Source organism: Kitasatospora sp. NPDC048365, from assembly GCF_043200835.1.
GTDB lineage: Bacteria > Actinomycetota > Actinomycetes > Streptomycetales > Streptomycetaceae > Kitasatospora > Kitasatospora terrestris.
The window spans coordinates 1-98,098 of the sequence record NZ_JBICYJ010000018.1 but is presented as its reverse complement, the minus strand read 5'-3'; the positions used below and the strand labels follow the sequence as shown (position 1 = coordinate 98,098).

Sequence of the window (98,098 nt, the reverse complement as noted above, 5' to 3'; positions counted from 1 at the left end):
GCCCGCTGGCTGTCACCACCAGCAGCGACCGGACTGCCATCGTCTGGAATCTCATCACCGGTCGGTGTCTACACACCTTGGAAGGCCACACCGGCGAAGTGAGGGCGGTGGCGACGGTGGCCGGTCCGGACGGCCCGCTGGCCGTCACCACCAGCAGCGACCGGACCGCTATCGTCTGGAACCCCATCACCGGTCGGCGCCTGCACACCCTGGAAGGCCACACCAGCTCCGTGACTGCGGTGGCGACGGTGGCCGGTCCGGACGGCCCGCTCGCTGTCACCACTAGCAACGATCGGACCGCTATCGTCTGGAACCCCATCACCGGCAGAGTCGTCCATCGTTGCAACCTGCCCTACGAGATCGTATCTGCGGCCGCCTGCCGAACCGGTTTCTTGGTGACGTACGGCAGCGAAGTCGCCTACTTCGAATGGCCCCGCACCACACCTTCAGGGCAACGAAGCAGTTGACCTTCCCCTCGTAGCGTAGAGGCCTTGGCTGAAGGGGAAGTTGGGAGTCATGACGGAGAAGAGGCGGAAGTTCGACGCGGAGTTCCGTGAGGGGGCTGTGCGGATCGTCGCCGAGACCGGACGTTCGGCGGCGGAGGTCGCGCGGGAGTTGGGGATCAACGAGACCACCCTGGCCACCTGGGTCTCCCGGGCGCGGAGGGCCGGCAGTGACGGAACCTTGGGCGAGTCCGAGCGCGAAGAGCTGGCCCGGCTCCGACGTCAGGCCGCCGAACAGGCCAAACGCGTCCGGGAGCTGGAGATGGAGCGTGATGTCCTCAAACGCTGCATGGTCCTGTGGGTGAAGTAGCTGTGGCGGACCCGGCGGCGCTCGTCGGGGCGATCAGCGACCAGAGGACCGAACACGGCATCCCGCATACCGTCTCCTGCCGCGCGCTCGGGGTGTCCGAGGCGTGGTTCTACAAATGGCGCCGCAGACCCGCCGAGCCCACGATGCGCGAGGTCAGACGCGCGCGACTGGAGGAGAGGATCACGCATTTCTTCCGCCGCTCGGGCGATACCTATGGCTCGCCGAGGGTCACGCTCGACCTGTGGGCTGAGGGCTGGAAGGTCTCGGTGAACACGGTCGCCGAGATCATGGCCGAGCTCGGGCTCCAGGGCCGCAAGCCGCCGCGTCGCCGCCGCTCGCTGACCCGGCAGGGCAAGTGCAGGGCCGCCCGCGACCTGGTCGGCCGGCGTTTCGACGCGGTCTCGCCGAACGTGCTGTGGGTGGGAGATATGACCGAAGTCGAAACCGGAGAGGGGAAGTTGTACCTGGCCACGGTCATAGATCTGTTCTCGCGTCGCTTGCTGGGCTACGCGATGGGCGCTCACCATGACGCGGGCCTGGTCGCCGCGTCGCTGAAGATGGCGGCCGCAACCCGTGGCGGCGACGTGGACGGAGTGATCTTCCACAGCGACAGGGGCTCGCCGAATATACGTCCGCGACCTACAACGAGCTGTGTGACCGCCTGGGCGTGGTGCAGTCCATGGGACGAGTCGGGCCGGCCCTGGACAACGCCGCCGCGGAGAGCTTCAACTCGCTGATCAAGGTGGAGTACATCCACCGGCACAGTTTCGCCACCCGGACCGAGGCCCGGCTGAAGATCGCGACCTGGATCACCGACTTCTACAACACACGCCGCCGGCACGGCGCGGCCAGCGGACTGCCGCCGGTGGTGTTCGAACGAATCATCAGCGAGGCACGCGCCAGCCACCATCAGGAGGGCCTGGCCGCATAAGGAAGGCCTCTACGAAACCAGGGGATTGACACCTCGGGGGTGTAGCAGAAGCCGAGCAGGACCTCATTGGCGGCGTCGCGGTCGGTCGTGTCCGGCGAGGTGAGCATCGATCAGAACACTGCCTTCGGCATAGCCTCCACCTTCAGCAGCACCCCGCACACCGGGCAGCACCGCTCAGCCGGCCGGACTACCTCCGCGACTGCTGGCGGTATCGGCCGGGGGCCGAGCCGTACTCTCGTTTGAACGCTCTGGCGAAGGCGAATTCGGAGGTGTATCCCGTGAGCTGTGCGACAGTCTGTATCGGCTTGTCGTTCTCGCGCAGCTGTCGCGCCGCCAGGGTCATCCGCCACCAGGTCAGGTAGCCCAGGGGCGGTGTGCCGACCAGTGAGGTGAACCGGCGGGAGAAGGCCGCGCGGGACAGTCCGGCTGTCGCGCCCAGCGCTTCGACGGTCCACTGCCTGGCGGGTTCCTGGTGGATGTGGCGCAGCGCTGTGATGATCGCAGGATCGCGCAGCGTTGCGGCCCACCCGGTGGCCGGGCCGTCGTCGGTCTGCTCGTCGAGCCAGGCCCGCAGGATGTACAGCAGCATGACGTCCAGCAGGGCCGACACGACCGCCCCGGTTCCGTGGCCGGGGTTGGCGATCTCGTCGCCGAGCAGGTCGACGGCGGCACGTAGAGGCGTGCGGTGGCCCAGACGTGCCGGAAGGTGGATGACGTCGGGCAGCTCCTCGAACAGTGGATGCGGCCGGGTCCGGTCGAGCGTGTATGCGCCGCACAGCAGGACCGTCGTGGCTCCCTCGTCGGCGCTCGGCGGCATGGCCCGCAGGGAGGCCGGGGGTGCGCCTGTCAGGGACAGTGACGGGCTGTCGGTGAGGGCGTGTCCGCAGCCGTGCGGAAGGCACACCACATCGCCCACGCCCAGAGCGATCGCGGGGCCGGTCGGCGGGATCAGCCAGCAGGTCCCTTCCAACACCACGTGGAAGCCGGCCCCGGAGAACGGCTCGGCCCGCACGCCCCACGGAGCGTGTTTGCGGATTTCCGTGGAGTGGGGGCGTCCCGTACGCATGACGCCGATCGCATCGCTGAGCACGTCCATCGCCGGATCGTATCGCGGGGCCGATGTACGCAAGACGATCGGATATGGAACGGAGATGGTGGGTCATGGGGAGCGGCTCATGGCGTCCATACGCTGAGTGCGCCAAAGCAGATTGACGGATCGGTCTACCAGAAGGGGCAGGACATGAGCCTGTACACCGCGACCGCGACCGCGACGGGCCGTGACGGCCGCGCTTTCACCTCGGACGGCAAGTTGGACGTCGGGTTGGCCCTCCAGAAGGAGTTGGGCGGCACCGGCGACGGCACCAATCCCGAGCAGCTCTTCGCGGCGGGCTACGCCGCATGCTTCGCCACTTCCCTGCAGTTGGTGGCACAGAAGAAGAAGATCGACGTCTCGGGCATGTCCGTCACCGCCGAAATCGGCCTCGTCCCCAACGGGCAGGGCGGCTTCCAACTCGAAGTCGGCCTGCGCACGAAGCTACCGGACGGCCTGCCCCGGGAGGTCGGACGCGAGCTCATCGAGGCCACCCACCAGGTCTGCCCGTACTCCAACGCCACGCGCGGCAACATCCCGGTCGGGCTGCTCACCGAGTAACCGGCGCCCGCTGAACGCCACCTGGACCGCACCCGCAAAGGGCCCGCGCTCCAGGTGGCGTCGTCATACCCGGTTGCCTCACGGCAGAGGGCAACGCCCTCGCTCTTGAGACCAGCTCACTTTCGCGCCGAGACCCCTGTGCGCGTCGAGCCGGGCGGACAGCTTCAGCAGCTGACGCGTACACACCCACTGTCTAGAGCGCGATCGCGGGTATCCGGTCCGGGTGCCCATCAGGGCAGGGCCGCGCGTGCCCTGAACGCCTGGGTGAGGTTGTTGCAGATGGTCAGGGTGTGGGGGTTGTTGCCGAGGATGCGTTCGCCGTCGGCGAGGGTGCGCTTGAGGAGGGGGAAGGCGCGTTAGAGGTCGCCAGCTGCTTGGTAGGCGTGGGCGAGGCCATGTTGGTGGCGCGCTTATGCGGGCGCACACCGCGCCCCCCTTCGCCCGTGATCAGCCGCAGCAGTGCGGCAGTGGTTTCGGTTCGAGGGGCGCGGTGCGTGCCGCTATCAGGAGACGGTGAAGGGCCGGGAAGCGCCGGTGAAGGCGTTGATCTGTCCCGTCAGGCCGTTCTTGGCATCTCCGTTGTGGACGATCCGGTACGTGCCGGGCGGGGTGTCGGGCGCGATGTCCCAGGTGATGGTTGCCGTGGACTCGCCGGTGACGGTGTTGGTCCGCTGCCAGCGGTACTTGGTCTGCCAGTCGCCGTCGTCGAGGCACCTTGTCCAGGTGTCGCCGTGGGCCCGCTGGACTTCCAGAAAGGTGCTGCCTCGGTGGAGGTTGTTCTTGGGGTGTCCGGTCACGAAGACGACGGACACCTGTTGGCCTCGTTGGTAGCCGGCCGCGGCGTCGGTGATGACCTGGCCGAAGGTGCGCAGCATTCCGGGGCTGTCGAGGACGACGCCGGTCTGGACGTTCAGTGTGCCGATAGCGGTCTCGGGCGGCGGGTCGCCGAGGGGGAGTGCGTTGCCGGCGCGCAGTGCGGAGGCGAGTTTGGCGAACTCCTGCTGGTAGGCGGGGGCGGTGTAGCGGCCGAAGAGGGTGGAGGCGCCCTCGTACTGCTGACCGTCGTACTCCTCGGGGGTGGTGACGTACTGGCTGTAGCCGTTGGTGTATCCCTGCATGATCACGTTTTCCAGGGGGACGCCGAGTTCCTCGGCCACTGCTCGGCGGATGCGCAGTCCGGAGACGATGGTGTACTCGGCGGGGCCGCCGATCAGGTAGAGCTGGCCGATCTTGACGAGTTGCAGGGGGATGACGTTGGGGGTTGCCTGTAGCAGTCCGCCGGGCACGACGCAGGTCTTGGGCGACTGCTCGTCGGCGAGCCACTGCGGGACGGCGGCGTCGAGTTCGGCGATCAGCGGGGCGAGCGGGGACGGGGTGCCTTCGATCACGCCGGGGATGCCCGGTCCGTCCTCGAGGCTGCCGGCCAGGGTGGACAGGCCGATGACGCCCGAACTGGTGTGGTGGATCTGGCCGTCGGGGGTGTAGCGGCCGTCGATGCGGACCTGCGACATGTCGACGAAGCGCAGCAGGGAGTTGATCCCGCCGCTGATCGGGACGGTCGCGTCGGCGTGGATCTGCTGGGCCGCGGTGGCCTGGCGCAGGCCGATGATCCGGGTGTTCTCGAACTCGTCGTCGGTGGGGCCGGATCCGGGCTCGAGGTTGAGGTTGGGGGACATGTCGCCGGAGTTGGTCTGCGGGAATGCGGCCACGAAGGCGGGGCTGCCGTCGAGGTAGCGCACCCCGGCGGTGTCGTGCTCCCATGCGTAGGCGGCGTAGCCCTTGTTGTCGCCGCTGATGAGTGTGTTCGTGTTGGTGATTGAGGTGCCGTGGGTGGGGAACCAGCTGATCGCGCCGACATCGGTGGTGCCTTGGCGGAACCGGAGCACGGTCATCGTGGGGTCGATGCCGAGCGGGTATACGTCCTTGTCGGCCTGCGGGTTGAGCTCGAAGGCGGGGCGGGAGCGGTTGACGCTGGCGTCGGTGAGTTCACCGCGGCCGAGGGTGATGGTGCTGGGGCACAGGTCGGCATGGGCGGCGGCGATCGCCTCGACGACGCCGGAGACAACGGCGTCGAAGTTCTGCTGCTGGAAGCCGCCGATCGACAGGTTGTAGGCGAGGTCGTGGGCGCAGCCGCCCGGCCCGGAGTGCGTGTGGGTCGCGCTGACCGAGACGTTCTGCTCGGTGTAGGTGCCGCCGTACAGGGCGGTGAGGCGGGCGATCACTGCCTGGAAGACCGCGAAGGGGAGGATGCCCTGGTCGGTGTTGCACCAGGCGATCCGGTTGCCGCTCGCCGGGTCGACGATGACGAACGCCCGGGCCCGCAGCCGTTGGTGGATGCCTGCGGTCTGCTGGTCCGGGATCGAGTAGCCCATCATGCCGCTCTCGGCCGCGGCGCCGGTGATGTCGGCGATCCCGCGGCCGACCAGGTACGGCGACGGTGGCGGGGTGGGGGTGTCTGCCGCTGTGGCCCGGCCTGTGCCGAGTGCCAGGCTTCCGGCGGCCGCGGCCGCCAGTTGGAGTCCTCGTCTGCGGGTGAACGATGGTGGTTCCACGATTTCTGCCTCCGCGTGGTTGGGGGTATCACTCGGGGATCGGTGGAGCCGGGCCAGCCGGCCTTCCTTGTGCCGGGGTCGGCCGCAGCACGCGGTGACCGGATGGGGGCGTGACTGGAGGCCGCTGCCAGGACGGAGGGTGCCGTGGTGCTCGGCAGCGCCGGCGAAGCCCGCACGGTGGGGGCCCGGAGTCCGGGGCGCGGCCCCGGTGGGCTGGTGCGGGTTGGTGATCGGCCGACGGCTGCGCGGTTGGTGGCACTGCTACTGCCCTGATGGCTCTGTCTGGGCAAACCGTAGGAGCGGCGGAAAGCCAGGTGAAACAGTTCTTTGGGCGGCTATCGGCAACGCAATGGTTGTGAGTCCCGTTGAAGGGGTGCCCCGAGGGCTCGGTATACCTATTTGTGTACCGATTTTCCGGCGGGCGGATGCGCGCGTCGGGGCCTGTCCCGGAGCGGGCGCCCGCGTCGCGGCGCCGATACTTCGCGGCTGCTCCGCGGCACGGGCGGTTCCAGGGCGGAGCCGCGGGGAGGGCGGTGGCGGCCCCGACCTCCCTTGCCGGCCCCGGGCGGCGCCTTTGCAGGCGTAGTGCGAGCGGCGGTGGATTCCCCGGCGAGGTGATGGCGGCGCCGAGGATGCGCCGCGCATCGCCGGCGGCGCGCGCGGCTCGGGCGGCCGCGCAAGGCCCTCGTACGTAGTCCGAAGCTCCTGCCCGCTGCCCGGCTCGACAGCATTGCGTAATGTCCGATTCGGGAAAATAATCCCATGTGTTGCACTTTTGAGGAGGTCTGCATGCCTGATGTCCCCGCCACCACCAGTGACTCCGGCGCCTGGGTGGAGAGTGACGAGCATTCGCTGACGGTCGGGGCGGAAGGGCCGGTCCTGCTCCAGGACGCCTACCTGATCGAGCAGATGGCCCAGTTCAACCGTGAGCGCATTCCGGAGCGCCAGCCCCATGCCAAGGGCAGCGGTGCCTTCGGGCACTTCGAGGTGACCGACGACGTCAGCGGCTACACCCGGGCGGCACTCTTCCAGCCCGGTACCCGTACCGAGGTGCTGGCGCGGTTCTCGACCGTCGCGGGGGAGCGGGGGAGCCCGGATACCTGGCGCGACCCGCGCGGGTTCGCCCTGAAGTTCTACACCTCGCAGGGCAACTACGACATGGTCGGCAACAACACCCCCGTCTTCTTCCTCCGGGACCCGATGAAGTTCCAGCACTTCATCCGGTCGCAGAAGCGCAGGGCCGACAACAACCTTCGCGACCACGACATGCAGTGGGACTTCTGGACGCTCTCGCCCGAGTCCGCGCACCAGGTCACCTGGCTGATGGGCGACCGCGGGATCCCGCGGACCTGGCGCCACATGAACGGGTACACCTCCCACACCTACATGTGGATCAACGAGGCCGGCGAGCGCTACTGGGTGAAGTACCACTTCAAGACCGACCAGGGCATCGAGTGCTTCACCCAGCACGAGGCCGACCAGATGGCCGCCGTCGACACCGACTTCCACACCCGGGACCTGTTCGAGCACATCCGCGACGGGCAGTTCCCCAGCTGGACCCTCCACGTCCAGCTGATGCCCTTCGCCGACGCCGCGACCTACCGGTTCAACCCGTTCGACCTGACCAAGGTCTGGCCGCACGGCGACTACCCGCTGGTCCGGGTCGGCCGGATGACCCTGGATCGCAACCCCACGGACAACCACGCCGAGATCGAGCAGGCCGCGTTCCAGCCCAACAACTTCGTGCCCGGCATCGGACCGAGCCCCGACCGGATGCTGCTGGCCCGTCTGTTCTCCTACGCCGACGCGCACCGCCACCGCATCGGCGCCAACTACCAGCAACTCCCGGTCAACGCCCCCATCGTGCCCGTCCACACCTACTCCAAGGACGGGGCGATGGCCTATCGGAAGACCAGCGACCCCGTCTACGCCCCGAACTCCAAGGGCGGCCCCGCCGCCGACCCGGAACTCTTCGGCGCCCCGCCGAGCTGGCACACCGACGGCGACATCACGCGCACGGCCTACGCCAGCCACGCCGAGGACGACGACTGGGGCCAGGCCGGAACCCTGGTCCGCGAGGTCATGGACACCGACGCCCGCGACCGCCTGGTGGACAACGTCGTCGGGCACCTCCTCGACGGCGTCTCCGAACCCGTCCTGCAGCGGGCATTCGCCTACTGGGCCCGCATCGACGCCGATACCGGCCGCCGGATCGAAGAGGGCGTCCGCGCCAAGGCCGGCAACGGAGCCTGACCCGCGGCGGCCCGAAGCCCCGGCCCGCTGTCGTCCCACGCGGGGACGGCAGCGGGCCGACGCGAACCGGAACCGGGGCCCCGGCACCTGCCGGGGGAGGACCGAAACCCCCGCCCGCCCTGCCGCGCCCTCGCACAGTGCCCACCGGCACCTGTGCCGGACCGGACACCGTCGCACCGGCATGAAGACCGACCCGCGCGACCTGCGCGCCGACGCGACGGGAGGCCGCCCGGCACGCACGGGCATGCTCCCCGGAGCGGCCGCCGCGTGCCCGAGGCGGCCCGGACGGCGCCACCGGGCGCTCGCGCCCCCAGGAGCGGCGGCATCGAGAGGCCGAGCCGCCCAAGGGGCGCCCCCGACGGCCCGACCGCGGCGACGGCGCGCCGCGAGGCCCCGCGCCCGGGCCGGTACCCGCCCGGCCCCCGGCGCCGGGCTGCGCCCCGAGCGGACGCGCCGGCCGGGATCCGGACCGGCCGCAACCGCCCCCCGAGCGTCATCCGGCAGTCGCGGCCTCGTGCGGCCCCGCCTGATTGCCGCCGCCCGCTCTCCCCGACGACTGACCGCTCCCGATCCCTTCGGCCGGTCAGCCCCGTTCCCGAGGGCGTCCCGGCCGCGGCACCCGGCGGCGCGGGTCCGGCGCGCAGGGAGCCGGTTGCGGTGCGCCGCAAGTCTCCCGCTGTGCCGGCAGCGGTGGCGATCGGGACGCACGGTTCCTGGCCGCGGACTTCCGCAGAATCCCCATACACCCTTGTTGACGGTGCTTACATGCCGATCTATAGTCATGTGTACACCGCTTACATGACTAGTGAGGAGCCGGGACATGTCTTCGGCGCAGAATGACAGCACCGTCAAGGCCGACCTGGGCGGCCGGACGGTCTCGGTCCCCAAGGGGGGTCTGTACGACCGGTACCGGATGGACCCGAACCTCGACGAGATCGCCCGGGACACCCGCGTCAGCGGGGTGGAATTCTTCCGGCAGCTGCCGAAGATCAAGGTCGACTCGCCGATCGGCCCGACGCTGACCCCGAACTTCTACTACACGATCTCCACCGCCCGGCTCACGATGCTCGCGCCTTCCCGCGCGATCCGCAGTCGCCTGCCCGGGGAGCTCGCGCCGCTGGAGGTCGCCCCGGGCCTCGGTCTGGTCTCGGTGATGTTCTTCCGCTACGACGTGTGCGACATCGACTTCTATACCGAGGCCGCCGTCGGCGTCGCTGTGAAGCCCGCGCGGCACGGGAAGCTCGGCTTCTTCGACCTCGTCTCCGGCCTCAAGAACGAGCACCTCCACTCCTACGTGCTGTCCCTGCCGGTGAGCACGGAGATCGCCCAGGTGCGCGGCCACGACGGCTACGGCTTCCCCAAGTGGGTCACTGGCCTCGACGTCGACATCGACGACCGCCGCGCGACCGCCCGCGTCGCCAACGACGCCGGCGGGCTCGACCTCGCGCTCCAGGCCGCCACGCCGAAGCAGAGTGCCCACCCGAGCGGCGACCGCGTCACCTCCCTCACCTCCTACACGCAGATCGGCGGGGCCTGGCACTCCACCCTGAGCCAGACCAACGTCCTGAACTTCGGCACGACGCGCTCCTCGCGCGGCGTCAGCCTCCAGCTCGGCGAGGGCCGGATGTCCGACGACCTGCGCTCGCTCAAGCCGCGGCGGACCATCCAGTTCGACGTGATGACCGAGGGCCAGCTCGCCCTCCACATGCCGGTCCCCACCTCGGTCCAGCTCCGGACCAAGTAGCAAGGAGTCCCCGCCGTGGCCACCGCACACGCCCCCCACGCCGCAGCCGCCCCCGGCCAGGGTCTGCCCGCGTCCATCACCCCGGCCCTCCTCGAGCGGCTGACCGCGCAGGTCTGCGCCGCACCCAACGCCGCGCGGGTCACCACCACCGCTCCCTACACCGGACACCCCCTGGGCGACTTCCCGGTCTCCACCCCCGACGACGTAGAGGCCGCGTTCACCCGCGCCCGTGCCGCCCAGGCCGGCTGGGCCGCCACGCCGATCGCGGAACGCAAGCGCATCCTGCTGCGCTTCCACGACCTCGTCCTCGCCCGCCGGGACGAGGTGCTCGATCTGATGCAGGCCGAGAACGGAAAGACCCGCCGCGATGCGTTCCTCGAAGTCCTCGACATCGGCATCGTCGCCCGCTACTACGCCCGCACCGCCGCCAAGTACCTGAGCCCCACGCGCCGCCGCGGCGCGTTCCCGCTGCTCACCCGCACCACCGAGCTGCGCCACCCCAAGGGCGTCGTCACGGTGATCTCGCCGTGGAACTACCCGCTGAGCATGGCCGCCAGCGACGCCATCGCGGCGCTCATGGCGGGCAACGCCGTCGTCCAGAAGCCCGACACCCAGACCGCGCTCACCGCCCTGTGGTCGCTCGACCTGATGTACGAGGCCGGGCTGCCGGCCGACGTGTGGCAGATCGTGGTCGGCCGGGGCAGCTCCATCGGCGGCGCGCTGATGGACAACGCCGACTACATGATGTTCACCGGGTCCACGGCCAGCGGCCGGCAGATCGCGAGCGACGCGGGCCGGCGCCTGATCGGCGCCTCCCTCGAGCTCGGCGGGAAGAACCCGATGATCGTCCTGGAGGATGCGGACATCGAGAAGGCCGCCGCCGGCGCGGTCAACGCCTGCTTCCCCTCCGCCGGCCAGCTGTGCGTCTCCGTCGAGCGCCTCTACGTCGCGGAGTCGATCCGCGAGAAGTTCGTCGCAGCGTTCGTGGCCCGCACGAAGAAGCTCAAGATCGGCGCCGCCTACGACTTCAGCGCCGACGTCGGCTCCCTCACCACCCCCTCGCAGCTGAAGACCGTCTCCGAGCACGTGACCGACGCCGTCGCCAAGGGCGCCACCGTCCTCGCCGGCGGCAAGGCGCGCCCGGACCTCGGCCCGCTCTTCTACGAGCCGACGATCCTCGCCGACGTCACCCCCGAGATGACGGTCCACGACCACGAGACCTTCGGCCCGGTCGTCTCGATCTACTCCTTCCGCAACATCGAGGAGGCGATCGGACTGGCCAACGCCACGCTGTACGGCCTCAACGCCAGCGTCTGGTCCCGCAACGGGGCCCGCGGCCGGGCGGTTGCCGCCCGCGTGCACGCCGGCACCGTCAACGTGAACGAGGCGTTCGCCGCCGCCTGGGGGAGCATCGACGCGCCGATGGGCGGCATGGGCGACTCCGGACTCGGCCGCCGTCACGGCGCCGAGGGCATCCTCAAGTACACCGAGGCGCAGACCGTCGCCCACCAGCGCCTGCAGGGCTTCTACCCGCCGTCCGGTATCAGCCCCGAGACCTGGGCGAAGCTCCTGACCGGCAGCATCAGGTTCATGAAGGCCGTCGGCATCCGCTGACCGACGGCCGCGGTGCGGGGCCGCAGCAACCGGTCCGAGGCCCCCGGCGCACGGGAGGAGACCGACCGTCCACGGCTCCTCCCCCCGGTCTGCTGCCGAGCGGCGACTGCGCCCAACGCGCGGCCCGCCAGCGCCGTCATGGCACTGGCGGGCCAGCTTCGCCCCTCCGGGGAAGGAGCGCGAGGTTTGTCACTCGCCGTGGAGTGCTGTTCTGAGGGCGTCGATGGCGAGTTTGCGGGCGATGTTGGCGGCGCGGGTGTCGCGGAGGCTGTCCAGGAGCATGAAGTCGTGGACCATGGCCTGGACGCGGACGGAGGTGACGTCGACGCCGGCCTCGCGGAGCTTGTTGGCGTACTGCTCGCCCTCGTCGCGCAGCACGTCGGCCTCGTCGGTGATGACCAGGGTGGTCGGCAGGCCCTTCAGCTGCTCGAGGGTCGACTGCAGGGGCGAGGCGTGGTGCTCCGCCCGCTGGGCCGGGTCGGTGGTGTAGGCGTCCCAGAACCACTTCATGCCGTCACGGGTCAGGAAGTAGCCCTCGGCGAACTGGTGGTAGGACGGCGTCTCGAAGTTCGCGTTGGTGACCGGGTAGAGCAGCACCTGCGCCTTCAGGTCGATCCCGCCGCGCTCCTTGTTCATCAGCGCGAACACCGTCGACATGCACCCGCCGACCGACTCCCCGGTCACCGCGATCCGCGAGGTGTCCAGACCGTGCTCCGCGCCGTGCTTGAGGACCCACTGGCCGACCGCGTAGTTCTGCTCGACCTGGGTCGGGTACTTCGCCTCCGGCGCCCGGTCGTACACCGGGAAGACACCCGCCGCGCCCGCCCCGACCGTGAGCTCCCGGAACAGCCGGTCGTGGGTCTTGTCGTCGCCGAACACCCAGCCCGCGCCGTGGATGTAGAACACCACCGGCAACGGCCCTGCGACCCCCTTCGGGCGGATGATGCGGGTGCGGACGGTGCCCCACTCGCCCGCATCCACCTCCACCCACTCCTCGTCGACCTCCGGCCGCTCCACACTCAGGTCCGACTGCAGGCCCAGCAGGATGTCACGCCCCTGCTCCGGCGGGACCTCGTAGATCCGCGGATGCGGATCCGTCGCATCGCACAACTCCTGCGCGGCGCGCTCCAGATACGGCGTAATCGGCGGGGGAAGCTCGGACATGTTCACTCCCTGTAGTGTCCCGGGCATACGGGTGCCCGTATCACGGCCTCACCGGCCGCAGCTGATGAACCACCCCCGGCCAAACCTCCCCCTTCCTCCATCCTCGGGTCCCGGCCACGATGCGCAACCTGTCACGGTTCGATGCCGATCGGGCGGTACGCCTCGGATGCACCGGCGTACGCAGTGACACCGGCCGACCCTCCCACCTGCACCGGGACTGCCCCAAGAACTGGCGACACCACGAAACGGAGCATCCCGGCCGAGGCCAGCAACGCCACCCACCGTGTGCACACCCCGGGGGAACGGGGCCGCCATCCCGACCGCCGCCCGTAACACTCCGCATGCACGCACGTCGCGGGTTCGGACTCAAGGACACCGCCCCGGCGTCGTGGTGTCCCAGCCCCCGGCCGGACACTCCCTCGCCCATTCGCGGGCGGCCTCGCCGACCCGCGCCCGGAGAGACCGGCCGCCCCCGCCTCGTCACCGCGACGGCGCACAGGACCACCAGCAGGTCGCCCCGGGTCTTCACGAAGAGCCCGCCTCGGCGGCCCGGCACCGCCCCGAAAGCCCCCATTTGCAGGCAAATCGCGCCATCCGGTGATGCGCCCGGCACCCGCCGGGGATAGCTGTGGGAAAGGACGCCGCAGCCGGCCTCCACAGCCATCGACACGACTTTGGGGGTGTGATGCGGTCCGACAGTCGGCACGAGGCCGAGGACCGCGGGCGGTGGATCTCCGTGGGGAAGGCCTCGACCCACAACCTGCGCCGGGTGAGCCTGGCGATCCCCAAGGAAGTCCTGACGGTCTTCACCGGAGTGTCCGGGTCGGGCAAGTCCTCGCTCGCCCTGGACACGGTGGCGGCAGAGGCACAGCGGCTGGTGAACGACTCCTATCCGGCCTTCGTGCGCAACCGCCTGCCGCAGGCCGCCCAGCCGGACGTGCAGTGGATCGACGGGCTCACCTTCACCGTCCTGATCGACCAGCGGCGCTTCGCCGGCAACGCCCGGTCGACGGTGGCCACCGCGACCGACATCGCCCCGCTGCTGCGCCTGGTCTTCTCTCGGATCGGGGAACCGTCGGCCGGCTACTCGCCCGCCTACTCCTTCAACGACCCGGCCGGAATGTGCCCGGCCTGCGAAGGCCTCGGCGTGGTGCGGGACATCGACGTCGACCGGCTGCTCGACCTGGACCGGTCGATCGACGAGGGCCCGGTGATGTTCCCGGCGTTCCGGCCCGGCACCTACCGGTGGAAGCGGTTCGCGTACTGCGGCCTGTTCGACCGCTCGAAGCCGCTGCGCGACTACACCCCGCAGGAGATGCACGACTTCCTCTACGCCGATGCGATGAAGCTCCCGAACCCCGACCCGCAGTTCCCCAAGACCGCCAGGTTCGACGGCGTCATCATCCGGATGCGGGACGTCTACATCCGCAACCCGCCCACCGCGCGGTCCAAGGAGACGGACCAGGCGATGCGCCGGGTCATCACCGCCCAAACCTGCCCCACCTGCGCAGGCGCCCGGCTGAATGCCGCGGCGCTCGCCAGCCTGATCGACGGCCGCTCCATCGCCGACTGGACCGCGCTGCCCGTCGACCGCCTGCACGACCTCATCGCCGGCCTCGACGACGCCCGCGTCGCCCCAGTCCTCGCCGAGGCCCTGCGCAGACTCGACGCGCTGCAGTCGGTCGGCCTCGACTACTTGACCCTTGACCGGGTCTCCTCGACCCTCTCCGGAGGCGAGGCCCAGCGCGTCAAGATCGTCCGCTACCTGGGCAGCCCGCTCAGCTCCGTCACCTACGTCTTCGACGAACCCAGCACCGGCCTGCACCCGCACGACGTACGGCAGCTGACCGAACTGCTGCTGAAACTGCGCGACGCCGCCAACACCGTCCTCGTCGTGGAGCACCACCCGCAGGTCATCGCCCTCGCCGACCACGTCGTCGACCTCGGGCCCGGAGCGGGGGAACACGGCGGCGAGATCCTCTTCGAAGGCACCCCCGCCGACCTGCTGCGCGCCCGGACACCCACCGCCCGAGCGCTGCGCGAGCCGGTGGTGCTGCGCACCGCAGTCCGCCCGGACCGCGGCTCGATCACGATCAACAACGCCCGGGCGCACAACCTGCGGGGCTTCGACGTCGCCGTTCCGCTGCGGCGACTCACCGCGGTCGTGGGCGTCGCGGGATCGGGCAAGTCCTCGCTGATCACCGACGAACTGCCCCGCCAGCACCCCGACGTGGTGGTGATCGGCCAGGACCCTCCGCGCGGCAGCGGGAGGTCCACCCCGCTGAGCCAGCTGGGCCTGGCCGAGCCGGTCCGCAGGACCTTCGCAGCCGCCTCGGGCCTCGCGCCAGCCTGGTTCAGCTTCAACTCCAAGGGCGCCTGCCCGCAGTGCAAGGGCCGCGGGTTCATCACCACCGAGCTGGCTTACCTCGACGACGTCTCCACCCCCTGCGAGGCCTGCGGCGGTACGCGCTTCAACCCCGAGGCGCTGGCGACCCGGATCGGCGGGGCGACCATCGCGGACGTGCTGGCCTCACCCCCCGCCACCGTCGGGGACCTCTTTGCCGGCCATGCCGAGATTGCCGGGCGCCTCGCCTGGATGGAGCGCGTGGGCCTGGGCTATCTCGCCGTCGGGCAGGCCCTGGACACCCTCTCGGGCGGGGAGAAGCAGCGGTTGCTGCTCGCCAAGCACCTGGGTGAGGTCGGTTCGGGCCGCGAGCAGCGGATCGTGCTGGACGAGCCCACCACCGGCCTGCACGGCTCGGACGTCGACCGGCTTCTGCGCCTGTTCGACGAACTGGTCGACGACGGAGCCACCCTCGTCGTGGTCGAGCACAACCTGCGCGTGGTCGCCCACGCAGACCACGTGATTGAGATCGGCCCCGGCGCGGGAGACGCGGGAGGCCGCATCGTCTTCGAAGGCACCCCGCAGGCCCTGGCGGCAGACCGCGGCTCCCTCACCGGGCAGGCACTCGCGACAGCGCTGAAGATCGAGGCGAACGGAACACGACGGCGCCCGGCCGCACCAACGGCCCCTTCGCCACCACGGAAGGCGAGAACATGACCCGAGTCCTCTTCGTCGTGACGGCGGCCGAACACTGGACGCTCAAGGACGGCACGAAGCACCCCACGGGCTACTGGGGCGAGGAACTCGCGATGCCGCACAAGATCTTCACCGAGGCCGGCTGGGACATCACCATCGCCACCCCCGGCGGGAAACGGCCAACCCTCGACAAGATCAGCATGGGACGCTCCGCCGGCCTGCCGGGCACCCTCCGCGAGGTCGCCGACTACCTCGCCACCATCCAGGACGCACTCGACAGCCCGGCCGCCCTCAGCGAGGTGGACCCCGACGACTACGACCTGGTCTTCTACCCCGGCGGCCACGGCCCCATGGAGGATCTCTCCCACGACGAGGCGTCAGGAGCGCTCCTCACCAAGCAACTCGCCTCCGGCCGTCCGCTGGGCCTGCTGTGCCACGGCCCCGCAGCGCTGCTCGCGGCCAGGAACGACGACGGCTCCTGGCCCTTTGCCGGATACCGGATCACCGCGCTGTCCAACTTCGAGGAGAAGCTGAACAGCTTCGGCCGCAAGGCCTCCTGGTACCTGGAGGACAGGCTGCGCGAGAGCGGCGCGCACTACGCCAAGGGCACCCTTCCGCTCCTGCCCCACATCGAGGTCGACCGCACCCTCTACACCGGCCAGAACCCCGGCTCCGCCAAGCAGCTGGCCACCCGCATGGTGGCCGACCTCGGCCTTGAGCGGGCGGCATCGTGACCTGCCGCACTCCACAGGCGAAGAGGGCCTTTGCCCTCACACGGCGGCGCCGCTCCGGGGCGCGGCGCGAGCGAGCAGGGGGCGAGCGGAGCGGGACCGGCGAGGCAGTAGAGGTGACAGGGACGTTGCCCTCAGCTGGTGCCGAGCGCGTGCGGCTCGACCCGGGGGAGCAGTTCCCGGTGGCGGCGCTCGTCGAGGGCGACGGCGTCCTGCGGGCGCAGGCGGGGCAGGCCGTCCAGGACCGGGTAACCGCGGCGCAGACGGGGGTTGTAGAGCAGTTGCTCCTCCGGGAGGTGGGTCAGTGGGCCCTTGTCCACGGGGCAGGCGAGCAGGGGAAGCAGCAGGTCGAGATCAGCGGAGTGGGACACGGGTGGGCTTCTCCTTGCGCCGGCCGGTCCTGGTGGACCGTCCGGTGGTGGTGGGGACGGGAGGGTTGTCGTGGCGGGGGAGGGCCGCCAGGACCAGGACGGTGAGCGCGGTGCCGCCCAGGCGCAGGGCGAGCCGCACCGGCTCGGCCGGGAGGTGTTCGCCGAAGACCGCGGTGCCCGCGACGACGGTGAAGACGCAGGAGACGGTCGTGGTGACCGGCACGATCACCGAGGCGCGGCAGCGCTGGAGGGCGGTCTGCGACAGCGCGAGTCCGGCCGTGCCGGTCGCGCCGAGCAACCAGGGGTACGGCCCCCGGGCCACCTCAAGCAGGGCGGCGCCCACCGGCAGTGCGGTGAACGCTGCCGAGGTGCCCTTGATGGCAAGCGAGCTCACCCCGTACAGCAGCCCGAGGGCCACGCCGTAGGACACACCGGAGCTGCTGCGGCGGTGGCGCCGGCCGGCCTGCCGCAGGGAGGCCAGGAACAGCACGAGCCCGAACGCGAGACAGGGCAGACAGAGACCCAGGAGCGGCACCAGGGGAGCTGCGCCTCCCACCTGGTCGTCGTCGCCGAGCGAGCCGACCACCAGCAGCAGGGCGATCACGATGACGCCGGTGCCGAGGAGTTCCGGACGGCCGGGACGCTCGCCGAGTGTCACGGCGGACAGGGCCACCAGGAGCACCGTCCCCGTGACGAAGATACCCTGGGCGGCGGCGATCGGCAGCAGCTGGTAGACCTTCAGCTGCGCTCCAAAGCCGAGGGCGAGCAGGGTAAAGCCCAGGAGCCAGCGCGGGCTGGACGACAGGGCCAGGATCAGCCGCACCGGGCGCCGCGGGTCCAGCGGGGGCAGACTCGCCAGGGCGTGCTTCTCGAGGACGAACCCCGCGCTGTACAGGACGTTGGCGAGCAGGGCGACGGCGACACCGAGGATCATCGGGCCTGCCCCTGGGCGCTCAGTGCGTCGAGCGCCTCGGCACAGCTTTGGGCGATCTCGGCGGCGGCTGCCTGGTCGAGCAGCTGGTGGCAGTGGCGGACGGCGAGGTGGAGCCGGCCGTTCAGGGTCAGCGCGCTGACGGAGAGCCCGCGGGGCATGCGGACCGGCGCCGAGAACCACAGGGCCATGGCCTGCCCGGCGGGCCCGAAGTCGAGCGGGTGGTCCACCCGGCCGAGGTTGCTGACCAGCGCGGTCGACGTCCAAGGTGCGGCGGCACGGCGCAGCGCCCTGGTCAGCGGTGCCTTCACGCCGACCGGCAGCCAAGGGGCGCTGACCAGGGCGGCGGTGAGGCCCGGGCCATCGGTGCGGGCGGCCTTCGCGGCGCGGGTCTGCGAGCTGATTTGGCGCAGCGCCGTGTCGGCAGCCCCGGTGGTTCCGGGAGGCGGGGCCGGGTGCGGTGGCTGGTCACGGATGGTGGCGAGGTGGTTCTGGTTGCCCATGGCGGCGCCGGAGGCGAGCGGCCCGTCGAGGCGGTCGTCGACCGGCATCGACAGGTGGATCGGCCTGTCCTGCCGGCCGTGCCGGCGGTTCCATTCGGCGAGGGTCAGCCGGACGGCCGTCAGCAGCAGGTCGTTGACAGTTACCCGGGGCCAGGTGGAGCCCGCCCGCGGGACGGGCGGTGCGGGTAGCGGGAGCACGCTGAGGTGGACGCCGGTGCCGGGCGCGGGGGCGAGGTGCGCGGTGGGTGCGATCCGCGCCGGACGTCCTGCGAATCCCGGCGCGGGCCGGAGCCCCTGCCCGACGCCGCGGATGCCGACAACGGAGGCCGGGGCGGCCGGGGCGGGGACCGCCGCGCCTGAGTACTGCTCGGCGAGGTCGCAGAGCAGTCGCAGGCAGCTGCCGGCGTCCGCGAGGGTGTGCGCGGCCGCCAGTACCAGGACGGTGCCGCCGCCGGGCGCGGGCGCGGCCTGCAGCCGCAGCGGCGGGCCGGCTGCCAGCGGCGGAGGATCGGCCAGAGCCAGGCGGCGGGCCCGATCGGGGTCGGCGGCGGCGGTGACCGCGCCGGGGCCGGGCGCGGCGGGCTCCCAGTGGTAACGGCGGTGCCACCACCGGGAGTCGGACTGGCGCACCCGCAGTCGCGGGTGACCGTCGAGGGCGCGGGCGAAGGCGGCCCGGAGCCGTTCGAGGTCGAGGGAGCCGGGCAGATGGGCCTCCAGGTGGACGGTGTCGGCGTCCACCTGCTCCTGGAGCAGGTGCCGGGAGTACTCGTCCATCGGCGGAAAGGGGAAGCGCCCCTGCAGCCCGGAGTCCGTCCGGGCGGCAGGGGTCCTACCGGCGGCGCGGATCACGGGGCCTCGGCCCGGTGCCTGGGCCCGGTGCCGGCCCGGTCCGCGCCGACCAGTGCCGCGGCGAGGGCCAGCAGCGCCAGCGCCTGTGCCGCGGTGCCGAACGCCCCGGCCGGGGCCCCGACGGCGGCCACCGCGCCGGCGCCGGCCATCGCCGCACCGGCGAGGTAGGGCAGCAGGCTGGGCCAGCGGAGGGCGAGGGCGATCAATGGCAGGACCAGCAGCACCGCCGGACCGCCGGCCACGCCGAGGACCAGCACCGGGAGCAGCACGCCGAGCAACCGCCCGGGCTGGCCGACCGCTGCCCAGCCCTGCGGCCCGGCCTCTGGCCGACTGCGCCTGCGCAGCGGTGCCGCGAACAGGGCGGCGAGGAGCAGCAGGGCGAGCCCGCCGACGACCAGCCCGATGTCGTACGTGGTCGCTGGTGCGTAGGTCAGCACCACGGTGCCGCCGGTGCCCGCCGGTACGACGTAGCCCTGCTGCCAGCCGTCGAGGCGGATGGACTGCAGCGGTTTGCCGTTCAGGGTCGCTCGCCAGCCGGTGTTGGCGTTCTCGTGGACCTGGAGGTAGGCGGCGCTGCCCGTGCCGATCCGTACGGTGCGCCTGTCCCCGGACCAGGAGACGACTCCCACGGCGCGGCGCTCGCCGGGGTCGGTGGCCCTGGCCGCGTCGGTGGACGTGAGGGTGATGTCGGTGACGGCCAGCGGGCCGTCGTCGGTGGCGGAGATCCGGTGCCGGCCCTGGGTCAGGGGAAGCGGTCCCCGGCCGGTGGGCGGGCAGAGGAGGACGGTGACGGGCTGGCGCTCTTGCAGGGCCGCGACCGTGCCCGAGACGGAGGTCGGGTAGGCCACGTCGTCCATGGTGACCGACGGGCCGCTGCCGCAGGGGAGGGTGAACGTTGTGGCCTGGGTCGCCTCGTTGCCGGGTGTGCCCAGCAGGTCGGCCAGCGCCGGTACGTACACCTCGCTGAGGCCCACCGGTAGTTGGAGGTTCTGGCCGGCAAGCGGGTTGTGGACCACCACGGGGGCGCTCTGGGTGACTGTGACGGTCAGCCGGTCGGTGGTCAGTGGGGCGAAGCGGACCAGCCCGTTGGCGTCCACCGCCGCGCTGACCGCGTCGGTCGGGGTGGAGAGCTGGACCTGGGCCGGGCGGGAGGAGAGCCCGCCGGCGGTGCCCAGCACCAGCTGGTCGATGCTGCGGCTGCCTTGCCAGCTGAGTCGGACGGTGGGGCTGCTGCCTGCGATCCAGGCGGTGGTGAGGTCGCCGTCGAGCAGTTGGCGCGGGGTGCCGGAGGTGGTGGAGTCCGCCTCCACGCTGATCCGTCCGGTGGCCCGGCCGGGAGCGACCCGGTCCAGTAGCGTGTCCAGGGCAGCGCCGGGGAGCGCGACGGCGCTGCCGGTCACGCTGTACTCGCCAGCGGTGGTGGACAGCTGGCGGTTGAGGCCGGTCTCGGTGCGGCTCGACTGAGAGCTGCCGAGGTCGAGGGTCCGGTGCAGCGAGTACACCTGGGCCCCGGACGCGGAGCCCGTGGCGGGCAGGGAGAGGACACGGGTGGCCTTGACCCCGGGAATCGAGATCTCCGAGAAGCCGGCCCCGCCCACGCCGGTGGCGGAGGGGAGCGCGTCCTCGATGGTGACCTTGAGCCATGTGGTGGGTCCGGCAGGCGCGTTGACCCTCTGTGCCACGGCCTGTGGTTGCAGGGTGCTGACCGCCGAACCGAGCTGCGTGTCGATCCTGACCTTGGTGATGATGGGCCTGAGCGAACCGCCGGCCAGCGGGGTCACCTGCAGGGTGGAGGGGAGGTCGACCGAGCCGTCGAGGTCGATCCGCAGCCACTCGCCGACCGGATGGGTGCTGCTGCCCTCTGCCCAGGCCGTGCCGGCTTGCCCGTCGAAGGCGTTCACCGGGTCGTACTGCGGCAGCGCGAACAGCCAGGAGCCGTACGAGGACGCGGTGACCGACCTCGCGCCCTCGATCACTGCGGTGGTCTGCTCGGCGGTGGAGCCGGCCGGACCGGAGGGAAGGATCTGGCGGGGTTCGTCGCCCGGATTCTGGCTGCTGCCCGGTGAGTTGGTTCCGGTGGCCGTGTAGGTGTAGGAGTTGTTGTTGTCCACCAGGCCGAAGTTCGTGTCGCTGCGGCGTTGCCCGTCGGCGGTGGCCTGCAGCGCGCCGGCGGTGCCGGCAGGCAGGGGGTCGCCGGAGAGGACCACCGGGCGGTCTGTCACGGTGCCGCTCGCGGAGAGTTGCAGCAGCGATTCGGTGCCGCCGCCGACTACGGCGGTGTCGGCGACCGGCCGGCTGGTTACCCGGCCTGGCTTGGCGCCGGACTCGGTGGGTCTGAAGATCTCGACCGCGTCGTACTGCCGGTACAGGCCCTGGACCTGGACCGGGGTGTTCGGCTCGATCCGTCCCGAGGACACCGGGGCCCCGAAGCCGGTCACCCGCTCGAAGCCGGAGGCCAGCAGGGTGGCGCGCACCGTCTGCGGCGGTAGGTAACCGGCCTGCGCGGGGTCGAGGTCGTTGCGGACCACCAGGTAGTGCACGCCGGCGCGCTCCAGGAAGGGAATCAGCCCCGGCACCTGGGAGCCGGTGGCAAGGGCCTCCTGGATCGCCTCCAGGTAGCGCCGCTCGCCGGCCTGTCCGAAGGGAACGAAGTTGTACTGCGCCCACGGCGATCTGCCGAGCACGTCCAGCGGCTCGTCGATGGTGGAGCCCCAGGTGTAGAGGCCGTGCGCGTCGGCGGGGACCACCAGGGCGCGGCTGTCGGCGGAGTTGGCGGCCAGGAAGTCGGCGGTCTGCTTCCACTGGGAGGGCAGCGCGGTGAAGGAGCCCGGTTGGACGACGTTGCCGTTCAGGTAGGGCAGTGCGAGGCCGGGCAGTACCGCCACGGCGACCAGCGCCGGGACCAGCCGTGGCCGGGCGACAGTTCGGGGCACCGGCCGCCCGCACAGGTGGGACAGGCCCAGGGACAGCGCCAGGGCAAGGCCGGTCTGGAACTTGTAGATGTTGCGCAGCGGCGCCAACGCGCCGTCGAGCAGTTGCTGCACGGCACCGTGGAACGGCGAGCCGAGGGAGTCGCCGTACCCGGCGAGGGTGACCAGAGCGACGGAGGCGACGACCAGCAGCAGCCAGCGCCGCTCGGGGACATCACGGCGGGCCAGGCCTGCCAGGCCCAGTGCCGCAGCGAGCGCGGAACAGGCGATGACGAGCGCGTTCGCCGCAACGTCCCAGCCGGCCGGCAGCCAGGCGGAGCCGAAGTTCAGGTAGGCCACCCAGTTGCCGCCGCCGCGCAGCAGCTCGGTCGCGGACATCGTGGAGGTGGTGGTCGCCGCCTGTTCCACGTACCGCAGGAAGTTCGCGCCGTAGGAGTTGAGCAGCAGCAACGGCACGGTCCACCAGGCCGTGGCCAGCACCACTCCGGGAACCCACCAGCTGATCAGCCGCCACTTGCGCGACCCGCCCGGCCTGGAGAGCAGGTACAACCCGACCGGGAGCAGCGAGGCCACCACCGAGGTCGCGTTGACCCCGCCCATCAGCGGGACGAGTAGCGCGGAGCCGAGAGCGGCCCGGCGGGGGGAGGCGAACCGGGTGAGCGGCAGCAGGACCCAGGGCAGCACCGCGCCGGGCAGCGCGGCGGCGGAGGTGGACCCGATCACGATGGTGAACACGGGCCACAGCGCGTAGGCGGCCGCGCCGAGCAGCCTGCTGTGCTGTGAGCCGAAGCCGAGGCGCTCGGCGAGCCGCAGCGCCCCCCAGAACGCGGCGGTCACCACCAGTGACAGCCACAGCCGCTCCGCCAGCCAGACCGGGACCTTCAGCAGATGGGCCGTCAGGAAGTAGGGCAGCATCGGGAAGGAATAGCCGACGTACTGGTTGGACAGGCCGCCGAAGCTGCCCTCGCTCTGCCAGAGCGTGCCCAACGAGCCCAGGAAGCCCACCGGGTCAAGGACGACGGCGAGTTTGGTGTCGAAGGCGATCCGCCCCGGCGCGGCGGCCAGGAACGCACAGAGGCCCACCAGCCAGAAGCCGGCCGGCCAGCGGCGTCCGGTGCGCAGGTCGGCGGGCGGCGCCGCCGGCGGCACAGTGGGTACCTGCAGGGTGGGGGCACTCATGGGGAGGTTCTCCGCATCACCAGGAGAAGGTTCCAGGACGCGATCTCGCGCAGGCCCGGAACACGGACGACGGCTTCGGCCAGGAATGGCCAGTAGCGCGACCGGGCGGAGATGATCTCCACGTCCGCGCGGCGGCGCACATGGCGCAGGACCGGGCCGATGTGCACCCGGTGCAGGTTGTCGCCCATGCTGTGCTTGGCGTTGTGCCCGGTGCGCCGCCGGTAGCGGCGCCTGGCCCGGTCGGCGCCGAGCAGGTGCCAGGGCGAGGTCTCGTGGCCGCCCCAGGGGGACAGCCAGTTGGTGTAGGAGAGGTACAGCAGGCCGCCGGGGCGGGTGACCCGGACCATTTCGCTGATGAAGGTCTCCGGGTCGGGTACGTGCTCCAGCACGTTGGACGAGAAGCAGACGTCGACGGCGCCGTCCGCGAGCGGCAGCCAGTAGCCGTCCGCCACGACCGCGTGCTCCGGTGTGCGGCCCGTGCGCGCGTGCAGCTCGGCGAGGTCGGGTTCGAAGAGGTACGCGTGCGCGCCCCTGGCCCGGAAGGCCTCGGTGAAGTGGCCGGCGCCGCCGCCGACGTCGGCGACGAGGGATCCGGCAAGTGGCGCGTGCCGCTCGACCTGGTCGACAGCGTCCTGGGCCAGCAGCCCGTAGAACCGTTCGGGGTCGCTCTGCTCGGTGCGGAAGGCGCGGAACAGTGCCAGGGACCTGCGCAGGGACGGGTCCTTCACGAGGTCGTCGCTCCGCTGCCGGCGGTCAGGTCCCGGGAGGTTCGGACGGCCGCGGACCGCCCGTCCCGGTGCTGGGCCACCGCGGCGGCGGCCGCCGCCTGGAAGCGGTCGACGCTGTGCTCCCAGGTGAGTTCCTCGGCGCGGCGCCTGGCGGCCGCGCCCATCACGGCGCGGCGCTCGGCGGACAGCGCGAGCGCGCACCAGGCCGCGGCGAAGGCGCTCTCGCCCCGGGCGAGCAGCCCGGTGGTGCCGTGGACGACGGAATCCCGCAGTCCGGGGATGTCGAACCCGACCGCGGGCGTGCCCCGGATGGCGGCCTCGGTGACCACCAGACCCCAGCCCTCCAGCGAGGACGGGTGGAGCAGCAGCCAGCTCCTGCACAGCAACCGGTGCTTCTGGGCCTCGTCGACCCGGCCGGTGAACACCACGCCGGGCCCGGCCTGCGCCTCCAGGCGCGCCCGCTCGGGTCCGTCGCCGACGATGACCAGCTTCCCGCCAGTGATCGGGCGCACCCGTTCCCACAGGCGCAGCAGCAGGTCGATCCGCTTGTACTCCACCAGCCTGCCGACCGCGACGAACAGCGGCTCGTCGGCCTCCGGGAGCAGCGCCTCGGGACGTTCGACGCCGTTGGGGACGATCCGGATGCGATCGGCCGGCACACCGATCCGCTCCATCGCCCCGACCGTCGAGGGGGACACCGCGACCATCAGGCTCCGCCGGTGGGTACGGGCCAGGGCCCGGTGCTCCAGCAGCCGACCTGCGCGAGCCACCGGGCCCGGCAGCCGCTGGTCCCAGAGCTCGGTGTGCACGTGGTTCACCAGGCAGAGCACCGGGCCCCGATACCAGAGCGGGGCCAGATAGGGGACTCCGTTGCACACCTCGACCAGCAGGTCGGTGCTGCCGACACTGCGGCCGAACGCCCGTGGGGTGCGCAGGAAATGGTCGTACGTGCCGCCGGAGGAGACCACCCGGTACCGGCGGCCGCCGGTCGGCGCCGCGCCTCCGCAGAGCAGGGTGACCTCGTGGCCGCGGGCGGCCAGCCCGGAGGCCAGCCGGTCCACGAGCAGTTCCGAACCGCCGGCGGCGGGATTGGCCAGATCGCGCCAGGCCAGCACGGTGATCCGGCGGGGAGCCGCAGGTGCCGGCTTCGACGGTGCGGTGGCCGGCGGCGGGTGCGGGGACGTCAGATGTGCCATGGGAGCTCCTTGGAGGGCACGGTGCTCAAGGCAATGAGGGCGTGCGGGGGCGGGCAGGACGAAGGGCCGCCGGACGGCGGGTGCGTGATGCATGGGGCAGGCAGGGCACGCGGATGTACGGGTGCGCGGGGCACACGGGATCATGAAGAACCGGGGTCGCCGGTGAATAGGGGGCAGTCGCAAGGCACGGGGCCGGGGGGATGCGGCTGGCGGCGCGCGGTTGGCGCGCACCGCCAGTCTCTGTGATCCCTACCGACCGGTACTACTCACCGGGGTGCTAAATTCCCCGGCCGATCATGCGAATTCTGTGAATCCTTGTCACTTGCGCGAGAAGTGGGTGCCACCCGGGCGGACCATCCGCCGCCGTGTCGCCCGTGCGCAGCTCCGCGCCGTCACCGCGCAGGGCGACGCCGCAGTAGTGCGCCCGCGGCAAGCAGGCAGACCAGCCCGGCGGCACCGGCGATGATCGGCAGCGTCCCGCCCACCAGGGTGAGCTTGCGACCGCTGTCCGTCGCCGTCCGCACCTGACCCGCCCTGCTCTCCGCCGTCATGCTGAGGTCGGCCCCCAGCAGCGTCAGCAGGTCGGGGCCGTCGGCGGAGACCCTCAGCGTCACCAGCGGCTGGGTGCGCGCGTCCATGACGGTGCCGGTCACCGGGTCCACGATCACGCTGAATCCGCGGTTCGCGTAGTACCTGTCGACGACGAGCTGGCTGTGCGGCAGGCCGATCAGCTTGCCGGGGACCTGCTGGGTGCCGACCTTGGTCGCGCCGACGACCGCGCCGTAGCGGTAGCCGGGCCGGCCGTTGACAGATGCGGTGCCCTGGTAGTCGAGGGTGACGGTGCCGCCCAGCGTGGAGTCCCAGTACACGTATGGACGCTTGGCCAGGCCGAACGGGAACTTCAGGTACGCCTCGCCGGAGAAGAACGGGGTCTCACCGTTCGAGTGCACCGGCAGGTTGGTCCTGCGATCCGTCACCCAACGCTCCACCGTCCACTGCGCGGAACGCCGCGGGTCGTGCAGGGCGAGTGTGGCCTCGGTGTCGATCTGGGTGGAGATGTCGAGGGCGACGCGGGTCGAACTGCTCTCGGCGATGTTTCCCACCACGTGCCGGGTGAGCGTGAGCTGCTGCACCGGGCTCACGGCCGCCGTCTTGGTGTCGAAGACCGTTCCGCTGCCGGTGAAGACCAACGTGATGTTGCTGTCGATCGGCGTCTTGCGGATCGCCGGCAGCACGTACCAGTGCAGCAGGGGCGCCACCACCAGCAGGAACGCCGCAAGTCCGGTCAGCGTCAGGCCGGTGCGGGACAGACGGCGCGGGGCCGGCACGGGATCGGGTCGCCCTTGCGAGGGCTGTTCGAGGGTCTGACTTGTGGGCGCGGACATGAATACGCTCCGTAAGGGATCGGGTCGGTGCAGACCAGCCGCACGGACCGTGCGGCGGTGTTTGCATTGGTGCGACGAAGCCCCAAACGGCTGCCGTGGTACGGCAGATCGCGTGTACATCCCCTGAACCGGGAACCGTAGGTCGACCCTTGACGGATGTCAACGACGGGGCAAAACTGTGGGAGCGCCGGGCCGGGGCCGGTGCGGATGGTGTCGCCTGCTGTACCGCTCCGCTCGTACGGGGCATACGGAAGGGACAATCCGCAGCCATGCGTACCCAACATCCGGTTCTCGCCGTCGCCATCGCCGCCGCGACGGGCGCGGCCCTCGCCATCGCCGCAGCCATCGGCCTGGTCACCTCGGCGACCGCTGCCCCCACCCGCCCCGCCGTGCCGCTGGTGTCCTTCACCGGCTGAGCCCGTCGCACTCCAGGGAGGCAGCCCGCATGGGCGTACCAGAATGCCCCGAACCGGCTCCCCAGCCCGTCGCGCTCCAGACACCGACGGCGCCCCGGCCAACCTCCGTGTGGAGCGCCGTCAGCGCCACCGACACCGAGCGGTTCATCAGCCTCGCCGCCGCCGAGATCCCCGTCCTCTCGGCCGAGGTCACACGACAGATCCACCATCAGTTCCCGCAGATCGTCGAGATCTTCGACGACGACGGCGAATCGGGGGTACTGACCCGGATCAGGAAGGCCCTGGGCCACTTCGTCGAGAGCGTCAGAGCCGTCGGCGGCCCGAGAATCGACGGCGACGGCGCCGCCCGCTTCCGGGAAGCCACCGCAGCCCTCGACAAGCACCACGGCATCCCCGGACGTGCGATCGACCTCATGCGGGCCGTCTACCTCTTCGGCGCCCGACTCTCCTGGCGCCGCCTCACCGAGATCGCACAGGAGATCGGGATCCCACCGGCGGCGATGTACGAACTGGCCGAAGCCGGCTTCGACTACATCGAAAGCCTGGTGGTGGAAGCCGCCCAGGACCAGATCAGCTCCGCAGCCCTGGCCGCCGGAGAACGGCTGCGGCGCCAGCGCCGACTGATCGACCTGCTGCTCGCTGACCGCAGCGCGGACCCCGAAGCAGCGGCCCGGTACGCCGCAAACCTCGGCTGGCCGATGCCGGAGACACTCGCCGTCGCGGTCCTCAACCGCAACGAACGGGCCTCCCTGCCCCCGCTCCTCGGCGCCGGGATCCTGCTCGACTGGGAGAGCGAACAGCCGCGGCTGGTCATCCCCGGCCCCGCCCACATGGACCGGGCCAACCTACTGCAGCAGTCGCTGCCCGGCTGGACAGGCGCGATCGGCCCCGTCGTCCCCCTGGCCGAGGCCGCCCGCTCCCTGCACTGGGCACGGACCGCGCTCGACCTGATGGCGGTCGGGACGCTGCCCGGCGACGGCATGCTCGACTGCACCGAACACACCACCGCGCTGCTCCTGCTGCCACCAGCCGAGCTGGTCGACGACCTGGCCGCAGGCTGCCTGGCCCCACTGGCCGCCTGCACCCCGGGCCACGGCCAGCGGCTCGCGGACACGCTCCTGGCCTGGCTCCAGACCAGAGGCGGCGCCGCCGAGGTGGCTGCGCAGATCGGGGTCCATCCCCAGACAGTCCGCTACCGAATGCGCCAACTCAGAGAGATGTGGGGCGACTCGCTGGACGACCCCGACCGGCGCTTCGAACTGGAACTGGTCCTCCGGGCCCGCAAACTGCGCACTGCCCACCGCGCATGACGCTCCGCCGGGGACACCGGGGGCGGCCTCATCGCCTGCTTCTGGTTGCCCGGCGGCCAGGACATCGCCGCCGGAGGTGCTGACGGGCTGTATGCGGCCGGGTACCAGCTGCACAGTGGCGGCTTTGGCCAGTTGAAGCACTGGCGTCAAGACGTCACCCAGGACCACCCGCTCAGGCATACAAAGTACCCGGAACCCCAAACCCCAGGTTCCGCCACCGGCAGGGGTCACCCCCACTGCACCGAGCCCCTGGGCGGCGTCGGCGTCCACGGTCGCACGCAGACTATGCCGGCTCTTCCTGCCGTTCTCCGCGTGCCACGGCCAGGGTCCGATCCGCATGCTGGTTCGCCCACGGGATTCGGTCGCTCCTCCCTGTCGACCCCAACTCACCATGGAGTAGCTGTCATCGATATTCGAACAGCCCTTGGCCGGCGCCAGCGCATAGCAGCAGTCGTCGTCGCTTCTCTGACCATAGGGGCCGGGTCCGTGGCCCAGGCGGCCCCCTCGCAGGCGTCCGCCTCCCCGGCGGCGGCTCGCACGCTCGTCGGAACCCACCCCCACTGGGCAACACCCACCACCGACCAGGGGACGACCCCCTCCGGTCAGCAGATCACCGCCCGGGTCTACCTGGCAGGCAAAGACCCGGCCGGCCTGGCGGCCTACGCCAGGGAAGTCTCCACGCCCGGCAGCCCGCTGTACGGCAAGTTCCTGACTCCCGAGCAGGTGCAGAGCCGTTTCGGTGCCTCGGCCGCACAGACCGCGGCCGTGCGCTCCTGGGTCACCGGAGCCGGGCTCAGCGTCGCCTCGGCCACCACCCACTACCTTGACGTGCGCGGCTCATCCGCCGCGGTGGACCGGGCCTTCGGCACCAGGCTGCACCAGTACGTCGTGAATGGTCAGATGCTCACCGCGCCGGACGCCGATGCGGTGGTCCCGGCCGGTGTCTCCTCGGCGGTCCTGGGTGTGACCGGTTTGAACTCCCAGGCGCACTTCATGCGTTCGCAGGCCGTTTCGCAGAGCGGCGCCATGGACGGCGCCGCCCGCACGGGCACGCAGACTCCGGCGTCCCGTCCTGCCCCTGGCACGGGGATCTCCACCACGGCGACGTGCTCGGACTACTGGGGGCAGAAGCCGGTCACCGGCGGGCCGGAGGGCTACACGCCCACCACCAGCTACGCCCAGTGCCCGCTCATCCCCTCGCAGCTGCGCGAGGCATACGGCATCACCGCCTCCCACCTGACCGGCAAGGGCGTGACCATCGCCATCGTGGACGCCTACGGCTCTTCCACCATGCTGGCCGACGCGAACCGGTACGCGACCTCCCACGGCGACAACGCGTTCCGCAAGGGCCAGTACTCCGAGATCGTCACGCCGAGCCAGTGGAACTCGCAGGACAACTGCGGCGGCCCGGCCGGCTGGCTGGACGAGGAGGCGTTGGACGTCGAGATGGCTCACGGGCTGGCCCCGGACGCCAACATCCTCTACGTCGGCGCCAACTCCTGCATGGACACCGACCTGCTCGCAGCCCTCGCCACCATCGTCGACAAGCACCTGGCGGACGTCGTCTCCAACTCCTGGGACATACTCCTGCACACGACCGACGGGGATGAGCCCCAGGCGATGATCGACGCCTACGAGCAGGTCTTCCAGCAGGGCGCCGTCGAGGGGATCGGCTTCGACTTCGCGTCCGGCGACTGCGGCGACAACTCGCCCGCCGCCGCGGCCAAGGGGCTCAACTGCCTGCCGGGCAGCAACCGAGCCCAGGCCTTCTTCCCCGGCGCCGACCCGTGGGTCACCGACCTGGGCGGCACAGCGCTCGGAATCAAGGATGCGAAGGGCACCTACGGCTTCGAAACCGACATGGGCAACCTGCGCTCCGTGCTCGAACTGAACTCCAGCCCCGGCCAGCCCGCCGAGAGCTGGAACCCGTTCCCCGGCTACTTCTACTTCGGTGGCGGCGGCGGCACCAGTGAGGACTTCGCCCAACCCTGGTACCAAAGGGGCATCGTGCCGGACCGCCTCGCGCACACACTGATGACCGGCAAGGCCAGCGCCACCGCGCAGCGGGTCACCCCGGACGTCGCCATGAACGGCGACCTGTACACCTCCGTCCTGGTCGGCGTCACCGGGTACGGCCCCGACGGTGTCTACACCGAAAGCGGCTTCGGCGGCACCAGCGTCGCGACACCGGAGTTCTCCGCGATCCAGGCCGACGCGATCCAGGCCCGCCACGGCCGCCCGATCGGCTTCGCCAACCCCGCGATCTACGCCCGCTACGGCAGCGCCGCCTTTCACGACGTGGTCAACAACACGACCGGTCCGGGCCAGCCGCCACTCAACGCGGTCGCCGACTTCGGCATCGTCGACAACGCGCTGAGGGTCCGCCTGGTCGCCTTCGGCCGTGACTACGGCCTGGCCGCAACCAAGGGCTTCGACAACGCCACCGGCGTCGGCTCTCCCACCGGCGCCTACCTCAACTCCTTCGAGTAACCCATCGAATCCCTGCACTCGGTCTGCCCGCACACGGGCAGACCGAGCCTGACAGGACCTACGGGTCGTCCCGCAGCCGCCGAACCCGGATGAGATGATCTCGGGCGCCGGTGTCACCACTGCATCGGAGCCGGACAGGAAAGGCCCGCGCACGAGGCAGAGCCCGCGTCCCTTCAGCAAGCTGACCACGACGGTGCACCGGGACGGCGCCCCCTACCTGCGCCACCTCCACCACGAGACACCGGTCAGGCAATCCAGCCGTGGCGTTGGGCGTAGAGGGCCAGTTGGAAGCGGGAGGCCGTACCGGACAGCCGCATCAGACGCTCCACGTACCGTGACATACTGCGCTTGGATATGCCCAGATTCCGGGCCACCGAGTCGTCGGGGAGCCCTGCGGCCATCTGTCCCAGCATCAGTTGGTCCATCGGCTGCAGCTCATCACTCGAGGAATCGTCACCCCCGAAGGGAGTGGCGGACTGCCAGCACAGCTCGAACAGCTCCGTCAGTGCCGGAAGCACGCTGGACTCGTGGATCAGTAGCGCGGTGTGGTGCCGGTCGACGTGACGACTGGTCAATCCGATCACCGCCGCCCGGTCGTCGGCTAGGAGCATCTTCACCGGAACCTGGGGTCTGACCCGCGCGACCTCGCCGGCCTTGATACAGGGCATGATGTTGACCTGGAACCGGTCCGCGTCCGCGACGGCAGCCTTGGCGTAGACGGTCCGGTAGGAAACGCCGCGTCGCAGACTGTCGATCTCGATCGGGTTGGCCGTCGGCCCGCCGTAGGGCGGTGTGTCGAAGATCGAGACGTGCGAGTGGGCGCCGGCTTCTATCTCGGTCCATGCCTGCTGGGCGTCGGCACCTTCGACCATCTCGACGACGTTCCGCGTTCCCCAGAGGTTGGAGTTGCGGCGGTAGGCGGCGTAGGCCGACGCGGCCTGTTCGACGGCCATGTCGGCCCGGAGGCGGACGCGGTCGGACAGGATCTGCAGCCCGCCGTGCGGATCCAGCGGTTTGACCCAGTCCTGGTCGCGCAGGGCAAGGGCCAACGACTCCAGCTCGCCAAGTGCCGCGTCGCAGGTGGCTCGAGTCAAGCCGAGCATCTCTTCGATTGCGTGTAACGGGGTCCGTCCAGCAGACAGCAGGTAGCGGTAGACGGACGCGGCGTTGCTGGACAGGCCGAGTGTTTCGAGCTGCTCGTCGAGTGGTGACATCGATTTTCCTAGGAGGGAGGCGGGCCGGTGGGGGTGGTGGCCGCACGGTCTTTGGCGTGCGACGTCACGTGCCCGGCGATGCCGGGCGGCACAGGTAGGGATTCGTGACAGACGGTTGATTCTGTGTCGGGGCGCAGACGTTACGACCTTCGGCGTGCAGCAATGCTGCCGTGGACCTGTAGAGCGGATGTTGCGTTCGGCTCCATAGCCCTCCTCGAAGACGAACGGGTCTTCCGCACCATGAAGAGCACCCTCGACCTCCATCCCGTCGATCACCGCGGCGATGACCGTCTTCGCCCCCACGTCCCGTTGCGCTGGCGTGCTCTGCTGCTGATCCGGGTCGCCCAACGCCGGACCAAGCAGGCCTGGCGCACCTCCGGGAGCGGGCTCGGCCGGCCTGCACCAGGTCACCCCTGCCGGCAGCCTGCGGCAGGCGATCGAGCCCACCGACGCACCGGCGCGGACCTTCAAGGAGTGTGCCGTCTCGATGATCACAGGCCCTTGCGCGCCCGCGGACCGTCGACGTCGAGATGCACTGCCAGGACCGAGCGCGCCGGGTTGCCAGCCTGCGGCATGCGGGGACCATGGATTGCACGGGGGTGGGGGCAGCCCCACCAGATGCGCCCTGCCCCAGCGGGCCGCGGAGGAGGACGTCGACGATCTGCCCGCTTCCTTCAGTTCGGCGTCAGCCGAGCGCTCCGCCCACCCGGCCTGGCCACAGGGCAGCGACAACGCGGGCGGGGGTTGCTTCGGAACGAGAGGAGCGAACCCATGGGCAGCCTGTCCCCGGGGTTCCAAGGAAAGCCCCGGACGATCGAGAGCCGGCTCCCGCCGGGCCAGTACCCGACCGAGGACTTCCCCGTCCTGTCCGCCGGGCCCACTCCCCGCATCCCCACCGACCGGTGGTCGTTCACTGTGACCGCCGAGACGGGGGAGACCCGGTCGTGGACCTGGGACCAGATGATGGCCCTGCCGCAGGAGGAGCCCACCGTCGACATCCACTGCGTGACCCGGTGGTCGAAGTTCGACACCCGCTGGCGCGGCGTCTCCCTCGACGTCTTCCTCGACCAGGTCGACACCGCCGCCGACTTCGTCATCGCTGAGTCCTTCGACGGCTACACCGCCAACCTCCCGCTGGAGGACGTGACCGACGGCAAGGCGTGGCTGGCGCACTCCTTCGACGGCTACCCGCTCTCCCCGGACCACGGCGGCCCGGCCCGCCTGCTGATCCCGCACCTGTACTTCTGGAAGTCCGCGAAGTGGGCCAAGGGCCTCATCCTCACTCCGGAGAACGAACCCGGCTTCTGGGAGTCGGCCGGCTACCACGACTACGGCGACCCGTGGCGCGAGCAGCGCTACTGGAGCGACTGATGCGCGGCTGGCGACGGGCCCGCCTGACCGAGCGGACCGAACAGACGGCGACCGGCCGCACCCTGAAGTTCGAGGTCCCGAGATGGCCCGGACACCTCCCCGGCCAGCACGTCGACGTCCGGCTGACCGCGGACGACGGCTACCAGGCCGTCCGCAGCTACTCACTCGCGGCCCCCGCCGACACCAACAGCATCGAGCTGGGAATCCAGTCCGCCCTCGAAGGCGAGGTCTCCCCGTACCTGGCCGACGACCTCCCCGTGGGCGCCGATGTCGAGGTCAAAGGCCCACTCGGGGGCTGGTTCGTGTGGACCCCCCAGGAACCCGGCCCGCTCCTGCTGGTCGCAGGTGGCTCCGGCATCGTGCCGCTGATGGCGATGCTGCGCGCACGCCTCGCCTCCGCCTCGGACGAGCCCTGCACGCTGCTCTACTCCGTCCGCGACCCGGACGAGGTCTGGTACCCCGCGGAACTCGACGCTACTGCTCACCCCGTCCATGTCCGACGCCTCTACACCCGCCGTGCGCCCGAGGGGTCCGAACGTCCCGCAGGACGCATGACGAAGCACGACCTGCTGGACCTGCCGGCCACTGCGGCGACCCACTGCTTCGTCTGCGGGCCCACCGGATTCGTCGAGCACGCCGCCATCCTCCTGCTCACCAACGGGTACACGCCCGACCAGATCCGCACCGAACGCTTCGGCTGACCCGCCCGAGCCGCACGGCAAGGAGAACCCCGGCCATGAACGAGCACCCCCTGTACCTCGACGGCAACGCCCTGGCCGGCCCGCTCGGGGAGGTCTTCGCGATCGACCCGACCACGGCCTGGCGCCTGTGCCCCTCCTGTCGCCTCCCGGCGACCATGGGCCAACTGCACGTCTACGGACCCGAACCTGGTCTGACCGCCCGCTGCCCCGGCTGTGAGGCCATCGCCCTGCGGGTCGTCACCCAGCCCGAGTACCTCTGGCTCCAACTCGGCACAGGGGCAGGCGCCTTCCGCTTCACCCTTCCGCACGCCACGCCGTGACCTGCGAAGGCTCGGATGGAGTTCCATCCGGCCGGCCCCGGGGTGCGGAGGCCGGCCGCCGTCGCGGCCCCGGGGATGCAGGCCGCGACGCTCGTTGCCGGTCGAGCAGTGAACCCCTGAACCGGCTGCGAGGTCAGACGTCCTTGAGCTGGACGCCCTTCGTCTCCCGCATGAGGTAGCACGCGAGGCCCGTGAACACGCACAGCAGCATGATGTAGAAGCTGGAGAACCTGGCCTGGCCGAGGCCGACGAAGAGCTGGTTCAGGTACGGCGCGGTGCCGCCGAAGACCGCTACGGACACCGAGTACGCGAAGCCGATGGCCTGGGTGCGGACCCTCGTCGGGAAGTTCTCCGCCATGGTGGCGGACAGCAGTGCCCCGGGGATGGCCACGAGGGTGAGGGCGATCGAGTCCGCCACCAGCAGTGTCCAGCCCGGCGATCCGATGAGTTGCTTGAGCGGGATCTGCAGAGCGAACATCAGCACCGCGAACGTGATCATCAGCGGTCGTCGGCCGATGCGGTCGGAGAGGTGGCCCCACAGCGGCAGGGTGAGCAGGGCGACGCACTGTGCTGCGACCGAGCACCAGTAGGCGGCGGCGGGGTCCATGCCCTTCTGGATGATGGCGTAGGTCGAGACGTACGAGGTCCAGGTGTAGTGGGCCGCGGTGATGCCCGACGTCATCAGGATGACGAGCAGGACTGCGCGGGTCACCTGCCACCTGGGCAGCGGCCGGGTGGCGGCGTTCGACTGCTCGTCGGAGAACACCTCGCTCTCGTCCATGCTGCGACGCAGGTACAGGGCGGCGAGGGCCAGGAGCGCGCCGAGGAGGAAGGGGATGCGCCAGCCCCACTGGGCGACTTCGCTCTTGGAGAGGAGGGACGTCACGGCTCCGCCCACCGAGAAGGCGAGGGCCGAGCCGCCGAAGATCGCGACGAAGACGATGCTTCCCCACAGGCCGCGGCGCTCACTGGGCGCGATCTCCGCGATGTAGGTGTTGGCGGTCGCCGACTCGCCGCCGTGGGCGAAGCCCTGGATCATGCGGGCGAGGAGCAGGGCGAGCGAGGCCCCGGCGCCGATGGAGGCGTAGCCGGGCATGAGTCCGATGGCGAGACTGCCGCCGGCCATCATCAGCATGGTGGTGACCAGGACGAACTTGCGCCCGCGCCGGTCGGCGACGCCGCCGAAGACGATGCCGCCCAGCGGGCGCATGAGGAAGCCCACCGCGAAGACGGCGAGGGTGGACAGCAGCGCCGACATCGTGTCGGCCGAGTGGAACATGGCTTTGGCGATGAACGGCGTGAAGACGGCGTAGGCGCTCCACTCGTACCACTCGAGGACGTTCCCGATCGTGCTGGCGAGCAGGGACTTGCGCCTCGAACGGACGGTGCTGCCGGGATCGGGTCTCTCCCCGGTCGCGGTGCCGGGCTCTGCTTGTGCGTTGCTCACGAAGGCTCCTTCGCTGTTTTCGGGCAGGGGGAAGTGAGGTCTGGCACGCGGTGAAGGTGAAGGGGGGTGTCGGGAGGCGGCCGTGCGTCAGTCGCGGGTCGCCGCGCCCAGGCCGGCGTACTGCGCGGCCATCGCCAGCAGGCGGGGGACACCCGCCTCGAGCGACGGCGCGAAGACCGTGTCGTTCGGGCGCTCGCCGCGCTGCCAGCGGGTGTGGATGGCCTCGCAGAAGATCGCGGCCTTCCACAGTGCGAGGGCCTGGTACCAGGGGAGCGGGGTGAGATCGAGGCCCGTGCGCGCCTGGTAGCGCTCCGCCAGCTGGCGCCGGGTGAGGTAGCCGGGTCCCTGGGTCACCGGGGTGAGCTCGAGCGGGGTGGCCGGGGTGCCTGCCTCGGAGTAGGTGGCGGTCAGGTAGCCGAGGTCCGCCAGCGGGTCGCCGAGCGTGGCCATCTCCCAGTCCAGGATCCCGATGATCCGGGCCGGCGACTGGGGAGCGAACATGAGGTTGCCCATGCGGTAGTCGCCGTGGACCACCGCGGTCGCCTGACTGGTCGGCAGGTTGCGGCCGAGCCAGTGGGCGATCCGCTCCACCTCGGGCAGGCTGCGCGTGGTGTTGACCTCCCACAGCCCGCTGAACCGTTCGACCTGGCGCCGCAGATAGCCGCCGGGGGATCCCAGAGCGGCGAGCTCGCCCGTTGTCACGTCGATGCCGTGGAGGGCGACGAGGGCGTCGACGACCGCGGCACTGGTCGCCGTGCGTTGCTCGGGGGAGAAGAGGTGGGTGGGGATCGTGTCGGTGACGACGGTCCCGTCGAGGCGGGACATGAGGTAGAACGGCACGCCCAGGACCGACTCGTCCTCGCAGACGGCGATGATCTCCGGCACCGGCACCCCGTGCCCGCGCAGGATCTTCTGGATGCGGGCCTCGCGCACCATGTCGTGCGTCGACTTCGGCAGCGGCGGGCGCGGACCGCGGCGCAGGACGACGGAGGTGTCGCCGCGCTCGATCAGGTAGGTGATGTTGGAGTGCCCGTCACCGATGCGCTGCCATGCCAGCGGGCCGCTTCCGATGCCCTGCGCGTCGAGGAACTCGGTGACCGCGTCGACGACCAGCAGGGGCGGGCTGTCGAGATGCCGGGCCTCCTCCGGGCCGGCGACGACCTCCGCTCCGTCGGGGACGGTCTGCATCACGCGCCCCCGTCCCGGTCGACGGCGGCGTCGCCGAGGTACCGCTCGCCGGCCGCCAGCGCCTTCGCCCGGCCGGCCGAGGCGCGGCGTGCGATGGCCCACTTGTGGGTCTCGTTGGGGCCGTCGTAGATACGGAACGGGCGGACCTCGTTGAGGTACTGGGCGAGCGGGAGCCCGGTGGAGACCCCGTCGCCGCCGCAGATCTGGATGGCGCGGTCGATCACCCGGAAGATCGCCTCCGAGCAGTGCACCTTCGCGATCGAGGACATCGCGGACCCGGCCTTCGGATCGGCGTGCAGCAGCGCGGCGGTCTTGGTGATGATCGCGTCGGACGTCTCGATGTCGATCACCGACTCGGCGATGAGGCCCTGTGCCAGGCCGAGGGAGTCGATCGGGGAGCCGAACAGCTCGCGCCGCCCGGCCCGGTCCAGCGCGATGTCGAGAGAGCGGCGCGCCAGGCCCAGCCACCGCATGCAGTGGGTGAGGCGGGCCGGCCCGAGCCGCACCTGGGCGTACCGGAAGCCGAGTCCGACCTCGCCCAGGACCGCATCCTCGGGGACGAAGCAGTCCTCGAGGTAGAGGTGCGGGTGGCCTCCGTCGATGGCGCGGTCGACGGTGTGGATCGGCTCGCCGACCCTGATGCCGGGGTTCGCCATGTCGACGAGGAACATGGTGGCCCCGGCCGGGGAGCCGCCGGTGTCGGGGGTGCGGGCCATCACGATGCCGAATCCGGCGCCGACGGCGCCGCTGGTGAACCGCTTGTGGCCGTGGATGGTCCAGCCGCCGGCCGAACGCACTGCCGTGGTCCGCAGGGCCGCCGGGTCGGACCCGGCTCCCGGGTGGGGCTCGGTCATGGCGAAGCAGGACCGGATATCTCCGGCGGCCAGGGGAGCGAGGTAGCGGTGCTTCTGCTCCTCGGTCGCGATCAGGTTCAGCATGTGCATGTTTCCCTCGTCGGGTGCCATGCAGTTCAGCGCGCTGGGGCCGATCGGCGAGTAGCCGGCCTCCTGCAGGATCGGCGACCAGTGCTCGATGGACACCCCCTGCCCGCCGTACTCCTTCGGCACGTGCGGGGCGAAGACCCCGGCATCCTTCGCGGCCGCCTGCAAGCGCTCGCGCGTGGCCTTATCGAGGCGCTCTCCCGGTGCGGGTTCCGCATCGACGACGACCTCGCGGACGAACCGGCGGGTGCGCTCGCGCAACTCCTCGACCTCGGACGGGAGGTGAGTGAAGGCCATGGGTGTCCTTGCTCCTTTCTGGATGGGCGGGTTCGTCACGCGGTGCCGCCGGCGACCGTGAGACCGCCGTCGACGGTCAGGACGTGGCCGGTGACCCAGGAGGACTCGGCCGAGGCCAGGTAGGCCACCGCGGAGGCGACGTCGGAGGGGATGCCGAGCCGCTTCATCGGGTAGTCCTCTGCGGCTTCCCTCTCCCTGCCCTCGTAGAGGGCCTGGGCGAACTGCGTCTTCACCACGGCGGGAGCCACGGCGTTCACGCGGATCAGCGGGCCGAGTTCGGCGGCCAGGGTCCTCGTCAGGTGGGAGACCGCCGCCTTGCTCACCCCGTAAAGGCCGATGCCCGGGGCCGGGGTCTCCGCGGTCACCGAGGAGAGGTTGACGACGCTTCCGCAGCGCTCCGCGAAGCGCAGTCCCGGGTGCGCCACCGCGCCCTGGATCCACGCGAGAGTGGCGAGGACGTTGACCTCCAGCACCTTGCGGGCGACATCGAGGTCCAACTGGGCGACCGGACCGTAGGCCGGATTGATGCCCGCGTTGTTCACGAGGATGTCGAGCCCGCCGAACTCGCGGGCGACGGTGTCGAAGACCTCCAGGCGGTGCTCGGGATCGTCGGCCTTGCCGGCGACGGCGATGACGCTGCCCTCGGGGAAAGCGGCCGCAACCTCCTTCAGCGGCCCGGCCTTGCGGGCGGTGATGCACACCCGCGCGCCTTCGGACACCAGCTGCTCGGTGATCGCCAGGCCGATTCCCCGGCTCGCGCCGGTCACGACGGCGGTACGGCCCGAGAACCGGGCCCGGTCGGTGTGGTTCTGGTGCAACGGATCAGTCCTTCGAAGGGGCGGACGGCTCGGAGCCGGCGGCGGTGCGGAGCTCGGCCCGGCGGATCTTGCCGGTCTGGGTCTTGGGCAGGTCGGCGACGAAGTGGATCCGCCGCGGGCACTTGTAGGCCGCCAACCGCTCGCGGGAGAAGGCGATGAGCTCCTCCTCGGTGGCGCTGCGCCCGGCCTTGAGGGAGACGTGGGCGACGACGGTCTCCCCGCGGTACTCGTCCGGCTCCCCGACGACGGCGGCTTCGAGGACCGACGGGTGCTCGTACAGGGCGTCCTCGACCTCGCGCGGCCAGACCTTGTACCCGGACACGTTGATCTGGTCCTTCAGCCGGTCCACCAGGTAGACCCAGCCCCGCTCGTCGATGACGGCCACGTCACCGGTGCGCAGCCGGCCCTCGGGCATGGCCTGGCGGGTCTCCTCGGGCTTGCCCCAGTACCCCGGCACCACCTGCGGCCCGCTGAGCTCGAGCTCGCCCTGCTCCCCGGATGGCACCGGGTCGCCGTGCAGGTCCACGACGCGTGCCGCCAGGTGCGGTAGCGGCAGTCCGATGGACAGCGTCCCGCTCGGCGGGTGGATCGGCGCCCGCTGCCCGGGCGGCACGGCGATGACGGCGGAGGTGGTCTCGGTCATCCCGTAGCCGTTGTGGATGTAGACGCCGAATCTTTCCTGGAATCGCTCGATGGTCGCCGGGGGGATCGGCGCGCCTCCGGAGTACAGGGCCTTCGCCGCCGCGAAGTGTTCCGGCCGGGCCTGCGGCAGTTCGTAGATCGCGTTGTACGCCGTGATGGAGCCGATCGTGTAGGTGACTCCGTGTTCGGCGAAGGCCTCCAGGACGACCTCGGGGTGGAACCGGCCGGTGAGCACGAGCGTGGTGTCGGTGAGCAGCGAGAGGGCCGCGTTGGCGACCGCGCCGGTGATGTGGAACAGCGGGGCGATGGCGAGCACGACGTCCCCGTCGCCGAGGCGGGTCCACGATTTGCAGGTCCCGACCACGCTCAGCACGTTGCCGTGGGTGTTCATGGCGCCCTTCGGCGGCCCGGTCGTCCCGGAGGTGTAGGTCAGGAACGCCACGTCGTCGCGGGTCAGCGGCAGCGGGGCGGGTCGGCGGCCGCTGAACTCCTCGATCAGCGCCAGGAGGTCGCCGTCCGGTGCGGGTGCGGTGCGGTCCGTCGACGCGAACACCCGCCGGTCGTCGCGGGACTGGAGGTCCAGCGCCGATGTGCTGATCAGCCATCGGACCGTGCTCCCGGCCAGGGTGTCGAGCGTCTCCTCGGCGTCGGTGTCCGCGCACACGATCCCCACTGCCCCGGCGTCGTCGACGATCCGGCGCAGTTCCTGGCGCCGGTACATCGGGTTGAGCCCCAGCACCGTGGCGCCCAGCTTCCACAACGCCAGCATCACCAGCGCGTACTGCGGGATGTTCTGCAGGTAGACGCCGACCCGGTCGCCGCGGCCGGTCCCGCGGGCCGCGAACGCGGCCGCGAGCGCGTCCGACGCCGCGTCCACCTCCTGCGCGGACAGACCGCCGTCGAAGTACCGAAGCGCTGTGGCGCCGGGGTTCTTCGCCACCCGGGCTCTCCACGCGGCCACGAGTGATTCGTGGACGCTTCGCGGCCCGGCTTCGACACCCCGGGGGAGCAGGGCGTCCCCCGAGGGCTCATCAGGCACCGTCATGTGCTGTCCTTCCACTTACTGGATTACCGAGCGGCCGCTCGGTTACCGAGCGATCGCTCGGTAAAGTGAAGGGGTGGGTCGAGGGCCGTGTCAAGAGATCCGACATCGGCGTCGGGGGTGCGACCTGCATACTGATGAGCCGACGCGACGAAGATCCGGGGGAAGAGGAGCGCTGTGACCGAGGCCGATGCCGGGCTGGACTGGAGGACCTACGCGGGCAGCGGGCTGCCGCCCATCCTCGAGACCGCGCTGGCCTGCTTCACGGAGCACGGCTACCACGGGACCACGATCCGGACCGTGGCCGCCCGCGCGGACCTCTCCGTCCCGGGGTTGTACTACCACTACCCGTCGAAGCAGGCGCTGCTCGTCGCGATCGTCTCCTACGCCATGGACGACCTGTGGGAGCGCAGCACCCAGGCCTTGGAGGAGGCCGGCCCCGACGTCCGGCGCAGGCTGGACCTGCTCGTCGAGTGCCTCGTCCTGTTCCATGCGTACCGGCGGGACCTCGCGTTCATCGCCGCCAGCGAGATCCGCAGCCTCGTCGGGGACGCTCGCACGACCTACATCGGCGCCCGGGACCGCCAGCAGCGCCTGATGGACGAGGTGGTTGAGGACGGCGTCGCGCAGAAGGTCTTCACGACCGAGTACCCACGCGAGGTCAGCAGGGCGATCGTGACCATGTGCACAGGCGTCTCCCAGTGGTACCGCCCCGAGGGCGAGCACGCCCCGCAGGAGCTGGCGGAGCGGTACCGCGTCATGGCGCGAATGACGGTGGGTGCCGCCTGACCGCTGCCCTCGCGAAGGGCAGCACCTCCCGCAGGCCGGCCCGACGGGTCCGGCGCAGCCGCTCAACGTTCCATCACGTTCGCGATCGGGGCGTGCAGGTCGCCGCGTGGTGGCCGCCCTTTCCAATGTTGACGCCGCCTACTTTGCGCTCCTATCGTGAGTGCGCCATCGGTCCTGACCGGCTCCGGTCTTCGTGCCGATGCCCACGCTGCTGCGGGGCGGGCCTCTTCGGCGTGCCCGTCGGGCGAGGAGCGCTCGGCCGACTCCGCGGCCGCAGATCCGGCCCCGCGGAAGGGCGCCTGCGCCAGCTGCCCCTTCATCGGCTTCGGGCCGCCTGCGCACATACGACTGCCGCCGGACGGTGCCGGCCGGGGCGCCCTCGGCTGCGGGCGTTCCCGGAGGGCGCACCGGCGTCCCGATCGACATCGCTGTGGAGGCAGCTCAATGACTGATGCGTTCAAGGGCGGTCTGACCGACCCGATCGTGCTCATCGCCCCGGCGATGGCCATCGGCTCGGGCTACTACAGACCTCTTGTCGAAGAGTTCGAGTCGCGAGGATGGGGGGCGCAGGCACTCACCCGACGCGGTTTCGAGAAGGGCCGGCCGCGAGCGAGCCGGACCAACGACTGGACCTACGCCGACGAGATCGACGACATTGCGCGGGAAGTCGCCGCCGTCCGCACAAGGAACCCCGGACGCCCGGTGCTCCTGCTCGGGCACAGTCTCGGCGGCCAACTCGTCGCAGGGCACGAGCTCACGCACATCCCGGCCGACGGCGTTGTCACCGTGGGAGGCGCCATCCCGCACTACCGGCACTTCCGTATGGGCGGCGTCGAGATAGCGACCATGGCGGCGCTCGTCGTGCCGACAACGACCGCGGTCCTCGGCTACCTCCCCAAGCCGGCATTCGGCGGCCCCGGCGCCCGCACCATGATGCGAGAGTGGTCCCGGATGGTGCTCACCCGACAGATGCCCTTCCGGACCGACCGCATGATCACCACGCCCGCCCTCATCGTCAGCCTCGACAACGACCAGTTGTCGCCGTTGGCCGCCGTCGACGACTTCACCGGACACCTGTTCCATCCCAGTGCGGTCGCCCGCTGGCACTACCGGGACGACCAGGTCCCACCCGGGGCGTCGAACGACCACATCGCCTGGGTGAGGACCCCGGGCACCGTTGTCCACCGAATCCTCGCGTGGTGGGCCGACGCCTCTTCAGAAAGGGCTTCCGGCCCGGCATCTGCCGGATGAGCCGCCCCGTGGGGCGACCCGGGTCTGCCGGCCAAACGGGTACGGAGCTCTGCTGCCCGGATCCGGAAGATCCGAGCAGCGGAACTGATACGCCGCTGGCAGCAGGCCGTAGCGCCGACATTCGCCACCCGGCGATCCCAGCCCCGCAGGCGTAGAGCCGAGGCTGAGTGGACGGCGGGCGAGGTCAGAAGCTGATCTCCAGCGCCACGATGGGACGCCGGCGCCGTCGGCCGGTCACCGTGGCGTACACGTTGCCCACGCGGGCCATCAAGTACTTGCGGCCCAGCAGGCGGCGGACCTTCTCCTTGCCATCGGCGTCGAGGACCCGGCCGGTGCCCGGCGCCTCGGCGGCACCGGGCTTGATCCGGCCGCGCACGTCGCAGACCACGACCTTCGCCCGCGGGTCGCGGCGCAGCCGCTTGACCTTCCAGGAGTCGGCCTCGGTCCAGACGTACAGCAGTCCGTCGTCCACGACGTGCCACACCGGGGTGGCGACGGGGGTGCCGTCCTTGCGGTAGGTGGTGAGGCTGACGTAGCGGGCGCGTGTCAGCGCGTCGAGCGTGCGCGGGTCGAGGGCAGTCACGGTGTGTCCAATCTTGTGGGGATCTGCGAGAAGTCGAACGCGTGGTCGGCGACACTGAAGCAGCTCACCCCCAAGGCTGGCGACTGTTTCCACTCTTGGCCCCTGCGCCGGGCCGATCCGGTACGAGGGAGGCGAAGTCGCGGGCAACGCCGTCTCGCCGAGCCCGTGGAGTTCGGGTGGCGGCCTCCTCGCCGGGCAGGGCGGGGCCGGCTTAGTGTTCCCGGAAGTCCGGCCAGGCCCGCACCGAGTCCACTGGTGGAGTCGGTGGATGTCGGGGCGCTGCGCCCGGCGAGGCCGCGACGAGGTGCGTCTCCTTCAGCGGACGGGGACGTGGCGGGCGAGGTACGTCAGCCGGTCGGCGGCGCTGCGCTCGAACCGATCGCCGACGTGGACGTCGCCGCCGTCACACCGACCGCCGAGGGCTCGGGCCGCCCAGCAGCTGGGCGGCGACCTTCTTCGCGGTCGCCTGGGCGGAGCCGGGGTTCTGCCCGGTGACGAGGTTGCCGTCGACCACGGTGTACGAGACGAACGGCAGCCTGGCCTTCTCGTACAGGGCGCCGCGCTTCCTCATCTCTTCTTCCGGGTTGTAGGGCACGTGCTCGGCGACTCTGGCCAGGACCTCCTCGCGCCAGGCGAATCCGGTGACCTTGCGGCCTGCGACCAGGTGGGTGCCGTCGGAGAGCCTGGTGTTCAGCAGGCCGCAGTAGCCGTGACAGACCGAGGAGACGACGCCGCCCTGCTCGAAGATCTCCCGGGTGATCCGCTGAAGGCCCTCGCTGTCGGGGAAGTCGTACATGACGGCGTGCCCGCCGGTGAAGTAGATCGCGTCGAATTCCGATGCGTCGATCTCCTCCGGGCCGGCCGTGTTCTCGAGCAGCGCCATCCGCGCCGGGTCGGAGTGCCAGGCCTTCGCTGTCTTGTCGAGGTTCGGGAACTTCAGCGACCGCGGCTCCAGGGGCACCGCACCGCCAGCCGGGCTGACGAGCGTCTGATGGAATCCGTGCTTCTCGAAGACGTGCCAGGCGTGGGTGAGTTCGGACAGCCACAGCCCGGTGGGATGGGACGGGTCGTCATAGTGGGCGACGTTGGTCACGACGTTCAGGATGCGCTTGGTCATGGGCTGGTCTCTCAGTTCTTGCTCTGGACAGGGGGCGGTATGTGCAGCGCCGGCTGACCCTCAGTCATCACGCCGAGCCGGATCGTCCGAATCGGCTGAGCGGGCGGACACCGTCGCGGACACTGCCGTCACCCGGCTTCAGGTAGATGCCTCGCGGGAACCGCTTCGCCGGTGGAAAGGGCGTCGATCCGGCTGGTGGTGGAGTGCCGGGCCCCACCGATGACCGTGGCAGGGATCAAGGGCGCTGGCGCGCCCGCCCGTGGTGCACCCGGTCTGCTCCGGGCCGGCGGCCGAAGGCCGGGTCGACCTTGCCGCAGTCGTTGTTCAGGCGCGGTCGCGTGGCCCCCGCCGACGGTGAGGCCGAGGCTGGTGCCCTGTGGACCGGCGCCATCGTGCTGCTCCTCCACGAATGTATGCGATGCTTACATTGGAGGGTTGCAGATATTGTAAGCACTGTCAACAAGCGGGAGGCCGTGGCCCGCTCCACCTGCCGCGCCGGCCCCCGTCGGCGGTCGGGTCCCCCGACGGGGGCCGGAACCCCTGTCGGCAGGCGCGGACCCGGCCGGCTCGCGGTTCCTGGCGACGGTGGACCGTGCCTGACGGGGCCGGGTGCGGCCACGGCCTGCCGTCGGCTGAGCCTCGCCCGGCTCCGGTCAGCGCCTGCGCGCGCCGGACGCGGTGAGCTGGCCGACCATGTCCTCCATGGATTCCTGGGCGGGTCGGTAGCGTACGCGCAGTGTGCGGCGGCTCTTGGTGGTGTCGTTGCGGAGGTCGAAGCCGATATTGCGTCGCAGGTATTCGCGGGAGAGGCCGACCGCCGGCGCGAGGGCGACCGCGAGGGCCTTGGGGACCGCTCGGCGCGGCAGGCGGAATCGGGTTCCGTAGGCGGGGAGCAGCCGGCGGCCGAGGTCGACGATGTCGGTGGCCTCCGCCACGACGAGGTTGCGGCCTTCCGCCTCGGGCAGGAAGGCGGCCGCCAGGTGCGCGTAGGCGACTTCGCGGACATCGACGACGGCCACGGCGATGCGGGGTGCGCCGAAGGCGGCCCCGTCGCTGGTCATCTGCCGGACGATGGCGAAGCTCTCGCTGGTCGGATTGGGGTTGAGTGCCGGGCCTATGACCAGGCCGGGATTGATGGTGACCAGGCGCCAGCGGTCCTGGCCCGAAGCGATCCGCCAGGCCTCCCGCTCGGCCATGGTCTTGGAGTAGCTGTAGGGCTCGCGGGTCAGTGACGAGGTCGTGTTCCAGCTCTCCTCGGTCACGGTCCGGCCGGGAATGCGTCGGACGTCCTGGGCGTCGCCGACCATCGCGGCCAGCGAGCTGGTGAGCACCACCCGCTCGACGCTTGCCGCCTTTGTGGCGGTGTTCAGCACGTTCTGGGTGCCCCGTACGGCCGGGTCGACGAGGTCGCGCTGCGGATCCGGTGCCGACCGGGTGAACGGCGAGGCCGTGTGGATCACGACTCGGCAGCCCTCGATGGCCTCCCGGTAGGAGCCTTCGCGCATCAGGTCGGTCGCGAACAGGCGCAGTGTGCCGGGTGAGGTGTCGGCCGCGGCGAGGAGGTGTCGCACCTTGCCGGTGTTTCGCGGGTCGCGGACCGCGCCGTGGACCGTGACCCCGGCGTCGAGCAGGGCTTTGACGATCCAGCCCGCGACGTATCCGGTGGCCCCGGTCACCAGGACCGGCGCGCTCGTGTCGACAGGCAGGCCGCCGAGATCGATTCGGCTGTCCAAGGGGTTCTCCCATTCTCGGGCTGGGCATGTGGGGCTGGCGGCTGGGGCCGGCCGTGGTGTCGGGGGCCGTCCTGGCTGTGCGGGGCAGGGCCGAGGCGCCGGAGGCACCGGCCCCGTGCCCGCGGATCCGCCCCCGTGCCGGACGGGACGGGGGCGGATTCTGGGGCGGAGTCGCGCGGTAGGGGGATCCGGCGGTGCCGGCGCCTCGGCCTCGACGGTCACGCCCGTGCGTCACCTCGCGGGTGGACGCCGGTTGTCCTGCTCAGTCGTTGACGAGGATGATCTTGCCGGTGTGTCCGCCGGCCTCCATGAGGCGGTGCGCCTCGGCGGCGGCGGCGAGCGGCAGGATGCGGTCGACGACGAGGTTGACGGTGCCGTCCTCGATCAGCGGCCAGACCCACTCCTGGACCTCGGAGATGATCGCGGCCTTGTCGGCGGCGGGGCGGGTGCGCAGGGTGGTGCCGTGGACGGAGGCGCGCTTGAAGACCAGCTCGGCGAGGTTGAGCGTGGCCTCCAGACCGTTCTGCAGTCCGATGACGACCAGGCGCCCGTCCGGGGCGAGGGAGCTGACGTTGCGCTGGAGGTACTCGCCGCCGATGACGTCGAGGATGACGTCGTAGGGGCCGTGGTCGGCGAAGTTCTCGGTGCGGTAGTCGATGGCGACATCCGCGCCCAGTGCCCGGGCGCGGGCGGCCTTCTCGGGGCCGCCGACGGTGGTGACGACGCGGGCTCCGAGGGCCTTGGCGATCTGGATGGCGGTGGTGCCGATGCCGCCGGCGCCGCCGTGGACGAGGATGGTCTCGCCGGCTTCGAGGTGGGCGGTCATGGCGAGGTTGGACCAGACGGTGGCGACGGCCTCGGGCAGGGCGGCCGCCTCGACGAGGCTGACGCCCTTGGGGACGGGCAGGAGCTGGCCCGTGGGGACGGCGACCTTCTGGGCGTAGCCGCCGCCGGTGAGCAGGGCGCAGACCTCGTCGCCGATCCTCCAGCCGGTGACGCCCTCGCCGACGGCGCTGATGCGCCCGGAGGCCTCGAGGCCGGGGTAGGGGGAAGTGCCGGGCGGCAAGGGGTACAGGCCCCAGCGCTGCATGATGTCGGCCCGGTTGAGGGCGGTGGCGGCCACGTCGATGACGACCTCGTCCGCCGCGGGGGTCGGGTCCTCGACCTCGGTCCACTCCAGGACCTCGGGGCCGCCGAACTCCTTGATCGTGATTGCCTTCATGGTGCAAGTCCGTTCGCATGGCAAGCCAATGTTTGCACCGTACACATTAGGGGCATCGAGTGTGCAGTGTCAACATTGACCCTTGCTGAGCAGTGCTCAATAGGTCTAGGGTCGCAACCATGACCGCCACGGCCCCACAGGTGCGGGTACGCCTCAAGCCCGAAGAGCGCCGGACACAGCTGATCGGCATCGGCCTGCGGCTGCTCACCACCCGACCCATCCACGAAATGTCCATCGACGAGGTGGCCGCCGAGGCCGGCATCTCCCGCAGCCTGCTGTTCCGCTACTTCCCGACCAAACGCGACTACTACGTCGCGGTGGTCGAGGCGGCCGGGCGCCGGCTGCTGCGGCACGCCAAGGCGCCGGAGGAAGGCTCGCCGGCCGAGCGGGTGCGCGGGATCGTGGAGGGCTTCGTGTCGTTCATCCAGCGCCGCAAGGTCAACTACGTGGCCCTGGTGCGGGCCGGCGCGGGCGGCGACGAACGGGTGCTGGAGGTCTTCGAGGACAACCGCCGCACCCTCGCGGACCGCGTCCTCGACGCCGCCGGCGTCCCCGACCCTGCGCCGCTGCACCGCCTCGCCGTGCTCGGCTGGCTGGCCATGGCGGAGGAGATGGCCATCGGGGCCACCGACGAGGTCGTCACCACGGCGGACCTGGTCGACCTGCTGGTCGGCAGCCTCGAGCAGGTCATGGACCGGTTCACCGACCGCGACCGCTGAAACCCCGCCGGACGCGAGGCGCCCGGCCCACATCCCCTTCAACTACTGAGCAATGCTCGACAAGGCGGGAGCACATGGACTTCGGACATTCGGCCAGGGCACGCGAGTACATCGAGCGGGTGGAAGCGTTCATGGCCGCGGAAGTCCTGCCGCGCGAGCAGGAGTACTACGCCGCTCTCCGGGCCCAGGACGACCGCTGGACATCGGTCCCGCCGGTGATCGACGAACTGAAGGCCAAGGCCAGGGCCGCGGGCCTGTGGAACCTCTTCCTCCCCGACACCGTCCACGGCGCGGGCCTGACCAACGTCGAGTACGCCCCGCTCGCCGAACTGATGGGCCGCTCGCCGATCGCCCCGGAGATCTTCAACTGCAACGCCCCCGACACCGGCAACGCCGAGGTGCTGCTGCACTACGGCAGCGGCGAGCAGCGCACCCGCTGGATGGAACCGCTGCTGCGCGGCGAGATCCGCTCGGCGTTCTGCATGACCGAACCGGACGTCGCCTCCTCCGACGCCGCCAACATGGCGGCCACCGCCACCGTGGACGGGGACACCGTCGTCCTCAACGGCCGCAAATGGTGGAGCACCGGCATCGGGCACCCCGGCTGCCGGTTCGTCATCTTCATGGGACTGACCGACCCCCAGGCGCCGCGCCACGCCCGGCACTCCATGGTCCTGGTTCCCCTGGACACCCCCGGCGTGCGCATCGAGCGGATGCTGCCGGTCTACGGCTACCTCGACGAACCCTACGGCCACGGCGAAGTGAGCTTCACCGACGTCCGGCTGCCGCTGAGCGCCGTGATCGCCGGCCCCGGCCGCGGCTTCGACATCGCCCAGAGCCGCCTCGGCCCCGGCCGCATCCACCACTGCATGCGACTGATCGGACTCGCCGAACGCGCACTGCAGCTCGCCTGCGAGCGCTCCCTGTCCCGCACGGCCTTCGGCAAACCGCTCGCCAACCTCGGCGGCAACCGCGAACGCCTCGCCCGCGCCAGGATCGCCATCAACCAGGCCCGCCTCCAGGTCCTGCACGCCGCCTGGCTGCTCGACACCGCCGGAGTGTTCGGCGCCATCAACGAACTGTCCCAGGTCAAGGCAGCCGTCCCGGCGATGGCCTGCGACGTCATCGACATGGCCATCCAACTCCACGGCGGAGCCGGCCTGTCCGACGACTTCCCGCTCGCCGGCGCCATGGCCGCCGCCCGCGCGCTGCGCTTGGCGGACGGCCCCGACGAGGTCCACCTCGGAGTCGTCGCCCGCATCGAACTTCGCGGCCATGCCCAGGCCGCGGGATGAGCCCGCGCAATCACCTCCCCGACGCTGCGCCGCCGACCGCCAGCAGCCCCCGCGAGGTCGGGACCCCCAGCCGCCAGGACCGGAAGGAGTACGTGAGGACACCGTGACCACACGGAGGAAAATACTCATCACCGGAGCGAGTTCGGGACTGGGCGAGGGCATGGCCCGCGCCTTCGCCGCCCGCGGCCGGGACCTGGCGCTCTGCGCCCGCCGGATCGACCGGCTGGAGGCGCTGCGCGAGGAACTGCTGGCCGCCCACCCCGGTATCACCGTCTCCGTGCGCAGCCTGGACGTCAACGACCACCCGCAGGTCTTCGAGGTCTTCCGCGCCCTGGACACGGACCTGGGCGGCCTGGACCGGGTCGTCGTCAACGCGGGCCTGGGCAAGGGGCGCCCGATCGGCACCGGCCGCTTCGACGCCAACCTCCAGACCGCGCAGACCAACTTCACCGCCGCCCTCGCCCAGTGCGAGGCCGCCATGGAGATCTTCCGCGCCCAGAACGCCGGCCACCTCGTGGTCGTCTCCTCGATGAGCGCGCTGCGCGGCCTGCCGCGCAGCCTCACCACGTACGCGGCCAGCAAGGCCGGCCTCTCGGCCCTCGCCGAGGGCATCCGGGCCGAGATGCTCCAGACCCGCACGCCGATCGCCGTCACCACCCTGCACCCCGGCTACATCGCCACCGACCTGAGCGCGGGCGCGGCGAGGACGCCGATGATGACCTCCACCGAGAAGGGGGTTCGCGCCATGGTGCGGGCCATCGAACGCGAGAGCGCCGAGGCGAAGGTCCCCGGGTGGCCCTGGGTCCCGATGGGATTCCTCATGCGCCACCTCCCACTGCGACTCGTGACCAGGGCGGGCTGATGAGCGACACCGACCAGGGCGCCGTCCGGGCCGAGGACGCCTTCGACACCGCCCGGGTGCACACCTGGCTGACCGGACAGGTCGACGGACTCGCAGGCCCCCCGCCCGAGGTCGTCCAGTTCACCGGCGGCGCGTCCAACCTCACCTACCTGCTGCGCTACCCGCACCTGGACAAAGAACTGATCCTGCGCCGCCCCCCGGCCGGGAAGAAGGCGGCCTCGGCGCACGACATGGCCCGCGAGTACCGCGTCCAGCAGGCGCTCAAGCCCGCGTTCCCGCTCGTCCCCACGGTCCGCGCCCTGTGCCAGGACCCGGACGTCCTCGGCAGCGACTTCTACGTCATGGACCGCGTGCCCGGCATCGTGCTCCGCGGCCGGCTCCCCGCCGGAACCGCCCTGCCACCCGCCCGGGCCAGGGCACTGTCGGAAGCCTTCGTCGACTCCCTCACCGACCTGCACCGGGTCGACGCCGCCGCCGCGGGACTGGCCGACCTCGGCAAGGGCGAGGGCTACGTCCGCCGCCAGGTCGACGGCTGGACCCGCCGCTACGCGCAGGCACGCACCTGGAACACACCGAGCTTCCACCGGGTGATGGCCTGGCTCGACGAGCACCAGCCCGACGACGTGGCCCAGTGCGTCGTCCACAACGACTGGCGCCTGGACAACCTCGTCCTCGACGAGCACGACCTGCGCCTCACCGGCGTCCTCGACTGGGAACTGGCCACGATCGGCGACCCGCTGATGGACCTCGGCAGCGCCCTCGCCTACTGGGTGCAGGCCGACGACGGACGGATCGCCCAGGCGCTGCGCCGTCAGCCCAGCCACCTGCCCGGCATGCTCACCCGCGCCGAGATCGTCCAGCGGTACTGCACCCGGACGGGTCTGCCGGCGGAGAACTGGCCGTACTACGAGGTCTTCGGCCTGTTCCGGCTCGCCGTGATCGCCCAGCAGATCTACTACCGCTACCACCACCGGCAGACCCGCAACCCGGCCTTCCGCAACCTCTGGATCGCCGTCAACTACCTCGACCGGCGGTGCCGTTCCACCATCCGCCGAGCCGGTCAAGACTGACCGAAGGAGTGCCCCGTGCCACTGATCTGCCTGGTTCGTCACGGTCAGGCGTCCGCCGGCGCCCAGGACTACGACGTCCTGTCCGAGCTCGGCCGCGCCCAGGCCGCCGCCGTCGGACGCGAACTCGCCCGCCGCGGTCTTCGAGACCCGCACCTCGTGTCCGGCACCCTGGCCCGTCAGCGCGACACCGCCCGCCTGCTCGCGGAGGCAGCCGGATTCACCCGACAGGTCCACCACGACTCGCGCTGGAACGAGTACGACCACGACGCCCTGCTGGAGCACTACGCCGGCTCGTCGCAGGGCGCCTCCTCCGTCCAGGAGCTGATCGATCACGCGCTCACGGCATGGATGGTGGACGGCACCGTGGCGGGCGGTGGATCGTGGGCCGACTTCGAGCAGGTGGTGGAGGACGCGCTCGCCGAGCTGACCGATGCGCTCGGCCGGGGCCGCGACGCGGTCGTGGTCACCTCGGCCGGACCGATATCCGCGCTCTGCGGCGACCTGCTGGCACTGCCTCCGGTGGGGGTCGCCGCACTCCACCGCGTGACCGTCAACGCCTCCGTCAGCACCCTGGTGATCGGCGCGTCGGGGACCGGTCTTCTGACCTTCAACGAGCACGCCCACTTCACCGGCGAACGGAGCCATCTGCGCAGCTACCGCTGAACGCGGCGCCGACCGGCTTCCGGCAGGGCCCGCCGGGGTGAGGCAGGAACGGGAGGGCACGAGGGTGCCGAGGCGGAGCCACAGGGAAGGCACGCAGCGGCAGGAGAGCGTCGGCGGAGCCCGCGCCGCGAGACGGCGGCTGATGCTGTGGCGCGCTCTCATGGTGGGCGGACATGTCTGTGCCGGTGAGTTTTGGCCCCCACCAGAACGGGGCTCACCTGGCACCTACTTCCAGGCCTTGCGGGTGACGGCCTGGGGCGGTGCCGAGAAGGAATGGATTGAAGTGGCCCCACCCCTGGCTGGTCGCCCGCTCGACGTTTCTGTCACTCCTCGTCGAACTCCACGGGGTGCGGCAGCGGCTCCCACTCCGGCAGCCAGTCCGTGGCCGTCCGGCCGGTCAGCGCGAGGTGGAACCAGTCGCCGAAGCCCAGGTCGGTGTCGTGCCAGTCCGCCCAGCCGCGGCGAAACGCCGAGACCGTCCAGGCCCCGCCCTGGCGAGGAACGAGGAACAACTGATCGCCCTCGACCGTGTTCCCCCAGACCAGCGCCCCGCCGGGAGAGGGCAGCACGACGTGCGGAACCGTACGGGACGCCTCCAGCTTCCGGCCCATGCCTTCGGCGTAGCTGCGGAGCGTCCGGGCCCCGCAGATGTAGATGTAGTCCGATATGGCCGCGTCGCCGTACGCGCCAGCGATCGCGATGAAGTCCTCGGGCAAGGTGACCGACCAGGCCGCGGCGATCTCCTTGATCAGATGCCCTTCGTCCTGCCGGACTGGAGCCCCGAGCAGGGGAACGAAATCGCTGACGGTCCTCATCTGGTCTCCTCCGGCGGGAAGTCCCCGCACCTCAAGATGGCGCCGCCCACCGCCGCCGACCGACCAGAGAGTAGCCCAGGGGTCAGACCAGCCCATGCCGGCCGGTGACGACCGCTGCGTTCTGCACACCCACCGCGCCGATCGACCGGTGGGGCCAACTCACCCCGGGGCCAAGGAAAACCGTCCTAGACACGGGACAAGTTGCTCGCGCAGTTCCCGGCGTCCCTGCCGGGGCTACTCCCAGTCCCAGCGCAGGCCCAGGATGCAGGGTGGGAGGTCGCTGGCGACGAGGTGGGCGCAGTGGTGGCTGTCGAGGGTCTGCTCCTCGGTTTCCAGAGGGGCCCGGCCCGGGGTCCGGAGGGTGACGCGGTCGCAGCGCACGGGGAGGGCGGTGGGGTGGAAGGTGACCTGGAGGACGTACTGGCCGGCGCCCGCGTTGAAGCCGCGCACGTACTCGCGGCTGGGCTGCGCGGCCTGCGGCTCGTCGAAGCCGTAGCCGATCAGATGGGTGTCGCCGGCACGCAGGCGGCGGTCGAGAAGGAGCTCGGCGACCAGCAAGTGTGCGCCGGGGTCGCGGCGGATCCGGCCGGGTCGGCAGTTCTCCTCGGCACGGACCCGGACCCGGTCGATGTCGATGCCGGGGTCGCCCTGGTAGATGGCGAGGTAGCGGTCTACGCCGTCGCGGTGGGCGCGCAGCACGTGCTGTGAGTCACGGCGCAGCAGCCGGCGGTCGGCGCCGACCCGGATCCGCTCGATGTGGGCGACGGTGTGCAGCCCGGTGTCGGGTGGGCCGGAGAGGACGGCGAGCAGGCCGTCGACGGCTTCGGCAGGCCCGATGAGGTCGCGGTAAGGGCGGACCGCAGGCACGGCCGGGTCGTGGCCGCCCCGGCGCGGCCCGAGCAACCGGGTGAGGGAGTGCTCGGGCAGCTCCAGCACGTCCTCCAGCACCGCCACGGCCCGCAGCGACTCGGGGCGTTCGGGACGGCGGTGGCCCTGCTGCCAGTAGCTGAGGCTGGTGACGCCGACCCGGACGCCGCGCTGCGCCAAGTGCTGCTGGAGCCGGTGCAGGGCCAGGCCGCGGGCGGCGATCGCCGTGCGCAGCGCGAGGTGGAACGGCCCGGTGCGCAGGGCGACGGCGAGTCCGGGCGGTGCGGACGGCTGCTGCATGGCACCTCCTCGATCGACCCGACGTCCGCCGCGCCAGTGGACGACTCTCCTGCCCGGACCGGGATCCGTCACAGACGAAATGCGCGGATGCATCGTGGCTGCCGCCCGCCTGCCCAGAGGGAGGGGCCACGATGCATCCGCAGCTCTTGGTTTACCGCTGCCAGTTCCCCACAGCGGCCTTCTGCCGGGTCGGCAGCCAGGTGCGGTAGCGGCGCAGGGCCTGGCGCTGCTGGCGCTGCTCCGCGATGAGGGCAACGGCGGGGTGGATGCCGGGCTTGGGCTCGGCACCGCGGGCGATGCGGCGCAGTTGGCGGCGGACCTGCGCCATGCTGGCGGCGGAGGACAGGGACTTGTCCTTCCAGGTCACGGGGCGCATCTGCCGATCGGCTTCGCGGCCGTTCACCCAGCGGTTGGGGAGGTCGGGGGTGACGGCGAGGGCGGTGCCCATGCCGACGACCGCGACACCGCTGGCGAGGACCTGCTCGGCGGTTTCGCGCCGGGTGATGCCGCCGGTGAGCATCAGCGGCACCGGGCTGGTCGTGACGAGGTCCTTGGCGAGCTCGAGGAAGTACGCCTCGCGGGCCTGGGTTCGGGTGTCGGTGGCGCGGCCGGTCATCGCGGGGCTCTCGTAGCTGCCGCCGGAGAGTTCGACCACATCGACGCCGAGCGGCGCGAGCCACTCGATGACCTGGCGTGCGTCGTCGGCGTCGAAGCCGCCGCGCTGGAAGTCGGCGGAGTTGAGCTTCACGGCGACGGTGAAGGACGGCGAGACCGCGGTGCGGACGGCGCGGACGGTGTCCAGGAGCATCCGGGCCCGGTTCTGCAGGGATCCGCCCCACGCGTCGGTGCGCTTGTTGACGAGCGGTGACAGGAACTGCGACAGCAGGTAGCCGTGGGCGGCGTGGATCTCGACCCCGTCGAACCCGGCCTGTTCGGCGCGGGCGGCGGTGACCGCGAAGCGCTTCACGGTGGCCTCGATCTGCTCGGGCGTCATGGCGGTGGGGCGGCCGAAGCGGCCGCTGTGCTTGCCGAGGTCGACGCCGACGTCGGACGGGCCCCAGACGACGCCGGGCATGTCGGAGGCGATCTGGCGGCCGGGGTGGTTGATCTGCATCCAGATCGCCCCGCCGGCGGACTTGCCGGCCTTCGCCCACTCGGCGAACGGCTTCAGGGGCGCGGCGTCGTCGAGGACGATGCCGCCGGGGCCGGTCAGGGCCTCGGCGTGGACCATGACGTTGCCGGTGATCAGCAGACCGGTGCCGCCGCTCGCCCAGCGCCGGTACAGCCCGATCAGCTGCTCGTCGGGGAGCTGGCCGGCGCCGGCCATGTTCTCCTCCATCGCCGCCTTCGCGATCCGGTTGGCCAGCACCGCCCCGGAGCCCAGGTACAGCGGCGTGAACAGTTCGCCAACCATGAGATTCTTCCTCTTCCATCGACTAGGATGTGTACATCGCTTACATTAGGGCAATGATGTGGGCGGTGCAAACATTGGAGAGGGTGACCCATGCCACAAGCAAACGCCTCGTACCACCACGGCGACCTGCGCGCCGCGTGCCTGCGCGCCGCCCGGGAACTCCTCGAGGAGGACGGCAGCGCCGGCCTGTCCCTGCGGGCCGTCGCCCGCCGGGCCGGCGTATCGGCGACCGCCCCCTACCGCCACTACGCCGACCGCGACGCGCTCGTCTCCGCCGTCGCGGCGGAGGGCTACGTCGAACTCGCCGGCCACCTGGCGACAGCGCATCCCTCGCCGCGCACGCCCGAAGACCTCTCAGCCGTCGCCGTCGCCTACGTCCGGTTCGCGATCGAGCGTCCGGCGATGTTCCGGGTGATGTTCGCCGAACCCTGCGACCCGACGAACGAGGAGCGGGCCGCGGCCACGGCCGCCATGAGGGAGTACGTCCGCGCCATCGTCCACGGCGTCTTCCCCGACTCCGACCCCGAGGCCCTGTCCACCGCCGTGTGGGCCTTCGTCCACGGCCTGGCCTTCCTGTACCTGGACGGGAAGCTCGACGCCTCCACCCCCGAGGCAGTGTCGACCGAGGTCAACGCCGCAGTCGAAGCACTGCTCACCGTGGCGCCGGCGATGTCCCGGCCGGAGCCGGAGCAGGTCAACGCCTAGGGAGTGCCCTGCGCGAGGCTCAGCGCCGGCATGGCCGGCGTCCGGCGCGGCCGTATCGGGGTGGACGGCATGGGGCCGGCACGTCTCAGGGGAGGGAGGCCCGCCTGTGCTGGAGGGCGGACGGTGCTGCCGCTGGACCCTGCCTCCCAGCGGGCGTCGATCCGATGGGCGGGGAAGTGGGCGTCTCCCTCATTCCTCTGCCTGCATGACGTGTGATGCGGCATCAGGTTGACGGCCCGCGCAGCCGGCCGCCGTCGGCCTCGACAAGTCGGAAGACAGTGGTCGGGACGGATGACGGCCGCACACTTCGGTGCCGCGGAATCCGAACGCTTGCAGGCGGCGGTTGCTGACGCTGCCCCAGTTGCCGACCCGAGGCAGCAGGGGCCAGGAACCGCGACCGTCGGCACCCGCCGCCCGAAGTCCTGGCCGGCCGGGCCGAGCGCACGGCGCGGACGGTGTGCTTCTTCTGCTGGCCGTTCATGGGTGCTCTTCGGTCCACGGCTTGCCGAATCGTGCCGGTGCGGAACGCATGGGAGCGGTGGTCCGCCCAATATCAGCCCTGGTCAGTCATCGGCGCCGGGTATGCAGGCAGCTGGATTCGTTCACGGAGCGACACCCACCCCCCAGACAACGCTCAGCCCTAGACGTACTGGTCCCAGCGCTCGATCCGCTGGATGACGCGCGACTCTCGCTCACGCACGGCCTCTGCGGCCTCCATAAAAGCCGTGACCAGCGGATTCACCGGGTTCAAGCGGTGGGCTACGGCAACGGTCGAGCCAGGATAGTCATCGATGGGAACGAAGCGGATGCCGGGGCGCGGGGAGTAGCGACCTGCCGCCGCGGGCGTGATGGCGCACGCCATGCCGGCCGCGACGACCTCCATCTCCTCGCTCTGGGTGCTGGTCTCGATGAGGATACGGGCGGCTCTGCTGCCGAGGGGGCCGGCCAGGGTCCAGAAGTCGCGCCAGACGGTGTCCTGCGTGCGGCCGATGGCGATCGGTTCGTCGACGAGGTCGTCGATCCGAATACGGTCGCGGTCGCTCAGACGGTGCGCTGTATACACACCGACCACACAGGGCTCGGTGAACAGCGGACTCGTCACCAGGCCATGGGTGGAGCTCGGCAGCCGGATGAAAGCGACATCGGTCGTTCCGTCGGCGAGGCCCGCGGACGGGTCGGCGAAGTCGAATTCCTGCAGCTGAAGCCTGCTTCCCGGGTACCGGCCGGCGAACTCCGTGAAGATCGGCGTGGTCAACTCGAGCGCCGCGCCCGCGATGAAGCCCACGCGCACCGTGATGTCCCTTCCCTCACCGATCCGCCGGGCCTCGGCGACACCGAGATCGAAACGGGCGAGCACCTCGCGGGACGTCGCCAGGAAAGCCACCCCGGCAGCCGTCAGCTCGACCTTCCGGGAGCTGCGCCGCAGCAACGGCGTGCCGAGTGAGGCCTCGAGTTCGGCGATCTGCTTGCTCAGGGACTGCTGGGCGACGAACAGCTTTGCGGCGGCGCGGGTGAAGTGCAACTCCTCGGCGAGGACCACGAAGGAACGCAATCTGCGCAGGTTCACATCCACAACCTTCATGTTGTAGTTGGCGGCCGTTTTCGGTGTTTCACGCCGGTTAAGACCCGCTGCCACCATGGGCCATCCACTCAGGAGGAAAGGGGAGCACATGCTGCATGCCTCTGCACAGGGCCGCGCAGTCGCGGGCCGGCCGATGGAGGAAACGGTGCCCGGTAGAGCCGTCGTGAACGCCTTCGCGATCCAGGGAGCCGTGCCGGGTCTCGGAAACGGCGGCACCTGTCGCCGGCACACCACAGACGGCTTCGGGGAGTCTTCGGATCTCAGCGGGATCTTCGGGCGAGTGCGCGGTGACCTGACCGAACAGGTGCTCCCCGTCCGCGGGGATGCCCTCGCCGCGATGGGCGCTGCCGTGTCGGCCGATGTTGTCTGTGGAGGTGCTCGGTGACCGGGCCCGGGCGCGACGACTGGACCGTCAACGAGTTCGGCTACCGGCAGGAACTGCGGCGCTCTCTCAGCTGGTTCTCGCTCTTCTCCGTCTCCTTCTCCATCATGTCGATCACCACCGGTATCTTCCTCAACTTCTCGTTCGGGATCACGAGGTTGGGGCCGGTCAGCATCTGGATCTGGCCTGTGGTCGGAGTGGGCCAGCTCTTGGTCGCGCTGGTGCTGGCCGAGCTGGGCACGCGGATCCCCCTGGCAGGAGCGAGCTACCAGTGGGGTTCGCGGCTGGTCGGGCCGGGCTACGGCTGGTTCATCGGGGCCCTCGGCATCCTGTACGGGGCCGTCGGCGTCCCGGGCATCGTGTACCTCGCGGTTGCCCCGCTGACCGAGTACGTCCTCGGTGTGGACGGCGCGTCGCCGCGCCTGACGCTGTTCATCGCGCTGCTGGTCCTGACGGTTGCTTATCTGATCAACGTCATCAGCGTTCAGGCGGCCGCCCGCATCAACAACTTTGCGGTGTTCGCCGAGATCCTCGGTACCGTCGTCCTGGCCGTGCTCCTGTTCTTCCTGTGGGTGCGCGACGACACGAAGACGGATCACGACCTGGGATACCTCGGGACGCATCACCACTTGCCGGGCCAGCCCTACTGGTACGCGGTCGCGCTTGCCGCGCTGGTCGGCGTCTACACGCTCGCGGGCTTCGAGGGGGCGGCCGACGTCGCGGAGGAAGCGGTCGACGCCAAGCGCGCCGTCCCGCGGGCGATCATCGGCAGCGTCGTGGTCTCGGTGGTGCTGGGTATGGTCGTGCTCATCGGATTCACGGTCGCCGTTCCCAGCGACGACGTCCTTGCGAGCGCAGGCCTGCCCGGGGTGATCCAGTACTGGCTCGGCGAGGGCCTCGCGCGCGGCTTCGTCGGTGTAGTGGTCTTCGCGATGTTCGCCCTGATGGTGGTCTCCGCCGCGGTCATCGCCCGGCTGCTGTACGCCATGGCACGCGACAACATGCTCCCGGGGTCCGCGGCGCTGCGACGAGTGAGCCGCACCACGCAGACCCCGGTCGTCGCGCTTGTCAGCGGCTACGTGCTCAACCTCGCGGTCGTGATCTTCGGCTACAACAGCTCCAACTCCTTCGGCACGCTCGTCGGCGCGACCGCCGTTCTGCCCTACCTGGTCTACCTGCTGACCGTCCTGGCCTACGGGTTCAAGCGCCCGCAGCTGAAGGCGATACCGGGGACCTTCCACCTCGGCCGCTTCGCGCCCGTCGTGTTCGGCGCCGCCGTGGTGTGGCTCGTCGCCGTGATCCTGGTCCTGACCCTGCCCGCCGAGTTCCGGAAGGCGGACTACTACGTCCTCGCCGGCCTGGCCATCGCCGCGCTCTGGTGGCTGGTCGCGCTCAGGCAGCGATTCGCCCGAGGTCAGGCCGGCGCGCCGACGATCGACTGGCAGTCACCGCACACCGGCGAAACCCGCACCCGGGTGGGCAGCCCATGATCCGGTCCAGGACCGCAACCACCAGCTGGACGGACCGGGCCGGCGACGGCCGCCGATGTGTGGGCCAACGAGTGGGCCGTCACAGATGTCGGGATCAAGCCGCTCAACCCGGACCAGCTCGCCGGATCAGGGTCCCCACCGGCAACCGGCAGATGTGAGCCCCCGCCAGCAGGCCGGACACCCAGCACCGGTACGGCCACCCGCTGCCGACCGACGTGGCAGTGGCCCCACCCCGTAGCGGCGGGGCCGTTCCTGCCCTCGTGCCAAGCCCCTACCGCGGCCCGGCACGAGGGCAGGCCTGTCCGGGGGCGAGGGACCAACAAGCAGTCTGGCGGTGAGTTCCCCGCTGTCCTCGATCAGCGCCCTGGTACTCGAGAGCGACGAAAAGCTGTCCGGACGGCGGAGAGGCATTCGCGGGACTGTCACGCGAACACGTGGCCCGCCGGATACAGCGACAGCAGTGCGCGATGGGCCGTCGGGCACTGTGTGCAACAGGTCAGTGGCCCGGTCCGGGGCACAGGTCGCTTGCAGGCGGTGAATCTCGATCGGCCGAGGGGACGTGGTACTGAATGGCCCGGCCCTGCCTTCTCCTGCTCGCGACCAAGGGTGATCACGGCGGACAGCGAAACGTGACCCGCCCGGGTGTCCCTCGTTGGACATGGCGTGGAAATTGATGGACATTTCAACGAATGTGAAGAAACGTTTCCTCTTGACTGCCCGCTGTTCTCGGCCTTGGAAGCGCAGTGGCGTGCTGCCGGGCGGGTGGTGCCCGGAGACTCGGATCCCGAATGGGACCGGCTGATGCAGCCGCCACGTTTCGGGCCGCATCCGCCTGTCCGCCGGGGGCGCCGGCACAGGGCGACCCCGCCCAGGCCGAGGTCGCGCACGATCGCCGCGCACGGAGCCGCGTCGTGACCGGCGGCCGCGTCCCTCGCCAGCGCACCGCGGCGGGCGGCGTGGTGGAGCGGATCGACGCGGAGGTCGTCGTGGCACCGGGCCTGGCCGTGCCTGTTCCGACCTGCCTGCGCTACGACCCCTCAGAGCCGTACGCGGTCCACTTGGACGTGCAGGTGTCGGCGGGCGAGCCAGTGCGATGGACCTTCGCCCGCGACCTCCTGTCCGCAGGCACGACCAGGTGGGCCGGCGGCGGAGATGTGTCCGTCTTCCCGAGCCCGGCCAACGACACGGAGCGTGACACGGTCTGTGTCTCCCTCGTCGGGGAGGAGAGCGTTGCGGTGCTCCGGATGCCGACCGTGGTCATCACTGACTTCCTCGCGCAGAGCGAGAACATCGTGCCCATCGGGGGCGAACACCTGCACCTCGAGGAGCCCAACAACCTCCGATCCTGTTTGACGACCCACCCAGTCCTCGTCAGCCGTGGCGCCGTGACGAGGACAGCGACGAGTGACCGCATCCCAAGTCCCAGGCCGGCGTTCGAGGCCTGCAGACCCCCTCGCCCGGCGGTGATCAGCCTCCTGGCGAAGTACAGGAGCGAACAAAGCGCACACCGGACTCCAAGCCAACCAGCGGGTTCCGGGCCGGAGCTCACCGGGAATCCCGGGACCGTCGGATCTGACGGAACGCCAGGGCCAGGACGAGGAGCACGTCGGCGAAGCGGTCGACCGGCTGGGACCCTGGGGAGAAGGCATCGCCGAGCTCACCGACCTGGGAACGGCTCGTCATCCGCAGTCGACTTCGGACCGCGGCCGCGCCCGCTGCCGACCGGGATCGCCGGCCCTGCCGACAGGCGGGCCGCCAGCGAGCCAGGGAGGTCCGCCCGAGACGCGGGGAGGGTGTCTTTGTCCTCCAGCGCCTGGGCGATGCGGGCCCGCGCAGAGACCTGCAGCTTGGCAAGGATGTGCTCGACGTGGGTGTCCACGGTCCGCTTCGAGATGACCAACCGGCCGGCGATCTCACGATTGGACAGCCCCTGCGCAACCAGGGAGGCCACCTCGCGTTCGCGAGCGGTCAGACCTGTCGGCCTCGCATCATCTCCTCCGACACCGGGCCCGTCCGGCGACCGGGGCGGCTCGTCTGTGTCGGCCCGAACCGCCCGGAGAACCTCGTCACCCGACATCCGCCCACCGTGACCATGCCAGCGCTCGAAGCCCGCGGCGCCGAGCGCGGCACGAACGGCCGCGATCACCGCATCCTGCTGCTCCAGCAGCGAAGGCAGAATACCGATGGGGTCGCTGCCCGGCTTGCGCGCACTCTGGCCGTAGCCGAGCAGCCACGCCGCTTGAACGAATCGCTCCTTCGCAGCGGCATGCCAGGCCAGCCCGAGACAGCACAAGGCAGCGACGGGCACGTCCCCGATCTCACTGCTCGCCTCCAGAGCCTCACGCAGACCGGGAACGCTGTCCTCAACGCGCCCCTCGAGCCACAGAATGACGCCCTGAACGGCCAGCGTGGCGGCACAGAGCTGGCGTTCACCGGTGCCCTCGAGACGATCGAGATTGGCCTGGCACCACGCCAGCGCTCCGGCGGAGTCACCGAGGGCCGCCTTCAGCAAAGGACCCTCGGACCGGGTCACGGACAGGCCCAGGAGGTCGTCGATCTCGACAAGACGCTGATACCCCCGCTCCCATTCCGCGAGACCCTCCTCGACCTCGCCACGCATTACCCGCATAGCCCCCAGACTCGGTGCGGCCAGCAGCTGGACCCGCTCCTCACCACACCGGACGGCCACTTCCCACGCCTGGGCGAAATGCTGGGGCGCACTCTCCAGGTCACAGCTCCACACGGCGAGAAGCCCGGCCATGAGCAGGCCCCAGGCACGAGAGGCGCCGTCGTCGGGACTGGCCTGCAACCCCTGATCGATCCAGTAGCGCCCCTCGGACTGCGTCCCCGCTGCCCGCCAGTAGGGAGCGAGCTGCGCAGCAAGCCACAGTCCCTGAGCAGCCCGCCCCGGGGTGTTGAAGGCGTACTGCAGGGCCGCACGGATGTCGGCGATCTCCCTGCGGAACGAGCGGTGCAGTTCGGCCTGCTGGTCGGTGAGGAACTGCTCCCACAGGCGATCGCCCAGCTGCTGGTACAGCAGGAAGTGCCGCTCGCGAGACCTGCCGTCGACCTCGTACTCGGCCAGCCGTTCTGCTCCGTAGGCGCGCAGCGTGTCCAGCATGCGGTACCGGGCTGCGTCCGAGCCCTCGCGGTAGACGACCGACTTGTCGACGAGGTCACTGAGAACGCACAGCACGTCCTCCGCAGGCAGAGACGAATCCGCACACGCACCTTCTACGGAGGACAGTTCGAAGGCGCCGGTGAAGACCGACAGCCTCGCCCACAGCAGCCGCTCCTCATCAGTGCACAACTCGTACGACCAGTCGATCGCCGTACGCAGGGTCTGGTGACGTCCGGGCGCGGTGCGACGCATACCCGTCAGAATCCCGAACCGCTCCTCAAGACGGGCCGTGAGATGGTCCAAGGGCACGGTCCGCAGCCTGACCGCAGCCAGCTCCAGCGCCAGCGGGAGCCCTTCCAGCGTCCCGACGAGCGCCGAGACCTGCCCGCGGTTGCTGTCGGTGACAGCGAAACCCGGGACGGAGGTGAGGGCCCGCTGCTCGAAGAGCGCCATGGCGTCGGCGTGGGGGAGCGGACCGATCGTGATGCAGCGCTCCCCGGGAACGGCGAGGGGCTGCCGGCTGGTGGCCAGCACAGAGACGCTCGCAGCCTCCCGCAGCAGCACATCGCACAGCACGGCGCAGGCGTCGATGATGTGCTCACAGGTGTCCAGCACGATCAGCAACTGACGGCCCCGCAGATGTCCCACGAGAGCGTCCAACGGCGTCGAGCCGGGCTGCTCCGGAAGGCCGAGAACGCCGGCGAGGGTGGCAGGGAGAAGTTCCGCGTCGTGCAGTGTCGACAGTTCCGTCAACCAGACCCCGTCGGGGAACCGCGGCCTGAGGGAGTCCGCCGCGCGCAGGGCGACACGGCTCTTGCCCACACCTCCCGGCCCGACCAGCGTCACCAGAGGTGTCCGGTCGAGCGCCTCCGAGACGGCAGCGACCTCGTCCGCCCTCCCGACGAAGCTGCTCCGGTCGGCCGGCAGCTGCCCGCCACGCTGCTGACCGAATGCAAACCCCATGCCCAACCCTCCCGTCGTGTGTGCTCGCTCAGGGCCGTGGCGACCCACCGTAGGCCATGGAACGGCGCAGTTCCGCCAGGCTGGCGCTGCTGCACTCCGTGAAGAACGACGCACACGCGATCAGCCGGGCAGAGGCAGCGACGGCCTCGAACACGGCAGCCAAGGGTGACCGGAGCGGGCGGCCGGTGACCGGCGCTGGCACGGGTGCGTCCGGTGCCGGGGGCGCCCCGACGGACCGTCAGCCGAGGATCTCGGCGATGCCCTGCTGGTGAGAGGTGACGGTGAAGTCGGGAAACCGCGCCGCGAACTTCGAGGCGTCGAAGATGTTGTCACCCCGGTACCGGGGCAGCAGCTCCTGGACCTCTCCGAGCCGGCCGATGAAGCTCCCGCCGATCCTGAACACGGCCAGCGGCAGCACTGTGTACCGAATACTGCGGCCGGTGACCTGTTCGGCCACCCGGATCATCTCGGCGTAGGTGGGGCGGTGCGGGTCGATGGGCAGATGCCAGGTCTGGCCGTAGGCGTCCGGGGTGTTTCCGATCAGCGCCATGGCGCGGCCGGCGTCCGGTGTCCAGATGAGTGAACGGGAGGTCTTCGCACTGATCGGGACGAGTGGCCGCTTGTCTGCCTTGATCCGGTCGAAGACAAGCGAGTTGGTCAGGCTCTTGGTCTTTCCCGGGCCGTAGAACTCCGGAGCCCGGCAGATGACGGCGTCGACGGATCCCGCCTTCATGGCATCCAGCAGCATCGTCGCGATCTGCGCGCGCACTCGGCCCTTGCGTCCGTTCGGCTCGAAGCCGGTCGACTCGGTCTGCGGGACGGTTGTACCGGGGTACATGTACGTGTTGTCGAAGAACACGAGCTTGGTGCCGTACCTCGCGCAGGCGTCGATGACATTGCGCATCATGACAGGGAACTGTCGCTCCCACAGCTGCGAGTCCAGGGGCAGTCCCACGGTGAGGTACGCGATCTCACTGCCCTCGACGGCCTGCTTCGTGGCCTCGGGGTCCGTCAGGTCGGCCCTGACGAGCTGATCGGTGTCGTGGATCTTCGCGGGGTGGCGGCTGACCAGCCGGATGTCGCGTGTGAACCCACGGTACAGCTCGCGGGTCAGCTCCTCGCCGATGGGCCCGTTGGCGCCCAGAACCGTCTGCATGGGATGTGTCACTCTTTTCGTGAAAATCACATGGTCGGACCGTTTGCCCCATGCCACTTTGCTTCTCGGCTCGGGTCTCCGGCTGCCGCCGTAGACTCAATCATTGCTGCACGATTCGGTGCCCGCATCGCGGCCGCGCCGCAGAAATGGACCCATGCGAGCCCATGCTGCTAACACCTGCCTGCTTCACTGTGTATGAAGCTGATGGTTGCCGGTCAACGGGCCATCCGGCTGCGAGTCATATGACCGCATGAGCTCGAAGAACAGTGGCCATTCGGTGCGCACTCCCGCGCCGGCAGACGGCCCGATTACCTCCAGGGAAGGAGATGCAGAGGCTGTCGTCTCGGCGCGCTGCACCCCAGGTCGTGTGAATACGTATACCTAAATTCGCTCTACCGGCCCGGTGGCTTCACCATGTGGAGTCCTTCTCTCGGTTCGGCCGGGCCTGGCTCGTCCGGGGTAACGCCAGGGCCTTGTTGTCAAGGGCGCTCGCCGAACACCACGCGCAGCAGGGTCCACCGCCGGCCGGAATGAAAGGCCGCCGTGCGCGATATACGTATACGTAATCCGGGCTGGCACCGAGCTCAGGGCGGGGCACATGTCACGCCGGCAAGGCGTGTTCGTCGGCGCGTCGGGCACGGCAGGGCATCGGCGTTCAAGGACGATGGACTCGCAGTTCCGGAGCTCAATGCGCCAGGTTGCAGATAGTAGAAACCGCGCGAAGGATTGAGGGCCGGGAAACCTCCTGTCCCGGAGAATTCGCGGTTGCGGCCGGCTCCGGACGGCAGGACGACACAAACACGTACTCGTGACAATGGAGTCGACATGTCTGATATTCCTCCGCCGATCACGCCGTATCTGGAGCGGGCCGCGCAGGAGTTGAGTGATGCGACGGATCCGCATCCGCGGATCTACGAGGTCCCGCCGGAGCAGGGGCGTGACATCCTGGCGGGCCTGCAGGCGGACCTGAGTGTGCCGCGGCCTGAGGTCGACGAGGAGTGGGTGGAGGTGGACGCGGGCGAGTGGGGCACCGTCCGTACTCGCATCATCCGCCCGAAGGGCGCCGCTGGCGCGTTGCCGGTGGTGTTCTACATCCACGGCGCGGGCTGGGTGTTCGGCGACGACAAGACCCACGACCGGCTGTTCCGGGAGCTCACGGTCGGGGCGGGCGCGGCGGGTGTCTTCCCGGTGTACGACCGGGCGCCGGAGGCGAAGTACCCGACCCAGGTCGAGCAGAACTACGCGGTCGGCCAGTGGGTCCTCAAGCACGGCGCGGAGCACGGCCTGGACACCTCCCGGATCGCCGTGACCGGCGAGTCGGTCGGCGGCTGCATGTCGACCGTGTTCGCGCTGATGAACAAGGAGCGCGGCGGGATCGACCTCAAGGCCCAGGTCCTGCTCTACCCGGTGACCAACGCGAACTTCGAGACCCCGTCCTACCACCAGTTCGCCGAGGGCTACTTCCTCACCCGTGACGGCATGAAGTGGTTCTGGGACGCCTACACCACCGACCCCGCCAAGCGCGCCGAGCACCACGCCTCGCCCCTGCAGTCGACCCTGGAACAGCTCAAGGGCCTGCCCACCACCCTCGTCATCACCGACGAGGCGGACGTGCTGCGCGACGAGGGCGAGCAGTACGCCAACAAGCTCCGCGAGGCCGGCGTCGACGTCACCTCCGTCCGCGTCCAGGCGATGGTCCACGACTTCATGCTCCTGGACAGCCTGCGCGACACCCGCGCCGCCAACATCGCCCGCAAACTCGCCATCGACGCCCTCCGAACAGCACTCCACGGCAGCTGACCCACGCAAGTCCGCACGCTGGAATCGCAGATGACGCCGGGTCCGGCAGGCATTCTTCTTGCCTCTCCGGCCCCGGCCGATCGCGCTCTGCGACGTACCCCAGCTGCGGCCCGGCCGGGCGGATCTGGTCAGTCCCTACACCCTGGAGATCAGCAGCGGGAGCTCTCCGGCCATGACCGGAGCGGACCGCAGCGCGACTTGGCACTACCGGAGAAACGGGGCGCCGGCAGCCTGGCCATGGTGTTCAAGCAGCTCGAGTCGGCCCAGGCCAGCTGGCGCGGTCCGCGGAGGCCACTTGGTCGCGCTGGTCCGCGCAGGTGCGAAGCTCGAAGACGGTGTTCTGGCCGAGCACGAGCAGCTCACGGCGGCCTGATATGCCAAACGGGCGAACCAAAGATCATGACGCTGCGGTCAGGAACCCCAAGGCTGTCGGGATGTTCTGCGACAGGTCGATGACGCTGTCCAGGACCAGTCGATCGCCGGCCCATGGAGCGAACGCTTCCCGCCCGGCGCTCGACCACCTCCTACGTCGGCTCGTGGAAGCTGTCGATCTCCCGTGACCGGCCTTCGAGTCGACGGCGATGCGCTGTCGGATCCGAGCACGCCACCTCGACGAACACCACCGGCACGCCGCGACGAGACGCCGGCGCCCGCTACTGCGCCCGCGCCTCCTCCACCGCGTTGGCCGCATCGACGATCACCGTCGGGCCCAGAGCCAGAAGCGGCAGCGCGACCGGGTGGTGCCGCCTGGGCCGCGGCTACAAGGAGCGTCGATAGAACGGAAGGAGCGTGACGACCGCCTCCTCACGGCCGGCACCGACCTCGACAAGGACCTCGGTGCCGGGCTCGGTGCGGTGCGCGCGCAGATAGGCCATAGCCACCGGGTGGCCAAGGGTCGGGGACATTTCGCCCGAGGTGATCTCGCCGATAGGTTCGCGGGTATGCCGATCGAGCACACGGTGGCCGCTACGGGGCACGGTGGGACCGGCGGTCGTCAGCCCCACCAGCGAACGGGAAGGAGTGACGCCCCGGCGGGCCCGAAGCGCCGTGTCCCCGACGAACGATGCGCGCTTGTCGAAGGCCACGACGTTGCCGAGGCCGGCTTCGAACGGAGTGACGCGTACGGTGAGCTCCCGGCCCTGGGCTGGTACCCCGGCCTCCAACCGCAGCATGTCCCTAGAGGCCAGACCACACGCCGCCAGCCCCTGCCCGGAGCCGACCAGCGTGAGGGCCCGCCACACGGAGGGCCCGCAGCCGGGGGAGCAGTAGATCTCAAAGCCGTCCTCACCGGTGCCGCCGGTGCGCGAGAGCAGGACGTCCATGCCCTGCAGACGGGCGCGGGAGATCGTGTGGCGCGGCAGCCTCGAAGTATCCACTTCCGCCACTTCATCGACGAGCGCGGCCGCCGCAGGACCATGGAGCGCCAGCAGCGCCCAGTCGTTCGTCGCGTCCTGGAGCGTGACCGCGAACCCGTCGACCCGGTCCCGAAGGACAGGACACACAACGACAGTGCTGCAGACGATCAGATACCTGCTCGCCTCGACGCGGTGAACCACGACGTCGTCGAGGATGCCGCCGCTCTCGTGAACCAGGACGGAATAGCGACTCTGTCCGACCGGTGTCCTCGACGGCTCCCCGACCAGCGCATGATCCAGGGCACGCCCGGCTTCCGGCCCAAAGACCTCAATCTTTCCCAGATGCGAGAGATCGAACAGACCCACCGCGGTCCGAACGGCATGGTGCTCGGCCAACTCGGAGCTGTAGCGAAGGGGCATCGACCATCCCGCGACATCGGCGAAGGCGGCGCCGAGTTCCCGATGGATGTCGTACAGGGGACTCTTCTTCGACATGGTTGTCCTCTCAGACACACACCAGCCGGCCAGCACTGCTGCGGCACGGTGTGCAGGCTGCTACAGAGAGCTCCACGCGCTGCGCCGCCCCGAACGGCACGTCCCCGCCGAAGCGGTGACGGCCGGAAAGGCGCGAGCGGGAACCAGGAACGGGGATCAGACGCCCGTTGTTGACCGGTGGATGATGCTGCGCGCTCGCGGGAATTCGGACACCGCAAGGCGGGGAAGAGAGAAGAAGGCCATCGGAGGCTCCTCGACGGGGCGGCACGCGCTACGGCGTGCGGTCGATTGGGCCTCCCCCTCTGTCATTGGCCTGAGAGCTTCACAGCGCGTCGCTACACGCTGCTTTCACCGTGGGCGAGGTACGTCACACGCACCTGCTTTCCAGAGCCCGCCTTCTTCTGCGCGGTGACGGTGCCTGAGAGTTTCCGGGGAGGATTTGCTCCTTCGGCGTCACGCTCCTGCGAGTGCAATCTCTCCCGCGCAGGATCATCGGCGGAGTATTCGATTGTTGTGCTGTTCAGGGCAAAGTATGCGAGTCAGGACGGGCCGTCAAGACTCGGTCCACCGATTGGTCATCGGCCCCTCAAGGCGCTCACCCGACAGCCGCGGCGCGGCGGGCGCCAGGCCTTGACTTCATCGGCAATCAGATCGGCTCGCCAGCGCCGCTGCAGGAGCGGGAATTGCGACGAGCAGCAGGAGGACCGAGACCAGGGAACCGGTGACTACCGGGCTGTACGGACTGTGGTCCTCGAGCCGTTCCAGCAGTAGAGCCCCGGGCCGACCGGCCACAACCTCTGGTTTGACAGCGTGACACCGTCGACCGGCCGCAGTGATCGCCTTCGGAGTCCTCCCGGCACTGCGCACGTCCGCCCTCGGGATCGCGCAGACCTTCCCGCCCGGCGGCGCGTGGTCCCTGCGGTGAGAGCTCCGAGCCTGCCGGGCATGGGCATGGGCGTGCTGTTCGTGCTGGCGGGCGCAGTCGAACGCGCAGAGACCCTGGCCCGGCTTCCCCGTTGCCGACGGTGCGTCAGGATGTCCATATGGCAGATGAAATGATTTCTTCGCGTGCTATAGCCGACGACCATCTCGACCGGCTGGCTGCGGCCGACCCGATGACCTCGGCCTGGCTGGGCCTGAACCGTGGTGACGACCGGCAGCCGGACCTTTCACCCGACGGCTTCGAGGCCCGCGCTGAGCTCGCCCGCCGCACTCTCGCCGTCCTCGACGCCGCTCCCGCTCCGGACGCTCCGGCTTCGGACGGTCGCGCCGAACAGGCCTGCGCCCGGCTGCTGAGAGAACGCCTCACCGCCGAACTCGCGATGCACGACACCGGCGAGAACTTCCGGCAGTTGCGCACGGTGGGCGCGCACGTCGACCAGGTGCGGACGATCTTCTCCTTCATGCCCACCGCCACCGATGAGGACTGGGCCGCGGTAGCCGGACGGCTGCGCAACCTTCCCGGCGCATTGGACGGCTACCGGGCCACTCTCACCGAGGGCATCTCCCGCGGTCTGCTCGCCGCACCCCGACAGGCCACCGGGATGGTCGGTCAGCTCACCGCGTGGACCGGTGAGGCCGGCGGGCAGCACGCGGCCACCGGCGCGGGCTGGTTCGCCGATTTCGTCGCCAGCGGCAGCGACCGGTTGCGCCCCGAGCTGGAGAGCGCTGCCCACCGGGCCACTGCCGCCGTCGCCGACTTCCGCGACTGGCTGCGCGACACCTACGTCCCCGCCGCGGCGGACACCCCGGACGCCGTTGGCCGCGAACGCTACCTGTGCGCCGCCCGCCACAACACCGGCGCCGCACTCGACCTGGACGAGGCCTACGCCTGGGCCTGGGACGAGTTCCACCGCACGCTCGGCGAGATGCGCATCGAGGCCGGCCGCCTCCTGCCGGGCGCCCCCCTCCTCGAGGCCATGCACCACCTGGAGCAGCACGGCCACGCAATCAAGGGCGGGGAGGCCATCCGGGACTGGCTGCAGCAGCTCATGGACGAAGCGATCACCGCCCTCGACGCCAGCCACTTCGACCTCTCCGGCCCGATCCGCAACGTCGAGTCGTGCATCGCACCCCCCGGCAGCGCCTCCGGACCCTACTACCAGGGCCCGAGCCTCGACTTCAGCCGCCCCGGACGCACCTTCATGCCCACCCTCGGCCAGGACACCTTCCCGACCTGGCAGCTCGTCAGCATCTGGTACCACGAAGGCGTCCCGGGCCACCACCTCCAGCTCGCCCAGTGGGTCGCGGTCGCCGACCGGCTCAGCCGCTACCAGGTCACCGCAGGCACGGTCAGCGCCAACATCGAGGGCTGGGCACTGTACGCCGAGCGCCTCATGGATGAACTGGGCTTCTACTCCGAGCCCGCGAACCGCCTCGGCTTCCTCGACGGGCAGATGCTGCGCACGATCCGCGTGATCGTCGACATCGGCATGCACCTCGAACTCGCCATCCCCGCCGACTCCGGCTTCCACCCCGGCGAGCGCTGGACGCCGGCCCTCGCCGCGGAGTTCATGGCCACGTACAACGGCAGCCCGGCGGCCCGCCGCGCCAGCGAGATCGACCGCTACCTCGGCTGGCCCGGCCAGGCCATCGGCTACAAGCTCGGCGAACGCGCCTGGCTCCAAGGCCGCGCGGCGGCGAAGCGCCGTCACGGTTCCGCGTTCGACCTGAAGGCCTGGCACATGAAGGCGCTCTCCCAGGGCTCGCTCGGCCTCGACGACTTGGTCGACAGCCTCGCGGTCCTGTAGACGCAGCCCGTCCCCCACCCCGAGCACCCGTACAGCGTTCCGGTCACCGCTCCGCCGCAGGGCCGGCTCAGCGCCACCGACACTGCTGTGTACGCGCTACATCAGGCCCAGGGCCTTCAGTAGCGTGTACACCCCAGCTGCGTGCGACCTCCGTCAGCTTGGTGACGGTGTTCGCGACCAGCTCGACGGTCTGCAGGCGGTCCTCGAGCTTGTCGTTCGGAGCGCTGCGGCGCTGCGCTTCGCGGTTCGCCGAGGCCTCGTTGTGCGTCGGACCTTCCGGTGCCGTCGGACGGCGAGGGTCTAGCGGACGCGCCGGGTGGTGACGAGCCGGCCGTCCTGGAGGCGGTGGTCGAGTTCGAGGCCGCTGTTGAGCATGACGAGGACGTCGAGGTGCCGGTCGGCGGGAACCGTCGCCACCCGGTGCTTGTCGCGGTCGATGCGGATGGTCTGGTTGCTCCGGCCGGGGCGGGCGATTTCGACCGGCCCGTCGGGCGTTCCTGGGACGAGCCGGGTCAGGGGGGTGGTGGCGGTGCCGCTGTCGATGAGCCGGTTGATCAGGTCGGCGGGGGTTCGGACGTATTCCAGGAGGTCCTGGATCTCGTACTCGCCGGCGCCGTACCGCTCGATCCATCCGTCGATGTGGTGTTGGGCGGTCCACTGTCGAAGCGCGTCGGAGCGGTGACCGAGGCGGTGGGCTTCGCGGCCCAGGAGGTGGGCGATGCGCCGGGAGGTGACGCCGGCGGAGAGCAGGGTCAGGGCCTGGTCGGTGTCGACGCCGTGGCGGATGTGCCAGGCGGTGTGGGTGTTGAGCCGGGGCGCGGTGGGGGAGAGGGCGGGGTTGGTGTTGACGAGGTTGGTCAGGGCGCCGATCGTCCAGCTCAGGGCGTGTCCGAAGGCGGTGCTGATGTTGCGTACGGCCTGGTCCAGCGCCCAGGCGGCGGGGACGTCGGGCTGCCAGGAGCGGGCGAGGTCGGGGATGGCGGCGCCGGAGATCCACTCGCGCAGCGCGGGCGCGATTGGAACGGTCATGGCCCTGCCCCAGGCCCCCTCCTTGTCCTTGAAGGCCCAGTGCGGGGTGACTTCGGGGCAGCGTTCGAGGAGGCGGTCGAAGACCCGGTGCTCGGTGAGGAAGTCCAGGGTTTCCTGCAGCGGCCACTCCGGCGGCTCGGCCAGAAACTCGTCGGTGTTCTCGTCGGCGTGCTGGTTGAGGTACACGGTCAGGTGCGCGGCGAGCCAATCCAGGTAGCGGGCGGATCCGAGGCTGGTTCCGGTGGCGGCCCAGCGGCCGGCCGGGGCGGGCTCGGTGCTCTCGAACGTCTCGGCGACGCGGTCCGCTAGCGCGTGCCACCGGCCGGCGGCTCGGGCGTTGCCGGTCCGGGTCAGGCCGAACAGCCCGTCCAGGGCGTCGAGAGGGTGGCCCTGCGGCTGGGCGGCACTGGCGTGCAGGTGCAGTACGAGCCAGACGAAGGAGGTGAAGTCCGCAGCGGTGCTGTCCGCCAGGGCGAAGATGCCGTCTGCGTCGTCGCGCAGGGTCTGCTCGGCCTCGGCGAGGGAGGCGAGCGCCTCTTCGGTCATCAGCGTGGAGGTGACGCGCAGCTGCTCCGGGTCGGGGTCGAGGTGCTCGAACTCGGCGGGCCGGGGCTCGAAGGGGCGGGTCAGGAAGATCCACCCCTCGCTCTCCCTGCCGGCGCGCCCGGCGCGCCCGATGGCGTTGAGGAGTTCGGCGGGCGACAGCGCGTGCTCGCCGTCGTAGGTGAGGGGGTCGCCGTCGACCTTGTGGTGGACGATGACGGTGCGCACAGGCAGGTTGACGCCGTCGGTGAGGGTGCTGGTGCAGGCGATCGCCAGGAGGTCGCCGCGGCGCAGCGCGCCTTCGACGGCGTGCAGGACGTCCTCGGGCAGGGCGCCGTGATGGTAGGCGGCGCCGTGCCGGACACAGCCGACCAGCGGGTGCTCCTCGCCGAGTGCTTCAGCAAGGTAGTCGGCCAGAGCGGCGGCCTGGGGTCGTTCGGGGAGGTTCTCGGCGATGGCGAGCGCGGCGTTACGAGCATCCCGGCGGGTGCCGACGACCATCAGGACGCTGCCAGCGTTGGTGAGGCTCGCGGCGCCAGCGGCGAAGACCTTGTAGTTGACGATCCCGTTCGGCAGGGCCTTGCGCCACTGGCGGGCGTTACGACCGCGGTAGCGCCGTGTGCCCACCTCGCCGGTGGTCAACCGTCTGATGGCGGAGGCGGCGGTCGGCCTGACAGCGAAGATGGCTTCCACCGGCACCGTGGCGATCACCTCCGAGGGGACTCCCGCTGTCGCCGGGCGCTCGGTCAGCTCGGCCTGGTCCTTCATGAGGTGCGGGTACATGAGGCCGTGAAGTCGGCGCGGGCCCCGCCAGGTGTCGGTGAAGTAGACCTCCCGCTCCGGGCGGGTCGGGTCGAGCCAGGAGGCGATGTCGCCCTTGTTGCCGACCGCCGCCGACAGCAGGATGAGGCGGATGTCGGTGCGGGCCTGCAGCAGCGCGAGCAGGCTCTCCAGCACGAAGCCGCGGTCGCCCTGGCCCAGGTGGTGGGCCTCGTCGACGACGACCAGGCCGACGTCCTCCAGCGCCCGTTCGGGATTGTTGCGGATCATGTGCATGAGCCGCTCGGGGGTGACGATCTCCACGTCCCCGCCGTCCGGCTCGGCGGCCGAGGCCCAAGTGCTCAGCGGGAACTCCGGCTGCTCCGCAGCCAGGCGCCGCCCCAGCACCCGCAGCCTGCCCCGCAGCGCGGTGCGCATCTCCCGCCCCAGGCTGCGCATCGGCGACACGTACACCACCCGACCGGGACGCTGCGCCAGGTGCGAGCAGATCACCAGCTGGGCCATCAGCGTCTTGCCCGCGCTGGTGGGCACGCTGATCAGGCTCCGCGACGTGGCCGGGTCGAGCGGGTTGCCCCGCTCCAACTGCAGAAGCTGGCGCTGAGGCGGCCACAGGGTCATCACCGGCGGCTCCGACATGGCGAAGCTGCGCGCCACCGCCGCGGGAGTACCCGAAGGCAGCAGCCGGTACAGGCTGCTGTCCGCCATCTCCCCGCTCAACTGGAGCAGGTGGGCGGCGACCCACCGCGCCAGACCGTCGCCGCGACCCGCCACCTCGGTCATCACATCCACCAGCAGCCGCTGCGCGGCCAGCAGGTCCCGCTCCTCGCCGGTCCCCAGGAACTGGTACAGGTGGAAGACCGCCTCCACGACGGCCTCCGCCGGCCCGTACATGGTCCGCGCCAGGGAGTCGCGGCGCATCACCCGCCGCACCCCGCGCAGCTGCCGCCGCCACACCCGCAGCGCCCGGCCCACCTCCGGCCGGTCGAAGCCGAGGAAGACGACACCGGCCTCCACCGCCAGGGTGCCGATATGCAGGCGGAGTTCACCGGTGATGTCGATCAGGCCGCGCACCTGCCGGTAGACGGCGGTGGCGTTCGGCTCCTGCTCGCAGCGCCGGTAGCCGGCCTGCGCGGCGAAGGCGATCTGGAGCCGTTCGGCCGCCGGGCGGCGCCGGTCGCCCACGGCGAGGTCCATCAGGTGCGCGCTGGCGGCGAACGCCCGACGCACGCGCACCTGGTCGTAGCCGGGTGTCTCCGGGTCCAGGGCGGCGAGGCCGTGCAGGTACCACGCGGTGGCGAGTGTCGCGTCGTCGATCTCGCGGTTGCCGCGGAACGCCGCGATCTCCAGCTCGGTCATCGCCGCGAGCAGGTCCTGCGCGCTGGGCAGCACACCGCCAGGCTGGTACTCGCCGAGCGCCGAGGCGAGTACCTCCGGGTCTAGAGTGCGCTCCACACGTACCCCCTCACGTCCTTCGCGAAGTTCTCGAGATCGTCGATCGCCACCACCAGGCCCTGCAGCGCACCCGGGTGGGTGTGGGTGGTGAAGTGGGTGTGCGAGAGGTCGAAGGCGGTGACGGGGGTGTCCGCGGCATTGAGCGCGATACTGACGCCGCCGTTGCCCGACTCCTTCCGCTCCACCCACTGCCGCGGCATCGAGCCGACGAAGATCCGCAGGTCGGGGGAGAGCGCCCGACCGCCCCACGAGAACTGACCCATGTAGCGGGAACCCTCGTTGTTGATCTGCTGCCACGCCTTGCGGATCGTGTCGGCCGGCGCGGCGCTCTTGCCGGTGAACTTCTTCATCTCCCACAGCCGGAAGACGAACCCCAGCTCACTGCCAGGAACGCGATGGATCACCAGCCCGTCCGGCCCGCCGTCGTTCACCGCCGACTTCGGCGGATCCAAGACCTCCACGCTGCGCCCCGCCTCGGGCGGCATGTCGCGGGTCAGGAGGTACCAGAGCCACTCGCCCACGTACCCGGTCACACCGGTGGCATCGTTGGCCTCGAACACCGGGGCCGCGTGAAGCAGGACGTGATCACGGTCAATGCCGACCAGCTTGGTGTCGGCCAGGACGCTCTCGCGCCAAAGCTGGTAGCCGAGATCGTCCAGGTCGGTGCGGGCCTGCATGATCTCGTCCGCGATGATCCAGGCCGCCGCAGCGCGGTCCTCGGTCTCCTGCCCGATGGTCACCACCAGCTCCCAGCGGCATACCTGCTCCTGGCCGCGGGGCTCCCGGCGGGTGAGGTCGACCAGGCGGCCGCCGGCGGCAAGGGCGTGTTCCATCGCCTGCTGCGCAGGTACCGTCACCCGCCCACCTCCCGCTCCGGCCGTGCCGCGCCCCACCGTGAAGACATGCAGTCACCCTATCGATGCGGGGCGGGGCGCAGCGCCCAACGTCGGAGCGGACCGGTCTGCTCCCCGGTCGAACTGGGGGCTCCCGTCTACGACAGCCCGACGGTGGTGCGTGGATTGCGACCGCGGCCGTCGCGCAGGGCTTCGAACACGGCGGACCGGTCCTCCCACTTTGCCGGCGGCTCGGGCTCCACCACCACTACGCCGTCCCAGCGCGGTCCGGGGACGTGGAGTGCGTCCAGCTCGTCTCATCGATTCCGGCGGACGCCCGGCTACGACATCGGCGGGTCCGTCGGCCTGGCTTTCTGAGGGTGGATCGTCTCGTGCCGGGCCAGCATCGCCACGCACTCGGCGATCTTCCGGGTGCGCGTGTCGGCCCGCTTGACGGCATTGACCCGAGTGATGAGGGAGAAGCGGTTGGCCTTGGTGAGCACCTCGAACATCGCCTGCGCCGCCGGGTCGGCGGCGATCGCGGATCGCAGGTCGTCCGGCACCTCCGCCTCCGACGGCGGTGCGTAGGCGGCCGTCCACCGCCCGTCGGCCTTCGCGGCGTCCACGGCGGCGCGGCCGGCGGGCAGCATCAGGCCGGCCACCTCCAACCGGGCCACGTTGGCGACGTTGCGTTGGGACCAGACGCTGCGGGGCCGACGCGGGGTGAACCGCCTCCAGGAGCTCTCCTCATCGCGCTTGCGGGTCTGCCCGTCGATCCAGCCGAAGCACAGTGCCTCGTCCACGGCCTGCTGCCAGGTCAGCGTGGTGACGGTGATGAGGATCCGCGAAATTCCTCAGTCTCGATCAGGTTCCCCACTTGCTTGACCAGGTCAAATGAGTGGGGAAGGTGGGGATCGGGGAGCGCGTGCGTGGGCCCCGCCGACCGAAGGTCGGCGGGGCCCGAGGGTGGACGGCGGGTCAGGTGCCCGGGTCAGGGAACCCGTCGCAGCGGGGGTGCGTCGCGCGCCGGGTGGATGACGGGCCGGGCGGCCTCGGGGGTGGCCAGCAGGGCGACGATGGTGATCGGCTGGTCGCAGTGCGGGCAGTTGCGGGTCGCCGCGGGCTCCAGGACGTCGCGGACGGGCGTGCGGGCCGGGGCCCGGACCACCGGCGGGGGCGGCAGCTCCATCCGGGCCGGCGCGGGAGCCGGGATCGGTCCGTGGCGGGCGGGCTCGCCCAGGCGGAGAGCGCGTTCCTGGTCGCGTTGGCGGTCGCGTTCACGTTCGGCGTCCTTGCGGCAGCGGGGGCTGCAGTAGTTCTGCCGGACGGTCTTGAGCGCGGTGAACTCGCCCTTGCAGAACGCGCAGGCGCGGGTTTCGCGCATCTCCTCGCGGCCGCGGGCACCGATCCGGCACTCCTGTGAGCAGAAGAACCGGGGCCGGTGCTCGGGCGTCTGGAACTCGTTCTGGCAGACGCGGCAGTTGCGGCTGACCAGGGTCTTGTCGACCTTGCCCCTGTTTCGGCAGACCGGCGAGCAGTAGAGGCGCTTGCTGAACGGCGATTCGAGGGCGAAGGCGGTGTGGCAGATCGGGCACTGCCGGGTGAGCTCGGGGCCGTCCTGGGCCTCGGTGGTGTCAACGGGCTCAGGAAGCACGGGAGTTCACCCCCGCGCGGATGGTGTCGGCCTTGGTCTGGTGGTTGCGCAGGCGGTAGGACGGGCCGTCGATCCCGGCGACCGCGGCGCGGTGCAGGAGCCGGTCGAGCATCGCGGCGGCAACGGTGGCGTCGCCGAACGCCCCGGCCCAGTCGGCGATGCCGACGTTCGTGGTCAAGATGGTGCTCGACTTCAGATACCGCTGGTTGATCACCTGGAACAGCGCGGACGCGCCGTCCTCGGGCAGCGGGAGGTAGCCGAGCTCGTCCACGATCAACAGCTTCGGGCCGGCGAAGAAGTTCATGCAGGTCTTCCACCTGCCCTCCAGCGCGGCCTTGTGGCAGCGGGCGGCGAGGTCAGCGGCGGTGGTGAAGTAGACGCGGTGGCCGGCCTCGACGGCGGCCCGGCCGAGCGCGACCGACAGCATCGTCTTGCCGACGCCGGGCGGCCCGACGAACAGCACGTTGCTCGCGTCGTCCAGGAACCGCAGCGTCGCCAGGTCGCGGATCAGCTTCTCGTCGACGCCGGGCTGGGCGGCGAAGTCGAAGTCCGCGAGCGTCCAGGGCTCGGGCAAGCAGGCGAACCGCTCGCGGGCGGACAGGCGCCGGGCCTCGGTCGCCTCGACCTCGATCTCCAGCAGCCGCTCCAGCGCCGCGGTCATCGACATCCGCTCGGTGCGGGCCTGGTCCAGCACCCGGTTCAGCGCCTCGGCGGCGTCGTTCAGCTTCAGGTAGGACAGGTGCCCCTTCAACTGCTGGAAGCGCCTGGCCTCGCTCATCTGCATCGGTGACGTGCTCACTCCCCGTGGTCCTCCTCGGGTGTCGGGGCAGTCCGCAGCCGGTCGGCCACGGCGGCGTAATGGGAAAGATCAATGACGACCCGCTCCACGGATGCGGAGCCGCTCGTGCCGGTCCAGCGCAGGCGGTCCGCCTCGGCCAGCGCGGCCTCCGAAGGAGGCCGGCGGACCTTGCTCTTGCAGGGCGCCCGGTCGGAGAACGACGCCAGCACCGCGCGCTCCAGCGCGATCACGTGCCCGGCGTCGCGGACGACCTGCCCGGACCCGCCCGGTGCCCGGCGGTGCTTGGCGACCACCGCCCGCCCGGCCGTCAGGACGTGCAGGTAGTCCTCGCCCAAGCGGTGCAGGACCTTGACCTGCGCGCCGGGCAGGCCCGGCGGGACGGAGTACTGATTGCCGTCGAAGGACACCAGACCCTGCGGGCTCACCGTCCGTTCGACCTCCAGCTCGGCCGGGAACGGCCGGGTCGGGACCTCCAGCAGCAACTCAGCCGCGGCGAGTTCGGCGACCGTCGCCGAAGCGCCGTCGATCCGGCGGCGCCGCTCGTCCATCCGGGCCGCGAGCTTGTCGACGCCGGACTGGGCCTGCTCGACGCTCAGCGCGTCCGGGACCGTGCGCCACCAGCGTTGCGCCGCCGAGTGGTTGGCCTTCTCCACCACGCCTTTGCGGTTGCCGCGTCGCGGCGGGCAGATGTCGACGCCGACACCGTAGTACTTCGCGACAGCGGCGAACGCCGGCAGCACCCGGCCGCTGGGCGGGTGGCAGACGGTGGCCATCCGGTCGAAGCGCCAGCGCCGGGCCGTTCCGCCGAGCTTGCGCACCACCCGGTCCAGGGCCTGCACCAGGTGCGGGAAGTCCTCGGCCTCCGCGAGCACCGCCCGCCAGCGGCCCGAGTGTGCGAGCGCCCCGACCAGCAAGTGGGCGTGCGAGCCGACGCCCCAAGCCGCGGGCGGGTCGGGCAGCTCCAGCCAGTCGAACTGGATCTCCTCGCCCGGCGGGTGCGCGATCACCGCGACGTCCCGGCCGGTCGCGGCCTTGCAAGGCTCGCAGTGCGGGCGGACCTGGTGGCGGCGAAGGGCCCGGGTGAACGTCGAGTAAGCGCCCCGGTAGCCGAGTTCGCAGACCTCGTCGAACAGTGCCGACGCCCACAAATGCGGGTCGTCCGCGAGGCGTTGGCGGCAGTAGTCCATGAACGGCACGAAGGCGTCCGGCGGTTGGGCCCGGTGCTCGGGCACGCGCTCGCCGTTCAGGTAGGCCCGGATCGTCTTGCGGTCGCGGCCCAGGTGGCGGGCGATAGCCGAGATGGACCAGCCCTGCCGACGCAGCGCGTGAGCGTCCACGTCTTCCTCCCGCGTCAGCACCAGGGCCCCCGAACAGGCCGAACTCGTTGCGAACGCAGACTTTCCGACTGAATACGAACCAACCGGACACGCCGGACAACATCACCCGAAGGGTGGGGAGATCAACTGAGCAGGTTTGGCCAGCCCGGAGCAGACAACGATCAGCAGTGACCGTCTCGCGCCTTTACGCGGTCCAGCAGTACAACCGGTCCTTCCGGTCATCGATCCTGCTCGCCAGCTCGGCCAAGCCCTTCAGGATGCCGGCAGAGATCTCCGGGTCAAACACCTCTCGGTCTTCAGCCCGCTCCTGGACCCACCGCTGGCTGACCTCGGCGAGCCGGAGGTCGTCAGCACTGGCCAGCGCGTCCTGGAGTGCAGCGGAAACCAAGAAAACCAGCGGGCCCTCGCCGTCCTCCGAGTCAGCAACGACTTCGGGCACATCAGCGTCGGCGAGCTCGGCGAAGCTCTGGCCGGTGAAGATGCTCTCCCACTCGATCAGGGCTTCCTCGGCGTCGAAGTTGCCATATGTCAGCGAGTCGAAGATCCCTTCAGGACCACCTTCCACGACGGCGGCTGCGGCGTCTCGGTTCGGTGCCACGAAGAACTTGATGATGATGCTCACCAGGGCATCGTGCCCGCTGAGCCAGCTCAGGTCTAACTCGTTCCGCCCCCCGACCCGTTCGCCGAGGGTGGGGAAGTAAGTGAGCAGGTCTGGCCAACGCAAGAGCAGTGGGTGGGGAAATTCAGGGAGCCCTATCAACGAGCCGCCCTTCCTGGTCAGGGCAAGCCACACACCGGGAGAGGCGGTGTGGTTGTCCATCAGCCACGCGCGCAGCGCCGCGCCATCGGCCACGATCAGCTCGTCCATTCCGGTTGCGGTCACCACCACAGCCTAGTACTCCAGTGAGTCAACGGCCTGGTGTCGGGGAGCCGTTGAAGTCGGTGCTGCCGGCCAGCACGCTGACGCGGGCCGCTCGCCTCGACGGCGAGGCGCTGCGCTTCGGCGATCGCCTCTTCGCGCCAGGACGGGACGCTGCGGGGGCGTGGGGTGCCGCTGCACTGCGGCCCCGCCGGACCAACCCCGCGGTTCTCTCAGCGCCATCATGGTGGACCGGCCCGCACGCCAGCAGGCCAAAGCCGGGTGTTGCTCTTGGCCACGCGCCGGTGGCCGTCGGGCACGCCGATCGGCAGCGGATGCCGTCGGCGTGCCGCGACCGCCGAACTTGGATATCAGCCGAGGTGCCGGGTAAAGAACCGCAGCGTAGTCCAGAGCAGTGGTGGCGATAGGACTGTGCAGGCTCCACCCCCGGCCGCCGGTCGCAGCAGGTACAGACGCCAGCGCTGAGGCAGCAATACGCCTCGGGTAACGCCCGGCCACCGGTACCGCGTCTGCCGGCTCATCCGTTTGCCGACCCGCATCCACCACGGCCACCCTGTTCTCATCTCTGAGACGGTGGACTCCAACCACACGTTCGGAACCCGACGCATCCCAGTGTTGCCGCACCCGCGTCCCAGGCCAGAGCAGGGCCCGCGCCGCCGCTCTGGCCATTCTTCTTTCTGCTCTGGTCGACTGGCGAGCTCGCGCCGGCGCCGGGCCGCAGCCCCTCCGGGGGGCGCTCCCCCGACAGCGAGCGCCCCGGGGCAACAGGGCGGCGGGGCCGGGTGCCGGGAGCGCGGGGGAGTGGGTGGTTGCTGTCCCGGGTGGTCTGCCCGGCTCCCCCGCTGCTTGTGCTCCTCGGTGGCGGCCGCGGTGGCCAGGCGGTGGGAACGGAGCCGGTGCAGCGTAATCAGGCCGGAGTAGGAGTCTGGCTCGTTGAGGGGTCGGGCCGGGCGGGGTGGACGCCGGGTCCATCGCTTCCGTGGGTAATGGGCAGCCCGGCCAGGTGCAGGGCGTCCGTCACACGCTTGGCCAGAACCGCGTCGATGCGGCCTGCGTGCGCAGGCTGGCAGGTCGCTGGTGGGGGAGTGGTCACCGGCGCAGGCTCTTGGCCGTGTCCTTGTGGTCGGCGCGCTGCCGGGCGGTGGCCTGGGCGGGGACGACGCCGAGCGCAAGGACTTCGTCCCGGACGCCGTACGTGAGTCGGTAGACCAGGGCCTCGGTCGCGGTGTCGAGCCACTGATCGGTGTCGGCTCGCGGCGGCATCGGGCCGAGCGCGGTGGTGAACCAGAGGGGGAGCAGCCCGTCGCCGGTGATGGCGGCACTGATTCTCGCGCGGGCGATGCCGGCGAGGGCCTCCCGCGCGTCGTCGCCCGCCTCGGCCGCTTCAGCGAGCGTCTGGTCGAGGGACTCGTCGCGGTTCAGTGCCTTGCGGGCTGCGGCAGCGGCGAACTGCAGCTGCTCGACCCGGGCCGCGGCGTTGTGCATGGCGGTGCACGCACGGCGGTAGTCGCTCGCGGCGGTGTTGAACGCCTCGCTGCCGTGGGCGGCGGTGGCGAGGGCACCGGTCGCGGTCAGGACAGCGGCACGGGCCTGGGCAAGTGAACTGGATGCCTGGCCATGGGCGTGCAGATTCTGGGTGTGGCGCGCACGGTCGGCCTCGGGCAGGAGTCGGGCCTCGGCGGCGAGGCCCGCGGTGACCTTGGTGAGCAGCCGGTCGATCTCGCTGGTGGTGGCGTCCAGGTCGACGGCCGGCCCGCTGGCCGCGGTGCGCAGCCGTCGCTCGATCCAGGCGACGCGCTGCGTGAGGTCGCCGATGGAGCTGCGCATGCGCTGGAGGTCGCCGTCGGCTTCGTCGGCGCGCTCGTCCAGTTCCTCGATCTGATCCCCGTGCTCGCGGAGCTTGTACTCGGCGGAGTCCAGGCGGCTGCTGGCGCTGGCGGTCTCCTCCTCGTATTCGTCGCGCAGGCGTCGCAACGAGGACTCGATGTCGTCGACGGTGCGGGAGAGCTGACGGATCTGGTGGTCCGCGTCGCCGTAGGGACTGGTCACTTCGAGCTCTCCTTCGGGTCGTCCGGCAGGCCGGTGGCGAACGCCGCTCCGGCGGCGGCAAGTGAGGCGATGACCCACCAAGGGCTCACCGCACCGAAGGACACCGCGCTGAGCAGCACCGCGCAGGCGGCGAGCAGGACCGCGCTCGTACGGTGCCGCAGGTGCGGGTGGCCCTTGGGCAGCGGCCTGGCCTGCCAGCCTGCGCCGAGGGCGGCAAGGGCGAGGGGGAGCAGGAGGATGAGCCAGCCCCAGGCCACCCAGCCGGGGATCACCGCGGCGGCGGTGAGCGCGGCGACGGCGCCCGTGCCGCGGCGGGTCCACATCACGAACTGCTCCGTGGCGCGGCGCGCGGGCACCTGGCGAAGGTCGGGCACCTGCTCGGCGTAGGCGAGGAGCCGGTCGGTGGCCTCGACCAGGTCGGCGAAAGCGTCGTCCAGCCCGGTGGCACCGGCCGACGCTGTGGCAGCCGTGGCCTGTCGCTGCCCGACATCACGCTGTAGCTGTGCGAACCGTGCAGAGACCTTGTCCACCCGTTCCCCTCCATCAGGTCGAAATCGGCTCCGACCGCCTGTCATGAACGGTATCCATGCGTACTGACAGCTCGTCACTGATTCCGCAAAGTCACTGCCCGGACCCTTTGGGGCCGACAAGCACCTTGTGAGAAGGGGAGGACCAGCCGATGGAACACCGCGAAGAAGGAACCGAGGCGAAGGATCGGAGGAAGACCAACGACCAGATGGCGATGCTGCTCGCCGCGACGATCCCAGCCCTGATGAAGGGGGAGCCTCTATAGCTGCCCGAGGGAGTGGAGTTCACCGGCGCCATGCAGGACGGCTTCCTGGACGTGGTGCTGATCGCGGTGCGCGCGACGGGATCGCGACCTTCTCACACTGGAGGAGGGGCGGCTGGCGGTGCCCGAGGAGCGCCGGCCAACGAAGTCGAACTGGGCGTCCTCCTACCGCGGCCACAAAACCAGGCTGCCTGCACCCGACCGCACCATCCACGGCGTGGCCTTCTGGTTCCGGGACACCATCAAGCTGTGGAACAGCGAGGGGCGTCGGCCGGCTCACGGCATCTAGGGACTGTCGTTAAACCTCGGCCTTCAACCACCAGGTACAGGTCTGCGTCGGGGGTTCCGGGAGGTCCGCAGTCAGAGGGGTGTGCCAGAGTCTGCGCATGCTTGAGATCGTGGTGAAGACGGAGAACTGGGAGCGGCACGTCCGTGTGTCTGCCGAGGAGCTGGCTGGGCTGGTCCGGCGGATCGGTGGTGACGGTGACCTGTTCCTGGTGGTCCAGTGCATACCCGACCTGCCTGACGTCTTTGCCCAGGTCTGGCACAAGGCTGGTGGTGACTACACGGTGGAGTACCGCGACGGTGCCGCCGACCGGCACTTCCAGGCGATGGCCGACGGGCCTGAGGTGGTGATTGCGGCGATGACCGGCTGGGCCCGCCAGGAGGCTGGATGGGGCGGCGATCTGGTTTGGTCGCTGCTCGACATGGGCCCCGTCCGTGAGGTGCCGCCGCTCGACCTCGACGAAGGCGAGCGCGCGGAGTTGGAGACGCGCGTCCGTGAGGTGCTGGTCGGCGGCTACGTCTCCCGCGCCGGACTGGCCGAGCTTGCGGAGGAGTACCTGGTCACCCAGGACCGCCGGCCCGTCTCGCGCGAGCAGGCGCAGGCACTGGCCGACCGGTTGTGGCTGGAGCGGGTCGCGGAGCAGGCCGAATGGCAGGACGAGACCGACCCCGAGCGGCTCACCCGAGCGTTCACCGCCCTGCAGGAGACCGGTGTCACCGCCCGCGAGAACTTCACCTGTTGCCGCAGCTGCGGCCAGGCCGAGATCGGCGCTGAAGGCGGGCCCGACGCCCGCGGTTTCGTCTACTTCCACACCCAGTGCACGGACTCCGCCGCAGCCGGCCACGGACTGACACTCCTCTACGGCGGCTTCGACGGCTCGTCCGAGACCACGACCGCCATCGGCGACGAGGTCGTGGCTGCCCTCGAAGCAGTCGGCCTCCATACCGAGTGGGATCATGACCCCGGCCGGGCTATCACCGTCACCCCCCTGGACTGGCGCCGTCGCCTGGTCGGTTAGGGACCGGCGTCAAAGATCAGGTGACCCCGCCGGTGCGGCCGCCGGTCATGGCGCCCGCTCCGGCCGCGGCCCGCCGTTCAGCGGGGCGCCCAGTCGGGGCAGTCGGGAGCGTGACGACGGAAGACGACCACACCACCTCCCGGCAGGACGCCGCGGGCGCTGGAGTACACGCAGCAGCCGTTCGCCTGCCCCGGGTCGAGTCGATTCGGCCGCAGTGCGTCAGGCGAAGGCAATACGCCCCGGCCGGGCGCGGCTGGCTCGTCGGGGGCGTCGGATCGGATGGCGGCGAAGCGGCGGCGGCCGCGGCGGGCGGGTGACACAGGCACCAAGAATGCCGCTGCAGGTGCCGGTGCTGCGCAGGGCGCGCCGAGCATCGGACAAGGCCACCGCACCGGGCGGCCGCCGTCGCTTCGCCGCAGAGCCCGGCAGAGCACAGCATCGTCAGCCGAACTTCCGGCGTCCCCGGGGTCGACAGCGCCGCAGCAGGCGACCAGGTCCTCTCCTTTGGATCATCGGGCGGCAGGGGCTACCGCCTTCATGAGATGCCTGTCCGAGTCGTCTCCTAGGGTGCACATGGGCGGATCGGCAGGAAGGCATGGGGATGACTGAGGCGTGGGATCGACTTCGGGCGATCATGGGGGAGCCGCTCTACGTCCCGGCCCGGGTTCCGTGGGAGCTGGCGCCCGTGGAAATGGGTGTTCAACTCCCTTCGGATTACCGGGCGTTCGTCGACCTGTACGGCGGGGTGGTGCTGAACGGCGAGTGGGGGGTGGACACCCCGACATCGGAACCGCGCGGTATGGAGCCGAGTGGTCTGGCCTGGTGGCGCTACGACACCGATATCAGCTTTCGTGATCAGGTCGAGGGCGAGGAGTGCTACTGGGAGCAACCTGGTGCCACTCCGGTCTTCCCCGACCCGGGTGGCCTGCTGCCGTGGGGATGGAACAGCAACCACAACCAGTGCTGCTGGCGGACGATCGGACCGGATCCCGACAAGTGGCCGGTGACGGTGTTCTTCGAGGACCGGCTCGATCATTTCGACGGCGGCTTCGCGGACTTCCTGGTGACGGTACTGACGGGCGGGTACGCCGCGGAGGCCGAACTCCTGGTGCGTGCGGACCCTGCGGTGTGGGGCCCCGAGAAGCCCCGGCCGCTCTGGTCGCCCCACCGTGACTGGGCCGGCAGGAATTGGGGCGTCGAGTGGGGCGCCACCGGATTCGCGGCGTCCGGGTCGACGGAGATGCCCTGGACTAGCAGGCCCAAGGGCTGAGGATCCCCGGCCGATCCTTCCACGGCGTTCCTTCTGTCAACGTCTCCTGAAAACTGACCCCGTGTGGTCCCTGGGTTCTAACGCTTGTCGCAACATTCCTTGATCATGATGGGTGTGTTGATGGCGAGGCGGGGACCCAAGCGCAGGCTCGATGTCGAGGCGGAGTACTGGCGCCTGCTGCAGTCCGGGGTGGGCACGGTCGAGGCGTGCAAGCAGCTCGGGATCGGTAGGAAGACCGGCTACCGATGGCGGGCGGAGAACGGCGGCCTGCCGCCCGAGCGGCTGCCGGAGCCATCCCGGTCCGACCGCTACCTGTCGCTGCTGGAACGCAAGAGGATCGCCACGCTGCGCGAACGCGGCCTGGGTATACGGGAGATCGCCGAACGCCTGGGCCGGGCCGCGTCGACCGTCAGCCGCGAACTCCGACGCAACACCCTCGCCCACGACCAGGGCATCTACGACGCCGACCTGGCTCACCACCGCGCCGAGGAGCGCGTGAAGCGGCCCCGCCTGGCGAAGCTGCGACTCGACCACGAGCTCCGCGGCGAGGTCCAGGCCAGGCTCGCCCTGGAGTGGAGCCCCGAGCAGATCGCCGCCCACCTGCGCGCGCTCTGGCCGGACCAGCCGGAGCGGCACCTATGCCACGAGAGCATCTACCGGGCCCTCTACCAGGGCGCCAAGGGGGCCTGAGCAGGACACTCACCAAGAAGCTCCGGACCGGCCGGCCGTTGCGCAAACAGCGCCGCAAGGCCGACCAGCGGGCGCCACGGTTCGCCGTCCCACCGACCCTCATCGACCAGCGCCCCACCGTCGTTGAGCTCCGGGAACGGACCGGCGACTGGGAGGGCGATCTGATCACCGGCCGGAAGAACCGCACCGCCATCGCCACCCTCGTCGACCGCCGCACCCGCTTCGTCCGCCTTGTCGCCCTGCCCGAGGGACACGGCGCGGACCAGGGTCCACGCCCGCCTCACCGAGGCCCTGTGGGACGTCCCCGACACCGCACGGATGACGCTGACCTGGGACCAGGGCTCAGAGATGGCCTGCCACGACCGGCTTGCCTCGAGGATCTGGTCCGGGTTGTCCTGGTCGGAGTGGTCCACGGCGTTCTACCGGCCGAGGACTTCGGCGAGGAGCCGTCCGGCGGTCGCCTCGATGCTGTGAGCCTGTCGGCGGTGCCGGGCGAGGTCCAAGCGTTCCTCGAGCGATAGCCCCGCCATGGCCTCTGCGCCGCGTTCGGCTGGCGTCCGGCGTGTGGAGCGTCGGCCGTGCCGGGGCGCGGGGCGGTGAGCGCCAGAAGGCGCAGCAGGTCCGCCGCGGACCCGGCCGGGTCGCGTTCGGCGGCCGCCGCGTCGAGGCCCAGCACCATCGCGCGGAGCTCGACCCACAGCCCGCCGGCGATGTACGCGACGTGGCTGCCACCGAGCGCCGGGTGCGGCGCGGGGTCCGGGGCAGGGCAGCCACCCGCCGACCTGGGCTGGTGGGCGGGTGGAGGCGGTGCGTACGGGCGCGTTGAGCATGATCGGAAACGTACCTGCCGGCACCGTCACCGAGCTGGACGAGCCGTCAGGACGCCCGCGCCCTGCCCGTCTCTTGCGGCGGGTGACCGGACCTGCAGGGCAAGCGGGTCTTCGTCGTCAACGCCGCGGAGGCACGGCTGTCTGGTCGACCTGCGTCGACCTTGCCTGCGCTACCAATCTTGGCCTCCCCGACTTCGAACAGGTCACCCTGTGCCGACGCTCCGAGTAACAGCGCAGGCTGGCCGGCGCGCGGAGCGCGACTCTCAAGCCGCTAACTGTGCGACGTCCCGGGGTGGAAGCGGAAGTGGAACAGCCCGTTCTCACCGCCGACAGCGATGCTGGAGCTGTCAGGTGACCAGCCGCAGCTGGTCAGTGCGGTGTCTGTTCTCATCATGGCGACGGGTTCCCACGTGGTGGTGTGCCAGATTCGTACGGACCTGTCGTTGCTGGTGGTGGCGAGCCAGGTGCCGCCCGGGGAAAACCTGGCTGCCGTCACTGAATCGGTGTGGCCGGTGAGGACTGCGGTCTGCGTGCCGCTGGCGGGGTTCCAGATTCGCACTGTCGTGTCCTGGCTGCCGGTCGCCAGCCAGGTTCCGTTGGGGGAAACCGCCGCCGTTGTCACCTCGCCGTCGTGGCCGAGGAGACGGCGGGTCGGGGCCTCGATGAAGCCAGCGCTGCGGTCCCAGATCCACACCGCGTTGTCGTCGCTGCCTGTGGCAACCCAGCTCCCGTCGGGGGAGATCGCTACCGTGCTCACCCTGTGTCCACGGCCGAAGAGCGCACAGGTGGGGGTATCGCTGATTTCGTCGCCGCATTCCCAGATCCGTACCACTTCGCTGTGCGCGGCGGCGGCGAGCCAGGAGCCGTCGGAGGAGATCGTTACCGAACTTACCCCGTTGAATTGGTCGAGTTCGCCTAGGGAAGTGCCGGTGGCAGGATCCCAGATACGCACTGTCCTGTCGTCGCTGCCGGTGGCGAGCCAGGTTCCGTCGGGGGAGATCGCCACCGCTCTCACCACGTCGCTGTGGCCGGTGAGAGCGGTGGTTTGCGTGCCGGTGACAGCGTCCCAGATCCGCACCGTCGTGTCCCGCCCCGCGGTAGCTAGCCAGGTGCCGTCGGGGGCGATCGCCACTGCGTTCACGTGATCGACGTGATTTCTGCGGTTGATGGGGGTTGTACCGGTGGCGCTCCAGATGCGCGCTGTGCGGTCGTTGCTGCCGGTGGCGAGCCAGGTGCCGTCGGGGGAGATCGCCACCGAATTCACCGAGTGGGTGTGGTGGAAGAGTGTGGTTGAGTGTGTGCTGGTGGGATCCCAGATCTGCACGCTCTGGTCGTGGCTGGCGACGGCGAGCCAGGTGCCGTCGGGAGAGATCGCCGCCGAACTCACCCCGTGGGTGTCGCCCGTGAGCTCGGCGGTCTGGGTGCCGGTGACGGGATCCCAGATCCTCACCGTCCGATCGGTGCTGGTAGTGGCGAGCCAGGTGCCGTCGGGCGAGATCGCCACCGAATGCACCGAGTGGGTGTGGCCTGTGAGAACGGCGGTCTGCGTGCCCGTGGCAACGTCCCAGATCCGCGCTGTCCGGTCGGTGCTGGTGCCAGCGCTGGCGAGCCAGGTGCCGTCGGGGGAGACCGCCACGGCTTCGATCAAGTCGGTGTGGCCGGTGAGGACGGCGGTCTGCGTGAGGGTGGCAAGGTCCCAGATCCGCACAGTCCGGTCGGCGCTGCCGGTGGCGAGCCAGGTTCCGTCGGGCGAGATCGCCACCGACAGCACCCGGGTACTGATGTCAGAGAGCTCGGCTGTCTGCATGCCGGTGACGGGATCCCAGATCCGCACAGTCCTGTCATAGCCGGCGGTGGCGAGCCAGGTTCCGTCGGGGGAGATCGCCACCGCCAGCACCCATGCGCTGTGGCCGATGAGGACGGCGGTCTGCGTGCCGGTGACCGGATCCCAGATCCGCACAGTTTCGTCGTAGCCGGCAGTGGCGAGCCAGGTTCCGTCGGGAGAGATCACCACCGTCTTCACATCGGCGGTGTGGCCGGTCAGCGTTCGACGGAGGGTCGGCTGAGGTTGGTCGGGTAGCGGCCAGAGATTGCTGAGCCGAGGACGGGTGGACTGGTCGGCGTGGGCGTCTACCTGGGCAGTCCAACGGGGGAGGTCGTGCAGGCGGCTGTGGAGTACGGCGGTGAGGGCGTGGTCGGGGTGAGTGCGTTGGAGGACATGGGCGGCGCGGGTGAGGTCGTCTGAGCGTTCGACGGCGTCGGGGCTTCCCACGTGGCGGAGGTCGGCGATAGCGGCATTGGGGCCGCGCTGATGCAGGCGACGGTCGATCCATCGCAAGTCTGAGGCCAGGGCCTCCGCTTCTACGGCACGGTCGGCGGCGACGAGGTGTTCGACCGCGTGGTCCAGCACGTACCCCTCACAAGCGTCCCACCATGCGTGCCGGGGCGACGGGACGCCCGGCGCCAGTGGCGACGCGGCCGGAAGGTGCGCGGCGATGGCGTTCACAAGGTGAGCGTTGCTGCGTGCCAGGCCGCCGGCACCCAGCGATAGTCGGAGGTAGTCGCGAAGGACGTCGTGGAGGGTGATTCGTCCCCCGGCTGCTGGGGCGGCGGCTACGAGGGCAAGGCCGTCAAGTGCACGGATCAGGTCATGGGCCTGCTCGGTGGTGAGTCCGGCGGAGGCCTGCCACAGCCCCCTCACCAAGGACAGGGGAACAGCTTCGTCCTCGGCGAAGACCCCGAGCTCAAGCAGGCGGTCACGGCCGCCAGCCGGGAGACGGTCGACTGCGGCCTCGATGGTGGCCTCCACCGCTCTCTCCCGCTGCGCCGGCACCGCCGCGTCCATCCCTGCGACGTCCGCCGTCGCCGGCCCAGCATCCCGAAGCCTCCGGGCCGCAGCCCGCAGGGCGTCAACGACGGGCACGCCCAAGTCCCTCTCAGCCATCACCAGGCGGTTGACCAGGCGCAGCAGCAGTGGCCAGCGCCCGGTGCGCGAGAGGAGTTCGGCCACCGCATCGCCGGGCAGATCGGCCGAGTCGAGGCCCTCCAGCAGCACGGTGCGGGCTTCGGGTTCCGTCATTCCGTCCACCAGGACGAGCCGGCTGCCCGGTCGGCCGTTGAGAAGGTGTCGGCGGCGGGTGGTGACCAGCCGTACGCACGAGGGCGCCCCCCGCAGGAACGGCTCCAGTTGCTCCTGCTCCCAGACATCGTCCAGGACCAGCAGGGTACGGGGGCGTTGGGCCAGCAGGCGGGCGAGATGGTCGCCGGCCGTCTCCGGGTTGGAGAAGGGGGTGTCGTCGCCGGTGATCAGTCGGGTGACCTCGCCGACCTTCGCTGTGATCTCGGCCGCGCTGCGGAGGTCCCGGCCGATGGTCACGAGATAGACGCGGTTCCGGAAGCGGCGCCGGATCCGGCGGTCAGCGGCGACCATCCGAGCCAGGCGGGTCTTGCCGAACCCTCCCGCGCCGTGGAGCGACGTGGTCAACCCGACGGTGGTGCCGCTGCGGGCGAGCACCGCGTCGATGGCCTGCCGCAGCTCGGCCCGCCGTACGAGCCAGCCCTCGACGTCCGGTGCCGGCGGGGGCGGTGGATCGCCTTCAACCGCCGGGGCCCGCTCAAGGCGCGTGAACAGCAGCCAGACGACTACCGCGGCCAGGGTCAACGCGAGCACAGCCCACCACGCGTTGGTCCGCAGCAGATCCAGTACGCCGGGCCATGTCGTGTCCCCCGTCGCCGCGTTCCCAGCCAGCGACAGCAGCGTTCCGTTCGCCAGCACCACCGCGCCGAGGAACCCCAGCACACCACGGCGCACCCGACCTGATGCCATCCTCACCCCCGGGACCATCCGACAACCAAGCCGGACCTTAGCCCCAGCACTGCCCCCGCGTATCCCAGATCACCCAGCTTGCTGCAGAACACGTACCGAGGGCGTGGTCCGGCAGCGTCAGACTTCGAGGCCGCCAGCGTTATGTGCCTCGGTGGGGTCGCTGCGGCGCTGGGCGCGCAGCGGAAGGCACCGGCCACAGGTTCTACGGGTGCATAGATCGGCCGGGGGACAGTCCATCCGGCCTTGTTCCAACGGTCGGCAGAGCCGGTCCGGGTGGGACTGAGGGATGAAGGGCAGCCCGCCGGCACGGAGCCGAGTCGGCCCGCGCCAGCTGAGACCGAAGCCCCGGCCGCGGCGCGTCACGGCTTCTGGTCCCGCCTCGGCCGCTTCGCCGGCTCCTGACAGCACAGTCAGCACCGGCCAGCGGCGCCCTTCCGCTGTAGCTGCGGTCCGAACGCCTGGAGCTGCTGCTGAGCCCCCTGGCGCCCGCTCTGGTCCCGGCACCTTCATCGCCACCGGGTCCGAAGCGCGCGGGTTCGCAGTATCCCGGAGGCGCGAGATGGGGGACCTGTACGCGGATCACCGATCCCTGGGATCTCGCCGACGGGTCGCCCCGTACCTCGCTCGTCGTTGACGTCACAGGCGAGGCCGATCGAGCGTACGGTTTCGCTCGTGCGGTATCTGAACCCTGAATGGCTGCAGGCACTGACCTCGGCGGCCCTGAATGACCGGCAACGTAGCCTGCTGGAGCGCGTGTTGTTCGCTCTTGACGGCAAAGGCCACCTCGGGCAGCACGTCGCAACCCTACCGAGCTTCCTGGTCGCGATGATTCGCGCGCAGGCTGCACTGGACAGCCATGGGTCGGTCAAGCAACCAAGGCACCAACTCCTCGGCCGCGTCGTTGACGAGGCGATCGCCTCGGCGGACCGGGCGGCATCGGCCTACCGCTTTGGTGGCCACGCAGACCTTGCGTCAGCCAGAGCGGAGCTGGCAGCCATCGCGAGCGTCATCTCGCAAATGGGGCAATCGACTCCGCAGAATCAGACGCTGCAGGCGGCAACCCATCTGGACCGCCTCCTTGCCCCGCTCACTGATGTGGTCAAGGGTTGGGTAAAGCCGCTGTGGAACGGCGCGATCAGCAACCGACCGCTCGCCGAGCAGATGGCGGCGGAGATCGCAGTCGTCGTCGCCCTGGAGGGCCGGGACAGTACCGCGCTCTATCTCGACCTGCTGAATCTCATCACTCAAGGTACGCCGAGTGCGGGTGCTGTGTGCGGTGTGCTGTGGCCGCCCAAGCAATCCCATCGGGTCACTCTCGCAGTACACGGCACCCGGGAACTCCGAGGCTTGGCGACCTTCGTACATGGCAGCCAGCAGTGGAAGCTGTGGGTCAAGCAGCCCCCAGACACCCTTCCCACCAGAGAGCCTCTTCCCAAGCTTGTGCGCCTCATCGGCCCTCTCGAAGGCTCCGCCGTACTGGTCAGCAGTCTGACCGAGGCAGCTGACCCCGGAACCGCTGCGCGCATCGCACGCCGGGAACTCAGCGAGGCCCTCGACCACTACGCGGCCGGCGATCGACTCATCGACCTGCAGCTCTCTCCGGTGTGGGCCGTTGAGTCGCCATCGGATCGACACACGCTGGGTACCGTACGCGCCTCAGGCCGGCGTACGGCCTACCCTCTTACTGGCTACATGCCGGTTCCGTTGCGTGCCGCAATGCGTGCGGCCAACCTTGCGCGCCGCGTGGACGCCCCCATGGCCAGCGCCGCCCTGTCTTGGAGCGCATTGGAGACAACCGGCCTAGGAGCGACCGAAGTGGACCGGCTGGCCGGTGCCTGCGGCTTGCAGACGCTGCGCAGGCACCTCGCCTCGGCTCATGCTCTACTGCTCTCCGGCGCCCGCGCCCGTCTCGAACATCAGCGGCATCGCGTTGAGACGGAGAAAGGCCTACTCAGGAAATACGAGACCGCGGCGAACTTCTGTGAGCAGTCTGGAAGCCCAAATGCCCAGATCGCGCTCATCACTCACCTTGAGAACATCGAGGTTACGTGTGCTCGGCTGGAGTGCGCGGTGCAGGAACTCCAGGCCGCCGAGGTGGCGGTCGCAGCAGACCTGGCCGCCCTGGAAGCTCATGTGAAGACCGAAGGGGTCCAGGAACACCTGACGTCCATCGACGCATGGCTCGATGTCCTACTGCCGACGCAACCAGCCGGCTCACCATCTCTGCAAGCAGCACAGGCTGCCGCCTCCAGCCTTGCCAGCTACTGCGGAGGATTGGCCAGTGAGACACTCGCTCTCTGGCGTTCCCGACTGTCAGCCCCCCAAGATTTGGCAGACTGGCTCGACGGCCAAGCTGGCACCTATCGAGGCATTCTCGAATGGCTGTACGCCACCCGGAACATGGTCATTCACAGGGGGCACTTCACTGCTCCGTCTGACGAGCTGACCGCACATGCGGCCCGCGGCATCGTCGACATGGCACTGGAGTTCCTCAGCAATTGGCACACCGTCGAACGGGCCCGCGCGGTCAGCGAGACATCCGCCGAAGACGTGTACCGATGTCTTGGACAGCGGCTCGCCGATGTCCTCGACAAACTTGGCGAACCTAGTGCGACTTGTCAGGCCCTCCGCGTCGACTACATCAGCGGGCCCGACTCGACATGGTGGGCCACTGTCACTCCAGCAGTGACACCTTGACGTGACATCGGCCGATGAGGGGGACCCAGGCTTACCTGGGCAGCTTGGTGGTGCGCTCGGGGTAGGCGGTGGTGACGTAGCGCATGGCGGTGTCCTCGGTGATGCCGAAGAGCCGCATGAGCTTGAGCGGGTCGCCGGTGGCAAAGGCTTCGTCGAGGATGCGGTCCTGGCGGAGCCGGTCGAGGGTGCGCCCCTTGGGCAGGACCGGGTTCAGCTGCATGGTGTTCCGGGCCGCGGCTAGGTGGTCCGGGTCGAGGGCTGGCTTCTGGGTGACCAGCAGGTGGGGGTTGACGCTGGTGGGCCAGCGCCGGTGGCGGTAGGTGAGCCAGTCGGCGGCCAGACGGTGGGTGAACTCCTCCAGGTAGAGGATGTGGCGGCGCATGCCGCAGCGCAGGACGAGGGTGGGGTGTTCACGAGTGCAGCTGACCAGCACCGGAAGGCACTGATCGAAGATCGCTTCCCACGCTCGTCGTGATCGTTTCCCGTCCGGCCCTGGGTATCCGCTGTCCATCGGATCCGGTTGATCCTCACCACCCTGGCTGACACGATCGTCCAACGGTGAGCCCAGACGATGTGGCCGGTCGGCGCGTCCAGAAGGGGAAGTGCCCTGCGCTCCACGCCCGCGGTGTCTGCAGCGAGCCAAGCCGAACAAGAGTCGTCAGCCAAGCAAGGGAAGCCTGATGATCGACATCTCCTCGAAACTGTCTGCGCTGCCCAAGGCGCGGCCGTTCCCAGGGCTTCCGGGCACCTGGGAATGGTCGCCCTCTCCCGGGTTCACGCTGATGGCGATGGTCGGCTCGGACGGTCGACACGTCTTCAGGCTGAACACCAAGGACTCGTACGACGCAGATCTGTGCCGGGCGGTCCTGGAGTTCGTACGAGAGCGGGAGTCCGAGGTGGTTGAGCGCGCAGAGCCTCTGTTTGCTCTGCCGGGTTTCTCCTGGCCTGGCCGAGACTTCGACGTCGTCGGACGGATCAGGCCGGAAGCGCATCACCTTCATGCGGATGACCCAAAGCTCCATGACTCTGTCTTTGTCGTCTTCCCGGCGTATTCCACGGAGATCTCTGGGGCGGAGACGGTCGAACAGGCTGCGGAGCGGTACCGGCGGATGCTCAGAACCTCAGATCTGAATCGGGGGCCGAGTCCGTACGTGCTGATCCGCTTTGACAACCCCAAGTCGGGAGCGGGGACGGTCGGTGAGCTGCCGGTCTTCACCTCGCCGGACTATCTGGTGCATGAGTTGCGCGAGCTGGCGGGTGTTCCGGAGGGCTATCTGGAGCTGTGGACCTATCGGAACGAGCAGTGGCGCGTTCGCTGGGAAGACGGATGGATCGTCACCGCTGGCGATGGCGAGATCCGGATGTCGGCCGATGAGGTCGTCTCCTGGGCAGTGGCCACCATTTCTTGATCCGCTGGTTTAGCCTGCCGAGAGACGGCGCCGGCGGCTTCGGCACACGCGTCGTCGCGCGGGGGCGGGGGTGAGTTCCGGCGCCCTCGCCCGACCGGACGGGAGCGGACGGACAGGCGAGAGCTCAGGGTTCATGAGCGGATGCCGGCTCAGTGTCCAGACGCGGTGCATCGGGCAACATCGCCCGTCAACAGTCAGCAGGAGGCCAGGCTGCGGACCGGAGTTGTCCCGTTTGGGGCAGTTGCGGTCACCGTCTGCGGGCGCTTGGGCGGATTCAACCGGTCAGGGCAAAGAGTCCTGAGATGGGGGTGGGGAGGACCAGACTCGCACCGTTCCGTCGGCGGCGCCGGCGGCGAGCAGGCGCCCGTCGGGGGAGAACGCCACCGACAAGACGTTGTATGAGTGGCCGGTGAGCGGTTCGCCGTGAGGTCGGCCGGTGGCCGGGTCCCAGAGGCGCACCATGCCGTCGATGCCTGCGCCAGCGAGCAGGCGCCCGTCGGGGGAGAACGCCACCGACTCGACGACACCGCTCAGGGGTTCGCCGTGGGGTTGGCAGGTCACCGGGTCCCAGAGCCGCACTGTAGTGCTGCCTACGCTGGCGAGCAGGCGCCCGTCGGGGGAGAACGCCACCGACCTCACGACGTAGGTGTGGCCGGTGAGGGGTTTGCCGTGGGGTTGGCCGGTGTCCGGGTCCCACAGCCGCACCGTACTGTCCTGGCCAGCTGCGGCGAGCAGGCGCCCGTCTGGGGAGAACGCCACCGACACGACACGGCCTTTGCGGTGGTTGAGGGGTTTGCCGTGGGGTTGACCAGTCACCGGGTCCCACAGCCGCACCGTACTGTCCTCACCAGCTGCGGCGAGCAGGCGCCCGTCTGGGGAGAACGCCACCGACCAGACGCGGACTCTGCGGTGGTTGAGGGGTTTGCCGTGGGGTTGACCAGTCACCGGGTCCCACAGCCACACTGCGCTGTCCTCACCCGCCGCGGCGAGCAGGCGCCCGTCTGGGGAGAACGCCACCGCCACGGCACGGCCGGCAAGGCCCGCGAGGGGCAGCCCTTCAAGCGGCAGCCTCGCGTAGAGGGCACTGACCAGTGCTTCGATCCGGGCCGCGGCCGATACTGCGGCAGCGTCCTGGACCGCGACGCGGTGTGCGAGCTCATCGCGTTCCTTCCGCAACGCGGCGAGGCCTGGGTGCGCAAGAGACTGTTCGGGCCCGGGAGCTAGGGCCTCAAGCCCGGGCACGGCATCGTTCTCCTGTCTCCACAGCCGAACGGTGCCGTCGTCGCCGGCGCTGGCAAGCAGGTCTCCGTTGTCGGTCATCGCCACCGATCGCACATGGTCGGTGTGGCCGGTGAGGGGTTCGCCGTGAGGTTGCCCGGTGTCCGGGTCCCACAGTCGCACCGTGTGGTCGACGCCGGCTGTGGCGAGCAGGCGCCCACCGGGAGGGAACGCCACCGACACGACGCGGCCGCTGTGGCCGGTGAGGGGTCGGTCGTGGAGTTTTCCGGTGGCTGTGTCCCACAGTCGCACCGTGCCGTCGTCGCCGGCGCTGGCGAGCAGGCTCCCCTCCCTGACCATCGCAACCGCGCGGACGCGTCCGATGTGGCCGGTGAGGGGTTGGCCGTGAGGCTCGCCGGTTGCCGTGTTCCACAGCCGCACCGTGCCGTCGTGGCCGGCGCTGGCGACCAGGCTCCCGCTGACGTTCAACGCCACCGACCAGACTGGGCCGTCGTGGCCGGTGAGGGGTCGGTCGTGGAGTTTTCCGGTGGCTGTGTCCCACAGCCGCACCGTTCCGTCTCGGCCGGCGCTAGCGACCATGTGACCGTCGGCGTTCAACGCCACCGACAAGACGCGGCCGTTGTGGCCGGAGAGGGGCCGGCCCCGGCGCTCGCCGGTGTACGAGTTCCACAGCCGGACAGTGCCATCTTCGCCGGCACTGGCGAGCACTCCCCCGCTGAAGGACATCGCCACCGACCAGACGCGGCCGTTGTGGCCGGTGAACGGTTCGCTGTGGGGCTTGCCGGTGGCGGCATCCCATGCCTGGACTGTGCCGTCTTCGCCGGCAGTGGCGAGCAGGCGCCCGCTGCCGGAGAGTGCCACCGACCAGACGCGGCCGCCGTGGACGTTGTGCTGCACCGAGAACGCCCGTAGGGGGGGGCGGCTTGCGTCGGGCTTTCCGGGGCCAGCTGCGGTGCCGCAGGTCCTTCGTGGTTCGCCGTGGACGGTTTGGGGGTGTCCGGCTTTTGGCGGGGAAGCGGGAGGGGCTTGAGCCTGGCGTTTACCCGGGCTCGTTCGACCTCTTGCCAGCGGGTGCGCCACTGCTTGACTTGTGGGTCCTCACGACTTGGGTACCGGCCGCCTTGGTCGAGCGCGAGCAGGGTCTGGATCAGGGCGATCAGGAAGTCCAGCCGCGGTAGTCGCTTGCCTGCAAGGGCCTCGCTGACGGCGGAGGCCGACAGTCGGCGCGAGGACGGCGCGGCCTTCTCCACCTCGCGCAGCGAGGGGTTGCCGCAGGCGATCCGCAGATCGCGCAGCTGTTCGGCGAAGGCGGACAGCTGCTGCGGGTAGCTGTCCGGGCCCGACTGCTGCGGATCGGCGATCGGGTCGGCCACATGGTCCCCCTGACGGTGTGTGAGGACCACCGTAGAACCCCCGGTCAGGGGCC

General features: G+C 70.4%; 71 protein-coding genes, 2 pseudogenes and 1 riboswitch. Of the genes and pseudogenes, 33 read left to right on the top strand and 40 right to left on the bottom strand.

Annotated elements, in window-relative coordinates:
• From ACGFX4_RS19900 to ACGFX4_RS19885, 4 genes and pseudogenes are all read left to right on the top strand, one after another.
• Positions 1 to 467: pseudogene (locus ACGFX4_RS19900) on the top strand (hypothetical protein); the annotation flags it as partial.
• A gap of 49 nt (positions 468 to 516) precedes the next feature.
• Positions 517 to 813, top strand: a complete 297-nt coding sequence (locus ACGFX4_RS19895; protein WP_393075886.1) for a transposase — start codon at positions 517 to 519, stop codon at positions 811 to 813.
• Positions 814 to 815: 2 nt separating this feature from the next.
• Positions 816 to 1,550, top strand: a complete 735-nt coding sequence (locus tag ACGFX4_RS19890; RefSeq protein WP_393075884.1) for an IS3 family transposase — start codon at positions 816 to 818, stop codon at positions 1,548 to 1,550.
• The gene (locus ACGFX4_RS19885) at positions 1,493 to 1,744 is read left to right on the top strand and encodes an integrase core domain-containing protein (protein WP_393075882.1); all 252 of its coding nucleotides are present in this window, start codon (positions 1,493 to 1,495) and stop codon (positions 1,742 to 1,744) included. Before ACGFX4_RS19890 ends, ACGFX4_RS19885 begins: the two co-directional genes overlap by 58 nt.
• Positions 1,745 to 1,931: 187 nt before the next feature.
• On the opposite strand, the gene ACGFX4_RS19880 is transcribed toward ACGFX4_RS19885, so the two are convergent.
• Positions 1,932 to 2,840 (bottom strand): AraC family transcriptional regulator, encoded by a 909-nt coding sequence (locus ACGFX4_RS19880; RefSeq protein WP_393075879.1) that lies wholly within the window; start codon positions 2,838 to 2,840, stop codon positions 1,932 to 1,934.
• Positions 2,841 to 2,984: 144 nt separating this feature from the next.
• Here ACGFX4_RS19880 and ACGFX4_RS19875 point away from each other — a divergent pair, with 144 nt between their 5' ends.
• A complete protein-coding gene (locus ACGFX4_RS19875; RefSeq protein WP_393075876.1) occupies positions 2,985 to 3,395 on the top strand; it encodes an organic hydroperoxide resistance protein in 411 nt (136 codons plus the stop codon).
• A gap of 503 nt (positions 3,396 to 3,898) precedes the next feature.
• Here the strand turns inward: ACGFX4_RS19875 and ACGFX4_RS19870 are convergent.
• Complete coding sequence (locus tag ACGFX4_RS19870; protein ID WP_393075873.1) at positions 3,899 to 5,947, bottom strand: neutral/alkaline non-lysosomal ceramidase N-terminal domain-containing protein; 2,049 nt, start codon at positions 5,945 to 5,947, stop codon at positions 3,899 to 3,901.
• A 789-nt stretch (positions 5,948 to 6,736) separates the two neighbouring features.
• On the opposite strand from ACGFX4_RS19870, the gene ACGFX4_RS19865 reads away from it, so the two are divergent.
• From ACGFX4_RS19865 to ACGFX4_RS19855, 3 genes are all read left to right on the top strand, one after another.
• Complete coding sequence (locus ACGFX4_RS19865) at positions 6,737 to 8,200, top strand: catalase (RefSeq protein ID WP_393075871.1); 1,464 nt, start codon at positions 6,737 to 6,739, stop codon at positions 8,198 to 8,200.
• Between the two features lie 820 nt (positions 8,201 to 9,020).
• Positions 9,021 to 9,944 carry an acetoacetate decarboxylase family protein gene (locus ACGFX4_RS19860; protein WP_393075869.1) on the top strand — a complete coding sequence of 308 codons (924 nt, stop codon included), beginning with the start codon at positions 9,021 to 9,023 and terminating at the stop codon, positions 9,942 to 9,944.
• Positions 9,945 to 9,959: 15 nt separating this feature from the next.
• Positions 9,960 to 11,558: a succinic semialdehyde dehydrogenase gene (locus ACGFX4_RS19855; RefSeq protein WP_393075867.1), complete on the top strand. Its 1,599-nt coding sequence runs from the start codon at positions 9,960 to 9,962 to the stop codon at positions 11,556 to 11,558.
• A 189-nt stretch (positions 11,559 to 11,747) separates the two neighbouring features.
• Here the strand turns inward: ACGFX4_RS19855 and ACGFX4_RS19850 are convergent, their stop codons facing one another.
• Positions 11,748 to 12,722, bottom strand: a complete 975-nt coding sequence (locus tag ACGFX4_RS19850; protein WP_393075864.1) for an alpha/beta hydrolase — start codon at positions 12,720 to 12,722, stop codon at positions 11,748 to 11,750.
• 685 nt (positions 12,723 to 13,407) lie between these two features.
• On the opposite strand from ACGFX4_RS19850, the gene ACGFX4_RS19845 reads away from it, so the two are divergent.
• Positions 13,408 to 15,783 carry an excinuclease ABC subunit UvrA gene (locus tag ACGFX4_RS19845; RefSeq protein WP_393075862.1) on the top strand — a complete coding sequence of 792 codons (2,376 nt, stop codon included), beginning with the start codon at positions 13,408 to 13,410 and terminating at the stop codon, positions 15,781 to 15,783.
• A complete protein-coding gene (locus ACGFX4_RS19840; protein WP_393075859.1) occupies positions 15,780 to 16,496 on the top strand; it encodes a type 1 glutamine amidotransferase domain-containing protein in 717 nt (238 codons plus the stop codon). The genes ACGFX4_RS19845 and ACGFX4_RS19840 overlap by 4 nt, the downstream gene beginning before the upstream one ends.
• A 131-nt stretch (positions 16,497 to 16,627) precedes the next feature.
• Here the strand turns inward: ACGFX4_RS19840 and ACGFX4_RS19835 are convergent, their stop codons facing one another.
• The 7 genes from ACGFX4_RS19835 to ACGFX4_RS19805 form a co-directional block, all read right to left on the bottom strand.
• Complete coding sequence (locus tag ACGFX4_RS19835; RefSeq protein ID WP_393075856.1) at positions 16,628 to 16,864, bottom strand: Trm112 family protein; 237 nt, start codon at positions 16,862 to 16,864, stop codon at positions 16,628 to 16,630.
• A complete protein-coding gene (locus ACGFX4_RS19830; protein ID WP_393075854.1) occupies positions 16,848 to 17,798 on the bottom strand; it encodes a hypothetical protein in 951 nt (316 codons plus the stop codon). The genes ACGFX4_RS19835 and ACGFX4_RS19830 overlap by 17 nt, the downstream gene beginning before the upstream one ends.
• A complete protein-coding gene (locus ACGFX4_RS19825; RefSeq protein WP_393075852.1) occupies positions 17,795 to 19,072 on the bottom strand; it encodes a condensation protein in 1,278 nt (425 codons plus the stop codon). The genes ACGFX4_RS19830 and ACGFX4_RS19825 overlap by 4 nt, the downstream gene beginning before the upstream one ends.
• A 71-nt stretch (positions 19,073 to 19,143) precedes the next feature.
• On the bottom strand, positions 19,144 to 23,256 hold the full coding sequence (locus ACGFX4_RS19820) for an alpha-(1->3)-arabinofuranosyltransferase family protein (RefSeq protein WP_393075850.1): 4,113 nt from the start codon (positions 23,254 to 23,256) through the stop codon (positions 19,144 to 19,146).
• On the bottom strand, positions 23,253 to 23,984 hold the full coding sequence (locus tag ACGFX4_RS19815) for a class I SAM-dependent methyltransferase (RefSeq protein ID WP_393075848.1): 732 nt from the start codon (positions 23,982 to 23,984) through the stop codon (positions 23,253 to 23,255). Before ACGFX4_RS19815 ends, ACGFX4_RS19820 begins: the two co-directional genes overlap by 4 nt.
• The gene (locus ACGFX4_RS19810) at positions 23,981 to 25,180 is read right to left on the bottom strand and encodes a glycosyltransferase family 4 protein (protein WP_393075846.1); all 1,200 of its coding nucleotides are present in this window, start codon (positions 25,178 to 25,180) and stop codon (positions 23,981 to 23,983) included. Before ACGFX4_RS19810 ends, ACGFX4_RS19815 begins: the two co-directional genes overlap by 4 nt.
• Positions 25,181 to 25,572: 392 nt before the next feature.
• The gene (locus ACGFX4_RS19805) at positions 25,573 to 26,565 is read right to left on the bottom strand and encodes a DUF3068 domain-containing protein (RefSeq protein ID WP_393075844.1); all 993 of its coding nucleotides are present in this window, start codon (positions 26,563 to 26,565) and stop codon (positions 25,573 to 25,575) included.
• Between the two features lie 269 nt (positions 26,566 to 26,834).
• Between ACGFX4_RS19805 and ACGFX4_RS19800 the strand changes: the two genes are divergently transcribed.
• The 3 genes from ACGFX4_RS19800 to ACGFX4_RS19790 all read left to right on the top strand — a co-directional run bounded on the left by ACGFX4_RS19800 (position 26,835) and on the right by ACGFX4_RS19790 (position 30,781).
• The gene (locus ACGFX4_RS19800; protein ID WP_393075842.1) at positions 26,835 to 26,981 is read left to right on the top strand and encodes a hypothetical protein; all 147 of its coding nucleotides are present in this window, start codon (positions 26,835 to 26,837) and stop codon (positions 26,979 to 26,981) included.
• 29 nt (positions 26,982 to 27,010) lie between these two features.
• Positions 27,011 to 28,291: a PucR family transcriptional regulator gene (locus tag ACGFX4_RS19795; RefSeq protein WP_393075839.1), complete on the top strand. Its 1,281-nt coding sequence runs from the start codon at positions 27,011 to 27,013 to the stop codon at positions 28,289 to 28,291.
• A gap of 486 nt (positions 28,292 to 28,777) precedes the next feature.
• Complete coding sequence (locus tag ACGFX4_RS19790; protein ID WP_393075836.1) at positions 28,778 to 30,781, top strand: protease pro-enzyme activation domain-containing protein; 2,004 nt, start codon at positions 28,778 to 28,780, stop codon at positions 30,779 to 30,781.
• 245 nt (positions 30,782 to 31,026) lie between these two features.
• Here ACGFX4_RS19790 and ACGFX4_RS19785 read toward each other — a convergent pair whose 3' ends face one another.
• On the bottom strand, positions 31,027 to 31,995 hold the full coding sequence (locus ACGFX4_RS19785; RefSeq protein ID WP_393075834.1) for a hypothetical protein: 969 nt from the start codon (positions 31,993 to 31,995) through the stop codon (positions 31,027 to 31,029).
• A gap of 771 nt (positions 31,996 to 32,766) precedes the next feature.
• On the opposite strand from ACGFX4_RS19785, the gene ACGFX4_RS19780 reads away from it, so the two are divergent.
• Genes ACGFX4_RS19780 through ACGFX4_RS19770 form a run of 3 tightly spaced genes read left to right on the top strand, consistent with a single transcriptional unit; the run spans position 32,767 to position 34,387 of the window.
• The gene (locus tag ACGFX4_RS19780; RefSeq protein ID WP_393075831.1) at positions 32,767 to 33,366 is read left to right on the top strand and encodes a sulfite oxidase-like oxidoreductase; all 600 of its coding nucleotides are present in this window, start codon (positions 32,767 to 32,769) and stop codon (positions 33,364 to 33,366) included.
• On the top strand, positions 33,366 to 34,067 hold the full coding sequence (locus ACGFX4_RS19775; protein ID WP_393075829.1) for a ferredoxin reductase: 702 nt from the start codon (positions 33,366 to 33,368) through the stop codon (positions 34,065 to 34,067). Before ACGFX4_RS19780 ends, ACGFX4_RS19775 begins: the two co-directional genes overlap by 1 nt.
• Positions 34,068 to 34,102: 35 nt before the next feature.
• Positions 34,103 to 34,387 (top strand): DUF6510 family protein, encoded by a 285-nt coding sequence (locus ACGFX4_RS19770; RefSeq protein WP_393075827.1) that lies wholly within the window; start codon positions 34,103 to 34,105, stop codon positions 34,385 to 34,387.
• Between the two features lie 133 nt (positions 34,388 to 34,520).
• Here ACGFX4_RS19770 and ACGFX4_RS19765 read toward each other — a convergent pair whose 3' ends face one another.
• The 5 genes from ACGFX4_RS19765 to ACGFX4_RS19745 all read right to left on the bottom strand — a co-directional run bounded on the left by ACGFX4_RS19765 (position 34,521) and on the right by ACGFX4_RS19745 (position 40,660).
• The gene (locus ACGFX4_RS19765) at positions 34,521 to 35,834 is read right to left on the bottom strand and encodes an MFS transporter (RefSeq protein WP_393075824.1); all 1,314 of its coding nucleotides are present in this window, start codon (positions 35,832 to 35,834) and stop codon (positions 34,521 to 34,523) included.
• An 87-nt stretch (positions 35,835 to 35,921) separates the two neighbouring features.
• Positions 35,922 to 37,022: a phosphotransferase family protein gene (locus tag ACGFX4_RS19760; RefSeq protein WP_393075821.1), complete on the bottom strand. Its 1,101-nt coding sequence runs from the start codon at positions 37,020 to 37,022 to the stop codon at positions 35,922 to 35,924.
• Complete coding sequence (locus ACGFX4_RS19755) at positions 37,022 to 38,260, bottom strand: acyl-CoA dehydrogenase family protein (protein ID WP_393075818.1); 1,239 nt, start codon at positions 38,258 to 38,260, stop codon at positions 37,022 to 37,024. Before ACGFX4_RS19755 ends, ACGFX4_RS19760 begins: the two co-directional genes overlap by 1 nt.
• 35 nt (positions 38,261 to 38,295) lie before the next feature.
• Positions 38,296 to 39,078 (bottom strand): SDR family oxidoreductase, encoded by a 783-nt coding sequence (locus ACGFX4_RS19750; RefSeq protein WP_393075815.1) that lies wholly within the window; start codon positions 39,076 to 39,078, stop codon positions 38,296 to 38,298.
• Positions 39,079 to 39,082: 4 nt separating this feature from the next.
• Positions 39,083 to 40,660 carry a class I adenylate-forming enzyme family protein gene (locus ACGFX4_RS19745; protein ID WP_393075812.1) on the bottom strand — a complete coding sequence of 526 codons (1,578 nt, stop codon included), beginning with the start codon at positions 40,658 to 40,660 and terminating at the stop codon, positions 39,083 to 39,085.
• Between the two features lie 279 nt (positions 40,661 to 40,939).
• Between ACGFX4_RS19745 and ACGFX4_RS19740 the strand changes: the two genes are divergently transcribed.
• Both ACGFX4_RS19740 and ACGFX4_RS19735 read left to right on the top strand, forming a co-directional pair.
• A complete protein-coding gene (locus tag ACGFX4_RS19740; protein WP_393075809.1) occupies positions 40,940 to 41,551 on the top strand; it encodes a TetR/AcrR family transcriptional regulator in 612 nt (203 codons plus the stop codon).
• A gap of 444 nt (positions 41,552 to 41,995) precedes the next feature.
• Positions 41,996 to 42,802, top strand: coding sequence for an alpha/beta fold hydrolase (locus ACGFX4_RS19735; protein WP_393075806.1), 807 nt, complete (start codon positions 41,996 to 41,998; stop codon positions 42,800 to 42,802).
• Positions 42,803 to 42,986: 184 nt separating this feature from the next.
• Here ACGFX4_RS19735 and ACGFX4_RS19730 read toward each other — a convergent pair whose 3' ends face one another.
• The 4 genes from ACGFX4_RS19730 to ACGFX4_RS19715 all read right to left on the bottom strand — a co-directional run bounded on the left by ACGFX4_RS19730 (position 42,987) and on the right by ACGFX4_RS19715 (position 47,457).
• Entirely contained in the window at positions 42,987 to 43,385 is a 399-nt protein-coding gene (locus tag ACGFX4_RS19730) for a PPOX class F420-dependent oxidoreductase (RefSeq protein ID WP_393075803.1), read from the bottom strand.
• A 403-nt stretch (positions 43,386 to 43,788) separates the two neighbouring features.
• Positions 43,789 to 44,502: a type 1 glutamine amidotransferase domain-containing protein gene (locus ACGFX4_RS19725; RefSeq protein WP_393075800.1), complete on the bottom strand. Its 714-nt coding sequence runs from the start codon at positions 44,500 to 44,502 to the stop codon at positions 43,789 to 43,791.
• Between the two features lie 653 nt (positions 44,503 to 45,155).
• Complete coding sequence (locus ACGFX4_RS19720; RefSeq protein ID WP_393075797.1) at positions 45,156 to 46,235, bottom strand: NAD-dependent epimerase/dehydratase family protein; 1,080 nt, start codon at positions 46,233 to 46,235, stop codon at positions 45,156 to 45,158.
• Positions 46,236 to 46,497: 262 nt separating this feature from the next.
• On the bottom strand, positions 46,498 to 47,457 hold the full coding sequence (locus ACGFX4_RS19715) for an NAD(P)H-quinone oxidoreductase (RefSeq protein ID WP_393075794.1): 960 nt from the start codon (positions 47,455 to 47,457) through the stop codon (positions 46,498 to 46,500).
• A gap of 119 nt (positions 47,458 to 47,576) precedes the next feature.
• Here ACGFX4_RS19715 and ACGFX4_RS19710 point away from each other — a divergent pair, with 119 nt between their 5' ends.
• From ACGFX4_RS19710 to ACGFX4_RS19690, 5 genes are all read left to right on the top strand, one after another.
• The gene (locus ACGFX4_RS19710) at positions 47,577 to 48,176 is read left to right on the top strand and encodes a TetR/AcrR family transcriptional regulator (protein WP_393075791.1); all 600 of its coding nucleotides are present in this window, start codon (positions 47,577 to 47,579) and stop codon (positions 48,174 to 48,176) included.
• Positions 48,177 to 48,250: 74 nt separating this feature from the next.
• The gene (locus ACGFX4_RS19705) at positions 48,251 to 49,471 is read left to right on the top strand and encodes an acyl-CoA dehydrogenase family protein (RefSeq protein WP_393075788.1); all 1,221 of its coding nucleotides are present in this window, start codon (positions 48,251 to 48,253) and stop codon (positions 49,469 to 49,471) included.
• 103 nt (positions 49,472 to 49,574) lie between these two features.
• On the top strand, positions 49,575 to 50,333 hold the full coding sequence (locus tag ACGFX4_RS19700; protein ID WP_393075785.1) for an SDR family oxidoreductase: 759 nt from the start codon (positions 49,575 to 49,577) through the stop codon (positions 50,331 to 50,333).
• Positions 50,333 to 51,403, top strand: coding sequence for a phosphotransferase family protein (locus ACGFX4_RS19695; RefSeq protein ID WP_393075782.1), 1,071 nt, complete (start codon positions 50,333 to 50,335; stop codon positions 51,401 to 51,403). The genes ACGFX4_RS19700 and ACGFX4_RS19695 overlap by 1 nt, the downstream gene beginning before the upstream one ends.
• 15 nt (positions 51,404 to 51,418) lie before the next feature.
• Positions 51,419 to 52,066, top strand: a complete 648-nt coding sequence (locus tag ACGFX4_RS19690; RefSeq protein WP_393075779.1) for a histidine phosphatase family protein — start codon at positions 51,419 to 51,421, stop codon at positions 52,064 to 52,066.
• A 323-nt stretch (positions 52,067 to 52,389) separates the two neighbouring features.
• Here the strand turns inward: ACGFX4_RS19690 and ACGFX4_RS19685 are convergent, their stop codons facing one another.
• The 3 genes from ACGFX4_RS19685 to ACGFX4_RS19675 form a co-directional block, all read right to left on the bottom strand.
• On the bottom strand, positions 52,390 to 52,881 hold the full coding sequence (locus ACGFX4_RS19685; RefSeq protein ID WP_393075776.1) for a hypothetical protein: 492 nt from the start codon (positions 52,879 to 52,881) through the stop codon (positions 52,390 to 52,392).
• 234 nt (positions 52,882 to 53,115) lie between these two features.
• A complete protein-coding gene (locus tag ACGFX4_RS19680) occupies positions 53,116 to 54,048 on the bottom strand; it encodes a hypothetical protein (protein ID WP_393075773.1) in 933 nt (310 codons plus the stop codon).
• Positions 54,049 to 54,199: 151 nt separating this feature from the next.
• The gene (locus ACGFX4_RS19675) at positions 54,200 to 55,462 is read right to left on the bottom strand and encodes an NADH:flavin oxidoreductase/NADH oxidase family protein (RefSeq protein ID WP_393075770.1); all 1,263 of its coding nucleotides are present in this window, start codon (positions 55,460 to 55,462) and stop codon (positions 54,200 to 54,202) included.
• A 90-nt stretch (positions 55,463 to 55,552) separates the two neighbouring features.
• On the opposite strand from ACGFX4_RS19675, the gene ACGFX4_RS19670 reads away from it, so the two are divergent.
• Complete coding sequence (locus tag ACGFX4_RS19670; RefSeq protein WP_393075768.1) at positions 55,553 to 56,167, top strand: TetR/AcrR family transcriptional regulator; 615 nt, start codon at positions 55,553 to 55,555, stop codon at positions 56,165 to 56,167.
• 640 nt (positions 56,168 to 56,807) lie between these two features.
• Here the strand turns inward: ACGFX4_RS19670 and ACGFX4_RS19665 are convergent.
• Complete coding sequence (locus tag ACGFX4_RS19665) at positions 56,808 to 57,806, bottom strand: LysR family transcriptional regulator (protein WP_393075765.1); 999 nt, start codon at positions 57,804 to 57,806, stop codon at positions 56,808 to 56,810.
• Positions 57,807 to 58,130: 324 nt separating this feature from the next.
• Between ACGFX4_RS19665 and ACGFX4_RS19660 the strand changes: the two genes are divergently transcribed.
• Positions 58,131 to 59,621, top strand: a complete 1,491-nt coding sequence (locus ACGFX4_RS19660) for an amino acid permease (RefSeq protein WP_393075762.1) — start codon at positions 58,131 to 58,133, stop codon at positions 59,619 to 59,621.
• Positions 59,622 to 60,409: 788 nt separating this feature from the next.
• Positions 60,410 to 60,919, top strand: a pseudogene (locus ACGFX4_RS19655) (SsgA family sporulation/cell division regulator); the annotation flags it as partial.
• Positions 60,920 to 61,278: 359 nt separating this feature from the next.
• Here the strand turns inward: ACGFX4_RS19655 and ACGFX4_RS19650 are convergent.
• Both ACGFX4_RS19650 and ACGFX4_RS19645 read right to left on the bottom strand, forming a co-directional pair.
• On the bottom strand, positions 61,279 to 63,705 hold the full coding sequence (locus ACGFX4_RS19650) for an ATP-binding protein (protein ID WP_393075760.1): 2,427 nt from the start codon (positions 63,703 to 63,705) through the stop codon (positions 61,279 to 61,281).
• A 238-nt stretch (positions 63,706 to 63,943) separates the two neighbouring features.
• Entirely contained in the window at positions 63,944 to 64,861 is a 918-nt protein-coding gene (locus ACGFX4_RS19645) for an NAD-dependent epimerase/dehydratase family protein (RefSeq protein ID WP_393075757.1), read from the bottom strand.
• An 825-nt stretch (positions 64,862 to 65,686) separates the two neighbouring features.
• On the opposite strand from ACGFX4_RS19645, the gene ACGFX4_RS19640 reads away from it, so the two are divergent.
• Entirely contained in the window at positions 65,687 to 66,661 is a 975-nt protein-coding gene (locus tag ACGFX4_RS19640) for an alpha/beta hydrolase (RefSeq protein WP_393075754.1), read from the top strand.
• Positions 66,662 to 67,419: 758 nt separating this feature from the next.
• On the opposite strand, the gene gcvT is transcribed toward ACGFX4_RS19640, so the two are convergent.
• The gene (gcvT, locus tag ACGFX4_RS19635) at positions 67,420 to 68,511 is read right to left on the bottom strand and encodes a glycine cleavage system aminomethyltransferase GcvT (RefSeq protein WP_393075751.1); all 1,092 of its coding nucleotides are present in this window, start codon (positions 68,509 to 68,511) and stop codon (positions 67,420 to 67,422) included.
• A gap of 396 nt (positions 68,512 to 68,907) precedes the next feature.
• A riboswitch (glycine riboswitch) is annotated at positions 68,908 to 69,003 on the bottom strand.
• A 563-nt stretch (positions 69,004 to 69,566) separates the two neighbouring features.
• On the opposite strand from gcvT, the gene ACGFX4_RS19630 reads away from it, so the two are divergent.
• Positions 69,567 to 71,261: a DUF885 domain-containing protein gene (locus ACGFX4_RS19630; RefSeq protein WP_393075748.1), complete on the top strand. Its 1,695-nt coding sequence runs from the start codon at positions 69,567 to 69,569 to the stop codon at positions 71,259 to 71,261.
• A gap of 300 nt (positions 71,262 to 71,561) precedes the next feature.
• On the opposite strand, the gene ACGFX4_RS19625 is transcribed toward ACGFX4_RS19630, so the two are convergent.
• The 9 genes from ACGFX4_RS19625 to ACGFX4_RS19585 form a co-directional block, all read right to left on the bottom strand.
• Positions 71,562 to 75,065, bottom strand: coding sequence for a DEAD/DEAH box helicase (locus ACGFX4_RS19625; RefSeq protein WP_393075745.1), 3,504 nt, complete (start codon positions 75,063 to 75,065; stop codon positions 71,562 to 71,564).
• On the bottom strand, positions 75,050 to 75,922 hold the full coding sequence (locus ACGFX4_RS19620) for a hypothetical protein (protein WP_393075742.1): 873 nt from the start codon (positions 75,920 to 75,922) through the stop codon (positions 75,050 to 75,052). Before ACGFX4_RS19620 ends, ACGFX4_RS19625 begins: the two co-directional genes overlap by 16 nt.
• A 317-nt stretch (positions 75,923 to 76,239) precedes the next feature.
• Positions 76,240 to 76,701, bottom strand: coding sequence for a YdeI family protein (locus tag ACGFX4_RS19615; RefSeq protein ID WP_393075740.1), 462 nt, complete (start codon positions 76,699 to 76,701; stop codon positions 76,240 to 76,242).
• Between the two features lie 188 nt (positions 76,702 to 76,889).
• A complete protein-coding gene (locus ACGFX4_RS19610; protein ID WP_393075737.1) occupies positions 76,890 to 77,552 on the bottom strand; it encodes a hypothetical protein in 663 nt (220 codons plus the stop codon).
• A complete protein-coding gene (gene istB, locus ACGFX4_RS19605; protein WP_393075734.1) occupies positions 77,542 to 78,351 on the bottom strand; it encodes an IS21-like element helper ATPase IstB in 810 nt (269 codons plus the stop codon). Before istB ends, ACGFX4_RS19610 begins: the two co-directional genes overlap by 11 nt.
• Positions 78,348 to 79,688: an IS21 family transposase gene (gene istA, locus ACGFX4_RS19600; protein ID WP_393075731.1), complete on the bottom strand. Its 1,341-nt coding sequence runs from the start codon at positions 79,686 to 79,688 to the stop codon at positions 78,348 to 78,350. Before istA ends, istB begins: the two co-directional genes overlap by 4 nt.
• 184 nt (positions 79,689 to 79,872) lie before the next feature.
• Positions 79,873 to 80,571 carry a hypothetical protein gene (locus ACGFX4_RS19595; RefSeq protein ID WP_393075729.1) on the bottom strand — a complete coding sequence of 233 codons (699 nt, stop codon included), beginning with the start codon at positions 80,569 to 80,571 and terminating at the stop codon, positions 79,873 to 79,875.
• A 1,086-nt stretch (positions 80,572 to 81,657) separates the two neighbouring features.
• Positions 81,658 to 82,617, bottom strand: coding sequence for a hypothetical protein (locus tag ACGFX4_RS19590; protein WP_393075726.1), 960 nt, complete (start codon positions 82,615 to 82,617; stop codon positions 81,658 to 81,660).
• The gene (locus ACGFX4_RS19585) at positions 82,614 to 83,147 is read right to left on the bottom strand and encodes a hypothetical protein (protein WP_393075724.1); all 534 of its coding nucleotides are present in this window, start codon (positions 83,145 to 83,147) and stop codon (positions 82,614 to 82,616) included. The genes ACGFX4_RS19590 and ACGFX4_RS19585 overlap by 4 nt, the downstream gene beginning before the upstream one ends.
• Before the next feature lie 646 nt (positions 83,148 to 83,793).
• Between ACGFX4_RS19585 and ACGFX4_RS19580 the strand changes: the two genes are divergently transcribed.
• The 3 genes from ACGFX4_RS19580 to ACGFX4_RS19570 all read left to right on the top strand — a co-directional run bounded on the left by ACGFX4_RS19580 (position 83,794) and on the right by ACGFX4_RS19570 (position 86,671).
• Positions 83,794 to 84,711 carry a DUF6891 domain-containing protein gene (locus ACGFX4_RS19580; RefSeq protein WP_393075721.1) on the top strand — a complete coding sequence of 306 codons (918 nt, stop codon included), beginning with the start codon at positions 83,794 to 83,796 and terminating at the stop codon, positions 84,709 to 84,711.
• Positions 84,712 to 85,312: 601 nt separating this feature from the next.
• Positions 85,313 to 85,981 (top strand): hypothetical protein, encoded by a 669-nt coding sequence (locus tag ACGFX4_RS19575; RefSeq protein WP_393075719.1) that lies wholly within the window; start codon positions 85,313 to 85,315, stop codon positions 85,979 to 85,981.
• Between the two features lie 120 nt (positions 85,982 to 86,101).
• On the top strand, positions 86,102 to 86,671 hold the full coding sequence (locus tag ACGFX4_RS19570) for a transposase (RefSeq protein WP_393075717.1): 570 nt from the start codon (positions 86,102 to 86,104) through the stop codon (positions 86,669 to 86,671).
• On the opposite strand, the gene ACGFX4_RS19565 is transcribed toward ACGFX4_RS19570, so the two are convergent.
• Positions 86,647 to 87,084: a hypothetical protein gene (locus tag ACGFX4_RS19565; protein WP_393075715.1), complete on the bottom strand. Its 438-nt coding sequence runs from the start codon at positions 87,082 to 87,084 to the stop codon at positions 86,647 to 86,649. The two genes, ACGFX4_RS19570 and ACGFX4_RS19565, sit on opposite strands and share 25 nt — an antisense overlap.
• Positions 87,085 to 87,772: 688 nt before the next feature.
• Positions 87,773 to 91,300 (bottom strand): NB-ARC domain-containing protein, encoded by a 3,528-nt coding sequence (locus ACGFX4_RS19560; RefSeq protein ID WP_393075713.1) that lies wholly within the window; start codon positions 91,298 to 91,300, stop codon positions 87,773 to 87,775.
• A 699-nt stretch (positions 91,301 to 91,999) separates the two neighbouring features.
• Between ACGFX4_RS19560 and ACGFX4_RS19555 the strand changes: the two genes are divergently transcribed.
• Positions 92,000 to 94,024: a hypothetical protein gene (locus ACGFX4_RS19555; RefSeq protein WP_393075710.1), complete on the top strand. Its 2,025-nt coding sequence runs from the start codon at positions 92,000 to 92,002 to the stop codon at positions 94,022 to 94,024.
• A gap of 31 nt (positions 94,025 to 94,055) precedes the next feature.
• Here ACGFX4_RS19555 and ACGFX4_RS19550 read toward each other — a convergent pair whose 3' ends face one another.
• Positions 94,056 to 94,457 carry a hypothetical protein gene (locus ACGFX4_RS19550; RefSeq protein ID WP_393075708.1) on the bottom strand — a complete coding sequence of 134 codons (402 nt, stop codon included), beginning with the start codon at positions 94,455 to 94,457 and terminating at the stop codon, positions 94,056 to 94,058.
• A 247-nt stretch (positions 94,458 to 94,704) separates the two neighbouring features.
• On the opposite strand from ACGFX4_RS19550, the gene ACGFX4_RS19545 reads away from it, so the two are divergent.
• The gene (locus tag ACGFX4_RS19545) at positions 94,705 to 95,433 is read left to right on the top strand and encodes a hypothetical protein (protein ID WP_393075706.1); all 729 of its coding nucleotides are present in this window, start codon (positions 94,705 to 94,707) and stop codon (positions 95,431 to 95,433) included.
• A gap of 282 nt (positions 95,434 to 95,715) precedes the next feature.
• On the opposite strand, the gene ACGFX4_RS19540 is transcribed toward ACGFX4_RS19545, so the two are convergent.
• Positions 95,716 to 97,569: a WD40 repeat domain-containing protein gene (locus ACGFX4_RS19540; RefSeq protein ID WP_393075704.1), complete on the bottom strand. Its 1,854-nt coding sequence runs from the start codon at positions 97,567 to 97,569 to the stop codon at positions 95,716 to 95,718.
• Between the last annotated feature and the right edge of the window lie 529 nt (positions 97,570 to 98,098).

What these genes read in the sequence shown, in the direction of transcription:
- ACGFX4_RS19895 (WP_393075886.1), top strand. Translation starts at nt 517, where the DNA reads ATGACGGAGAAGAGGCGGAAGTTCGACGCGGAGTTCCGTGAGGGGGCT.
- ACGFX4_RS19885 (WP_393075882.1), top strand. Translation starts at nt 1,493, where the DNA reads ATGGGACGAGTCGGGCCGGCCCTGGACAACGCCGCCGCGGAGAGCTTC.
- ACGFX4_RS19880 (WP_393075879.1), bottom strand. Translation starts at nt 2,840, where the DNA reads ATGGACGTGCTCAGCGATGCGATCGGCGTCATGCGTACGGGACGCCCC.
- ACGFX4_RS19875 (WP_393075876.1), top strand. Translation starts at nt 2,985, where the DNA reads ATGAGCCTGTACACCGCGACCGCGACCGCGACGGGCCGTGACGGCCGC.
- ACGFX4_RS19865 (WP_393075871.1), top strand. Translation starts at nt 6,737, where the DNA reads ATGCCTGATGTCCCCGCCACCACCAGTGACTCCGGCGCCTGGGTGGAG.
- ACGFX4_RS19860 (WP_393075869.1), top strand. Translation starts at nt 9,021, where the DNA reads ATGTCTTCGGCGCAGAATGACAGCACCGTCAAGGCCGACCTGGGCGGC.
- ACGFX4_RS19850 (WP_393075864.1), bottom strand. Translation starts at nt 12,722, where the DNA reads ATGTCCGAGCTTCCCCCGCCGATTACGCCGTATCTGGAGCGCGCCGCG.
- ACGFX4_RS19845 (WP_393075862.1), top strand. Translation starts at nt 13,408, where the DNA reads ATGCGGTCCGACAGTCGGCACGAGGCCGAGGACCGCGGGCGGTGGATC.
- ACGFX4_RS19840 (WP_393075859.1), top strand. Translation starts at nt 15,780, where the DNA reads ATGACCCGAGTCCTCTTCGTCGTGACGGCGGCCGAACACTGGACGCTC.
- ACGFX4_RS19830 (WP_393075854.1), bottom strand. Translation starts at nt 17,798, where the DNA reads ATGATCCTCGGTGTCGCCGTCGCCCTGCTCGCCAACGTCCTGTACAGC.
- ACGFX4_RS19825 (WP_393075852.1), bottom strand. Translation starts at nt 19,072, where the DNA reads ATGGACGAGTACTCCCGGCACCTGCTCCAGGAGCAGGTGGACGCCGAC.
- ACGFX4_RS19820 (WP_393075850.1), bottom strand. Translation starts at nt 23,256, where the DNA reads ATGAGTGCCCCCACCCTGCAGGTACCCACTGTGCCGCCGGCGGCGCCG.
- ACGFX4_RS19810 (WP_393075846.1), bottom strand. Translation starts at nt 25,180, where the DNA reads ATGGCACATCTGACGTCCCCGCACCCGCCGCCGGCCACCGCACCGTCG.
- ACGFX4_RS19805 (WP_393075844.1), bottom strand. Translation starts at nt 26,565, where the DNA reads ATGTCCGCGCCCACAAGTCAGACCCTCGAACAGCCCTCGCAAGGGCGA.
- ACGFX4_RS19800 (WP_393075842.1), top strand. Translation starts at nt 26,835, where the DNA reads ATGCGTACCCAACATCCGGTTCTCGCCGTCGCCATCGCCGCCGCGACG.
- ACGFX4_RS19795 (WP_393075839.1), top strand. Translation starts at nt 27,011, where the DNA reads ATGGGCGTACCAGAATGCCCCGAACCGGCTCCCCAGCCCGTCGCGCTC.
- ACGFX4_RS19785 (WP_393075834.1), bottom strand. Translation starts at nt 31,995, where the DNA reads ATGTCACCACTCGACGAGCAGCTCGAAACACTCGGCCTGTCCAGCAAC.
- ACGFX4_RS19780 (WP_393075831.1), top strand. Translation starts at nt 32,767, where the DNA reads ATGGGCAGCCTGTCCCCGGGGTTCCAAGGAAAGCCCCGGACGATCGAG.
- ACGFX4_RS19775 (WP_393075829.1), top strand. Translation starts at nt 33,366, where the DNA reads ATGCGCGGCTGGCGACGGGCCCGCCTGACCGAGCGGACCGAACAGACG.
- ACGFX4_RS19770 (WP_393075827.1), top strand. Translation starts at nt 34,103, where the DNA reads ATGAACGAGCACCCCCTGTACCTCGACGGCAACGCCCTGGCCGGCCCG.
- ACGFX4_RS19760 (WP_393075821.1), bottom strand. Translation starts at nt 37,022, where the DNA reads ATGCAGACCGTCCCCGACGGAGCGGAGGTCGTCGCCGGCCCGGAGGAG.
- ACGFX4_RS19755 (WP_393075818.1), bottom strand. Translation starts at nt 38,260, where the DNA reads ATGGCCTTCACTCACCTCCCGTCCGAGGTCGAGGAGTTGCGCGAGCGC.
- ACGFX4_RS19735 (WP_393075806.1), top strand. Translation starts at nt 41,996, where the DNA reads ATGACTGATGCGTTCAAGGGCGGTCTGACCGACCCGATCGTGCTCATC.
- ACGFX4_RS19725 (WP_393075800.1), bottom strand. Translation starts at nt 44,502, where the DNA reads ATGACCAAGCGCATCCTGAACGTCGTGACCAACGTCGCCCACTATGAC.
- ACGFX4_RS19715 (WP_393075794.1), bottom strand. Translation starts at nt 47,457, where the DNA reads ATGAAGGCAATCACGATCAAGGAGTTCGGCGGCCCCGAGGTCCTGGAG.
- ACGFX4_RS19710 (WP_393075791.1), top strand. Translation starts at nt 47,577, where the DNA reads ATGACCGCCACGGCCCCACAGGTGCGGGTACGCCTCAAGCCCGAAGAG.
- ACGFX4_RS19705 (WP_393075788.1), top strand. Translation starts at nt 48,251, where the DNA reads ATGGACTTCGGACATTCGGCCAGGGCACGCGAGTACATCGAGCGGGTG.
- ACGFX4_RS19695 (WP_393075782.1), top strand. Translation starts at nt 50,333, where the DNA reads ATGAGCGACACCGACCAGGGCGCCGTCCGGGCCGAGGACGCCTTCGAC.
- ACGFX4_RS19685 (WP_393075776.1), bottom strand. Translation starts at nt 52,881, where the DNA reads ATGAGGACCGTCAGCGATTTCGTTCCCCTGCTCGGGGCTCCAGTCCGG.
- ACGFX4_RS19680 (WP_393075773.1), bottom strand. Translation starts at nt 54,048, where the DNA reads ATGCAGCAGCCGTCCGCACCGCCCGGACTCGCCGTCGCCCTGCGCACC.
- ACGFX4_RS19675 (WP_393075770.1), bottom strand. Translation starts at nt 55,462, where the DNA reads ATGGTTGGCGAACTGTTCACGCCGCTGTACCTGGGCTCCGGGGCGGTG.
- ACGFX4_RS19670 (WP_393075768.1), top strand. Translation starts at nt 55,553, where the DNA reads ATGCCACAAGCAAACGCCTCGTACCACCACGGCGACCTGCGCGCCGCG.
- ACGFX4_RS19665 (WP_393075765.1), bottom strand. Translation starts at nt 57,806, where the DNA reads ATGGTGGCAGCGGGTCTTAACCGGCGTGAAACACCGAAAACGGCCGCC.
- ACGFX4_RS19650 (WP_393075760.1), bottom strand. Translation starts at nt 63,705, where the DNA reads ATGGGGTTTGCATTCGGTCAGCAGCGTGGCGGGCAGCTGCCGGCCGAC.
- ACGFX4_RS19645 (WP_393075757.1), bottom strand. Translation starts at nt 64,861, where the DNA reads ATGCAGACGGTTCTGGGCGCCAACGGGCCCATCGGCGAGGAGCTGACC.
- ACGFX4_RS19640 (WP_393075754.1), top strand. Translation starts at nt 65,687, where the DNA reads ATGTCTGATATTCCTCCGCCGATCACGCCGTATCTGGAGCGGGCCGCG.
- gcvT (WP_393075751.1), bottom strand. Translation starts at nt 68,511, where the DNA reads ATGTCGAAGAAGAGTCCCCTGTACGACATCCATCGGGAACTCGGCGCC.
- ACGFX4_RS19630 (WP_393075748.1), top strand. Translation starts at nt 69,567, where the DNA reads ATGATTTCTTCGCGTGCTATAGCCGACGACCATCTCGACCGGCTGGCT.
- ACGFX4_RS19580 (WP_393075721.1), top strand. Translation starts at nt 83,794, where the DNA reads ATGCTTGAGATCGTGGTGAAGACGGAGAACTGGGAGCGGCACGTCCGT.
- ACGFX4_RS19575 (WP_393075719.1), top strand. Translation starts at nt 85,313, where the DNA reads ATGACTGAGGCGTGGGATCGACTTCGGGCGATCATGGGGGAGCCGCTC.
- ACGFX4_RS19570 (WP_393075717.1), top strand. Translation starts at nt 86,102, where the DNA reads ATGGCGAGGCGGGGACCCAAGCGCAGGCTCGATGTCGAGGCGGAGTAC.
- ACGFX4_RS19545 (WP_393075706.1), top strand. Translation starts at nt 94,705, where the DNA reads ATGATCGACATCTCCTCGAAACTGTCTGCGCTGCCCAAGGCGCGGCCG.